The following is a 115,136-nucleotide window of genomic DNA, read 5'->3' on the forward strand; positions in this document are numbered from 1 at the left end:
TCTTCATTCAAGAAAGGTTCTTCATTCAAGAAAGTATTTTCATTCAAAAGGTCTTCCGGACGTAGTTCCACCACCATACCCGAATTGCTCCAGCGGGAACCGCGGTTGCTGGGGCTCATGCCATTGACTACAAGTTGTTGCGGGCCGCTGGCGGCAGGCACTACAAAACCACCCGGACACATGCAGAAACTATACACGCCGCGTCCGTCTATTTGATTGACAAAACTGTATTCAGCGGCGGGCAGGTATTTGCCACGTCCGTTCCGGTTGTGATATTGTATCTGGTCTATCAGCTGGGCGGGATGTTCCAGGCGGACGCCTACGGCGATTCCTTTTGCCTCAATCTCTACCCGGTTGGCGGCAAGCCAGCGATACACGTCTCTGGCAGAATGGCCGGTGGCAAGAATGACGGGACCGAGCAAGGTCTTGCCCGTGTTGGTTTCAATGCCTTTCACTTCATCTTTTTCTATGATCAAGGCATCCATACGCGTTTCGAAGTGTACTTCGCCGCCACATTCGATGATGGTGTTCCGCATATTCTCGATGACGCGCGGCAGTTTGTCCGTCCCTATATGAGGATGGGCATCCGCCAGTATGGATGTAGAAGCTCCGTGTTGGCAGAATATATTCAGTATTTTATCTACATTCCCGCGTTTTTTGCTTCGGGTGTACAGCTTTCCATCGGAGTAGGCACCTGCACCGCCTTCTCCAAAGCTATAATTGGATTCGGGGTTTACGGTCTGCTGCCGTCCTATCTGGGCCAGGTCTTTTTTCCTTTCCCGCACGTCTTTTCCGCGTTCCACGATGACGGGACGCAGTCCGAGCTCTATCAGTCGTAAGGCGGCAAAAAGGCCTCCGGGGCCGGCGCCCACTACAATAACCTGCGGCTTGCCTTCTACCTTATTATATTGGACATGCCGGTATTCGTCATCCTGCGGCACTTCATTCAGATATGCCCGCACGTTCAGGTTTATGAAAACGGTCCGTTGCCGGGCATCGATGCTGCGTTTCAAGACGCGTGTCGCTGTAATCTCACGTGCGTCCAGTCCTTTTTCCTGCACCAGATACTCTTTCAGACGTTGTTCGTTTGCCGCTATTTCGGGCAATACGCGTAATTGGTATTCTTGTATCATATTATCCAAATAGGGTACGGAAAGCTTCTTCCACTTTCCGTACCGGTATTAATTCTATCTTTATCTTTTGGGTATTGAGTCCCTGCATATTATATTTAGGCAATATGAATTGCTTGAAACCTAACTTCTCGGCTTCGCCGATACGCTGTTCGATGCGGTTTACCGGGCGTATCTCTCCCGACAGGCCGATTTCACCTGCCATGCAGACCTCCGGTTCTATCGCCGAATCCATATTGCTGCTGAGAATGGCACTGATCACAGCCAGGTCAATGGCCGGATCGTTCACTTTCAGGCCTCCGGCAATGTTGAGGAACACATCTTTCTGGGCCAGCTTGAAGCCTACACGTTTTTCCAGTACGGCAAGCAGCATATTCATCCGGCGGATATCGAAGCCGGTGGCAGAACGTTGCGGATTACCATATACGGCACTGCTTACCAATGCTTGTGTCTCAATCAGAAAAGGCCTGATGCCTTCTATGGCCGAAGCGATGGCTATCCCGCTCATTCCTTCATGGTCCTGGCTCAGAAGGAGTTCCGAAGGATTGTTCACTTGCCGCAGGCCGTCCTGCCGCATTTCGTAAATGCCCAGTTCGGCCGTACTTCCGAAACGGTTCTTGATGCTGCGGAGAATACGGTACATATAGTGTTGGTCACCTTCAAACTGAAGCACGGTATCCACGATATGTTCCAGCACCTTGGGGCCGGCTATGCTGCCTTCCTTGTTGATGTGCCCTATCAGTATGACGGGAGTGTGCGTCTCTTTGGCGAAACGCAGGATGGAGGCGGAGCATTCGCGTACCTGGGCTATGCTTCCCGGAGACGATTCCAGCGTTTCAGTCGAGATGGTCTGTATGGAATCTATAATGACCAGGTCCGGGTGCGTATTCTTTATATGTACATAAATCTGTTCCAGGGACGTTTCGCAGACGATGAGGCAATCGTTGGAAATGTTTGTCAGCCGGTCGGCGCGCAGCTTCAGCTGGCGGGCGCTTTCTTCTCCGGAGATGTAGAGTATCCGTTTTTCCGGGATTTGCAGTACGGTTTGCAGTACCAAGGTTGATTTGCCGATGCCCGGTTCGCCGCCGATAAGCACGAGGGAACCTTGTACCAGTCCTCCCCCCAATACCCGGTTCAGTTCGGCATCATGGAGATCGATGCGCGGTTCGTCATCCGCTATTATCTCATTCAGGGTGACGGGTTTGGCTTTGGCGGTCTCGATGCCGGAAACAGGGCGTTTGTTTACAGTCTCTTTCCTTATGGTCTCCTCTACATACGTGTTCCATTCCCCGCACGACGGGCATTTGCCTATCCATTTGGGAGATTCTTGTCCGCAGTTGCTGCACACGTAAACCGTCTTTTCTTTTGCCATATCTCAGTTCCATTCTATATTGACTGCCCAAAGGTACGATTTTTCGTTGCAGAGGTTGCAGGGTCTCGTGGAGTTTTTTACCTTTGTTAGTAGAAACAGTACCTAATTGATAAGTTATGATAGATGATATTCTTGAGTACAACAGGCGGTTTGTTGCCGATAAGGGGTATGAGAAGTACATTACCAATAAGTATCCCGACAAGAAAATAGCCATTCTTTCTTGTATGGATACCCGTTTGACCGAGTTGTTGCCGGCCGCTTTGGGCATCAGGAACGGTGATGTAAAGATGATCAAGAATGCGGGTGGAATTATTTCGCATCCGTTTGGCAGTGTAATCCGTAGCTTGATGGTGGCCATTTATGAATTGGGAGTGACGGAGGTCATGGTCATTGCGCATTCCGATTGCGGTGCCTGCCACATGAGCAGTGCCCAGATGATAGAGCATATGAAAGCCCGCGGCATCAAGCAGGAGACGATTGACATGATTCGTTTCTGCGGGGTCGATTTTGAATCCTGGCTGTATGGGTTTGAAGATACGGAGAAGTCAGTGAGAGGTACGGTGGAAGTTATTCTCAACCATCCGCTGATACCGCGTGACATTAAAGTCTATGGATTCATAATAGATTCCGTGACAGGAGAACTGACACCGGTGAGGTGACAGGTTAGAAATGTATAGGACATCTTATACCGTCGTTATCTCTCCTGCCAGGGGACGGCTCATCAGTTCCCTTACTTTGGCGGGGAGATAATCATGTCCCAAGAGGAACATCAGTTTGGTGACGGCAGACTCCGTGGTGCTGTCGTACCCGCAGACCACACCGGCCTGCATCAGCTGGTAACCGGTTTCGTAGCGTTCCATTTCAACGGTTCCTGCGCTGCATTGAGTGACGTTTACGATTACGATACCCTGTTCGCAGGCAGCGTGCAGGCGGCGGAGGAACCATTCTTTACGGGGAGCATTGCCGGAACCGTAGGTTTCAAGAACAACCGCTTTCAGCCCTTTGGTGGAAAGCACGGCATCCACTACGTTCTCCTGAATGCCGGGAAAGAGTTTCAGCACGGCAATGTTGGTGTCCAGCAGATAATGGGGCTTTAGTTCCCGGCGATTGCCGTGTACCTGTATTTGTACATTATTATATTTGATATGTATGCCCGCCGAGGCAAGTACCGGATAATTGAACGAACGGAAAGCGTTGAAGTTTTCGGCGTTCATCTTGGTGGTACGGTTGCCGCGCATCAAATGGTTTTCGAAGAATATGCAGACTTCAGGCACGATGGGGTGTCCGTTGGAATGGCAGGAAGTGGCTATTTCAATACTGGTCAGCAGGTTTTCCTTGCCGTCTGTACGTAGTACGCCTATGGGCAATTGGGAGCCGGTAAGGATGACGGGCTTGGCCAGCCCTTCAAGCATAAAGCTGAGTGCCGAGGCCGTGTAAGCCATGGTGTCCGTGCCATGCAGGATGACGAATCCGGTATATTGGTCGTAGTTGTCGCTGATGATGCGTACAAGTTTGCGCCATGCTTCCGGATCCATGTCAGACGAATCCATAGGCGGGTCGAACTGGTAAGTGTCGATACGGAACGTAAACCTTTGAAGTTCGGGCACATGCTTTTGCAGTTGTTCAAAGTTGAAGTTTTCCAGGGCACCGGTCTCCGCATTCTCTATCATGCCGATAGTTCCACCGGTGTAAATTAGCAAAACGGAAGTATTTTCTGGGTTCATATGCGCCTTTCTTTCTTTTGTACCCTGCAAAGATAATTATATATCTTTAAAATGATGGCAAAATGTTAGAAAAGAACAGGAGGATTTATGCTTCCACGGTATGGAAAGTGAGTGAATGTAGGTTGTTTGCTATACATATATCTTGGTATTTTTAAGGCTTTATGTATTTTTATCGCAAAAAAGTCGTAAAAACTGATAGATTGAATGTTTTTATTGTTACTTTTGCAACACTTATCAGAAACGATAGAAGCAAAAGACTATGAACAAGTACTATCAACATACAGTCACATCCATGTGTACCATGACCCTTAGGGGTTAAGGATAGTATTTTGTGTTTCTACGTGTTACACCATTTTTCAATCAGTATTTCTATTTAGTGAAGTTTTTCATTCATGCGCCGGCTGTGCCCGCCGTGAGTGAGGTCAATAGAAACAGCCGGGAATATAAACTCAGATAATCAGAAAATAACATATATAATGAAAGTAATGAAGTTCGGCGGTTCGTCCGTAGGGACCGCAAGCAGTATTTTAAGCGTAAAAAAAATAGTAGAAGCCGTAGATGAACCGGTAATCGTTGTCGTATCCGCTTTGGGCGGCATCACGGACAAACTGATAAATACCTCCAAGATGGCGGCGTCCGGTGATGCTTCCTATGAAAATGAATTCCGTGAGATTGTCTATCGCCATGTAGAGATGGTTAAGGAAGTGATTCCTGCAGGTGAAGCGCAAGTGGAGTTACAGCGCCGCATCGGTGAGTTGCTGAATGAACTGAAAGACATTTTCCAGGGTATTTATTTGATCAAAGACCTTTCGCAGAAAACCTCCGATACGATTGTGAGCTATGGCGAGCGTCTTTCGTCCATTATCGCCGCACAACTGACAGGGGCTGAATGGTTCGATTCACGCACGTTCATCAAGACCGAAAAGAAGCACTCCAAACACGTGCTGGATACGGACTTGACCCATTCGCTGGTCCGTGAGGCATTCCGCAATTCTCCCAGACGTGTCCTGGTTCCGGGATTCATTTCAACGGACAAGGTGACGGGGGAAGTCACGAATCTGGGAAGAGGCGGTTCCGACTATACGGCGGCGATTATCGCTGCGGCACTGGACGCCGACAGCCTGGAAATCTGGACGGATGTAGATGGCTTTATGACGGCCGATCCCCGTGTGATCTCCACCGCCTATACCATCAGCGAACTGAGTTATGTGGAGGCTACGGAACTTTGCAACTTCGGTGCGAAAGTTGTCTATCCGCCTACCATCTACCCGGTCTGTCACAAGAACATTCCTATATTGATAAAGAACACTTTCAACCCCGAAGGTGTGGGAACGATTATCAAGCGGGAAGTTTCCAATCCGCAATGCAAGGCCATCAAGGGTATTTCTTCCATCAACGACACAAGCCTGATTACGGTGCAGGGCTTGGGTATGGTAGGTGTCATCGGTGTGAATTACCGTATCTTTAAGGCGCTTGCCAAGAATGGGATCAGCGTGTTCCTCGTATCGCAGGCATCTTCGGAGAACTCCACGTCCATCGGTGTGCGTAATGCGGATGCCGACTTGGCTTGTGAGGTGCTGAACGAAGAGTTTGCCAAAGAAATAGAGATGGGCGAGATTTCGCCTATCCTGGCAGAAAAGAATCTGGCTACGGTGGCTATCGTAGGCGAGAATATGAAGCATACGCCGGGTATTGCGGGTAAACTGTTCGGTACGCTGGGACGTAACGGCATCAATGTGATAGCTTGCGCGCAGGGTGCTTCGGAAACCAATATCTCATTTGTGGTGGACAACAAATCATTGCGCAAGTCTTTGAACGTTATCCATGATTCTTTCTTCTTGTCGGAATACCAGGTATTGAACCTCTTTATTTGCGGTGTCGGTACGGTGGGAGGCAGTCTGATAGAGCAGATTCACAGTCAGCGCCAGAAACTGATGCAGGAGAATGGCTTGCAGCTGAACGTGGTAGGTATAGCCGATGCGTCCAAGGCCATGTTCGGTCGTGAAGGCTTCGACCTGGGACGTTTTCGCGAAGAACTGGCGGAGAAAGGAAAGGACAGCTCGCTGGATACGCTTCGCGACGAGATTATCGGCATGAATATCTTCAATTCCGTATTTGTGGATTGTACGGCAAGTGCGGGCGTCGCTTCTCTTTATAAAGACCTGCTGATGCACAATGTCTCCGTCGTGGCAGCCAACAAGATTGCCGCTTCTTCGGAATATGACAATTATCGTGAACTGAAGCAGATTGCCCGCCAGCGTGGCGTGAAGTATCTGTTTGAAACCAACGTAGGTGCGGGGCTTCCCATCATCAACACCATCAATGACCTGATCCATAGCGGTGACAAGATCTTGAAGATTGAAGCCGTGCTGAGTGGCACGTTGAATTATATCTTCAATAAGATCAGTGCGGATATTCCTTTCAGCAAGACCATCAGGATGGCGCAGGAAGAACGTTATTCCGAGCCTGATCCCCGTATCGACTTAAGCGGGAAAGATGTTATCCGCAAGTTGGTGATTCTGGCGCGTGAGGCTGGCTACCGTCTGGAACAGAGTGATGTTGAGAAGAATCTTTTCGTACCCGATGATTTCTTTGAAGGTTCATTGGAAGACTTCTGGAAGAAAGTGCCGAGCCTTGATGCCGGTTTCGAGGCCCGCCGTAAAGTACTGGAAGCCGAAAACAAGCATTGGCGTTTCGTTGCCAGGCTGGAAAACGGCAAGGCGTCCGTCGGCTTGCAGGAAGTGGGCGTCAACCATCCGTTCTACGGTTTGGAAGGCAGCAACAACATCATCTTGCTGACCACGGCACGCTATAAGGAATATCCGATGATGATACAGGGTTACGGAGCCGGCGCAGGGGTAACGGCTGCGGGAGTATTTGCGGATATCATGAGTATTGCGAATGTTTAAATCATACATCTTATGAAACACATCATCATCCTGGGTGACGGTATGGCCGACTGGCCTGTAAAGGCATTGGGCGACAAGACATTGTTGCAGGCTGCCGATACGCCTTATATGGATAAACTGGCGCGGATGGGACGGACGGGAAGGCTGGTGACTGTTGCCGAAGGTTTCCATCCGGGCAGTGAAGTGGCGAATATGTCCGTTCTGGGTTATGATCTTCCGAAAGTGTATGAAGGCCGCGGCCCGTTGGAAGCGGCGAGTATTGGTGTGGATTTGCAGCCGGGCGAGATGGCGATGCGCTGCAACATAATCTGCGTAGAAGGGAATCATATAAAGAACCACTCTGCCGGACACATCACGACTGAAGAGGCTGATGTGTTGGTAAGATATTTGCAGGAACAGTTGGGAGACGATAGGGTCCGCTTCTATACGGGCGTACAATACCGCCATCTGCTGGTCATAAAGGGAGGTGACAAGCGTGTGGATTGTACGCCGCCCCATGATGTGCCCTTGAAGCCTTACCGCCCGTTGATGGTAAGGCCGATGGCGGGAACGGAACAGGTCACGCTTCCCGAAGGGCAGGCGGACTTGACTCCGCGGCAGACTGCCGACTTGATCAATGATTTGATTTTGCGTTCGCAGGAGATTCTGGAGAACCATCCCGTTAACCGGAAGCGTGTGGCCGAAGGCAAGGATCCCGCCAATAGCGTCTGGCCGTGGAGTCCCGGTTACCGTCCGCAGATGGAGCGCCTTGCCGATAAGTTTCCTCAGGTGAAGCGGGGCGCCGTCATTTCGGCTGTGGATCTGATTAATGGCATCGGTTATTATGCCGGATTGCGTCGCCTCACCGTAGAGGGGGCTACCGGACTTTATGATACCAATTATGAGAACAAGGTGGCTGCCGCTCTTGAAGCCTTGAAAACCGATGATTTTGTCTATCTGCATATCGAAGCCAGTGATGAGGCGGGGCATGAAGGAAATATCCCTCTGAAGATTATGACCATCGAGAATCTGGATAGCCGTGTCGTAGGGCCTGTTTACGAGGCTGTGAAGGATTGGGACGAACCGGTAGCCATTGCCGTGTTGCCCGACCACCCTACGCCTTGCGAGCTTCGCACCCATACGGCAGAACCGGTTCCGTTCCTGGTCTGGTATCCGGGCATAGAACCGGACGAGGTGCAGACCTTTGATGAAGTGGCCGCATGCAACGGTTGCTACGGCCTGATGAAAGAGGACGAGTTTATCAATGAATTTTTAACCCTTTAATTTATGCGATATTATAGTACCAACAAACAAGCCTCCGACGCTACTCTTGAAGAAGCGGTAGTGAAAGGACTTGCCGCCGACAAGGGACTTTTCATGCCCTTTACCATCCAACCGCTGCCACAGGATTTCTATGACAGCATCGACGCGCTCAGTTTCCAGGAGATAGCCTATCGCGTGGCAGACGCTTTCTTTGGGGAAGACGTACCGGCCGATACCTTGAAACAGATTGTCTATGACACGCTGAACTTTGACGTTCCGTTAGTGAAAGTAACGGAGAATATCTATTCTCTGGAGTTGTTCCACGGTCCTACCCTTGCCTTCAAGGATGTGGGCGGACGTTTTATGGCTCGTCTGTTGGGCTACTTCATCCGGAAAGAGGGCAAGAAGCAGGTGAATGTATTGGTCGCTACTTCCGGTGATACGGGCAGTGCCGTAGCCAATGGCTTCCTCGGGGTGGAGGGTATCCATGTATACGTGCTTTATCCGAAGGGCAAAGTCAGCGAGATACAGGAAAAGCAGTTCACCACTTTGGGGCAGAACATCACTGCCCTTGAAGTAGATGGAACATTCGACGATTGCCAGGCTCTGGTAAAGTCCGCTTTCATGGACAGGGAACTGAACGGGCGTCTGTTGCTCACCAGTGCCAATTCCATCAATGTAGCCCGTTTCCTGCCGCAGGCTTTCTACTATTTCTATGCGTATGCCCAGCTGAAAAGAGCCACGGGTGGCTTGTCACCGGTCATTTGCGTGCCCAGCGGCAACTTCGGCAATATTACCGCCGGACTCTTCGGCAAGCGTATGGGGCTTCCCGTGAAACGGTTTATCGCGGCCAATAACCGTAATGATATCTTCTATCAATACTTGCAAACGGGTGTTTACACTCCGCGCCCCAGTATAGCTACCATTGCCAACGCCATGGATGTGGGCGATCCGAGTAACTTTGCCCGTGTGCTCGACCTGTATGGCAATGACCATGCCGCCATCTCCGCCGAAATCAGCGGCGCCACTTATACCGATGCGCAGATTGCAGAAACCATGAAGAAAGTCTGGAAGGAGGAGCGTTACCTGCTTGATCCTCACGGTGCCTGCGGTTTCCGTGCCTTGGCCGAAGGGCTGCGTCCCGGAGAGACAGGTATATTTCTGGAAACCGCCCATCCTGCGAAATTCAAGGATACGGTGGAAAAGATTATCGGTGAAACCGTGCAGATACCGGAAAAGCTGCAAGCCTTTATGCGGGGCGAAAAGAAGAGCCTGCCGATGTCTAAGGATTTTGCTGCCTTCAAGCAATATCTGATGGGCTTGTAACCAGGTGAGCATGGAAAAGAAATGAAATAAAGTCTGAAATGTTTGGCTTCGGCTTCCGGATGTTGTATATTTGTAACTGCAATTTTAGTTCAGATTCAATTTTAATTTAGTGTGAAAGGAGGGGCGTTGTTCCTCCTTTTCTTTTTGATCCTTATCGCATTCCGTTAAAGATGCCGCACGTTTACTCCCCGAATGACGCATCCCGCCATCCCGGATAATACAATTCAATCCCTTCAATTCCAGGTGTTTCACCTGAAAACCTTCGTGCTTTTGCAGAAAGCCTTTGTGGAGGTTGCTGAAAAGAAATGAACACCAGGTATTCTCCTTCCGCTTCAATGGTGAACTCTGCCTCCGTACACTCGTTCAGTGTACCTTGCCACCAGTTGGTGAAGTCGCTGAGAGGATATACCAGTCCTTTGCCATGCAGCCCACGGGCAGTGAAATTGATAATGGATACTTGCTGGCCGGGCGAACAGGAGAAAGTCCGTACGTCACGGCAGGGGATAAAAACGCCGTAGTCTGTGAACATCCGTACATCGGCTTCTGCACGCATATAGTCGATAAGCAGGCTGATGTTGCCCAAGGTGTGGTCCTCGCGTTTGCCCGTAGCACCGGTAATGGCAATGTGACGTTTGCCTTGCGACAACAGGAAGCGGACTGCTTTGGTCTGGTCGTTGGTCTCCTGCTCGCTGATGCGGTGAAGGAGGTGGCTGTACCGGTTACGGTTGTCTTCGCTGATGGAATCGCCGTCACCGATAATCACGTCGGGCACGTTTCCGCGGCGGATGTATTCATCGGCGGCGCCGTCGCAACAAACCACGTATGGCGCTTCTGCCAGAATCTTCAAGGGCAGGGGATTCGTGGGATATTCCCCGTTGGCCAGTACTACTGCATCAAACAACATACTATATATTTATGATTTTACGATTGAATTTACTTTTCACTACTATTTAATACTTACGCTTTATTACCCCGTAGGCGGAATTCTTTTTTTGAGTGAAAGAGCTTTGTTCAAAGCTTGTGAATATCCGTTCGCACGCTTTGGATATATATTCGCACGCTTTGAATATCCGTTCGCGCACTGCGAACAGAGTTTTCTCTTAACTCCTCCGGCTTTTAGTCTTAGCTTCGGAAGTTTTTTCAGTAGCTTCCCGAAAACTTTTCAAAAGGAACTTCACTGTCCATCATTCTCTTCCATTTGAAGTAGCCAAAGATAGCGATAATTGTGTAAAGGGCGTATAGGGCGGCTGTAAAATCAAGTCCCTTGTAGATGTATAGCCCTGCACTGACGGCGTCAACGGCAATCCATGCCCACCATTGTTCCACATATTTGCGTGCCAGCATCCACATGCCGACAATGCTTAGTGCGGTGGTAAAGGAGTCCAGCCAAGGCACGTTGCTGTCCGTAAACCGGATCAATATCCAGGCGATGCCTGTAAAGGCCACAGCAAATGCGGCGGCAAGCGGCAGCAGATAACGCGCCGGCATGCGGGTGATGGGGAGTTCGGGACTCTCCGCCTGTTGACCGGATACTTGTTTCCGCAAGATTTTCCGGCGGAGGAAGCTGCCGTATTTCCACATTGCCCAGCCATAAATGGCAGCGCCCAAATAGTAGATGTTGATGCCGAAATCAGCATATAGTCCGGCATCATAATAGACAAAGATATAGACAGCAGGCATGATGATACCTGCTATCCATAAATAAATGCTGGCACGGTACTCTAACCAGAGGTAGAGAATCCCGATGAGAGTACCTGCTATTTCGAGGGTATGTTCCATTGTCAGAAACTCAATGATAGATGTCCCAATACATTCGTTCCTGCCTGTGCGGCATAGCCTGTATAGTTGTTGCGGCGCTCCGGCGAGTTGGTATAGTCGCTGGAGGCCCAGCCGTTGTTCTCGTATTCTTCGTTGAAGAGGTTGTAAACGGTACATCCGATAGTAACGGATTTCAGCTTCGGAAGTTTGAAGGTGTAGGCCAGATTCAGGTTGCTTACGAAATAGGCGTCCAGCAAGTGGTCTTCAATGTCCATGTTGCTCATGTACTGCTTGCTTACGTATTGGGATTGCAAGGAGACCTCCAGCCCTTTGTAGGCATATCCGAAGCGGTTGCTCAGTATGAAATCCGGTGAGAAGGCGATGTGGGTGGTACCGTGGTCGATCTTTACACCGGGCAATTCATTCCAGTCCTCGTCGTATCCGTAGAGTGTCTCTACGAAATTCTTGATACGGTTGCGGCTCAGGGTGGCGTTGATGTCCCATTGGAAACCGCAGGACAGCTTCAGGCCACCTGTCAGCTCGATACCCATGCGGTAACTGTCCGGCACGTTGGCGGCTACGGCTTCACCGATTTCATTCAGCTCGCCTGTCAGGACAAGCTGGTCCTTGTAGTCCATGTAGTAGAAATTGGCGCCCAGATGCAGCCATGAGTTGGAGAAGGTATAGCCCAGCTCATAGTCGAAGAGGCGCTCTGCCTTGGGAGGATCGGTCAGCAGGCCGTCGGTATAGTTGTTGCGGGTAGGCTCTTTGTGGGCTACACTGAACGAACCGTACAGGCGGTGGTTGCGGTTGATCTGCCAGGACAATCCGGCTTTGGGGTTGAAGAAGTCAAATTTCTCGTCGATGTCAAGGTGTTGCAATGCATGGACGGCGGAATTCCATTTGTCGTTCTCACCATTCATCTTGTAGGTGATGTGGCGATATTGCATGTCGGCATAGGCGCTCAGTCCCTTGCCTAATTCATAGTTGGCTTTCAAATAAATGTTACCGTCGTTCTTGGTAGCATTGTTGCGGTAGTAATCCCGGTCGGGATCCAATGAGCCGAGGTAATTCTTCACCCAAAGCACTTTGCCGAAATGGTCGCCGTCGTAGCGGTTCAAGGCTCCGCCTAAAGATGCATGAAGACGGTTGTGGTTGTAGTTTACGGAGAAGATACCGCCGCCGAACCAGTTGTCCATGCCTTTCTTGCGGATGAGGTCGCTCTTTTTTACGGTCTCACCTGCCAGTTCGTAAGGCTTTAGACCGTATTCCACCAGTTTGCGTCCGTCTTTGTACTCCTGGTAGTATCCGTCACCTTTGGTATAGTGCAGGCCTACATTCAGATTCCATCGGGTGTTGAAGTTATGGTTCACCAGCAGCTGGTAGTTTTTCTGTACGTAGTTGTCCGTCTGGTCGTCGTAGTAATGGAAATTACCTCCGTCTTTCAGCAGCTCACCGGCTTCTTCAATACCATAATCGTAATCGATATCCGGTTGGTGGATTCCTCCATTCTTGTCGGCCACATACATATAGCCGCAGGAATTAAACCGGCGTCCGAATGCCTCCATTTGCGCTTTGGTAGCATAGTTCCAGGCATGGTAAGTGCGCTCTTTTCCGGCGAACGTAATCAGTTTGACAGAGGTATTGTCGTTATAATACCCCCCTTGCAGGTAATAGGAGTTCAAGCCGACCTCCGCGCGGTCCAGATAGCCGTCCGTGCTGATGTTGGAGAGGCGGGCGTCGAAGGACCAGTGTCCGTCAATCAGTCCTGTTCCCGCCTTTACCGTTTCTTTGTGGGTATTGAACGACCCGTATGAACCGTTGAATTCAGCATACGGTTTCAAGGAGAAGTCCCCGGTCTGCATATTGATGCTGGCACCGAAAGCGCCTGCACCGTTGGTAGATGTTCCCGCGCCGCGCTGCACCTGCATGTCTTTCACGGAGGAGGCAAAGTCCGGCAGGTTTACCCAGAATACCGTATGGCTCTCCGCGTCGTTGATGGGAATGCCGTTGGCGGTGACATTGATGCGGGTACCGTCCGTGCCGCGTACCCGCAGGGTAGTATAGCCGATTCCGGCTCCGGCATCGCTTGTGGTGATGGCGGAAGGTATCATGCTCAGCAGGTAGGGCAGGTCTTGTCCGAAGTTCTGTTTCTTTAATTGTTCTTTGCCTACGTTGGTGAATGCTACCGGTGTGGTGCCTGTGGCACGTGTGGAGATGATTTCTACTTCATCCAGATTGATAATTCGCAAGCTGTCTCTCTCGTGTGTCTGCGCACAAACACTCAGTGCTGCCATCAGAAGGCAGGGCACCATTGCATGTCTTTTCATTTGCAATAATTTAGTTTAGATAAATACAGAAAAGGGGAACTTTTCTTCTTTTCCCTACGTCGGCACTACCCGAATCAGGTCAATGGGTATGTTCTCAGCCCGTCATATTAGGGCACCCCTTAGTTGAAATCGGTTGCAAAAGTAGGGCTTTCTGCTGAAAGTCACAAGGAAAGCGAACGAAATTCAGACTTATTTGTTAATTTTGTACCATTAATTTTAAAGCAAACAGAATTATGTTATCACCACTATTAATGGCGGCCTTTGCCGCGCAGAATGCTGATGACGGTTTCAGCAAGTTACAAATATTTATCCAACAGTTGATAGACTGGAGCGTAAGTGCCGGTGGCCGTATAATCGGAGCTATCATTATTTTTGTAGTAGGACGCTTTCTGATCTCTTTCCTGAAGAAGATGGTTGCCAAGTTATTGGCTAAAAGACAAGTGGATCCCAGTATTCAGAGTTTTGTAAAAAGCCTGGTCAATATCCTGTTGACTATCTTGTTGATTATCGCCGTTATCGGCAAGTTGGGAGTAGAAACCACTTCATTTGCCGCTTTGCTGGCATCTGCCGGTGTGGCTATCGGTATGGCGTTGTCCGGCAACTTGCAGAATTTTGCCGGCGGGCTGATTGTCCTGTTGTTCCGTCCTTTCAAAGTAGGTGACTGGATTGAAAGCCAGGGCGTATCCGGTACTGTACGCGAGATTCAGATATTCCATACGATTCTGACTACAGCCGACAATAAGGTGATTTATATCCCTAACGGTGCCTTGAGCAGTGGTACGGTAACCAACTACAGCCATGAGGATACCCGCCGTGTGGAATGGGTGGTCGGCGTGGAATATGGCGAGAACTATGACAAGGTGGAAAGTACGGTTCGCCGCATTCTTTCCGGTGACAGCCGTATTCTGGCTACACCGGAGCCTTTTGTAGCCCTTCATGCTTTGGATGCCAGCAGTGTGAACGTGGTGATACGTGTATGGGTGAAGAGTGGAGACTATTGGGGAGTTTATTTTGACATGAACAAGGCCATCTACTCTGTATTCAACAAAGAAGGCATCGGTTTCCCGTTCCCGCAGTTGACGGTACATCAGGCACGGGACTGATGGATGCAGGAACTATCAGACAGACAATGGATAAAAGAAGAATACCGCTTGCTGTTGACCGGACAGCAGGCGGTATTCTTCTTATGGGGTGTATCAGTCTTCTTCACAAGTGTCCCGGTCCAGATGCAGCAGACGGTTGATTTCCCTTCGCTTTTCCAAATCCGTAAAGTAGGCTTCTACTACTGCGTACAGGTCGAATCCTGTAGTGGATCCGGCTGCCAAGTCCAGTGATTCTACCATCTTTTCTACCGCTTGGTGAATGCGTTTCTTGCCGATGAAATGCAATTCATTGCTATGAATCAAGCTTTTTTCCATGATACTTTCTGGTTTTAGTTAGTATAGGTATAACGTTCCGCCAGGTTAGTTAGTTCATGCGAAATGAGTGGCTTTGCCTAAAACCGCCATGCCAGTATTCGGCTGACTTTTGTACCCTGGGACATCGGGATTACTCTGTATTCAGCTACATTGACCGCTTTTAGACGGGCATACAGCTTTTCCAATGTTTCTTTTTTGGATACCAGGCAGGTGAACCATCTGCAGTTCCTCTGATACTTCCGGCTTTCTGTAATCATGTTCTGCAGGAAGCGTACTTCTCCGCCTTCACACCACAGTTCATTGGAGGTGCCGCCAAAGTTCAGCTTCGTCTTGGTAATCTTTTTTCCTTTCAAACTGCTGAGTTTCCGTAAGTTCCCCTCTTCCGCTGCTTCTTTTGAACTATGGAAAGGAGGATTGCAAAGGGTTACGTCGAAAAAGTCTTCCGTAGCGATGATGCCGTCCAAAATCTTCCGGCTGTCCTTTTGAAGCCGTAATTCTATTTTGTGGGCAAGCACCGGATTGCACGTGACAATCTTCCGCGCATTTTCAATGGAGACAGGGTCGATGTCGGAACCCACGAATGTCCAGCCGTATTCGGTATGTCCGATAATCGGGTAAATGCAGTTGGCGCCCACGCCGATATCCAGGCATCTGCACGGCTTCGTTTCTCCCATATTGTTTCCTTCTTGAAGGAGGTCGGCAAGGTAGTGGATGTAATCTGCCCTTCCGGGAATAGGGGGACATAGGTATCCTTTGGGGATATCCCAGTAGCTTATCCCGTAATAGGTGATCAGCAATGCCTTGTTTAATGCCTTCACGGCCTGTGGATTGAAGAAATTGATGGTAGGTGTACCATAAGGGTTGGGTGATACGAACTTCTTTAGCGGCTGGTAATTCTCTATCAACCGGGGGAAATCATATTTTCCCTGATGTTTGTTGTTCTTATGTAATTCCATTTTATCTGCCATGTGGCAAAGATACGGAGAATCATGGGAAACTTTGTGTTCTTGCCCGTACTTATTGGACTTTTGTCCGGACTTTGACTGATAGGGAAATCCCTATATATAAATAGAGGTAATAACCGGAATATGACATTTTATTATTTTATATTTGTAATACGGTAAAAACTAAAAAAAATGTTGCCATGAAGAAGATATCTGTTTTGTTGTTGTTGACAGTGTTAATGGGCTGTGGCGTTTATGGAGGTTATGGGTTTGACTATGCTCAATTGAGCAGTATTGAGCGAGGTATGAGCTTTAAGGAGGTAACTGCCGTTCTGGGGGAACCGGCTTTCCGTGATTTCGACAAGGAGAGGGAAGCGTGGACCTTCCGTGCTTTGGGGATGCAGGGATGGTCGGTTGTTAAGGTCTGGTTTAAGGAGGGCAAGGTTGTGGAGATGAAGAGTTATCTGGAAGATACAGGCACTCCTGCCAAGACGAACCGTCATTTAGACGGCAAAAAAGACTCCTCTTCCGGCACGGTGGATGCTAAAACGAAAGTGTATGTTTCTCCTGAAGGTAAGCACTATATTCAGACAGGTAATATAGTGGTTACTCCAGAAGGCAAACATATCATAGTTCCTTAAGGTATGCCTCATTTGTTTTTTACACGTTTCAACGGTAATCTTGGAAATAGTTTTCTGAAACGTACCAAATGGGAAGTAATGTTGCTTCCGGCAATAATGAAAGTTACGGCCAGGATAATCAATACTATTCCACAGCACAATCTTGGGGTCAAGGATTCTCCGAAAACGGTGACTCCGAAGAACACGGCTGTGACAGGTTCCAAGGCTCCAAGGATGGCTGTTGGGGTAGAGCCTATGTATTGGATAGCCTGTGTGGTACACAGGAATGATATGGCGGTTGGGAAAACGGCCAGTGCAATCAAGTTTCCCCATAAATACCATTTATCCACAACATGCAGGCTTTGGCCGAAATCGACACGGACTAAGAATAGTGACAAGCCGAAAAGTAATACATAAAAAGTAACTTTAAGTGTTGCCACATCTTTCAGCATAGGCCGGTTTACGCCTACGATATAGATGGCATAAGAAAGGGCCGACGCCATAACCAGGCTGACGCCTACCAGACTGAGTGTTGCGCCGTCACCTCCTTTATAAAGGAGCCCGATGCCGCTTAATGCCAAGAAGATGCAGAAGGTGGTCTGTAGGGTGATTTTCTCTTTGAAAGCGACTGCCATGATCAATGCTACCAGAATAGGATAGACGAACAGAATGGTTGATGCGATACCGGCTTCCATATAGTTGTAACTCTGGAAGAGGGTAAGGGAAGAGATGGCAACCAGCCATCCCAGAATGATCAACGGAAGTATCTCTTTTCTTTTAAGCTTGAAGTTCCTGCCCCGTGTCTTGAGCATGATGCCCAATATCGGAATGGCAAACAAATATCTGAAAAAAAGAACGGAATCCGGATCCATGCCTTCCTTATACAACGGGAGTGCGAAGAGCGGGTTCATGCCGTAGGTGGCAGCGGCAATGGTCCCCAATATGTATCCTTTGACTTTTGCATTCATAAACCTTGAACTTTATCTTGTTAATTACTATATGAAAAAAGCAGCTATCTGATTTAGATAACTGCTTTATTCTTGGTGATCCGCTTGGGGCTCGAACCCAAGACCCCAACATTAAAAGTGTTGTGCTCTACCTGCTGAGCTAGCGAATCAATCCTTTATTGCTGTTAAGCGGGTGCAAAGATAGGCACATTTCTTGAAAAAACAAGAGTATGGATGAAAAAAGTTTGTATTATTTTTATTCGCAACTATCTTTCTGCTGATTATCAGATGATTCTGTTTTATGGATATTTTCGCGATTGATGATGAATCGCTGATAATAGGATAACATTAATGTGGTAAGTGGAAGAGCTATGATCATGCCCAACATTCCCATTAGAGACCCCCATATAGACAAGGATAAGAGAATAATGGCTGGGTTCAATCCTGTTATCCTGCCCATGACACGGGGCACTATCAGTCCGTCTTGAATGGCTTGTACAACGGCGAATACGGCTGTTGCCGATGCTATGATAATCCAGAAATTACCTCCCGTGTCTGCAGCTTTCAGGATGGCAAGTATAATGGTAGGTACAAACCCGATAACCTGCAGGTAAGGTACCATATTAAGGGCGCCGATAAACAGTCCCAAACCTATAGCCAGCGGGAAATCTATGATGAGGAATCCGATACTGAACAGGATACCCACGCATAGGGCGACAAACGCTTGTCCGCGAAAATATCTGTTCATGCCGTCTTTGACATCATTGAATAGGTTTACCGCAAAAGGACGGTATTTCTGTGGAACAAGATGGGCCCAGCCTTCTGCGATGCTTTCATAATCCAATAGAATAAAAACGATGTACAGGAGAATCAGAAAGAAGGTGAAAAAGCTGAATAGCAGATTGACCGATTCTGACAGCAGGGACCATAATCGGGGGACTGTCTCCTTGAGGGCATCTAAAAGACTCTCCTCCTTGAAAAGCTGGTTGAGGAATTGCATGTCGATGTTCTCCCTCAAAAATTCCGATAGTGTTTTAGGGACATTGCTGTCATGGGCTCCATTGGAAAAGTATTCTATCAAAAGATCCTTGACTCTACCGAACTCTTGTATCATAGGGGGGACAAGCAGGTAAAATGCTGCTCCTCCTATTGCTAAAAGAGTGATCAAGGCGCAAAAGATGGAAATGACGCGGTTCTTTAATCTTAATTTGTATTGGAAGAATGTGACCAGTGGGTAGGTGAGGTAAGCGATGAGCCATGCTATGAAAAATGGCAATAGCACACCGCTTAAGCGTTTGAGGAGCATAAGTATGCCGATAATGATAATTCCGAGGATAACTCCGCGGATGAAACTGTCGAAAGTAATTTTCTTACGTTCCATAATGTTTGGATCTGTTATTGTAATTAATCACCGTTTGCCTGCAGGTCGTTCCGGATGGCCTGCTGGTAACATTCACGGCACAGAGGCTCATATTCTTCGGTTTCTCCCAATAATACTTGTTTGTCGTTTTTGACGGTACGGTGGGAAAAAGAAGCCAGTTGTCCGCACTTTACACAGATGGCATGTACTTTGGATACTTCGTCGGCGATGGCGCACAACCCCGGCATCGGACCGAAAGGAATTCCACGGAAGTCCATGTCCAGCCCGGCAACGATAACACGTACGCCGTTGTTGGCCAATTGGTTACATACATCAATTAAACCACTGTCGAAGAATTGAGCTTCATCGATACCTACTACATCGATTTCGGAGGTAAAAAGCAGGATGCTTGCGGATGAGTCTATCGGGGTGGAGGCAATGGAATGGCTGTCATGTGACACGACATCTGCGTCGGAATAACGCGTGTCTATGGCAGGTTTGAATATCTCTACCCGTTGTTTGGCAAATTTGGCACGCTTCAGCCGCCGTATCAGTTCCTCGGTCTTTCCCGAGAACATTGAACCGCAAATAACTTCAATTCTTCCTCTACGTTTGGTTTCTTGTATATGATCTTCCGAGAATAATACCATATTTTCAAGTGTTATGATTTAGATGCAAAGGTAATACTTTTTAAATAGTATGCCGACTGCCGCATCTTATAAAATAACTAGTATAATTATCTTTTTGTACCTAGCCAAGTCCACTTGTGCCAGATATATTCCAATGGCCCTTGCTTGTGCCGGGACAGCCACCATTTACATAGCCTTACCTGAACTAAGAATGTGAAGAATCCAATCAGTAAGCTGACTGTGTATCCGCAATAGGGGGCAAGACTCAGGCCGAACGGGAAGTAAATGGCCGCTCCTATGATAGATTGGGTTATATAGTTTGTTAAACTCATCCTACCGTAGAAACGTAAATTGTTGGTGGCGTTGCGGAATCTTTTGCTTTGATAAAGAAGGGTGAAAGATGCGGTCAAAACCAGGGTAAAGGCCAGTTTCTGCCACATGTCGAATATGGTTCCTACCGTCTGCCGTATAATTGTATCATTCTGCATGATAAGTTCTTTCAAAGTATATAGAGGAGCGAATGCTACGGCGGAAATGATCAATATTCTGACCCAGAAGTGGAGATTCTTTTCAGAAGGTATAAAGAACTGCTTTCTGCCGATGTAAACCCCTAACAGGAATAATCCGGCCGTCTGAAAGAAGCGTCCGGCATTTATAGCCCATAGAAGGCTTGCTTTCTGCCCCAATGTAATGTTACCTGAAATGAAATCCCAAAAGTTTCCCGCCTTTGTGTATTCCGCTACCTCTGCATACATTTCACCTACTTTCAAATCCGGTAACTGATGTGCCGGATTCATCAGATTGGCAATGTAATGATACCATTCGACAGGTTGCAATAGAAATATGACGGCAGTTATGATAATTGCCTTGTTGCTCCAATTGCGCGTAAAGAACAATACGAGCCCGACTATCGTGAATAGCAACAGGACATCTCCTGCCGGGAAAAAGGCGGCGTTTAATGTCGCGAATCCGGCTAGCAAGATTAAACGCCATAGAAAACGATAGCCAAAATCTTTGCCTTGTCTCTTCTGGTTCTGGGTCTGAATATAGAATGTGAACCCGAATAGGAGGGCAAATATGGCATAGGCTTTTCCGGCAAAGAGGGAAAATATCCCGTTGAATACTCCTTGGTCCAGAATGTTCAGCCACTCCGGTGAGTCTGTCGGATAAACGGGAAAAATAAAATGTTCCAGATTATGAACCAATATAATTGCCATTACAGCAAATCCCCGTAGGGCATCTATTACCTCAATACGAGGATTTGTGTTGGGAAGTTGTTTCATGTGTTATTTATTTGATAATAGTTTGATTTGTTGATTCATAATGAAAAAAGTATTAGGTAAAGGCTATCGTATTTATTATAGCTATGTAACCATGTGTTGCAAAGGTAGGAAAAATAGAGTAAACAATGGAATATACTGAAAAAAGTTCTAATTTCCGGCTTGAAATAATACTTTTGCGTGCTTTCTGAGATTTTTTCATTATTTATTTCTACATTTGTGGCATTAACACGGACTGTGTAAAGGATATGCAAACCTTATTAAACGACATAGAACTGGACATTCAGGAATTGAAATGTTTGATGCAGGCTATTTCAAATGATGCCAATCCGGCATTGAGAATAGTGGCAAAACGAAATATTCAGCAGATGAAAGCGCGTTTGGATGCGTTGCAGAAAATGTTGGATGAGGCGTCCATGGATGCCGGACTTGTTTCTCCGGTTACTCCGGTTACTTCTGTTATTTCCGGAGAACCTTCTTCTGCTGCTCCCGAAGAGTCTTCTTCTGTTACCCCCGGAGAGCCTTTTTCTGTTGCTGTAACGGCAACTACCTCTTCTATTTTGGCAGAACGTATTAAACCTGCCACAAGTTTACGTCACGCTATCAGTCTGAATGACTCATTCCGTTTTGCAAAAGAACTTTTCAATGGGGACTCTGCCCGCATGAATGAAGTAGTACGTCTTATAGGTGAAGTATCTACTTTGGATGAGGCAATGGTTATTTTCAACTCGGAAGTGCATGTGGACGATGAAAATGAAGCTGTAGCCGATTTCATGGAACTTCTTAAAAAGTATTTCAGCTAAATCACTGATGTGTATGGGAAAACTTTATATAGTGCCTACTCCGGTAGGAAATTTGGAAGATATGACATTTCGTGCTATCCGGATATTGAAGGAAGCGGATTTGATTCTTGCCGAGGATACTCGTACCTCGGGGATATTGCTGAAGCATTTTGAAATAAAGAATGCCATGCAGTCTCACCATAAGTTTAATGAACATAAAATGGTGGAAAGTGTTGTTAATAGAATAAAGGGTGGTGAAACTGTGGCTTTGATTTCGGATGCCGGTACCCCTGGGATATCTGATCCCGGTTTTTTAGTGGTACGTGAATGTGTCCGTAACAACATAGAGGTGCAATGTCTGCCGGGAGCAACAGCTTTTGTTCCGGCACTGGTAGCTTCCGGATTGCCCAATGAAAAATTCTGCTTCGAAGGTTTTCTTCCGCAGAAAAAGGGGCGGATGACTCGTTTGAAAGTGCTGTCAGAGGAGTGCAGAACCATGGTGTTTTATGAGTCGCCTCACAGACTGGTAAAGGCGTTGATGCAATTTTCCGAGCATTTCGGACCAGAGCGTCAAGCGTCAGTCTCACGGGAAATATCCAAGGTGCATGAAGAAACGGTGCGTGGTACCCTTGTTGAATTGATAGAACATTTCACAGCCAATGAACCGCGTGGTGAAATAGTAATTGTAGTAGCAGGAATAGACGATTAAATAACTTCATTAACAAAACGTAAAACAAAAGCGTATGAAAAAGTTAGCAATTTTAATTGTATGCGCAGCTGTAGTGGCTTCGTGTGATAGCTTTTCTGGTGGCAGCAAAAGCCAGTTGAAAGCTGAAAATGATTCTCTTTTAATGGAATTGACTCAGCGAAATGCCGAGTTGGATGAGATGATGGGCACTTTCAATGATATATCTGAGGGATTCCGCCAAATTAATGCAGCGGAAAGCCGCGTTGATTTGCAGCGTGGTGCAGTGGCAGAGGGTTCTTTGAATGCTAAACAACAGATAACCTCGGATATCGAGTTCATCCGTAAGCAGATGGAAGAAAACAAAGAGCAAATTGCCAAACTGCAATCCATGTTGAAGAACAGCAAGAACAACTCTGCCCAATTGAAGAGGGCTGTTGAGTCTTTGACACAGGAATTGGTGGCCAAAACCCAACGCATTGAAGAACTGCAGGCAGAATTGGCTTCCCGGAATATTCGTATTCAGGAATTGGATGCGGCAGTAACAGGCTTGGCTGCGGATAAAGAAGCATTGTCGGCAGAAAATGAAGCTAAGGCCAAGACTGTTGCCGAACAAGACAAAGCACTCAATACTGCTTGGTTTGTATTCGGAACAAAGAAAGAGCTGAAGGATCAGAAAATCTTGACTAATACCGGACTTTTCCAGAAAAAGCAAGTCTTGAAAGACGGTGATATAAATAAAGACTACTTTACACAGGTCGATATCCGTACTACGAAAGAAATAAAGCTGTATTCTAAAGACGCTGATATCTTGACGACTCATCCTGCCGGCTCTTACGCTTTGGAAAAAGATGATAAAGGACAGCTCACTTTGAAGATTACCAATCCCAAAGATTTCTGGAGTGTATCTAAGTATTTAGTAATTCAGGTGAAATAACACTTCATACAGTGTATTTTTAATGCATACAGTTTACCGCAGATTGGCACGGATATTGGTTGGAGTGCGGATCTGCGGTAATTTGTGTTTTTAATGTTGTAACCGGTTTATGGCTTATTCTTATAAAAATCTCTTTTTTGATCTTGATGATACTTTATGGGCGTTTTCGGTGAATGCGCGTGATACATTTGAAGAAATGTATTTAAAATATGGTTATCACCATTATTTTCAGTCCTTTGAGCATTACTATACTATCTATCAACGTCGTAATCTGGAATTGTGGGAGGAATATGGAAACGGGAGAATCACTAAAGAAGAGTTGAATCGCCAACGTTTTCTGTATCCGTTGGAAAGCGTGGGGGCAGGGGATGTCGCTTTGGCGAAAGCTTTTTCCGATGATTTCTTTTCTGTGATTCCTACCAAAAGGAAACTAATGCCGCATGCGTATGAGGTCCTGGAGTATTTGTCGTCAAAATATAATTTATATATTCTTTCGAATGGATTTCAGGAATTACAATGCCATAAGATGCGTTCGGCAGGTATAGATGTCTTTTTTAAGAAAGTAATCTTGTCTGATGATATTGGTGTGTTGAAACCTTGGCCGGAAATATTTCATTTTGCTTTATCCGCTACACAATCTGATTTGAGGGAGTCTTTAATGATAGGTGACAGTTGGGAAAATGATATAACGGGAGCCAAAGGGGTAGGGATGCATCAAGTATTCTATCATACAACCGGGAAGACAGGATTACCTTTTCAGCCGACTTATCAAATATCCGATTTAAAAGAATTAATGGAATTTCTGTGAAATTTAGGATTTAGTTGTATTTTTGCCAATAGAAACGTTTAAAATACAGCTATGGAAACTATCTTGCCTTTCGCTTTGCTTTGTTTTACCTCCTTCTTTACATTGACGAACCCTCTTGGAACCATGCCGGTATTCTTGACCATGACTCATGGCATGACGGATAAAGAGCGGCAGTCTGTGGTGTCTCGTGCCACATTGGTGGCTTTTATAACGATCATGGTCTTTACTTTTGCAGGACAATTCCTTTTCAAGTTTTTTGGTATATCAACGAATGGATTTCGTATTGCAGGTGGTGTAATTATCTTTAAAATAGGGTTTGACATGCTACAGGCACGCTATACTCCCATGAAATTGAAGGATGAGGAAATCAAAACTTATGCGGATGATATTTCGATAACTCCGTTGGGCATTCCGATGCTTTGCGGTCCGGGTGCTATTGCCAATGCCATAGTGTTGATGCAAGATGCTCATTCTATTGAGATGAAAGGCGTGTTGATCGGTATGATCGCATTTATTTATCTGATTACTTTTTTCATATTACGTGCTTCTACCCGTCTGGTAAGAGTGTTGGGAGAAACCGGTAATAATGTGATGATGCGTTTAATGGGACTTATTTTGATGGTTATTGCTGTTGAATGCTTTGTCAGTGGAATGAAGCCTATATTGATTGATATTTTAAAAGAGGGAGTTGCTGGTTTGCTTTGAATGTAATTGTCTTATATAAAAGAGGTGTCTTTACTGCAAGTGTGCGATATTTATGTAATATTGGGAATTATCGATCGTATTGTTAGCTGGAAAAAAGGAGGCCGGTGGCCAATTATGGACCGGACTCCATTTCTTTCCTTTAATAAGAACTGATATCAATTACATCTATGCCTTCTATGTTTTTTAACTCAAATCCATTAGAATTCCAACTTTCAATGACAATCTGTCTGGAAGTCCCGGAAGTATAGGGGTGGGACAATCCTACGCTATAGCTCTCGTTAACACCATCGCCCCAGGATACATTACCAAAAATATTGTCGCCCGTAAGTGTCGGTAATAGTAAATTCTGTCCCGAATGTGTCAGCCGAAGCACACCGTAGCCTTCCAATTGTCCCATTTCGTCAGTATCCTGATTCAGTGAGATGGTCTCTGTCTGGTCTGGAATAAATTCAATGCCATAATCTGTCAGCACCAGTCTGAAGATGTATTGGAATCCTCCTTTCATCTCCACTTCGGGAAATTTTACTTGATATTCCTTATCGTCGATTCGGACCTGCAGAACAGCGGTCTTTGTTTTCGTATTGAAAGGTATCCACCAAAGACGAGGCAAGTCCGAGGTCCAGCCACCGGAAGTAATTTCTTTATCGATAACCAAGCCAACGTTTTCTTTACCCGTACCTTTTACTTGTCCAGTCTGTACATTCAATGTTCCACTTGTATATACCTCTTCTCCCGAAATGCTGATGCCCTTCAACTTACCGTTACCTGCATATCCTTGGCTGCTGATGTTGAATGTCACCAATGAAAGAGCGTGTTTCAGCGTCAATTTGGCCACATGCGTGGTATAAGTGACTGGAACAAAATTGCCGGAATAAAGTATGTCTTGCTGCTTACTGATGTCAACGGGAATGGCAGACAGGTCGTTCACACCTTCCACATAGGGGGAAACGGCATAAATGAAAGACTTCTCTTCTTTGGATAGCCTAATTGCGGGAACAATCTCCCAAGAGCTTCCCGTATAAGTAGCGGTAATGTTCTCCACCATATCCGGAGCGTCTATACGGCCATAGGCTTTGGCATACAAGTTCATGGCATCGTCTTTTTCAAATGTAGTGGTTACGGTTGCCTTTGTTTGGATTTCGGTAGTAATGGACACTTCCACTTTGTCGGTATCGGTATCTTCCGTTATCTTGTCTTCGCTGCAAGCAGCCAGTAATAGAACCAGGCTGCCAATTAATAACCAGGATGTTTTCATATTCTCATTGTAGTTTAGAGATTATACGAATAGTCTTTATCTCGTCTGCGCACTTCAGTTCCAGCGAGTTTTCACCGGCAGGCAGTGCTGAAGCGTCTAAATTCAATTCCGGCAACGGGTCAAGCGCCCCTTGCTCTAAGATACTGCCGTCAGCCCCTTTCAGCACATAGGTCACGTTGTGCTTCGTGGTCAATCTGAAAGTGTGCCTTTGCCTGTCATATTTCAATGTGGTTGTCTCCTCAATGCTTTTCCAGGGTTCTACGACAATGCGGAATATTTGTGTCAGCTCCGTATTGCTTTCCGTGTCTTTAACCGTTATTTCAATATCCCATTTGGGTATTTCGGCATTGAGCACTTCGGTTGTTTTCAGCATTCCGTTTTCGTACTTGAAAGGAACCTGCTCATAGCTGCCGTTGGCAGAATTATAAGTGCCGTGCACTGTGACGTCGTAAGTGCTTTTCACGTCTTCACCATTCACCTTTACGCTTCCGATCACCGATCCGTAAGGTAGTCCTTCTTCTATCTTGTTGTTACTAAGTGAGATGCTTCGCAGTGTCTGGTTGGGAGCGCCTATGCCGACCACTACCACATGATAAGCATCATAATCCATCTGCATAGCTGCGTCACGTAAGTTATCTATGGAGAACTCTCCGTTTCCATAACCGCCCCATCCCCAATTTACGTGGAAATGTCCTTTACCGTCATAACCGTCAATGTTGAAGCTATGACCTGCATTGTTTTGGGTATCTACTGCATTATATATAATCGCTCTTCCTGCATTCAATTCGTTAAGGAGCAGTTGTTCCCAGTCTCCTTCATATTCATCACGCCAATAGTAGGAAACGGATTCCGGGTAAGAAAAATTATTTATGAGTGCCTCCGATATCCTGTAGACTTCATTGCTTGGTATCCCTGAACCGTCTTCACCATAATTCATACGTACACTCATTCCGGCATGGTATAGCAGGCGGGCCGTTTCGTCAAAATTATTGCTCCCTGCCATAATACGATTCCAGTCATAAGATAACTCCTTGCTGAAATCGATGCTGAGACCGCCATAATTAGGGCTTGTGTACGAGATGTTTCCTTTGGGCTGAACCGGCCAATGTTGTACACTCATGGCTTGGCTCATGGCTACTGCCACACAACCCACCAGTGCTTTTTTCTGCGGGCAATACTTGTTGTACGGTTCACTCTGGTTCCAGTTCACTTCAATCAACGGGGGAATTTCTTTCTCTGAAGCCCGGGTACTGACACCCGCTACATCCGTCCAGCCCCGGTGAGGGGATGTGACTATGCGTGCTAATTTTAATATTTGCTGTTCATACTCGTTCAGTAGATAGTGCATATTTTCAGGTAGCAAACTGCTGTCCAACGAGCCGCTTTTGGAATATCCCAGAACGGGAACTACCACGTCGTCAGCCGATACAATGATCCAGCCTTCAGGAGCAAGGTTGATGATGTAATAAGCGTTACCTGTTTCTCCTGCGGCGGATATGCTCCGTATCCCGACCGAGTTTACACCTCGTGTCCGCATAAAAGCTATTGCATGCTGCTTGGCTTGTTGTACCGTCACCTCTTTGGCATATCCTGCCGTAAAAGCCATCAATGCCAATAGTATAAATAAACATTGCTTTTTCATGGAATTATAATTTAGAAAAGGAAAGAAAGGGCGTGTTCCCGTTTGTAAGGACACGCCCTCCATCCTTCATGTCAATGAGGAAAGGTTATATTCTTATTTGGTCATAGTGATGTTGCCAATTGCATCCCAAAGATTTCCACTGAGTTGTCCGCTTCCGGCAGGAGCTAAGAAGAAGTAAAGCACTTTGGAGGTATCAAATGTAATAGTTTTCATATCCTCACTGCACTCTCCGTCTATAGTTCCGCTGGTAACCATCTGATTTCCATTTACTGTTCCCAGATAAACATCGAAATTGCCATCAGTAAAACCTACGTTCTCGGCAAACATGGTTCCTAAAACAAATGACAGTGTCACTTTTTTGGTTGTCATGTCAAAATTGTAGGCTAATGTTGCCTGAGTCCAGGCATATCCCATCATACCGGTCACATAAAGGGTTTGGTTGTAACCTTCTTCGTTCTCTTCATAACCGATCACGTTCACATCCCAAGAAAAATTGCCGGTATAAGGGCTGGCTCCCTCCATCTTCCATTTGCCTTGTAGCTTTTCATAGAAAGCAGAGTCATTGTCTCTTAAAGATACGGTCGTTACTGCGTTGGTACCAATACTTCCTCCCTCTACTTTGGTAATGGTGACGGTGAAAGTGCGTGTTTCATTGATGTCATCGTCATCTACTGTAGCGATTTCAATATTACCGCTTGTGGCATCTGCAGGAATAAGGATTGTCTTCGAAGTTACATAATAGTGAATATTATCCATGGCTGGATTTTCACCGGTTTCCGCTACCTCTACCGTGATGCGAATAGGACCATTTTGAGTCCCCTCTACCTCAATAGGGACATTGAATATGCCTTTATTTTCTTTAACGGATATCTCCGTTTGTCCCATGCTGACCGTAGCGTTCCCATTATTCCAGTCATTGTCATCATCCGAACAAGCTGCAAATAAAGTCGCTGCCAGCAACAGTGCAAATATTTTGTTAATTTTCATATTTGAATATTTCATTAAGTTCTACAAATTAATATCCAGGATTTTGTTGTCCGTTCAATTGTGGGTTGTTTTGCATTTCGTCGGTCGGAATAGGCCATACAAAACGATAATCGCTAGCTTCGTATGATAAATCAGCACCCAGTTTCACTACAATATTTTCAATGGCCGGGTTTTCAGGATGCGACGGGTTACGTTTAAAGCCTAATCCCCAGCGGCGTAAGTCGCTCAAACGGAAGCCTTCACCCAATAATTCTTTCAGACGTTCTGTACGTATGGCATTTACCAATCCTTGACCAGAGTAATTGCTTTCTTCATATCCTGCAATGCGCTTTTTCCGTAAATCATTCAAGTATTTATTTGCCAAAGTCGGGTTAGTGTTAACAGCAGCTTCAGCGGCAATCAGATACAATTCACTGGTGCGGAACACTTTGCTCATGTTCATGTAATTGGGCTGAGCTCCTGTTTTCAAAGATTCGTTACCTGGATATTTCTTGAACACATAAGCTTGAGTCTTGCTATCTGTCAACGCCCATACTTCAAAGTAGGTGTCGAAGCGGATATCTCCTTCGTCTCCATACAATTCCAACACATCGAAAGTCGGGATGTAATCAGCATTATCCAAGTTATCAGACAGATAAGTAGAACCCGTGGAATTTCCAAGTTCCGTATTGCTCATGAATGAGCGGAAGATAACTTCGGAACCTTCATCCTTTGTCCACAAGGCTTCATAGTCTGTAATTTCTGTCAGCGGATATTTTCCGGAGTTTATCACTTCTTCCGCTTTAGACAGAGCAGTGGCGTTGTCACCTTTCAACAGGGCCAAACGAGCCTGGAAAGCCAGAACGGCATATGATGACAGATAAATGGCATTAGGGGCTATATTTTCGTTGTTCGCTTTTTCAAACTCTACTAATGCATTGTAAGCATCCCCCATTTCTTGCTCAATAAATGAGTAAAGTTCATTTTGGGTGCTACGTCCCGGATAAACGCTACTGTCACCTGTAGGATGATAAACTGTTACGATAGGCAGGCCGAGAGCCGGTGTATCACCTTTTTCGGCAGAATAGGCCTGGCAAAAATGGTCTGCTAACCAGTAGTAGGCATAAGCTCTGATGAAGCGAGCTTCACCTTCATATCTCTTGATATTTCGTATTTCCTCTTCAGAAAAAACGTCAGATTTTAGTAGGGTTTCTATTTTCTCAAGCAGGTAGTTGGCTGAATTGATTACACTGTATAATCCTGCCCAATAGGCTTTGATATCGCCATCGGAAGAAAGGATGTTTCCATTGGAAATCAACCCTACACGGTTACCATTAGCAATTGTACCATGGAATAAATCCGCTTGAATGTCCGTAGAATATACATACGAACCTGTGGTCAATCCTCGAAAACTGCCATACAGACCGTTACGGAATCGCAGGCAGTCATTTACGCCTTGAATAGCACTTTGGTCATCAAGTTTCCCATAAGGCCTCTTGTCCATGTCGCAGGAGGTAACCAAGAGACCGGCCAAAAATAATATAGCTAAATATATTTTCTTCATAATAGTTGTTTACTTATTTAAAATGTTAATTCCAAACCGAAAATGAACTGTCTTGTATTCGGGTAACCAAATTTCACCAAATTAGTATCCGGTTCAGGGTCATATCCAGTGAACTTTGTAACGGTCAAGAGGTTGCGGCCAGTAAAATATATGTTTATGTTTTGAACATCCAAGTGTTTTAATACGGATTTCGGAAGAGCATATTGTACTGTGATATTCTTCAGACGCAAGAATGAAGCATCTTCAATCAAGTGGTCATCGAACTGAATGGCTTCGCTGGCAGCCGGTATGTCGGTAACCTGACCTGGAGTAGTCCACATATTCAGCATATTCGTTGTCTGGTTAACCTTCAAAGCTTGGCTCGGGTTCTCCAAAAAGTAGTTATCGTTACTAATCATGTATTTCTTCCAAGCCCATGTGAAGTCGGCACTTACGGTAACGCCTTTCCAAGAGGCTTCCGTTCCAAAACCGCCAGTATAAGGAGCAAAACGATCTTTGCCAAGTAACACGGCATCACGCTCTTCGTTATATACCTTAGTCAAATTGCCATCTTTGTCATACCAAATCTGCTTACCATCGCGCGGATCTACACCAGCCCGACGAACAAAGAATAGTTCACCTACAGAGTGCCCTACTTTATATTTCAAACCATAGTTGGGCAAAGCGTATTCATCGCGGCCGTTGAATAATTCTGTAATTTCATTTTTGTTATAATTGAAGTTGGCTTTCACGCTCCAACGGAAATCATTGGTATTGAAGATGTCCACTGCTACATCCAGATCCACACCTTTGTTCACCATGGCGCCGATGTTGCCTGCACCACTGCTGAATCCGGTAGTCAGAGAGTAAGGAATATCCATCAACATGTCAGTTGTCTTTTTATGGTAGAAGTCTGCGCCTATGCTTAAGCGGTCGAATAACCGGAAATTAAGACCGATATTGGCAGAAGCTACCTTTTCCCACGTCAAGTCGTAGTTACTTGCTTGCGAAATACCTAAAGAACCTAAGCCGTTATAAGTCTTTCCGCTTCCAATCAAGCCGAAGTAAGCATAGTCGTCGATGCTGGAGTTACCGGTAGTACCATAACTGGCTTTTACAGAAAGCTCGTTTATCCAGTCTATATTGTCCATGAATCTTTCTTTTTTCAGATCCCACATGGCACCTACCGAGAAGAAGTTTGCCCAACGGTCATTCGGAGCGAATTTGGAACTTCCGTCGCGGCGGAAAGCCAAATCCACATAATACTTTTGAGCATAATTATAACTGCCAGTGAAGAAGTATGAGTTTACTACGGACTCAGTTAAAGCTTGGCTCAAATCAGTGGGAGCAACTTTTGTTCCTTGCTGCAGGAACAACTGACGTGAGTCTGTATGCCCGGATGACATTACTCCAAAACTTTCATCCTTGGCGATGATGGACTCTTGTCCGGCCAGCAGTGTAATGTTATGGTCTTCTATGTGAAACTTGTATTCAGCCGTATTCGTATAAGTCCAAGTGTAATATCTTTGGAAAGATTCGCTACGTGCACCGGTGTCTCCCTTATAGACGTCACCCATTGGTGTTTCAAGGTCATCAGTCGGGAAATAAATGTTTGAGCCGCGGTAGTCAAAAGCGTTTAAAGCCTGTTGAGCTCTAATGGTCAATCCTTTGATGGGAGTAAGCTCTTGAAATAAGTTGATATTGGCTGTCACTAAGCGTTTTTGAATGTCGCGTGTATCGTTGATGTAGTCCACTGTCGGTGTTTGAGAGAAGTGCAGATATTGCGCTTTGTCACCCCACGTAAGCTTTCCGTCATTGATAGTATAGTAGCGCGGAGAATCGTAGGGCATAGCTTTGCGGGCAAAGAATGCCGGGTTGGTACCATAGATGGCATTAGTTGCCTCAATTTCATTGTTAGTATTATATTTTGCATAACCCAAATTGGACTGTATGCCTACTTTCAGCCATTTCTTCACGCGGGCATCGAAGTTGAAACGTAAGGATTCGCGACGTAAACCGGATTGATCAACTATACCTTGTTGGTCGTGATGGTTTAAAGATAAATAATAAGATGTGTTGCTGCCACCTCCACGTATGTTGGCATCAAGTGTATAAGTAGGTGCGCTTCCATCGAAAACTTCATCTCTCCAGTTAGTGTCAATTCCATACTTATTGATGGCATCCTGTGCTTCTTGTGACAACGGTTGCCCCAACATCTCGCGGAACTTCAAATATTGTTTGGAGTTCATCATTTCTACTTGGTCTTCAACCATGCTTGAGAAACCGAATTGGCCTCGTAAAGTCACAGTTGCTTTTTCATTGAATTTTCCTTTCTTACTAGTGATTACAATGACGCCATTGGCTGCACGCGAACCGTAAATAGCTGTGGATGCAGCATCTTTTAGTACTGTGATGTTTTCAATGTCACCTGGGTTCAGCGAATTGAAAACTGTTGAAGAAATAGGTGAGCCATCTAATATAAACAAGGGAGTTGTACCAGCGTTAATAGAGCTTACACCGCGTAAGCGAATGGAAGCGGACTTGGAAGGGTCTCCTGAACCGGAAAGTACAGACAAACCAGATACTTGCCCTGATAGTGCATCTGTAAAATTGGTAGTAGGATTTTTTTCCAACTTCGTATTGTTCACGGTACTTACGGAACCTACCACAGAACCTAATTTTCTGCCTGTACCATAACCAACTACAATCACCTCGTCCAATAACTCTGTATTGGATTTCATGATGATTTTCATAGTAGGTTGAATATCAACTTCTTGCTCCTGCATACCAATGTAAGAAATCACCAAAGTTTTCGCGGAACTTGGTACGTTCGGTAATGTAAAATCACCATCTACACCGGTAATGGCACCTATTTGTGTACCTTTTACCAATACAGAGGCTCCAATAACTGGCTGCCCGTCTTCTTCAGAAATCACAACACCTGTAACTTTCTGTGTCTGGGCAGTTACTAGGCCTATTCCTACAAAAAGACAGGCCAATAACAGCATTAATTTTCTTTTCATAAATTCTCTCTTAAAGTTTAACTTTACATTAATTGTTTCTTTACTCTAACAAAATGCAAATATATTAATAAAACTGAAACGGGCAATTATTTTAATGAAAAATCCTTGTAATTCTATCAATTTGTTAATAAAAGAACGATTTTTATGCTTAACAACAGCTTTTTTGCATTTAAAAAACCTAAATAGAGTTGCATTAACTATCACTCTGATTCGCTTATTTTAGCATTCTATCTGGTGAAATACATATATTTTAAAACAAAATGGTTAAAAAAAAGAGGTGTACAAGCTCATTTTCTTTCTCTTCCAAGACAAATTGAATGTTCTTAAATACCAAAAAAGAACAAGAATATGAAACTAAAAGGCCCTTTTTACAGATATTAAGTCTTCTTCAACTCTCATAGTGCACAGAATATCGTCTTATTTGTTCATAGTATTAATCAAAAAAACAAGAGATGAGTAAAATTATTTACAATTTGGTGTACAACAGAAAAAAATGCCTCAACAAAAAAGGGATGGCATTAGTTCAAGTAGAAGCTTATTTGGACAGAAAGAAAAAGTACTTCTCTACAAAAGTTTATTTAAAGCCTGAACAATGGGATACCAAAAAGCTTGTCGTTAAAAACCACCCTAATGCGGATGCTTTAAATCGATTGATATATGAGTATATGTCAAAGATAGAAAAAAAAGAATTGGAGTTATGGCAACAAGGACGACGTATTTCTTTGGAATTATTGAAAGATGTATTAGGTACAAGCGAGAACAAAACTTCTTTTATCCCCTTTTTTAGGCAAGAAGTTACAAATTCCGCATTGAAAGAAAGTACTAAAAGAAATCATCTCTCAACTCTTACATTATTGCAAGAATTTAAAAAAGATGTATCATTCTCTGATTTAACATTTGAGTTTATATCATCGTTCGAATATTTTTTGCAGTCTAAAGGATATCACACCAATACGATCGCTAAGCATATGAAGCATCTAAAACGCCATATCAATGTTGCTATTAATAAAGATTATATGGAGATACAAAAATATGCTTTCCGGAAATATAAAATTAAAACCATAGAGAATAAACATACACATTTAGCTCCAGAAGAGTTGGAAAAGCTAGAGAGGCTGAATTTAATTGGGAGATACACTAAGTATCAGAAAACTTTAGATGCGTTTTTGTTTTGTTGTTATGCCGGAATGAGATATTCCGACTTTATCAGCCTAACACCTGATAATATCGTAGAAATACACAAAGAAACTTGGCTAATTTATAAATCTGTCAAAACTAATACGGAAGTCAGACTACCATTATATCTTCTTTTTGAAAAGAAAGGTCTTGTCATTTTGGAAAAATATCAAGACAATATTCAAGACTTCTTCCATCTTAGAGATAATTCAAATGTAAACAAAGACTTGATTATTTTAGCTCGCTTAGCGGGATTGTCAAAAAAAATATCTTTCCATACAGCACGTCATACTAATGCAACTTTACTAATATATAATGGGGTTAATATAACAACTGTACAAAAATTATTAGGACATAAAAGCGTGAAAACCACACAAGTATATACTAATGTTATGGATATGACAATCGTTCACGACCTAGAAAAGAACCACTCACTTATACCTTGGAAGAAAAAGGTGTAGCCCTATCCTCCAAAGGGTGTAGCCTTGGCACTGAAAAGGTGTAGCCCTAACCGCATAAAGGCTACACCCTTTTTGATGTATATAAATTTGAATGATAAAATGATGTAGTTCTAAGACATTAGCGCCTTAAAAGCTTCATTTTTGGTGAATAAATGGTATAACATTGAATGATATATGTTTTTTCTTTCGCTTAAGAATCTGTACCATCAAATCTAAGCGTTTTCTATGTCAAGCTGATAATTCGTCTATATAAACTGTTGGATACAGTATAAATCACATTCAGACTCCCACACAAAAGTATTTGGTATTGAAAAAATCACTGGATGAATGTTGTAATTGCCATAATATAGTAGCAAACGGGTAAGTTTATCTTGTTTTTACACCATCTTCAGTATATTGTAAGCCACATTTCATAATAACGATTTTTTCCTCCACTCCAAATATAGCACTGATTATAAGTCATATATATATTTATTAGTTCCGCGAAAACTTTGGTGATTTCTTACATTGGTATGCAGACGCAAGAGGTGGCAATTAAACCAAGCGTAAAGATTATATTGAAATCTGATACAGAAGTACTTGATGAGGTACTAGTTACAGCTTATGGTACTGCAAAACGTTCGTCTTTTACTGGATCAGCCAGTGTTGTTTCTTCGGAAAAGTTAGAAAAAGTACAGACTTCAGACCCGACAAGTGCTTTAAACGGGCGAGTAGCCGGTGTACAATTTAATGCAGCCTCTGGGCAACCAGGCGGAAGCACTTCTAACAAAGACGGGCAAGCCAAAATTCGTATCCGTGGTATCAGTTCCATCAATGCTGCAAATGATCCGCTGATTATCCTCGATGGTGTACCATACGATGGCGATCTGAACAACCTTAATAATCAAGATATCGAGTCTATGACCGTATTGAAAGATGCCGCTTCCAATGCTTTGTATGGTGCACGTGGCGCTAATGGTGTTATTATGATTACCACTAAAAAAGGGAATAGTGGGCAAGCAACAGTCACTTTGGATGCTAAATGGGGATCCAATTCACGAGCTAGCCGCAATTATGACATGATTAGCAATCCGGGACAATATTATGAAATGTATTATGGAGCATTGAATAATTATTTCTTAGGAAGAGGATTGAGCACCAATGATGCTTATCAACAAACTATGGCTCATATGACTGCATACGATGATTATGGTTTGGGATACAATGTGTACAGCCTGCCTAATGGTGAATACTTAATTGGAGAAAACGGAAAACTAAATCCCAATGCAACTTTGGGTAACTTAATAAACGTAGATGGACAACAATTCTTGGTAAGACCAGACAAATGGATTGATGAAGCTTACCGCAATAGCCTCCGGCAAGAATACAATGTGAGTATTACAGCCGGTAACGATAAGTCATCTTTTTATGCTTCTGTTAACTATTTGAATAATGAAGGTATTACTGCCAACTCGGACTATGAACGTTTAACAGGTCGATTAAGGGCTGATTATCAAGTAAAAGAGTGGTTGAAAGTTGGCGCTAATATGGCCTATACTCACTATGAAGCTAATTCGTTGAATGAAGACGGAAGCAGTGGCTCATCAGGCAACGTATTTGCTATTGCTACACAGATCGCGCCAATCTATCCATTATTTTTACGTGACGGCAGCGGTAATATCATGCAAGACTCAAACGGTTTCATTTGGTATGACTTTGGTCAAGGTGAAAATGCAGGATTGGGGCGTCCCATTTATTTCGGTTCAAATGCCATTGCTGAGTCCCGCCTTAATACTAACAATGGCGAAGGTAACTCCATGAATGCATCTGGGTTCTTTGAGGTACGTTTCTTGAAAGATTTTAAGTTCACTTCTACCAATAGTGTATATGTGGATGAAACTCGTACTACACAGGTGACCAACCCATATTATGGACAATATGCTAGTTCAAACGGTATCCTATACAAATACCACACGCGCGATCTCTCTTATAATTTCCAACAATTACTGACTTGGAAAAAGGACTTTGGACTCCACAATGTGGATATCATGTTAGGTCATGAATCGTATCGTCAAAAATATTACTATATATTGGCCAACAAGTCGAACATGTTTGACCCAACCAATCATGAATTGGCGGGTGCCATTACCAATGGTAACTCAGATTCATATACAACGGACTATAATACGGAAGGTTACTTTGGCCGCATTCAATACGACTACGCTGAAAAATACTTCGTTTCCGGTTCCTACCGCCGCGACGCTTCTTCCCGCTTTCATCCGGACAATCGTTGGGGTAACTTCTGGTCGGCCAGTGCAGCTTGGAACATTACACATGAAGATTGGTTTGATATCGAATGGGTTAATATGTTAAAGTTTAAAGTATCATATGGTTCACAAGGTAACGATAATATTGGAAACTATCGTTATGTAAATACATACAATATTGTAAACTCCTCTGGTAATCCGGCTGCTGTTCCCTATACTTTAGGGAATAAGGATATCACTTGGGAAACTAGTGCCAACTTTAACATGGGTATAGATTTCGAGTTCTTCAAACAACGTTTAACTGGTACCATCGAATTCTTTAACCGTAAAACTACGGATATGCTTTTCTCATTCCCTTTGCCTCCTTCTTACGGTTATACCTCCTATTATGCTAATGTAGGCGATATGCGTAACTTGGGATTGGAAGTGGAATTAAAAGGCACATTAATTAAGACTAACGATTTCCAATGGGATTTGGGACTAAACATGACCCACTACAAAAATAAAGTCACTTATCTACCCGAAGAGCGCAAGACGATGGAAGTAGATGGTGTAAAAGGTTACAGCAGCGGTAATAAATATTATGGAGAAGGGGTATCACTCTATACTTTCTATTTAAACAAATATGCAGGCGTAAATGAAGACGGTGAATCATTGTTCTACAAAAACATAAAAGATGAAAACGGTAAAGTGATTGGGAGGGAAACCGTGACTAATCCTTCACAGGCCGACTACTATTTGTGTGGGACTTCACTGCCGGATGTATATGGAGGTTTTAATACGGCATTCAACTATAAAGGTTTTGACGTTTCTATTGATTTTGCTTATCAAATTGGCGGACAAGTATATGATAGCGACTATGCTAGTATGATGTCTTCACCAACAGCACAAAGTAGAGGGAAAGCCTTCCATAAAGACTTGCTTAATTCCTGGACAACAGGTAATACTGCAAGCAACATTCCCCGCTTCCAATATGGTGACGAATACACAGCTTCCTCTTCTGACCGCTTTTTGACTAGCGCCTCTTATTTAAGCTTGCAAAACATTAATGCCGGTTATACTTTACCCACACGTATCTGCCGAACCTTTGGAGTAGAAAAACTTCGCGTATATATGGCAGCCGATAATGTATATCTGTGGTCAAAGCGTAAGGGCATGGATCCGAGACAAAGTATTAGCGGTACCACCACAACCTCTTTCTATGCGCCTGTACGCACCATCTCTGGTGGTATTACATTAACTTTCTAATAATTATAAATTAATTGAATATGAAAAATATATCTAAAATACTATTAAGCGTCTGCTGCTCTGCCTCTCTCATGTTGAGTAGTTGTATTGATGAAACAATGCCTACCAATGTCGCTACTACTGACCAATTGGGAGCTTCAGATAAGGCGACAGAAGCGCTGTTATGGGCCATGCCAGCATTTGCCAATAAAGTTGAAAATGTAGCAGGAAATGATTGGGAATGGGGATACGGCTCGTTGATTCACATTCGTGACGTAATGACCGGTGATCTTGCCATACAAGCTAGTGCTTATCAGATTTGGTACCAATTTTGGTTTACCAATACCGGTATAGGTCCTAACACGGCTGCCAGTCAATTTATCTGGAACTATTATTGGCAGTTTGTGCAGACTGCTAATAATATGATTAGTGCCGTCAACACTGACAATGCAACCGACACTCAATTGGGATACCTAGGAGTAGGCCATGCTTTTCGTGCTATGTTGTATCTAGATATGGCACAATCTTATGAGTTTTTGGAGAACGACAAGATTTCTCCCATAAATAGGGATGGAAATAACGTTTTACATCTTACTGTCCCTATTGTAACAGAAACAACTACGGAAGAAGAAGCACGTAATAACCCTCGTGTTACACGGGAAGAGATGGCTGTGTTCATCCTAAATGACCTAAACAAGGCTGAGGAATATATCCCCAACTTAACCTCTATGATTAAAACGCTTCCTCACTTAGATGCCGTATATGGCCTAAAAGCACGCTATTATATGTGGCTAGGAGAATATACCAATGCAAAAGACTATGCACGTAAAGCTATTAATACAAGTAAAACATCTCCAATGACAGAGGAACAATGGTTGAGTACCACAAGTGGCTTTAATGACATCTCCTGTTGGATGTGGGGTTCGCAAATGCAGTCCGAAGATGAGGCTGTACAGACAGGTATCTTAAATTGGGCTTCTTTTATGTCACCGGAGGCTTTGTATGGATATGCTTGGGCCAACGGAGGCGGTATTATGAGTAAGATTGACGCTAAGCTATACGCTAGAATCAAGGATACAGATTTTCGTAAAAAAGCGTGGAAGGCGCCTGCTGGTAGCGCGTTGGAAGGGCAGACCCCTTATATTGACCCGTCTATAGACGACTATTTACCTGCATATACAGGTGTTAAGTTCCGTCCGGGTAATGGTAACATGAATGATTACACCGTAGGTTCAGCATCAGCTTATCCATTCATGCGTGTAGAAGAAATGTATCTAATAGAGGCAGAAGCTGCTGCTCATCTTAATGCAGGCGAAGGTAAATCTCTATTAGAGTCGTTCATGATAACTTACCGTGACCCTTCTTATGTATGTAATAACCCGGATATTATTGACGAGATACTTCTGCAGAAACGTATTGAGTTGTGGGGTGAAGGTACTACTTTTTATGACATCAAGCGCTTAAATCTGTCCGTTACACGTGGATACTCTGGGACGAATTGGAGTGATGCTGCACGTCTTAATACAAACGGCAGACCTGCATGGATGAACTTCTGTATTGTTCAAACAGAAGAAAATAACAATGAGGCTCTAAGGGGATATGATAATCCCGATCCAAGTGGATGTTATGATACATGGTTAGGAGAATAATAAACTGACATTACTAAGAGGCCGATGTTTCAAAAATGTATTTGAAACATCGGCCTCTTGTTTTATTTATCTTTTCTGCATACCTATAATAACCAGTATTAAGCAAATGAACATAATTTGCATTTTATTTGGTGTAAAGTAAATTTCTGTTTTGCTCTTAAATGTTAAAAAACAAATAAATTTTCTCAGTCAAATTTCAAAGAATTGGTAATATACAGAATACTCGCCCAATTCATTGCTCACAAAGTCCTTTTCTAATAATCTCTTTATGGTATCCTGTACATAATTTGCCATCACTTTATAAGTCCTCAGAAATTTGAAAACCGCTATTTTTCTTGACTTTCCTTCTTTATAGACAATCATCAATGCTTTCCTTTTGTTTCGGTGGAAGTTGAAATAAGAGAGAAGGATAGATGAAATTTAACTGTGCCAGAATATTGGCAATGACCGTTTCCCCTTTGGCTATTGTATAAATTTCACTAGGCAAAATCATTGCATAAAGTGTATTGGAAACAAACTGGATATATCAAGTAACCCCTTCAAAATGACTATATATGGGATGAATAGTTTCTTGTTCAATTCGTTTTTTTGTTTTTCTAAAAATGCTTCTGAAGAAAGTCTGTATATACCGATTCGTCAATAAGCAAGAGATTCATGATGGCTATATTTTAATAGTGATACGAATATTATTTTACATAAAATATGGATTGTCATTACCAAACAAAAAATGCAAGTAAATATTTTAGTAAAAGTAGAATGTTTTTCTGATATTTACAAAACTCGTATACCGTATCACCGGAAGTGTTGTCCAATATCTCAGATTAATATGCTGTATTTATAATATCTATCAGATAGTCAATACTTTATATCTTTTAATAGTATCACATAAGTAGAGACTTATGTATTAATAACCCTATGCCAATACTTTATAAAGAGGATATTTTATAAAACCGATTTACACCGTCTGTTATATATCTCTTATTATCAATTGATTATATAAATAGTAGTTCCGCGAAAACTTTGGTGATTTCTTACATTGGCATGCAGACGCAAGAGGTGGCTATCAAAGCAAATTTGAAAGTAATTATGAAGTCTGATTCTGAAATGCTTGATGAAGTGATGGTTGTCGCTTATGGTACAGCAAAGAAGTCTTCATTCACAGGTGCCGCATCATCAGTCAAAGGTGACAAAGCATTAAAAGATGTGCCTGTCGTGTCGTTTGAGCAGGCTTTACAAGGATCTACTCCTGGAGTTACAGTAAACTCAACAAGTGGGCAACCGGGAGCGGCCTTGAGCATTCGTGTACGTGGAACCGGTTCTATGAATGCTTCCAACAATCCGCTGTATGTTATTGACGGCGTACCCGTGGCATCCGGTGACATTGCTGTGTCCGGAGTAACTGGTGACAGCAAATCATTTAACGTCATGGCCTCTTTAAATCCTGAAGATATCGAGAATATCACTATCTTGAAAGATGCTGCTGCAGCTTCATTATATGGTTCACGCGCAGCAAACGGTGTTATCTTGATTACAACCAAGCGAGGAAAAGAAGGTAAAACTAAACTAAACTTCAAAGCGAGTTGGGGTGTGAGTGATTGGGCTGTTGAAAACTATAAAACAGTGAACGGTGACCAACAACACGAATTGGCATACGAAGCCTTTTATAATGAAGCCATTCTTTACAAGAATGCATCAGAAGAAGATGCACATGCCTATGCAAAAAGTTGGACTGAAGCTTATGTCCCGAAAAAAGACAGCTATGCTGACTGGAAAGGCGCAGCTTTTAATAAGCATGGCAACTCACAAAACTACGAATTCTCGGCTCAAGGAGGAAGTGAAAAAACTACATTCTATGCTTCACTGGCTTACAAAAAAGAAGAAGGAATGGTGAAAACTTCTAATCTGGAAAGTTATTTGGGACGTGTAAATGCAACTCACAAATCAGCGGATGAGAGAACGCAGATGGGAGTGAATCTTTCTTTTTCAAAGCAAGAGTCAGAAGTGACAAGCGAAGGTACAGCTTACGCTAACCCGTTTTTTATGACCAATTACGCTTACATGCCGAATACCCCGATTTACAATGAAGACGGTTCTTATAATGAAGGCGGTATCTTGGCTGCCCTTAAACTGCCTAATATCATTAAAGATCAAGGTCTGGACAAGAACACGTCTGCCGTCATCAGAAGTTTTAATTCTTTATGGGCCTCTTATCGAATTATCGAAGGGTTGACTCTTAAACAAACATTGAGCTACGATTTTATTTTCAATGAATCAACTACCTACTGGCCCAGCACCTCAAACAATGGAGAGGTTCATAAAGGATTAATGATTAAGATTCCTTATCAGTTCCATAATTTATACTCTTCTACTATATTAAATTATATAAAAACATTTGGCGGTAAGCATAATGTAGATGCCTTGATTGGTTGGGATGTAGATGATAGAAGCACTAGATATGTACAAGCGGTCGGCTCCGGCTATCCCAATGATAAACTTCCGGAATTGGAGAACTCATCAACACCTAAAACCGCATCTTCCGGTTATTCTGATGACAAGCTGCTGTCTTTCCTTTCCCGTTTCAACTACGACTATGACGGCAAATATTACGCTTCCGGAACCTTCCGTCGTGACGGTAGCTCACGTTTAGGAAGTAACAAACGTTGGGGTAACTTCTGGTCTGCTTCTGCTGCATGGCGAATCAGCCAAGAAGCATTCATGGAAAGCACGGCAGATATCATTACCGACTTAAAAATCAGAGCTTCCTATGGTGTGAACGGTACATTGCCAAGCCAGTACTATGAACATTTGAGTTTGTTCGGTAATGGCTATAACTATCAAGACAACCCGGGTTCTGCACCAAGCAACATCGCTAATCCCGATTTGGCATGGGAAAAGAACAACAACTTGAATATTGGTTTTGACGCACGTTTATTTGACCGTATAAACATTTCGTTTGACTATTATAACCGTGACACAAAGGATTTATTGCAAAAAGTCCCTACTTCTATGGTAGTAGGTTTTTCCTCTGTACTGAAGAATGTAGGGTCTATGAACAACAGAGGTGTGGAATTGGATATCAGTGCAGATGTTTTTAAGGATTCACAGATAAGATGGAATACCGGACTGGCTTTGTCTCATAACAGAAATAAAGTGACCAAATTGTATGGTGGACAGGATATTATCAGTGGAACTACTATATTGAGAGAGGGTGAATCTTATTATTCTTGGTGGACAAGAGAATGGGCAGGCGTAGATCCTGAAACAGGAGAAGAACAGTGGGTATTGAATACCCAAAATGAAGACGGCTCTTTAAACAAGGAACTTACAAAGAATCCGGCACAGGCTCAACGAATTGTTGCAGGTAAGCCTGATCCTACGATTGTAGGTGGCTGGAGAAATTCCATTTCTTGGAAAGGCTTGGAATTGAATGCCCTTTTTTCCTTCACGTTAGGAGGGCATATCATGAACGATGCGGCTCTGCTGTACCTCGAAACAGACGGTGAAGCTTTCTACACCGCTATTGGTGAAGACCAGTTGAAAAGATGGCAAAAGCCCGGTGACATAACAGATGTTCCCCGCCGTATTAACGGTTACCAATATGCCCGTTACGGCAGTGACCGCCACATGAAGAGTTCAAACCACTTACGTTTGAAATCCCTTTCGCTCTCTTATGCGCTTCCTTCTCGTTTATTAAAAACTGCAGGAATAAGTAACATGCGTGTATTTGTATCCGGTAGCAACCTGTTGACTTGGGCTGCATACAAGAATGTCGATCCGGAACAAAGCATTAACGGTGTCACCTCATTTGCTTTCCCAAATACCAAAAGTTTCACTTTCGGTATTGAAGTCGGACTATAAAACATAATCTCCAAAAATAAAGAAAATGAAAAAGATACATACAAAATTAATATTGATGGCTGCAATGGTGGTAACTATGACCTTTACTTCCTGCGACGGCTATCTTGATGTAACGCCATCCGATGCTGTGGATAGCGATGAAGCCATCACCAATTTGGAAGATGCGCAAATAGCCTTGAATGGCGCCTACTATGGACTGATTACTAATACTTACTATGGAAATGACTTTATAGCCCGTGCCGAAGTTGGAGGCGAAGACGTACAGACTCTTTCGCTTGGCAAACGCACAGAGAACTATTACCGTTTTATGTATAGACAGAATACTTCTCCATCGGGTTTATGGAGTATCCCTTATAAAGTTATCAACCGTATTAATGTATTGTTGGGCGCCATAGAATCCGGGGTGATTCCCGCTTCCGACGAACTGAACCAGGTAAAAGGTGAAGCATTGGCACTCAGAGCACTTTGCCATTTCGATTTGTTGCTGACCTACGGTACACCATATTTGAAAGATAATGGAGCGTCTTTAGGTGTACCTTTAGTGGATAAGGTATTGCTCCCCAATGAATTACCTTCTCGCTCTACAGTAGCCCAAGGCTACACCATGGTTTTAAAGGACTTGGAAGATTCCAAAGGGCTGATGAGTGAGAATGTAGTGAATGGACACTTCAATAGATGGGCTGCCAAAGCATTGCTGGCACGTGTCAACCTACACAAGGGAGATTATGACGCAGCATACAATAATGCCAAAGACGTAGTTGAAAACGGACCCTACAAATTGATTGAAAATGAAAATTACGTGGCGTCTTGGCTTGAAGACTTCACAAGTGAATCTGTTTTTGAACTGGAAATCACATCGCTTGCTTCCGGTAATCGCGAATTATTTGGTTACGTGGCTCATCCTACAGGATATGCTGCTGTCATTGGAACGCAAGATTTCATAAACTTGTTGAATGAAGACCCCAAAGATGTCCGTCTAGGATTGTTACAGACAGATTCTGAGGGCAAAAAGCGCTTTATCAACAAATATCCCGGACGTGCCGGTGCTATCGCTGTAAACAATATACGTGTGATTCGTCTTTCAGATGTATATTTGATGGCAGCGGAAGCCGCATTAAGAAAAAGTTCCATTGATCAGACAACCGCAGACAATTGTTTGAATGATATCGTGAAAAGGGCAAATCCTAACGCACCGAAAGTAACTGCAACTATCGACTTAATCCTCAAGGAAAGAAGAAAAGAATTAGTGATGGAAGGACATCGCTTGCATGATATTCTTCGTTTAGGACTGAGTGTAACCCGTACAGGAGGGGATCATTTCTTGAATAAAGTTGACTTAGTGACGGTAACCTGGGATGATTACCGTAGCATTATGCCCATTCCACAAGCAGAAATAGATGCAAATCCTAATATCCGAGATCAACAAAATCCTGGTTATGAATAAGATGTGAAATAAGTTCTCTAAAAAACAAGAGGGTGTGTCAATTTGATGCACCTTCTTTTTTATATTGAAGGCAATGGCAAAGAAGGCAAAGCCTCCATCATAAAGTTTAAAAACGTAATTTATCCGTCATGCTGTCACGAAATGCACTCTATTGACTTGATACATAGATATCTATCCCGTGACGGATACCCGTGATGGATACGTGATGGCTCCTTTATCTGTCAAACAGACTACAAATAAGGAATTGATCATTATTTGGATTGTTTCAGTAACCATATTTCAAAAAACTTGTCGTAGGCTTTGTATTCTCCAAGTTCACAAGTGACAAAATCCTTGTCCAGCAATCCTTTTATGGCTCCTTGTACTGAACTGGCCGTTAACTTATAGGTTTTCAAGAATCTGGAAGAAGTAATTTCCTTTGCTTTTCTCTCTTTACAAATGGCAAACAATACTTCTTTTTGTTTTGGAGGAAGTTGATAAAGAAGAGAAGAATAAGTAAAATTCAACTGAGACAGAATATTTTCAATTGCTATGTTCACTTTGTCTGCCGTACAAATGTCACCTATGTCTGTCATTGCATACAATGAGTTGGAAATAAACTGAATATACCATGTTATACCTTCAAAACGCTCATATACGTTTTGAATAGTTTCTTCTGTAATGTCTTTATTGGCTACGATGAAATGTTTCCTAATAAATTTCGTATATGTCCGCATGTCTATTGGATGTAATTCCATGATAGCTGTACTTTGATAAAAAGGACGTGCTGGACTCGTGAATATTTCGCCCATCATATGTCGTTGGGAACCTGCATAAATAAATCTTGCATTGGTACAATGCTGAATGTGGGTACGCAACATAGCCTCAACGTTTTTTTCCGGATATTTGGCAATGGCTTGAAATTCGTCAATAGAGACCAAACAAGGTCTGTCAGCTTTCTCCAAATAATAAAAAATTTCATCCAAAGTAATGGAAGGAGTTTTTATATCTCCCATTTCCAAATTCCAGCCAGGATTTCCTGCGAAATCAAACGAAATTCCAGCCCGAAGTGATGATAAGCAACTTAAAAATAAATCCCACGCTTTTCTGCCTCGTGGTTTCAAGCCATTCAGAATTCCTTTGCCAAGTTCGAAAACAAACTCCTGTAGATTTTTAGTTGCATATACATCGATCAAAAAGGTATAATATTTATCCCCGATATGTTTTTGATGGAAACAATGCTCTATTAAGCCCGTCTTTCCTAAACGACGAGGAGATATTAAAGCTACATTGTTACCATTTGTGATATAACGGGTTAATGTTTCTGTTTCAGTTACACGATCACAAAAATATGCAGCGGATACATATCCATTGGTTATAAAAGGGTTATTTTTCTCCATAAAGTGAATGTTTTACACAAAAGTAATTATAGCTTTATTATAATACAAATATCATAATGCTTTTTTATAGATTCTCTAGTCTAATTTCATATAAATAGAAAGAATTAGAATTCCATTTTCTATTTTATAATAAGTAAGCGATGACTTTATGGTGAAAAACAGACTTCTAATTTATGGTAAAGTTTCATGTTTTTTAAATAATTAGTGCTGGAAATAAAATTAACAACTAAGGAAATGTTATCAAAATAAAGAACTGAAAAGACTGTTAATGATAAATCAAGTAATTTATTTTTAGAAATTACTCCTTATAAAAATGGCAAGTATGTTGCTGATAGATGTGTTTCCTTGAAAACCGACTTTAACATGTTAATAATAAGGTTATTATCTAATATTATAGTAGAAGTTCGGTAGGAGTTTATTATTTATATACCTATCTATACAGCCTTATAAGCAAGGTTAAGTATATGAAAATAGTATTTGACTATCCTTTTACTATATTGAAAATCAATAATATACCTATATTGTAGTTCCGCGAAAACTTTGGTGATTTCTTTTGTAGGTATGCGTACGCAAGAGCTTGCTATTAAGCCTAATATGAAAGTGTTGCTTAAGTCTGATTCTGAGTTGCTTGATGAGGTAATGGTAGTAGCTTATGGTACAGCCAAAAAATCATCTTTTACGGGTTCGGCCTCTACCATTGACAGCAAGAAACTGGCATCTCGTCCCATTACGAATGTTACTAAAGGCTTGGAAGGACAAACTACTGGTGTCTTGACTACTTCCGGTTCCGGACAGCCCGGTGAATCTTCCTCGGTGGTGATTCGCGGTTTTGGTTCTATCAATGCCTCAAAAAATCCGTTGTATGTAGTGGACGGTATTCCTTTTGATGGTTCTTTAAGCTCTATCAACCCTTCTGATATTGAAACCATGACTATTCTGAAAGATGCGTCGGCAGGTGCTCTTTACGGTGCCCGCGGTGCCAATGGTGTGGTGATGATTACTACTAAGAAAGGTAAAGAAGGCAAAACGCAAGTAAACTTACGTTCTACTGTAGGATGGGCTTCGCGTGCCATTAAGGAATATGATATGCTCGACCAAAAAGAGTTCGTCCAATTGAGCTATGAAGCATTGCGCAATGGCTATGTGTTTGAAAACGGCTATTCATGGGCCAATGCTGAAAGCACGGCCCGCGAACGTTTGGGTGCCACGCTCGGTGGTGAACGCTACAATCCTTTCAAAAACTATGCTTGGAATGAGATTATCAATCCGGAAACCGGTCAGGTACAAGCAGATGCTCAATCTGCATGGAATGAAAGCTGGATGGACGCTTTGCAGAAGAATGATGCGTTCCGCCATGAACATCAGCTGTCTTTGAGTGGTGGTAACGAAAAAACGAAATATATGTTTTCTTTGGGTTACTTAAATGAAGATGGTATTCTGACCTCTACCGGTTTTCAACGTTACAACGCACGTGCTAACGTCAGTTCTACTGTAACCGATTGGTTTACGGCTAATTTGAACACTTCGTTGGCTCACTCTTTGCAGAACTTCAGCGATTATTCCGGGAGTTCGGTATCAAATGTATGGTACTCGGCGCAGTTTGTTTCTCCTTTGTTCCCTATGTATATGAAAGACCTGGAAGGGAAAAACATATTGGGTGAGGATGGCAGACCGCAGTTGGATTATGGTGAAAACGGACGTCCGGGCAGTTACAACGACTATAACCCGCTGGGTGGTTTGCTCGATGATAAATCGGATGTGAAAAATGACGTAGCCAGTGTGCGTACCGGATTGACATTTGGTTCGGACAGCGATAATTTTGGGATATTTAAAGGTCTGAAGCTTGCTTTGAATTTCGGTGTGGATTATCGCAATCAGCTACAAAAAGCATATATGAATATGCACCACGGTAATCAAGCTACTGCCGGTGGTTTATTGATGAAGTATAATACTCGTATGCAGAGTTATACCTTCAATCAATTGCTGACGTGGAACCGTTCGTTCGGCATGCACAATTTTGACCTTTTGGCTGGTCACGAATTCTATGCATACAAATATGAATATATGAATGCGGGAAAGACCAACCTGGTTGACGGTATTCTTGAATTGCGTCCGGGTACAACTCTTTATAGTGCGGATTCTTATACCAATAATTATAGAATAGAATCATGGTTGGGGCGTTTTAACTACAACTATGACGAGAAATATTATTTCTCTGCTTCTTTGCGTACAGACGGCTCTTCCCGTTTCTATAAAGACAACCGTTGGGGTACTTTCTGGTCGTTGGGCGGTAACTGGCGCATCTCCCGTGAAGCTTTTATGGAAGACGTGGAATGGGTGAAAAATCTTTCATTGAAAGTAAGTTACGGTGAGCAAGGTAATGATAATATAGGTAGCCTGTATGCTTGGCAGAGCTTGTATGACTTGAGTTGGGCCAATGCCTCCCAAATCGGTGGTATGGTCAGCTCTTTGGAAAATAAAAATGTTTCTTGGGAAAAGAATGGCAACTTCAATGTCGGGGTAGAGGCCAGTCTGTTTGACGACTTTATCAACTTGAGTGTGGAGTATTTCAACCGTAAAACCAAGAACATGCTGCTTTCTTATCCCATGGCTACTTCTACGGGATTCAATGGCTACAACGCCAACGTAGGTGATATGCGCAATTCCGGTGTGGAAGCAGAAATCAAAATCAGCCCCATCAGAACTAACGATGTGAAATGGAACATTACGTTGATGGGTTCTCATGTAAAGAACAAAGTGCTGAAATTGACCGGCGAGACTCCCGAAATTATCTCGGGCATTTACAGTACCAAAGAAGGTTCACCCATCAATACATTCTATATGGCGAAGTCGGCAGGCGTTGATCCCGCAACCGGTGCACAGCTCTATTGGGTGTACGATAAGGATGAACACGGTAATATCGTGAACGAACGTATCAGCAGTGACTACACCAAGGCTGCCAACAGCAAATATTATCAGGGTAATCGTATTCCCGATTTGTATGGAAGCATCGCTACGGACTTGTCTTGGAAAGGATTCGACTTGAATATACTGACCACTTACTCCATTGGCGGCAAAGTGTTTGACGGATTGTATCAAGGCTCGATGAACAATATGTATTATAACGCCAACTGGAACAAACACGCTCTGCGTCGCTGGCAGAAGCCGGGAGACGTAACGGATGTTCCTCGTATTGAGGTAGGTGGAAAGTCAACGACTACCAACCGCTTCTTGGTGGATGCTTCTTATTTCTCTATCAAGAACATCACGTTGGGATATACGTTGCCGAAGGCGTGGATGAATAAAGTTAAACTGAACTCGGTACGTATATTTACTTCGGTAGATAACTTGGCACTGTTTACTCATCTGGACGGTATGGATCCGCAATACAACTTCTCCGGTCAGACGGATTATGCTTATTCTCCTAACAAGACTTGGTCTGTAGGTTTTGATATTAATTTCTAACTTCTAAACTGATATAACAATGAAATCTATATTTAAATATATGTTTGTAGGGCTGCTCTCCTGTGGTACGTTGACTTCTTGCTTGGATGGCGCTTTAGAGACATTTCCCACCGACTCAATGTCGGGTGATGGCTTGTTGAGCAACGCTTCTTCGGCCTTGGTTCCTTTGAATGGGGTGTATCGCTCCATGTATTCGGCTTGGTCACCTTCGGGAAATACTCACCAAGCTTTTGGCATTTCGGCGTACACCTTGATGGCGGATGTTATGGGTGAGGACCATATTATGGCCGATCAAGGCAGTGGTTGGTTCTGGTACGATTGCCTTTACAATGTAAAGCCGAGATACACTTCAAAGTCATGGCGCTCTTATGATTTATGGAATGCTTACTACACTTGGGTGTCGAATGCCAACTATATTTTGGCAGCCGAAACAACGATGGGGGGCGCTACCGCTGATGTAAACTATGTAATCGGTCAGGCATACGCCATTCGTGCTTACTCTTATTTTATGTTGGCGCAGAGTTTTGCCCGCACTTACAAAGGGCATGAAACGGAACCTTGTTGCCCTATCTATACAGAACCTACTGTAGCTGGTACTGAAGGTCAGCCTCGTGCGACAGTACAAGCTGTTTACGATCAGATCACTTCTGATATAGATAAAGCTGTTGAACTCTTGGAAGGTACCAAGACGAAACATATCAGCCACATGGGATATGCCGTGGCTTTAGGTATCAAGGCGCGCATTGCGCTGGTAATGGAAGAATGGAATACGGCTAAAGAAGCTGCTCATGAGGCGATTAAGGCTAGCGGATGTGTGATTATTCCGGTAGATCAGTTTAAAGGCGTGAATAGCACTAAGGCTAAAAATGTGATGTGGGGAGCGGAAATTATTGCCGACCAGTCAGGTATGTATGCCAGCTTTTTCTCACACATGGATGCTTCGGCAGGCAAATATGGGCAAAGTGCCTTGAAGCAAATTAATAAAGAACTTTATGCTAAGATGGGGAGCGAAGATGCCCGTAAGGTTTGGTGGAATCCTGCCGACAAAGCGAATGAAAACGGTGGTTACCAACAAGAAAAGTTTAAGTTCTCTGATATTAAGACTTGGATGGGCGACTACGTGTGGATGCGCGTAGAAGAGATGTACTTGATTGCCGCTGAGGCTGAATGCCGTTTGGGTGGTGCTGAAGAGGCCAATGCCATAAAAGACTTGATGGCACTCATGGCAAAGCGTGACAAAAATTATAAATGTGAGAAAAGCGGTACGGCTTTAGGAGTACTCTCTTCGGACGAAACGGGTTCGCTGCTCGAAGAAATCATTACGCAACGTCGTATTGAACTGTGGGGAGAAACCGGACGTATCTACGACCTTCGCCGCTTGAAACAAGGTTTCCGTCGTACCTCTGCAATGGGGTGGCCGAAGGATGCGTTGCTGGGTAACCGTCCTACTAACGACCCTGAATGTTATATGTGGGTGTTGACAATTCCGCAAAGTGAATTTGACGGGAACGTGAACATGGATCCTGAAAGTGACCAAAACCCTACGGGAGACTATAAATAATCGAAGATGTATTAATATTAACAGTATAAATCATGAAATATTTAAATAAAACTTTAGCATCCTTGTTGTTGCTGACTGCTATCCTGTTTGTCGGTTGTAACACAGAGCAGGAAGGTGCTATTTACAAGGCAGACGAACAAAGTTTCAGCTTTGGAACTTCAGCTTTGGCTGATCAGGTTGTAACGGTGGGAAAACCTGATTTTACCGTAGATTTGTATCGTGCGAAACTTGGCGAGCCTGCTTCCGGAAACATTGCTCTTTTCGCCTATAAGTTGGCCTCTGACGGAAAAACAAAAATTCCTCAAGAAGGTTACTCTGTAAGTAACTACAATTTTGATGCGGATTCCGGTATTGCCCAAGTTACGGTCAATGCCGAGCCGCTGGCTGTAGGAGACCATGTGAAAATAGAACTGACGGTTGAAACAGATGGTGTGGCGTTGAGTGGATCTACGGTAGCTACTATGTCGGTAACGAAAGATTATAGTTGGAAGCCGATTGGAACAGGCGTTTGGAAAGATGGCATCGTTTGCTCGCTGTTTGGTGTACCTGTCGGTGTAACTTGGGAAGTGGAAGTAGAAGAAGCTGTAGAATTGTCCGGCATGTATCGTGTTATTAATCCTTATGGATATGGAAAATGTCCGTGGGTAGAAGAAAGCGAAGTAACCATTGACCCTTGCTATGTGAAAATCAACGCAAGTAATCCGGATAAGGTGTCTTTGGCCAATCAGAAGTTGGGCTTTGCCTGGGATTACGGTGAATTCATGGCGGGTTCAACGCAAAATGTCGGTTACCCGGGAGATTTCGGTACTAAAGTGGGTAAGGACATTGATTTTGGTGCATTGTTTGTTGCTATGGGAGGAGATATTTATACGATTACTGCCGGTGGCGGTTTGACATTGCCGTAAGCGATATAGGATTTATCTGTAATCCTAAAATGAATATTGGACAGGAGAAGACAATCCCATTGTCTTCTCCTGTTTGTGTTGTACGCTTGGCATGGGCGTAATCTTACGGGGGTAAGTCCTTGACGAACCCTAATAGTGGGAATCGTGTAACCAAAAGCAAGGAGGTCCATAGTGATGTGGAATCTGAAGGAAACTTGCGGCAAAAGTCTGACTAGGCGAACTGAAATCAGATATAAGGCTAAAGTGTGAGGATGTACCTCGTAGTAGTGAAGAAATCTCTGTAATATAAAGTTGTAAAGCAGAATAAGAAGAACCGTGTTCTATTCGATTTATAGGTATAAGGATGAAGAATTAAAAGAATGTCCAACAAAATTCTATGAAAATCGTTATATTTGCCACCAGGAACATAAATGGTATAATATATATAATAAGGTGTAGAAACTATGGCTATGAAAGAATTTATAATCTCCGAAGTCCAGGCAGAAACGGCGGTATTGGTAGGACTCATCACGAAAACCCAAGATGAGCGCAGGACTAACGAATACCTCGATGAGCTGGCATTCTTGGCTGAGACAGCCGGGGCGGAAGTTGTCAGACGATTTACTCAAAAGCTAGATCAGGCAAACTCGGTGACCTATGTAGGCAAGGGTAAACTGGAAGAGATAAAAGAATATATCAAGGGCGAAGAGGAAGCGGAGCGTGAAGTCGGTATGGTGATTTTCGATGATGAGCTCTCCGCAAAACAGATACGTAACATTGAGGCGGAGTTGAAGATAAAGATATTGGACCGTACTTCACTCATTCTCGATATCTTTGCGATGCGTGCGCAGACTGCCAATGCCAAGACACAGGTAGAACTGGCACAGTATAAGTATATGCTTCCCCGGTTGCAACGTTTGTGGACCCACTTGGAACGCCAGGGTGGCGGTTCCGGAGCCGGTGGCGGTAAAGGTTCCGTAGGGCTTCGTGGTCCGGGTGAAACCCAGTTGGAGATGGACCGTCGTATCATCCTGAACCGTATGTCGCTGTTGAAAGAACGTCTGGCGGAGATTGATAAGCAGAAATCCACACAACGGAAGAACCGCGGGCGAATGATTCGTGTGGCACTGGTGGGATATACCAATGTCGGCAAATCTACTTTGATGAACTTGCTTGCCAAGAGTGAAGTCTTTGCGGAAAACAAACTGTTTGCAACGTTGGACACGACGGTGCGTAAAGTGATTATCGAGAACCTGCCGTTCCTGTTGTCCGATACGGTCGGTTTTATCCGTAAGTTGCCCACTGATCTGGTAGATTCTTTCAAATCTACCTTGGATGAAGTACGTGAAGCTGATTTGCTGTTGCATATCGTAGATATTTCCCATCCCGATTTTGAAGAACAGATAGAAGTTGTAAACAAGACTTTGGCAGATATCGGTGCCGCCGGTAAGCCCATGATTCTTGTATTCAATAAGATAGACGCTTATACTTATATAGAGAAAGCGGCTGACGACCTTACCCCCAGAACCAAGGAAAACTTGACACTTGAAGAACTGATGAAGACATGGATGGCAAAGATGGAGGATAACTGCCTCTTTATCTCTGCCCGTGAAAAAATCAACATGGAGGAGCTGAAGAGTGTAGTTTATCAGCGTGTAAAGGAACTGCACGTACAGAAGTACCCCTATAATGACTTTCTTTATCAGACCTACGAAGAAGAAGTTTAATTTTAGTTGTGAGTTATAACTCATGACTCATAACTCATAACTCGTTATAAGGATGAACTACAGAAATCTGACGGAAGATGAGATTCTCCGTCTGAAGAGCCAGTCGTGTCTGGCAGATGATTGGGGGAAAGTAACCGTTGCCGAAGAATTCACAACGGAATTTGTACATCACACCCGTTTTTCGGGAGAGGTGCGTTTGGGGGTGTTCCATTCGGAATTCACTTTGCCGGGAGGAATCAGGAAGCATTCCGGTTTGCGCCATGTCACGCTTCATAATGTAACGGTAGGAAGCAATTGCTGTATAGAAAATATCCAGAACTATATTGCTAACTATGAAATCGGGCAGGATACGTTTATTGAAAATGTAGATATCATTTTAGTGGACGGCGTGTCTAAGTTTGGCAACGGGGTAGAAGTGTCTGTGCTGAATGAAACCGGCGGACGTGAGGTGCTTATCAATGACAAGCTCTCTGCGCACCAGGCGTATATTCTGGCACTTTACCGTCATCGTCCGGAGCTGATAGCACGGATGAAGGAAATCACTGATTTTTATTCCAATAAGCATGCCTCTTCTGTAGGAACCATCGGCAGCCACGTCATGATACTGAATACGGGATCCATCAAGAATGTACGTATAGGTGATTATTGCCGGATCTGTGGAACTTGCCGATTGTCTAATGGGAGTATCAATAGCAACGAAATGGCTCCGGTGCACATTGGGCACGGGGTAATTTGTGATGATTTTATAATTTCTTCCGGTTCGCATGTGGATGATGGCGCCATGCTAAGCCGTTGTTTCATAGGACAGGCGTGTAAGTTGGGACATAATTATTCGGCCTCTGACTCCTTGTTTTTCAGTAATTGCCAGGGAGAGAACGGGGAGGCTTGCGCCATTTTTGCCGGACCGTTTACGGTGACCCACCATAAGTCCACCTTGCTGATAGCCGGTATGTTCTCGTTTATGAATGCCGGTTCGGGGTCTAACCAGAGCAACCACATGTATAAGTTGGGACCGATTCACCAGGGTACTTTGGAACGGGGAGCCAAGACCACTTCCGATTCATACATTTTGTGGCCTGCGCGGGTAGGGGCCTTTTCACTGGTGATGGGGCGCCACGTCAATCATTCCGATACTTCCAACCTGCCCTTTTCGTATCTGATAGAGCAAAACAATACGACCTATCTTGTGCCGGGTGTCAACCTGCGTAGTGTAGGGACTATCCGTGACGCGCAAAAGTGGCCTAAACGCGATGGACGTACCGATACCAACAAACTGGACTATATCAACTACAATTTGCTTAGTCCCTATACTGTACAGAAGATGTTCAAGGGACGTGAGACGCTCAAGAACTTGCGCCATGCTTCCGGTGAACTTTCTGATATTTATTCTTTCCATAGTGCTAAAATCCGTAACTCGGCATTGGTGAAAGGTATTCGCTTCTATGAAATAGCGATCCATAAATTCCTTGGTAACTCTGTCATCAAGCGCCTGGAGGGCATCAGTTTCCGGAGCAATGAGGAAATACGTACCCGCTTGAAACCGGACACGGGCATCGGAAGCGGTGAATGGGTGGACATTTCCGGCTTGATTGCTCCCAAAAGTGAAATAGACGCATTGATTGACGGCATAGAATCGGGAACGGTAAACCGCTTGAAGTATATCAATGCGGAATTTGCAAAGATGCATGGTAATTACTATACTTACGAATGGACATGGGCTTATGAGAAGCTGGAAGAATTCTATGGTATCAATCCGGAGAATATAACGGCAGATGACATTATTCGCATTGTGGAGAAGTGGAAGGAAGCTGTTGTAGGTTTGGACCGTATGGTATACGAAGATGCCAAGAAAGAATTCTCGCTGGCTTCCATGACAGGCTTTGGTGCCGATGGCTCGCGTCTGGAGAAGGAGCTCGACTTTGAGCAGGTTCGCGGTGATTTTGAAAGCAATCCTTTTGTGACGGCGGTTCTGAAGCATATAGAAGTAAAGACGGCGTTGGGTGACGAATTGATACAGCGCATGCGGGCAGTGCAGTGATATCTCATGGTTTGTGCGGTATTCCGGCATCATTTTTGCCCTAATTAAAGAAATATTTCAATAATACTTCTTACCTTTGCTCTACGAATCACTTTTAAACATTAAATAAACGAGTAATTATGGCAACAACACCTCCGTTTAAGTATCAGCCCATGTTTGAGAAGGGGAAAGATACTACTGAGTATTATCTGCTTACGAAAGATTACGTGTCGGTAAGCGAGTTTGAGGGAAAACCTATTCTGAAGATTGAGAAAGAGGGTTTGACCGCTATGGCAAATGCGGCTTTCCGTGATGTTTCGTTTATGCTGCGCCGTGCACACAACGAACAGGTTGCTAAGATTCTGAGTGACCCGGAGGCAAGTGAAAACGACAAATACGTGGCGCTGACCTTCCTGCGTAACGCCGAAGTGGCGTGCAAAGGTGTTCTTCCTTTCTGTCAAGATACCGGTACTGCCATTATCCACGGCGAAAAAGGACAGCAGGTGTGGACGGGCTATTGTGATGAGGAAGCTCTCTCGTTGGGTGTTTACAAAACATATACTGAAGAGAACCTGCGCTACTCCCAGAATGCCCCTCTTACTATGTATGATGAGGTGAACACTAAATGTAACCTTCCGGCCCAGATTGATATCGAAGCTACTGAAGGCATGGAGTATGAATTCCTTTGCGTGACTAAAGGTGGCGGATCGGCCAACAAGACTTATCTTTACCAGGAAACCAAGGCCATCCTGAATCCCGGCACTCTTGTTCCTTTCCTTGTCGAAAAGATGAAGACTTTGGGTACGGCTGCCTGTCCTCCTTATCATATTGCATTCGTTATCGGCGGTACATCTGCCGAGAAGAACCTGTTGACCGTGAAGCTGGCTTCTACCCATTTCTACGATAACCTGCCTACTACTGGTAATGAATATGGCCGTGCTTTCCGCGATATTGAGCTGGAGAAGGAAGTGCTGGCAGAAGCGCATAAGATTGGCCTCGGTGCTCAGTTTGGTGGTAAGTACTTGGCCCACGACATACGTATCATCCGTTTACCCCGTCATGGCGCTTCTTGTCCTGTAGGTTTGGGCGTTTCCTGTTCTGCAGACCGTAATATCAAATGCAAAATCAACAAAGAGGGTATCTGGATTGAAAAATTGGACAATAACCCGGGCGAACTGATTCCGGCTGAACTCCGCCAGGCAGGTGAAGGTGATGTTGTCAAGATTGACTTGAACCAACCGATGGCTGATATCTTGAAAGAATTGACCAAATATCCGGTAGCTACCCGCTTGTCATTGAATGGAACCATTATTGTAGGCCGTGACATCGCACATGCCAAATTGAAAGAACGTCTGGACCGTGGTGAGGACCTGCCACAATATATCAAGGATCATCCTATCTATTATGCCGGCCCTGCCAAAACTCCTCAAGGTATGGCTTGCGGTTCTATGGGGCCCACTACCGCCGGACGTATGGATCCGTACGTTGATTTGTTCCAGAGCCATGGAGGCAGCATGATTATGCTCGCCAAGGGCAATCGTAGCCAACAGGTTACGGATGCTTGTAAGAAATATGGCGGTTTCTACCTCGGTTCTATCGGTGGTCCTGCCGCCATCCTGGCACAGAATAACATCAAGAGCATTGAATGTGTGGAATATCCGGAACTCGGTATGGAGGCTATCTGGAAGATTGAGGTAGAGGATTTTCCTGCATTTATCTTGGTAGATGATAAAGGCAATGATTTCTTCAAGCAGTTAAAGCCTTGGAATTGTGCTAAATAAACCTGTATATAAATAGTATTGCAGTCCATGCAGAATGAGCCGTTCCGGAAACTTCCGTGAACGGCTTTTTTTATTTCTGCCAATGGGGAAGCCGGTTGTTTGGGTCTTTTCTCGCATTCATTTACTCTCATTCCCGTTTTTATCCCTATCTTTGTTGGGCTAATTATAATTAATCTGAATGATATGGGACAAACACTCTCACGACAGAACCCGGGACAGCATGTTGTTTGGCTGGATGTGGTCCGGCTCGTTGCCATGTTCACCGTGGTATGCTGCCATTGTACAGATCCTTTTAATTTTTATCCGGGCACCTCACCGGATATCGTGGATATCAAGTTCTGGGGAGCGGTCTATGGGGCGGCGCTTCGTCCTTGCGTACCACTTTTCGTTATGATTACCGGGGCATTGTTGCTGCCGGTGAAAGGAGAGGCTTCGGCTTTCTATAAGAAGCGCATTCCCCGTGTATTCTTTCCTTTCCTTATTTGGTCTGTACTCTACAACCTGTTTCCCTGGATAACGGGATTGTTGGGAGTGGAGCCGCGGGTGATTCTTGATTTCTTCCCTTATTCGGGAGAAGAGGTGATGCGGCAGTCGTTGGCGGTGAGTATGGGCTATATCGCCGAAATGCCTTTTAATTTCTCGCTGTTGGATGTGCACATGTGGTATATCTACTTGTTGATAGGGCTTTATCTTTATCTTCCTATATTTTCCGCATGGGTAGAGAAGGCTTCGGAACGTGCCAAGCTATGGTTTCTTGCGGCTTGGGGAGTGACGTTGCTGTTACCTTATTATAATGAGTTTGCTGCTCCATATCTATGGGGTACATGTTCCTGGAATTCATTCGGTATGCTGTATTACTTTGCCGGATTTAACGGCTACCTGCTGTTGGGGCATTACTTGAGGAACCATGATTGGTCAACCGGACGGCTTTTAGGGATTGGAATCCCTATGTTTGCGGTGGGTTATGCGGTGACATTCTTCGGTTTCCGCCACATGACTGCCCTGCCGGAATATACAGATGAGATGTTGGAGCTGTTCTTTACCTATTGTTCCTTGAATGTGGTCATGATGACTGTTCCTGTGTTCATGCTTTGCAAACGGATTGATTTCCGTTCGGAACGGATCAGGAAGGCATTGGCAAACCTGACTCTTTGCGGGTTTGGTGTTTATATGATACATTATTTCTTTACCGGACCCAGTGTGGTGCTGATGCGGGAACTCCAAGTCCCCATTTGCCTGCAGATTCCATGCGCGGCTGTTGTCGCTTTTGGCATCTCTTGGTTTATAGTGTCGATGGCGTATCGTTGTTTCGGCAAGAAGACCAGGTGGGTGATGGGATAAATGAAAATAAAATTAGCGGCAAAGCCGCTAATTTATTATTTGCTCAATTTCTTCTTCCACTGTTCGTACTTCTTGATCACTTTCAGTCCGTCGCTGTTGTACCAGCTGTAACCGTTCCGGCGTTCGTAACCAATTTCAGAGATATCATATTTTTTCACTCCGTCGCGGTCGCAGAAGAAGGGACGGTTATCTTCTAATGTATAGAAGCGTGCCCATAATGTAGGACAAGGATAATCGTCTTGAGGGCAGGGAACCATGCGATAATCCTTCTTGCCGTCACTGTTTGTGAAGTCTTCTCGCATGATGCCGGTGATTTTGTTGGCTTTGAACCACTCCACGGCCGCTTCGACAGAAGCGATAATCTCCGGTGAGGGGGCAGGGATTGACATCAGTAACAAGACAATGTTGTCCGATTCGGCACCACTTAATGAGGGCAGTTCGTAGGCACGTGCCTTGGCAGGTGCAAGCGTGTGCTCATCGTGCTGGGCACACCATACGGTAAGTTTGCCGTTTTGACGTACCTGTGTTTTAAGGATGCACTCTATCCCTTTGTCGAAGGCCGTACGTGCCTTTTGGCAGATGCTGTCCGGTACATACGTATAAGGAGCCTTTTTTTCATAAACCTCTTTTAGCAACTTCAACACGTTTACCATGGCATTGTCATTATAGGTAATGTGCGTATAGTAACCTTTAGGACGAGGCCAGAACTGTGGGAAACCACCGTTGGGGTATTGGGAGTTCAGAATATATAGGATACCGTTGAGAGCGGCATCTTTGTATTTGTCTATCTGTGTGGCAAGGTAGATGCGGGACAGGTAGCGGATTTCCGTACTTGTGGCACCATTGTCGATGGTACTTGCGTTGACATCGTCCTTGGCGTGCAGTACGTCTTCCAGTTCTTGCTGGCTCAGTTCGGCAGGCATATAAATATTCTTCGGCCAGCCTCCGGTAGTCTGTTGGTACAGCAGTACGTTGTCGGCTATGCGGACAGCCTCCGGAGTTTGGAAGAAAGCGTCTTCCAGTTTAGGCGCCATCTTTACCCAACTTTTGTACGGTCGCTTCTCTTTGTAGGTAGTTGTTTCCTGGGCTTTGGCTCCTGCCAGGCAAGCAAGGAAAGCACAAATTAAAATAGTTCGCTTCATAATATGTACATGTTTAGTATTACTTTTTACGAACAAAAGTAGCGAAAAACTAGGATGACCAGGGGGAATATTTGTTCCTTATGGGAGGAAATTTTGGGATAATTACTTTCTCCACATCCTCCACATGTAATAGGTGCAGTGGGTAAAAGCAAAAACAAACGAAATAATCAGCAGTGTTTTGCTTTCATTCCATCCTACGGTTTGCTGGTGCCACAATCCCGTGATCACGCAGAGGATAGCAAGCGTAAGCCCGATCATGTTCAGTGCCGGTTGTCCCCGGCGGTTATTGCCGCCATGTTCCAGCTTGCTGTGTTTCATGCCATAGGCTACATATATATCCAAACCGATAAGCATCCACAGGACGAGGCGTATCCATGTGTCGGCAGGCAGGAAGAGCATCATGCAGAGGCAAGTGAGAATCCCTGATATGGGGATTAGCGGTACCAGAGGAGTCTTGAATGAACGGGGTACGTCGGGCATGGTCCTGCGGACTACCAATACGGCTGCACACACAAGTGTAAAAGCCATGAGGGTGCCTATACTTGTCATTTCTCCCGCCAGCCGTGCAGGAACAAAAGCCGCCAGCAGACCTACTATGATCATGAACAGAAAGTTGCTGCGTGCCGGGGTGCGGAACTTTTCATTGATATGTGAGAAGAACGGAGGCAGCAGCCCGTCGTGGCTCATGCTGAGAAATACGCGGCTCTGCCCCAATAGAGTTACCATGATGACAGAACAGTAACCGAACAGGATGGCCAGTACGATGGCACGGTTTAACCAGGGATAGTCAGGCTGGATTACGCCTGCCGCATTTGCCTGCCCCATGTGCTCGATGGCGATGGCTACAGGGGCAATGCCTTGTTGTCCGCTGAAAGAGGTGTAATGTGTAACTCCCGTCATGACATGGGCAAAGACCATATATAGTACCGTACAGACCAATAAGGATACCAAGATGCCGATGGGCATGTTCCGCTTCGGGTTCTTGGTTTCCTGTGCGGCGGTACTTACGGCATCGAATCCCAGGAAAGCGAAGAATACGATTGCCGCTCCCCGCAGAATGCCGGAGAGTCCGTATTCTCCCAAGACGCCAGTGTTGGCCGGAATATAAGGGGTATAGTTGTCCGTATTGATATATTGCCATCCCAATACAACGAATATCAATATGACGGATACTTTCAAAAAGACTACGAGACCATTGAAAATAGAACTGCCTTCTGTGCCGCGCATGAGGAAGAGACTCATGAGAACTACGATGAAGAAAGCAGGAATATTCACAATGCCGCCGTCCCAGGGGCAGGCTGTGAGTGCTTGGGGCAGATGGATATTCAGTCCTTCCAGGAAAACGACGAGATACCTGCTCCAGCTGATACTGACCGTAGTGGCGGCTACTGTATATTCCAATACTAAATCCCAACCTATGATCCAGGCAATGAGTTCGCCCATGGTGGCGTATGAGTACGTGTATGCACTGCCGGCCACCGGAATCATGGAGGCGAACTCTGCATAGCAGAGCCCTGCGAAACAGCATCCCAATGCGGCGATGGCAAATGATAAGGTGATGGCAGGACCTGTATATCCCGCTGCTACTGTTCCGGTGATTGAAAATAACCCTGCTCCAATGATGACGCCCACACCCAGAGCAACGAGGCTCCAAGGGCCGAGCACGCGTTTCAGTGTCTTTTCCCCGGAGGCGTTCGCTTCTGCCTGGAGGGCTTCAAAAGGTTTTCTGATGAATAATCCCATTCTGTCTCAATTCTGATAATTGGCTGCAAAGATAGTGCAAACCGAAGACAGAACTTTCATGCTTGCATGAAAAAGTTATGTTAAGGTACAGCCTCTCTTCTCTAAAGATAGTGCAAACCGAAGACAGAATAAAGTAAACAAGCCTGTTTATTCTAAATATTGCATTACTTTTCCGCTGATTTGTAGCAGAGATATTTCGCAGAGTTTAGTATCATACTCTGCAGAGAGGATACGCTCCTCTGCATCCAGCAGACTCTTTTGGGCTTCGCGCATTTCAATGCCGGAAAGGTTTCCAAGCATATAACGTTCCATGGCTATCTCGTGATTTTCTTTGGCGGCGATGAGATTCTGGCGTTCCAGATTCAGCATCTGCAGATTGTTCTGGTAAGCCTGCCATAGGTTGCTGAGGTCGGCACGCAAGGTTTGCTCTACTTGTTCACGTTCCAGGCGGGCGTTTTGTACGGCAATGCTGGCATTGCGGCGCTCGCGGCGGCGGTTACCGTCGAAGAGATTGAAGCCTACGGTCACTCCGACGTTCAGTCCGAGGTTGCTGCGGCGGCTGTTGGCGGATATGTCATATTTGTTAAGGGTATAGCCGTATCCTCCGTTCAGTTTTAAATACGGATAATCACGGGAACACACTTTTTTGTAATCCAGGCGAGCCAATGTCTGGTTCTGTTCTGATTGCAGCAGAGAAGCATTGATTGCCAAGGTAGCGTTCCACAATTCATCGAAATTCAGGATCTTGTCTATACTGATGAGGCTGTCCTGGATAATGAATAATTCATCTACATCTTTGTTTGCCATTAATTCGTTCAACTCAATCCGGGAGGTGTGCAGAAGCTCCTGTTGTTTCATGTATTGGGCGCTGTCTGCATTGAAGTCAACTTTAGCCTGCTGGTAGTCCAGTCGTGAAAAGTTACCTATATGATAACGTTCTTCCACTATGCGCAACCGTTCCTTGGACAGAGATACAGCATAACGGAAATTCTTCAAGCGGATTTTCTGTTGTACGAAATTATAATATTCCGCCGCAATATTGGCTACCAAGTCTTCGATGGCAATACGGGTATTGGTTTCACCCTGACGTTCCAGCTCTTTCAGTTTCTGGTAATTGGCGGTAATGTTGAAACCGTCAAAGATAGTCCAGTTCAAGTTGATACCCGCATCCATGGTCTGGTCAAATACACCATGGTCTTTGGTGGTTTCGCCGGTAGCCCGGATTTTGGTTTCAGTGTCGTTCAGTGTTCCCTTGTAACCGGCAGAAAGGTCAAGGGTAGGCAGATAACCGGCGTTGCCCAGCGTAGCATTGTTCCTGCTGACTTGTTCCTCGTTGCGTGCAATGCGTAAGGAGTAGTTGTTCAGCAGTCCCTGCTCCAGGCAAGACTTTAAGGTATAAACGGGTGCCGGCTGTGCTTGCAGGGCAAGCACGGTACAAGTAATGGCTATCAAAAATAAAGTTGTACGTTTCATTCTGTTTTCAGTTTACTTCGATTGGTAGATACATAGCTGTAAATGGCAGGGACGATGTACATCGTCAGCAGGGTGGATACGAGCATTCCGCCCACAACGGCTGTACCCATGGCGATACGTTGGTTGCAGCCTTCACCGGTAGCGAATGCCAATGGAAGCAATCCCAATATGGTAGAGGCGCTGGTCATCAGGATAGGGCGCAGGCGTTGCAGGGAGGCATCTTTGATGGCCTGCATTTTGTCTTCGCCCACTTCCTGCTTTTGGTTGGCGAATTCCACGATAAGGATACCGTTCTTTGCCACCAGCCCGATCAACATGATAATCCCTATCTGGCTGAAGATGTTCATGGTGATGTTGCTGAAATACATGAAAATCAAGGCACCGGCAATGGCGAGCGGTACTGTCAGCATGATAATCAACGGGTCCTTGAAACTTTCGAACTGGGCGGCAAGAATCAGGTAGATCAGTACGATAGCCAGGATAAAGGCAAACATAAGGCTGGAAGAACTTTCACGATACTCTTTGGAGTCACCGGTAAGGGCCGTACGGAACGTGTCGTCCAATGTTTCTTTGGCGATCTTGTCCATTTCATCCAGACCCTGTCCGATCGTTTTTCCGTCGGCAAGTCCGGCAGAGATAGTGGCGGAAACAAAACGGTTGTAGCGGTATAATTTCGGAGGAGCGATACCGCCGGTCAGTTCAATGAGGTTATCCAACTGGACCATGTCTCCTTTGTCGCTACGGATATAAATCCCTTTCAGATCGGCAGGCTTGTTACGCTGTTGGCGGTTGATTTCTCCCAATATCTCGTATTGTTTTCCGTTCATGTAGAAATACCCCATGCGCTGGCCGCTTAATCCGTATTGTAAAGTTTGGGCGATATTTTTGGTACTGATTCCCATGATGCTTGCCTTGTCACGGTTGATGTTGATACGGGCTTCGGGCTTACTGAATTTCAGATTGACGTCCGCCATCTGGAATATCGGGCTTTCATAGACCTTGGTCATGAACTTGGGCAATATTTCTTGCAGTTTCTCAAGGTTGGTCGCCTGCAATACATATTGTACGGGCATTCCTCCACGACGTCCTCCAAAGGAAGAAGACTGCTGGACGAAGGAACGTGCCATTGTCTTCTTCTGTACTGCTTTTGACAGCTTTTCGGCAACTTCCATCTGCGTGTAGTCACGCTCTTTCATGTCTTTTAAGGTGATGCGTACATTACCGCTACCGCTGGATACACGGGCGGTGACGGCCTCGGCGTCCGGAATGATGGAATCTACCAGCTGGTTGATGTCTTCCGTGTAGTCACGGATGTATTCGTAGGTGACTCCTTCAGCTCCCATCGTATTGATGCTGATTTGCGAACGGTCTTCCAAAGGCGCCATTTCGGCAGGAATAGTGTTCCACAGGTATCCGATAAGTGCGATAGTCACTGCCGTAAAAGGTAAGGCAATCCAGCGGTGTTTCAAGAAAGTGGCCAGCGAGCGGCTGTATATGCGGTTCATCCCTTCGAAGAACGGTTCGGTCTTGCGGTAGAACCAGCTTTGTCTTTCTCTCTTGATCAGCAACTTGGTAGCGAGCATCGGAGTGAATGTCAATGCGGCGAAAGAAGAGATGATGACCGATCCTGAGACTACCAGACTGAATTCGCGGAACAGTCGTCCGGTGGTGCCTTCCATGAACACGATGGGGAAGAATACGGCCACCAGCGTGATGGTAGTGGAGATTACGGCAAAGAAAATTTCCTTGGCTCCTTCGATTCCGGCTTCTTTAGGAGGCATTCCTTTCTCGATGCGTACATAGATATTCTCCGTCATTACGATAGCGTCATCTACCACCAGGCCTACTGCCAGTACTACGGCGAGCATGGAAAGGACATTGATGGAGAAGCCTGCCAGATACATCACAAAGAATGCGCCAATCAGTGAAACCGGGATTACGATACAAGGCACAAGCGTTACGCGCCAGTCGCGCAGGAAGAGGAAGATGATGATGATAACCAATACGAACGCCTCATATACAGTCTGTTTCACTTCGTCGATGGAAGCACGGATGAACTTGGTGTTATCAAACCCATAATTGTAGTGCACATCGTCGGGGAGGTCTTTTTGCATCTTCTCCATGCGGTCGTACACGGCATTGGCTATTTCGATGTGGTTGGCGCCGGGCTGTGGGATGACCACTATACCGACCATGGGCACGCCATTCATTTTCATGTAACTTTTAATGTCGGCGGGGCCTACCTCTGCACGTCCGATATCGCTGAAACGGACGATACGGTTACCGTCTTCTTTCAGGATCAGGTTGTTGAATTCCTCTGCTGTATGCATCAAACCTAGCGTACGTATGGTAAGTTCGGTTGTATTCCCTTCGATACTTCCGGAAGGGAGTTCTACATTTTCATTATCTACGGCATTCTTTACGTCCATGGGGGTAATACCGTAACCGGACATCTTGACGGGATCCAGCCAAAGCCGCATGGAGTACCGCTTTTCTCCCCAAATACTGACACTGCTGACATCGGAGATGGTCTGGAGTTGCTCCTTTACGGTAAGGTCGGCTATCTCGCTTAGTTCCAGAAGGGAGCGCTTGTCACTTTGAAGGGCGACCATGAGGATAGGGGTAGCGTCTGCATCAGCTTTAGATACGGTAGGAGGGTCGCAGTCGCGGGGAAGGTAACGTTGGGCGCGTGAAACTTTGTCGCGTACGTCATTGGCTGCCGTTTCCAGGTCAACGGAAAGTTCAAATTCTACTGTGATACGGCTTTGCCCCTGCTGGCTGACACTGGAGAGCGAACGGATGCCCGGAATACCGTTGATGTTCTGCTCCAGAGGCTCGGTAATCTGGTTCTCTATAACATCTGCATTGGCACCGGGATAGGAACAGGATACTGAGATGATGGGATTATCCACCGATGGATATTCCCGGACACCGAGGTAATTGTACCCGATGAAACCAAACAGCAGGATAATCAGCGTCAGTACAGTGGAGAGTACCGGTCGGCGTATACTTAATTCGGATATATTCATGTTGATAATTCATAATTATTAATTAATCTCGTCCAATGTGATCGGCAATCCCGTACGGAGTTGCAAAGTTCCCGAAGTGATGATTGTATCTCCTATATTTAAGCCTTGAAGTATTTGCACTTCAGCTTCGGTACGGATACCGGTAGTAACCTCTACCGGCTCTGCCTTACCCGATTTATAAAGAAAAATCTTGTCCTTGCCCATTTCCGGTATTATTGCTTCGGATGGCACTGCAATGGCGTCTTTTATTTCGTTTTTGTTCAGCTTGATGTTGGCGTAGCGTCCGGGCAGTACGGCTCCATTGGCATTGGGATAGAGCGCACGGATGGTCAGTGTATGGGTAGTAGGGTCTATTTTGGATTCGCGTGCATAGACTGTAGCATGGAAGGTGTTTAATTTCCCTTCAAGGGTGAACTCCAGTCCTGCACCGGTTTTTACATCGTTGGCATATCGTTCGGGGACGGCGAACTCAACTTTTAAAGGAGATATCTTGGTCAGTTTGGCGACGATGGTAGTGGGGGACGCATAGGTTCCGGCGCTGACTTGGCGCAAACCGATGACACCGTCGAACGGTGCGCGCAGTTCTGTTTGCAGAATATTGGCTTTTATCAATTCTATGTCGGCATTCAAGGTGGCAAGGTCAGTCTTTACCTGCTCGTACGCTTCCTTGCTGACCGCATCTCTTTCCAGCAACGCATTTTGGCGGAATACACGGTCCTCTGCCAATTTCAATTGGGATACCAGTCTTTGAAGTTGCGCTTGTAAAGGGCGGTCGTTTACTTTTGCCAGCAGTTGTCCTTTCTTGACAAAGCTGCCTTCCTCAAAATTTATTTCGATGATTTTGCCTGAAGTCTCGAACGAGAGGTCCACCTCTTCATCCGGCAGCAGGCTGCCGCTGATTTGGATTTCATCTTTCAATAATTGCGGCTTTATGATTTTGGCGTTTACATTCAGTATTTTCTTGCCACCGCGTTGCCTGCTCATCACCTTGTCGGCAGCCGCCAACTCTTCATTCTCTTTGGGAAGTCGGGAGTATATGCCTCCCCCTATCAGTCCGGCACCAATGACTAGGATGATGCCCCATTTCACTTTTTTATTCATGTTGTAGTATTAGTAGTATAAATTCAGCCTTAGGTCTTGGACAAAAGGAGAATAGAAAGGTTTAAAATCGGAAAGGTTAAAAAAAGTGATAAAGTCCGGACGGTTAATAAGCTGCGCGGTATTTCCCTTCTTCTTTATCTTCCAACATTCCCAGATAGGACGTGTAGCGGGATTCGCTGATGTAATGCTCCTCTACGGCTTTGCGTACAGCGCATCCGGGTTCCTTGCGATGGGTGCAATTGCTGTAACGGCAGTCGGCAGATGTTTTGAATATTTCCGGGAAGTAATGTCCGATCTCTTCTTCCTCCATATCAAAAGTCCCGAATCCTTTTATCCCCGGTGTGTCAATGATATAGCCGTTTCCCGAAACGGGGAACATTTCAGAGAAGGTGGTCGTATGCATTCCTTTGTTGTGGTAGGCGGATATTTCACCGGTCTTGATATCCAGATCCGGTAAGATGGCATTGATGAGAGTCGATTTTCCTACACCGGAATGTCCGGAAAAAAGAGTCGTTTTTCCTTTTAGTTCTTCTATTACCGCTTCAATGCCTTCTCCTTGAAGGGCAGATACTTTGAGGCAGGGGTATCCGATTGTGGTATATAGATTGATCAGTCCGTCCAAATAATGAAGTTCCTCTTTATTATAGGCATCTACCTTGTTGAAGATCAGTTTTACCGGGATTCGGTAAGCTTCGGCGGAAGCAAGAAAACGGTCAATAAACGTTGTGGAAGTTTCGGGGAAGTTTACAGTTACCACCAGTATGCATTGATCAAGATTGGCGGCAAGGATATGCGATTGTTTGGATAAATTGGATGCTCTGCGGATGATGTAGTTCTTCCGGTCTTCTATTTCGCTGATAAAGGCAGTGCCTTCCTGGTTCATGATGATTTGTACATGATCGCCTACGGCTACCGGGTTTGTGCTCCGGATGCCTTTCAGCCGGAAATTACCTTTGATTTTGCATTCAACGTAGTTTCCTTCGTCAGTCTTTACCAGATACCAACTTCCTGTATTTTTTATTACCAGTCCTTTCAATGTGATTATTGGTTGATAGGTGATGGTTGACAGGCGATAGTTGGCAGGTGATTGTTTTTACGCATGTCAACTGCCAACTATCGCTTATTAACTATCAATTTGATTTATACGGTCATAATTTCTTTGTCCTTTGCAGCCAGCATATCATCGATTTGCTTGATATACTTATCGTGGATTTTCTGCAGTTTCTCTTCACCGCTTTTTTGTGCATCTTCTGCCAGACCATCCTTCACGGATTTCTTCAGGGCATCAATTGCGTCGCGGCGTGCATTGCGCACACTGACTTTGGCTGTTTCTCCTTCACCTTTACACTGTTTGGCGAGTTGTTTACGGCGTTCTTCGGTCAACGGCGGGATGCCGATGCGGATAATCTCACCATTATTTTCGGGCATGATTCCGAGAGGCGAGTCGATGATTGCTTTTTCAATGACGCGGAACATGCTTTTGTCCCACGGTTTGATGGCAATGCTGCGTGCGTCCGGAGTAGTGACAGCTGCCACATTATTGATGGGCACCATGCTTCCATAAGAATCCACACGGATACCATCCAATAAACGGACGTCAGCTTTTCCGGCACGGATATGGACCAATGCTTCTTCGAGATACATAACGGCCATGTCCATTTTCTCTTGCGCTTCGTCTAAGATGTCTTTTACGTCTTTCATATTTCTTTGTTTTGGAATTGCTTTGATTTATAATTGAATTGAAAGCAAAAGTAGCGCATTTTTTGATTTTCTGCAATAACGCGCTTGTCTTTCTCGGTATTAATTGTGTACCAATGTGCCGATTTCTTCGCCTAGCATCACTTTCTTCAAGTTGCCTACTGTGTCCATATCAAATACGATAATGGGCAGGTTGTTTTCTTTGCACATGCATGTGGCGGTGAGATCCATTACTTTCAGTCCGCGTTTCAGCACTTCGTCATAAGTGATGTCGTGGAACTTCGTGGCAGTCGGGTCCTTTTCGGGATCGGCGGTATAGATACCGTCCACCCGGGTACCTTTCAACATGACGTCTGCTTCTATTTCAATGCCACGCAGGCTGGAACCTGTATCAGTCGTAAAGAACGGGTTACCTGTTCCGGCGGACATGATGACTACTTCGCCTGCTTCCATGCATTCAATGGCTTTCCATTTGTTGTAGAATTCCCCGATCGGTTCCATGCGGACTGCGGTCAATACGCGGGCCTTCACTCCGGCGGCTACCAAAGCGGAACTGAGCGCAAGACTGTTGATGACTGTAGCCAGCATACCCATCTGGTCGCCTTTCACACGGTCAAAGCCTTTGTTGGCGCCGCTCAGCCCACGGAAGATGTTCCCGCCGCCAATCACGATTCCTATTTGCACTCCCAGTTCATGGATTTCCTTGATCTGCGCTGCATATTCGGCCAGACGTTTTTCGTCTATACCGTATTGCTTCTCTCCCATCAGGCTTTCGCCGCTGAGTTTTAATAAGATTCTTTTGTATGTTGCCATATTATATAAGGTGTTATAGATTCTTTTCGGGCAAAGATAAAGAAATTAATCGGAAGGCATACCAAGAGAAGGACGGTTATTTTTTGATGACACAGGATGTGTATGTCTTGCGGGATAAATGTTTTAGGAAAGTTTACGTAAGCTGAAGAAAAAGCTTCCCGAGTTAGGACTAAAAGCTTATTGAGTTAAGAGAAAACTCTGTTCACAGCTTGCGAACGGATATCCGCAAGCTGCGAATATATATTCACGCCCTGCGAACGGATATTCATAGGCTGCGAACAAAGTTTTTCTTTCTTTTCAGCCGTAAGCTGTTACTCACTACGCTGACGCTGCTGAATGCCATTGCCGCGCCGGCTATCATCGGATTCAGCAGAAAACCGTTGATGGGATAGAGAATACCTGCGGCGATAGGCACACCGATCAGATTGTAGATAAATGCCCAGAAGAGATTCTGGCGGATAGTACGTACGGTCAGTCGGGACAACTTGAGGGCTTCCGGTATTTTTGTCAGGTCGGAAGAGATGATGGTCATCTTGGCAACATCCATGGCAATGTCGCTTCCACCTCCCATGGCAATGCTCAAGTCTGCTTGGGCAAGGGCTGCGCTGTCATTGATGCCGTCGCCTGCCATAGCTACCTTTTTGCCTTCTTTCTGCAGTTGGCTGATAAAGGCGGCTTTGTCCTGTGGCAACACTCCGGCTTTATAATGCGTGATTCCTGCCTGGCGGGCAATCTCTCCGGCGGTAGCTTCGTTGTCTCCGGTCAGCATATATACTTCAATGCCGGCGGCGCGCAGCTCTGCCACAGCCTGTATGGAAGTTGGCTTGATCCGGTCTGTGATGGCAGCTATTGCCAAAGCGGCGGTGTCGTCGGCAAACCAGATGACGGTTTGTGCTTCCGCCGTCAAGCGGGCGGCTTCAGCGGACAGGGCTGGACTGATACTTATCCGGTTTTCTTCCAACAACTTGCGGTTGCCGGCATAGTAGGTCTTGTCTTCCACCTGTCCCTTCACGCCTTTTCCGGTGATACTGTCAAAGTGTTCAATTTCCGTAAACCGGACATCTTTGAAATAACCTGCAATGGCTTCGGCAAGCGGATGTTCCGACAGTTTCTCCAGGCTGTAGAAAATGCTTTCTGCTCTTTCTGTCCGGTCATTCCATATTAAGTCACTGACTGCCGGTTTGCCTTCAGTCACAGTGCCGGTCTTGTCCAGGACAACCGTGTCTATCTTCTTGGCAATTTCCAGGCTTTCCGCGTCTTTTATCAGAATTCCTCTTTCGGCTCCTTTGCCTATTCCTACCATGATGGCGGTTGGAGTTGCCAGTCCCAGGGCGCACGGGCAGGCGATGATTAATACGGTGACTAAAGCCAGCAGGCCGTGCGTGAAGCCGTTTTCTCCATCCAGCAGCATCCACGCAATGAAAGATACTATGGCGATACCGATAATGACGGGAACGAAAATGCCTGCGATCTTGTCAACTAACTGCTGCACGGGTGCTTTGCTGCCTTGTGCATCTTGTACCATGTGTATGATTTTAGCCAGCAGCGTATCGGTTCCTACTTTTTCGGCCCGGAATCGGAAACTTCCTTGCTGATTGATGGTACCGGCAAATACTTTGGTGCCTTTGTACTTGGATACGGCTATCGGTTCACCGCTCAGCATGCTTTCATCTACAAATGATTCGCCTTCTGTGACGCTACCATCTACGGCGATGCGCTCACCGGGCTTTACTAAAAGAAGGTCTCCGGGTCGGATCTGTTCGATGGATATTTCCTGTTGTTCACCTGTAGGAGTGATGACGGTCACGTTTTTAGGTTGCAGTCCCATCAGCTTCTTGATGGCGGACGAAGTGTTGCCTTTTGCCTTTTCTTCCAGAAGCCGTCCTAACAGGATAAAGGCTATAATGACGCTGGCCGCTTCGAAATAGACATGAGGATGGATGCCCCTTGACAGCCAAAATTCCGGGAAGAGCATATTGAACAGGCTGAACAGATAAGCGATGCCGGTACTGTTTGCTACCAATGTATCCATATTGGCACTGCCATGTTCCAGTTGTTTCCAGGCGCTGACGAAGAAACTCCTGCCCAACCCAAAGATGATAGGGGTGGAAAGTGCCCACATGATCAGGTTGGCGTATGGCATATCCATGAAGAACATGCCGATGATGACAATCGGTACGGACAGGATGATGGCCCATGTCGTGCGGAATTTGAGCGCGCGATATTTTTTGTCGTGCGCTTGTTCGGCTTCTTCAAGCGTATTCCGGCCTTGTTGAATCAACAGGTCGTATCCTGCAGCCTGCACTGCTTGTTTCAAGGCCTCGGGAGAACATTGTGAGGGATCGTATTCCACTGTTGCCATGCCCGATGCATAGTTCACGGCGGCCTTGCTGACACCCGGTTGGTGATTCAGCGCCTTATCTACCCGCGCTGCGCAGGAAGCACAGCTCATGCCCAGTATGGGAAAACTTTCTTGAGTGATATTCTTATTTTCCATCGTGTGTAAAACTAGATCTTTTATTCGGAAACAAAGATAAGGCGGGGAAGTTTTACGGTGATTATGGAATTTGGGATTTAATTTATAAGATTATGTTTTAGTCACCCGTCCGGTACACTTATACTTCATCGAGCGGTTTGCGCTTGTTTTCTTTTAGCTTTTTGAAGTAACCGGGCGTCAATCCGGTGATACGCTTGAACTGGGCACTGAGATAGGCCGCACTTGAATAGTTCAGCTTGTCGGCAATCTCATTCAGGGAGAGTTCGCCGTAAACCAGCAATTCCTTGGCACGCTCTATCTTCTGGGCGATCAGGTATTTTTCGATGGTGGTATGAGTGATTTCCGAGAAAAGCTTGCTTAGGACGCTGTAGTCCCGGTTGAATTTTCCGGCCAGATAGTCGGACAGGTTGACCTTCAAGCTGCTGTCACTGTAATGTACCAGTTCGATGATGGCATCTTTTACCTGTTCAACCACTTGTAGCTTTTTGTCGTCCATCAGTTCGAAGCCGAGAGGTTCAAGTGCTGCTTTTACAGCAAGGCAAGTTTCATCCGTGACCTTATCGGGCAGTACGGCTATGCCCAGTTCTACCGAGACGGGATGCAGGTCCAACCGTTCAAGCTGCTCTTTTACAACCATGATGCAGCGCTTGCAGACCATATTCTTGATATGCAGGGTATTCTCGGGTGCCGATATAATCTTTGTCATATATCTGATTCTTAAGGGTGAGAGGATGTTTTGAATATGGAAAAGAACTTTTCCATTGCACAAAGATAGCGAAAACCGGGAGTAGAATGAAATTTACATGTTATATTTCTATTGGGCAGATACAAGGATATTGCCGCTGTCATACGTTGCTACGGTCGGTTTGTCAAGCTAAGTCCTATCAGGACTTTCCGAAAGGAGTTAGGGGAAATTGGAGAACATTTTCTCATAAGTATTAAAATTTAATAGGTTTTGGGTAGCAAGACAGAGCCTGTGTGAGATTATTTTTTTTATACTACGTTTCTTTGCTATTTCATAGCTCTACTTTCCTACCTGTATTAGGTTTAACTTTCGGAGGCAAAGTTAATTATATTTTTCATAAACGCAAGTGTTTATATTAAAAATACCGTAAAATAATATCATGATTAGAATAAATATTTTCAAAATATGGATTGAAAAGTGATTTTTGCATAAAAAGAATAACTATATATGTTTAAGTTCTGATAGGACTTGGTATTTCTGCCGGTCTATTCTCTCCGAATCATGTGTTCGCTACGTCTTTAGCGACTTCAGAGAACCAGTCTGTTGCTGTTGTTCAGCAAGTAAGGAAAATTATCGGTACTGTAACCGATGCTGCCGGTGAGCCGGTCATTGGTGCTGCTGTTTTAGAAAAGGATAATGTTTCCAATGGTACTATTACCGATATTAATGGTAAATTCTCTCTTTCTGTTTCGAACAATGCCGTAATCAGCATTTCGTATATAGGATATATAACACAAAATATTAAGATAACCGGTCAGAACTCAATCAAGGTAGTGTTGATGGATGATACCCGGACGCTGGAAGAAGTGGTGGTGGTAGGCTATGGCTCTCAGAAGAAAGCGAATCTGACCGGTGCCGTATCTTCGGTCAAGATGGACGAGATACTGGGTGACCGTCCTATTTTGAATGTGTCTGACGCTCTTCAAGGAGCTGTTCCGGGATTGCAGGTCTCTAGTGGAGGCAATGCTCCCGGAACAAGTAAGTCTTTCCAGATTCGTGGCGCCTATTCCGTAGGTGTCAAGAACTCGGACGGTTCGTATGGCAATGCCATCAGGCCACTGGTGCTGATTGATAATGTGGAAGGTGACCTTGATATGGTGAATCCGGAAGACATCGAATCCATCAGTGTTTTGAAGGACGCTGCTTCTGCGGCTATCTATGGAGCACGTGCTGCCGGTGGTGTAATTGTAGTCACTACCAAGCGTCCCAAGGGAAGCTCTAAATTTTCATTGAATTACAATAACAACTTCGCTTTCGGAACAGCTGTCAACTTGCCTAAGCAGGCGCCTTTGATGGATTATCTGCAAGCTTATCTGGATTGCGGATATTCGGATGCCTATTGGTCGCTCGGTTCGCCAAGTGTCAGCAAATGGATGGAGTACCTCGGTGAATATCAGAAAAATCCGTCTGCTTTCAAGACGGTAGGCGATGGCATCTATATGGATGAATCCGGGGTGCCTTATTATCTGAACGAGAAGGATCTCTTTAAAAACTTTATGGAAACCAGTTTCCAGATGACTCATAATATTTCGGCTTCCGGAGGTACGGACAAACTCCGTTATCGTATTTCGGGAGGATATACTTCGAATGACGGTGTATTGATATCCGACCGTGATGAGTTTGAACGTATGAACATCAATACCTTCATTTCGGCCGATGTAACAGACTGGTTTACCCAGGAAGTGACAATGAGCTATGCCCACAGTTTGCAAACTTCACCCGGAGGAATGGGGGGAGTATATAGTACCCGTCTGATTTCATACTATCCTGAAGGGAATCTGCCGGCATCGGTCAATACTTTGGCGGATGAAGACCTCCCTTTGTTTACTCCGCGAAACCAGATTCTACTGTCGAATCCGGTAAAAAACAATAATGACAACCCGCGTATTTTCTTGAAATCCATCTTGAAACCGCTTAAAGGACTGGAAGCTGTATTTGAATATACATTCGATAAAAATATTTATGATTATCATTGGTACTCAGGACAGTATGACTACACTACCATTCAAGGAGGAAGCTCAAAGTCTTTCGTTGATGATTATCTGAGAAAATATAAGCAATACACGAATTATAATGCTATCAACGTATATGCTACGTATAGCAAGAACTTTGGCCACCATCATTTTAAGGTAATGGCCGGATTTAACCAGGAATCAAGTTATCAGGAAACGTTGGACGCTTACTCATACAATCAAGCTGTGATTGATGTGCCTGCAATGGGGTCCGGAACCGGAACTATCAAGACTACCGATTCATATAGTGAATATGCCGTACGCGGTGGTTTCTTCAGAGTCAACTATAACTATCAAGACAAATATTTGCTGGAAGTAAACGGGCGTTATGACGGATCTTCTAAATTTCCGAAGAGTTCCCGTTTCGGCTTTTTCCCTTCAGTGTCGGCTGGCTGGCAGATTGCACAGGAGAGTTTTATGGAATCTACGCATGACTGGCTGGACGGGTTGAAAATCCGTGCATCGTATGGTGTGATCGGTAACCAGAATGTGAATCCATATACATTTACTCCGACCATGAGTGTCAATAACAAGTCCACTTCTTGGATTGTCGATAATACGTATGTTACTTCCATCAGTTCGTTGCCGGCATTGGTAAGCCAGAATTTTACCTGGGAAAAAGTGGGTACGGTCAATGTAGGGCTGGACGTGAACTTGTTCAATAACCGCCTGAACGGTGTATTCGAATGGTACCAGCGTAATACTAGCGGCATGCTTGCCCCGGGTGTACAGTTGCCTGCTGTGGTAGGTGCCAGTGCTCCTTACCAGAATACGGCCGACATGCGTACCCAAGGTTGGGAAGTGAGTCTGAACTGGCGCGACCAGATCGGTAAAGTAGGATACCGTCTGGGTTTTAATCTCTTTGACTATAAGTCAAAAATAACCAAGTACGATGATAACGCAGCCACCAAGCTGCTAAGCAGTTTCTATCCCGGACAGGTGATGGGGGAAATATGGGGCTATGTAACAGATGGTTACTATACGGTGGATGATTTTGAAGATACTTCATCTTGGAAATTGAAAGAAGGCGTGACCTCGATTAACGGTTATAACGTGCGTCCGGGTGATGTGAAATTCAAGAACCTCCGTGATGATGAAAGCACCACCAATGTCATTACAAGCGGTGACAACACGTTCGATAACCCGGGTGACCGCAAGGTGATTGGCAATACGACCCCGCGTTACCAGTACGGCATTAATTTGGGAGTCAACTATGCAGGTTTCGACCTTAACGTAATGTTGCAGGGAACCGGAAAACGTGATTACTGGATTTCGAACGTTCTGACTTTCCCGATGAACGGTGATACCTTTGTTCCTTTGTTCGAAGGGTTGAGTGACTATTGGAGACCGAAAGATCCGGATAACGGTGACTGGACCGCAGTCAACCCGGATGCCAAGTATCCCCGCCTGTATGGCAACCGTGGCAATTCCGGTTCAAACCTTCGTGTAAGTGACGGATATCTGTCTGACGCTTCTTATCTCCGTATCAAAAACATTACCCTGTCTTATACTCTGCCTAAAAAGTGCTTGTCGCAGACTTTGCTTTCACAAATGAAGATGTTCGTCAGCATTGAAAACGCGGCTACTTTCACCTCTTTGCCTTCGGGAATCGACCCGGAAAGAATAGAATGGAACTATCCGGCATTCCGCACGGTTTCATTCGGTATAAATGTTACATTATAAACTCTAATCTGATACATGAATATGAAAAAGATATTATTGTTTTTAACCCTTCTTACGGGGATGTTGCTGTCGGGATGCAACGATAGTTTTCTGGAAAAGTATCCTGTGACCAGCTTGACGCAGGAAAATGCTTTCAGGTCCTATGACAATTTTAAGGCTTTCATGTGGCCATGTTATGGAATGTTCTCCAATACGACCATTGCCACTTCTATTACTGATGTAGGTCGCAGTTCCCATTATCTGGGGGATGTGTATGCCGGATTTCTGAACCAGCGCGGAGCCAGCAGCCAGAATAAATACGCGTTTCAAACGGTGACCAATGCCACTTCCGGTAATGGATGGGACTTTTCCAGCTTTATCCGCCGTGTCAATCTGATGCTCTCGCATGTGGATGCTTCTGATATGACGGAGGCTGAAAAGAACCACTGGAAAGCTGTCGGATATTTCTTCCATTCATTCTGGTATATGGAACTTATCGACCGTTTTGGTGATGTGCCTTGGATTGATAAGCCGCTGGACGAAACCTCGGAAGAGGCTTACGCTGCCCGGATGCCTCGCTTCGAAGTAGCCGACAAGGTATTGGAACGTTTGTTGTGGGCGGAAGAGAATATCGGTGACGCAGCGGTTTATAATAAGAAGGACGGTTCGAATACCATCAACCGCGACTGTGTGCGTGCGGCTCTCTCACGTTTCACATTGCGTGAGGCTACTTGGCGTAAATACCATGAAATGGGAAGTTATGATAAATATTTCACGGAATGTATCCGTGTTTCCAAGCTGCTGATAGCGGACTATCCGACATTGTTTTATGGAACGGACGGACAGCCGGCGGCCGGATATGGTGAAATGTGGACATCGGAAGACTTGAGCAAGGTGCAGGGGATTATTTTATACCATCAATGGCTGGAAACAATCAAACCGGGGCACGCGTGCTATTATGAACATACTTCCTCGCATGACATAGAGATGCATCAGGGAACGGTTGACTTGTATTTGTGCAAAGACGGAAAGACGATTTCCCACTCAGACCTGTACCAGGGAGACAAGGATATCTATTCAACATTCCGTAACCGTGACCCGCGCATGTATCACACCATCATGCCTCCTTACAGAGTGAAAGACGGCAAGGGGGATTATACTACTTGGTCTTATACCAGTGATCCCGCCGACCGTGAGTATATCGACCTCATGGGAGCGAATGAGTCGTGCAGCAATCCGGGTATCGGCATGAAGCGTTTGCCGGGACAGAACTGGAGCGCTTCACTGGTACGCCGTGTGCCGAACTTGCAGGGAGGCGCACAGTACACCATCGAAGGAAAGAAATATGGACCGCATGCTTATGTTGCCTGCCGTTCGGGCTATTATGTATGGAAAAACTGGGATAACTGGGAAGAGAATTATAACGCTGCCCGGATGAACACAGCCGATAAACCTGTCTTTAAAATTGAAGAGATTCTGCTGAATTATGCTGAGGCTATGTGTGAGACTAACCAGTTCACGCAGACGGTTGCGGGTGAGACAATCAATAAATTGCGTAAACGTGCCGGCGTGGCCGATATGGTAGTGGCGCAGATTGATGCTGATTTTGACCCGAACCGTGGAAAATATTATCCGAAGGGAAATGATAATGGAATCCTTGTTGACCCGATATTGTGGGAGATTCGTCGTGAACGTATTATTGAACTGATGGGAGAAGGATTCGGTTTCTACGATGTGCGCCGTTGGAGAATGGCTCCTTGGTTTGTGAATATGCAGCAGAAAGGCATGTGGATCTCGAAGAGTGAGCTTGGTACCTTGACGTTGCTTAACGAAACGACCGGGACATCTGATGGAGTAAACGGATCGATGACCGAAGGCTATATCTATCTGTTCAACGATCCGTTGAAAGAAGGAAAAGGCTGGCTTGAAAAATATTATCTCTATCAGGTTCCGCTGGAAGAAATTGCGCTTAATCCTAACCTGACTCAAAACCCGGGCTGGGAATAGAAAGAGTTTTGATTTGTTTTTTTGATTAGAAGAGGAAGAAGAGTGGCGAGACGTGATGTAGCGCCCTCTTCTTTCGTGATTTATGAAGTCCGCTGATTTTTGTGTATGGAGGAAGAACTGACGTCTGGCAGGCTGAATCCGGTTAGCGGCCGAATGCTTTTTCCACGACGTTCCGGCTGAGCCCTGTCTGCATGGCTCCCCTTATGAAAAGGTAGGCGAGGAAGGCAAGCCACAGTGCGTGGTTTCCCAGGAAAGAACGAAATCCATAGTACAAGGCAAAGAAACTGACGGCGGCAGCTGCCATGGACAGAAGCATGGCACGCGTGGCTGTGGCGCCGATGAAAACGCCGTCCCAGATGAAGGCGGCGATTCCGGTTACGGGTATGGCAAGTGCCCAGTAGAAATAAGTATCGGCGGCGGCTGTCACGTTCGTGTCGTCAGTCAGCAATTGGAGGAAGGCATTCCCGCCCAAGGCATAGCCCAGCGTAAAGAGAACGGCCATGATTCCTCCCCAGGCAAACAGGTGCCGGACGGTGTCTGTGAACGCTTCCCGGTTACGGGCGCCTATGTATCGCCCGCTCAGCGCTTCTCCGGCATAGGCAAATCCGTCCATTACGTACGAGAATAAGGTGAAGAGCTGCATCAGCAGGGTGTTTACCGCCAGTATGATTTCACCTTGTGAGGCTCCGGCGGAAGTGAAAAACAGGGTCACCGCCACGAGGCAAAGTGTGCGCAGGAATATATCCCGGTTGACTTGGAAGAAGCGTACCATCGCCTCTTTCTGCAATACGCCTCGCCAGACTATATATTTCCGGAGCCTTCCGTATGGGTGGTACCATAGCACGGCGCCCATGAACAGCCCTGCATATTGTGCGATCAGTGTTCCTAAGGCAACTCCTTCCACTTTCATGCCACATAGGTAAACCAGGCAGAGGCTGGCAATGATATTCACTATGTTTTGTGTGATGGCTATATACATGGGGATGCGTGAGTTCTGCATGCCGATGTACCAGCCGGATAGCCCGTACAGTCCCAGCATGGCAGGCGCTCCCCAGATGCAGATATGGAAATAGAGTGTGGCCAGTTCCTTGACCTCTTCTGTGGGATGAATCAACGTAAACGCTGCCTGGCGTATAGGCACTTGCAAAATGATGAGGCCGCATGCCACCGTCATCCCGATGCCCACGGCACGCAACAACAGGCGCGTCACTTCCGGCAAGTCCCGTTTCCCGAATGCTTGTGAAGTCATTCCGCTGGTGCCCATACGCAGGAAACCGAAGATCCAGTAGATGATATTGAACAACATGCCGCCCACGGCTATTGCTCCGATATAGGCCGGAGAACCTAAGTGCCCCACGATGGCTACGTCAATTAGTCCGAGTAAAGGAACGGTTATATTGGACACGATGGAAGGCAGCGCTATTTGCAGTATTTGTCTGTCTCTTGGACTCATTGTAACATTCATTTGATGAGGTTGGCAAAGTTACACAGAAAAAAGGTGAAAAGGAGGAAAAGATTAACTAAATTTCGGCTTGCGCAGGTTGATAATCGTTGCGGAAATCCGTAAATTTGTAGGTGGATTCTTACGGGAGACGCAGGAAGCTGTTTTACTAATTATACTTTGAAAATGAAAACCTTGGCTTTGTTTTTTACTTTGTTTCTGATGACTCCGGCGGTGCTTTGGGCACAGTCGGCCAATGAACTGCTTCAGAAGGTTTCGGAGGCGCTTTCTATGGGTAAGGATGACTATGCTGTGAGTTTGTTTCGCCAGACTGCGGATGTGGGAATAGAGCGGGCGGAGATGTTTTATTGGACGCGTGTGGATAAAAGCAGTGAGGTGGCTCCCCGGTTGGCACAGACATTGGCTGCCCGTTACAAGGAATCGAGGAATTATGATAAGGCTTATCTTTTCTATAAAGAGTTTCTGCAGAGATATCCGGAGGATGTTCCCGCCCTTGTGGCCTGTGCCGAGGCGGAAATGATGCGGGGAGAGGAAAAGGATGCGGTAAAGACGTATGAGAAGGTCTTGTTGCTGGATGCCGACAATCTGCAGGCGAATATCTTTTTAGGGAACTATTACTACCTGCAGGCCGAAAAGGAAAAGAAGAAGATTGAAGAGGATTATAAGAAGATTGCCTCTCCCACAAGGATGCAATATGCCCGTTACCGCAATGGGCTTACGGACATATTCACCAACAACTATACTAAAGCGAAAACCTACCTGCAACGGGTACTCCGGCAGTTCCCTTCCACGGAAGCGGGAAAGACGCTGGAAAAGATAAAGACGCTGGAAGCGGGAATGAAGTGAAACGCATGTTTACTTTTCATTCTCCGGCAATCCGGTCGAAGTCTTTTTGGTTTTGGCAATGATTTTGGAAAGTTCCGTATACGAACCGCCGTCCATCACTTCCTTGTCGGCATACCAGTTAACTTCGATTACATATTCATATCCTTCTTCATAGTCGAAACCTATGATGGCTTCTGTCAGCGGATACCAATTGTCATAGTTGAAGTACTCTTTGCTTTTAATCATGCAGCAAGATTTCAGAACCAGATTGCCCACATTATCATATACAGGTACGATTCTTTTCTCGGAGGCTACAATCATCCGGTAGGTTCCTCCATAGTTTTCTTTCTCGTCATCGCCGCATCCTCCCAAAGGAAGCATGAGCATTATCAGTAGTAAATATAAAAGTTTCTTCATAGTAGTGGAGTTAGTTATCTGTTGTTTCATTTTCCGGTAATCCTGTTGAATCGGTCTTTGTCTTGGAAATGATTTTGGACAATTCGTAATAAAAGCCGTTTCCGTCAAGATAATGTTTTACATTAATTACATATTCATATCCTTCTTCATACTCGAATCCCAGTATTGGGTGTATAAACGGATACCAGTAATCAATATCAAAAATCTCCTTGCACTTGGTCATCAAGCAAGATTTCAGCACTTTATCCTTCCCTCCGGTTGGTGGATAAACCAGCACCATTCTTTTCTCGGAAGCTACGGTAAGTTGGTAAGTTCCTTCGTAGGCTTCGTTTTCGTCATCGCTGCATCCCCCAAAGGAAGCATGAGCACCATTAGCAATAAATAGATGATTTTTTTCATACGCTTGTTGTTTTAAATTAATACGGTAAGCCGATTTTAGGTTTATTGCCATAAATTTAATGAAAAAATAGCTTTAATCAAAGTTTTTTGTCTCTTTATATATGTGCACACCGTTTTTTTATGTGCAGGAATATGTGAATGGATAGCGTAACCGGTCATTGGGCTTCGGATAAAGTGTTTTGTAGTCTGTTCCTCATAGCAGAACAGTTTGTTTCCTATATCCAAACAATTTGTTTTCCTAAACTAAACGTTTTGTTTTCCTTATCTGAATTATTCGTTTTTCTTGTGGGAAACACTTTGTTTGAATGAATTAAACAAAGCGTTTTGTAGCATGGAATATTTTGTTCGATGCTGTGAACTAATGAGTTAGGTGACAGATAAAGAAGCCATCACGCATCTATCACGGGTATCCGTCACGGGATAGATGTCTATGTATCAAATCGATAGAGTACATTCCGTGACAGCGTGACGGATAAATTACGTTTTTAAACTTTATGATGGAGCCCCATTATAACAATCCCAGGGCATCCGCTCAATAAAGTTGACTTTTTAAATGAGCCGTGAACTATAGGATGTGTTGCACTTCCTTGAACAAGTATTCACGTTCTTGTCCGTTCTCGTCTTCCAATACGAAACGTCCGTCGGATTCCACACGCAGCAGGCGGGCAAGAAATTGCCCTCCGGTGTCTTGGTAGAGATGGAAACCGCGGCGGCGAAAAAGGGAACGGGCGTACCGGGCATTAATTTCAGCGGAATAGGTCGCGAAGTTTTCCAGTTGGAGCCCCTTGTAGTATATTTCTATGCGTCTCAGTATGTGGGAAAGGATTTCATGGCGGTCATGTTCTTTTCCGCTGATTTGTTTCAAAGATACAGGATTGGGGGCATCACTGTGGAATGCTTCTTGGTTGATGTTGATGCCGATACCCGCAATGCTGCGTCCGATGTGGTGTCCGGTAAGGTCGTTTTCTATCAGGATGCCGCAGATTTTCTTTTCTTTCCAGTAAATGTCATTCGGCCATTTGATGGTGATGTCATCCGACCATCTGCTCAACTCCTCCTTGATGGCGAGAGATACGATTTGCGAGAGAATAAACTGGTGGTGGGCTTCCAGAAAAGTAGGGTAGAGCACGAGGCTGAATAGCAGGTTCTTCCCTTTCTCGGCCTCCCAGCTGTTACCGCGTTGACCTTTGCCGGAAGTCTGGAATTCGGCGGCAACGGTAGTGAACTCTGCAACGTCTTCTTTCAGATCATTGCACAACTGGCTGATGTATTGGTTGGTGGAATCGGTTTCCTCCAGGACGACCAGCGGATAACGGAATGTTTCAGGGTTGGGCTTCATATTCGGCACGTAGTTTTTTGGTGAACTTCTTCAATACTTCTTCATACGAGTGGTCAATCAACTGCCTTATCAGTTTGTCATCTGCGTCGCGATCCAGAAAAACCTGGTTCCAATACTTCTTATTGAAATGCCAGGCACCTTCAATGGCGTTATAGCGTTCACGTAGTTCAAGCGCATATTCCGGTTCGCATTTCATTGTAATTCTGTCGGGAGTATTGAGATTGATGCATAAAAACATTTTTCCCATTACCCGGATGACAAGGACGTCTTCACCGAAAGGCAAGTCTTCTGTCGTGGCCTTCTTGCTGAGGCTGTATTCGCGGGCGGTTTCTATATCCATGATGATATTGTAATTTACAGTTGTACGATTTATGTGACTCTGTCCCGTCACTTGTATTGTCACTCGCTTTTGGGTTAAAACATGGGCGGATAAAAAGCATCCTTTATGTGTTCTATCTTGAAGGTTCCCGGTTCGCCTACGACTGTCAGGATGTCGAAGCGAACCGGGATATCCAGGCGGAAGTGCTTGATGTAGGCATCGGCGGCTACCACAATCCGCCGTATTTTCTGCCAGTTGACGGCATCCTGCGGCTCTATGTAGTCCGTGTTGCTGCGTGTCTTCACTTCCACGATGACCAGCTCTTCATGCTTGGTAGCGACAATATCCAGTTCCAGGTGGTTCTTGCGCCAGTTCCGGTCGCGTATGGTGTAGCCGTTCTGTTCCAGATATCTGGCGGCGGCTTCTTCTCCTGCTTTCCCCAGAGTATTGTGCTGCGCCATTACTCTATGCCCTTAGCAGGCTTCAGCATGCCGTCGTGTCCGGGGCGGAAGAGAGCAGGCAACTGGCGCGTCTTGCCATTCAACGCATTTTCCGCGCTGCGTGTTGCGGGCATCGGGTTCTTTCCGGTAATCAGTTCGATGGCTTTGGCATACAGGGGTTCTTCATTGCTCATATAATCCCTAAGGATGTAGAACCTGCCCTGCTGGTTGTAGGGATTGGTCTCGTCCAGCTCTACATCCGGTTTGAATCCGTCTTGATAGTCTCCGAAATCTTCGGCATTGTAGCTTTGGAAGGTGATAGGAACAACCCGGTAGGTGTTGTCTCTGACTTTCATGTCTTCATATTCCATGCCCACGTTCTTGCCCGTGGTTCTTTCTCCTATCAGTATTACGTCCAAGTGTATTCCCTCTAAAGAATTAATGACAAGTTCACTGGAAGACGCTGTTCCGGTACCCACAAGGCAATAAACACGGGGCAGGTTGAGGGCTCCGGCCGACAAGGAAGTGCCTAAGTTGGGATAATTGGAGTAGGCAAACATCTCATGATCCTTTTGGTTGTTGCGTTCTGCCATTCTTTCATCGTTGTATCGCAGGCTGGTGAACACTTTGCCTTGCGAGGCGCTGCCCGCAATGCAGGTTGCTATCAAGTTGGCCGACATGGTATGTCCGCCACCGTTGTAGCGCAGGTCCAGAATGAGGTCGGTGATGTTTTTACTCTTAAATTCCTTGAAAACATTGAATAACTCTTCGTCGAAGCCTGCCTCAAATCCGGAATAGACAAGATAGCCGATTTTGTGTCCTTCTATACCTTCCTCTACTTTACTGAAAAGCACCGGATTGTTGTACATGGCTTTGGAGGTGATGGTGTATCCTTTTTGGCCGGTCACGCCGCCTTCCCCTATGATATCTTCCGTAAGGGCGTAGCTGAATGCAGAGCTCGGGAGCAACAGGTTGTAATAGAAATCTTCAATGTTGCTGTTGTTGATCTTCTTTCCGTTTATCTGGCTTATCATCATTCCCCGTTTGAGTCCTGCTTCTGATGCCGGTGAGTCCGGGTATATGCCTTGGATGCAGAAGTAGGTGGTGCTTTGGGTTTGGCCGCTGATGGTCACGGGCGTTATTCCGGTGATACCGAAACTATATGCCAGTTCTTTATTTACGATTTTTGTAGCGCGGGTTGAGCTGATGTCGGGCAATAACTGGATATAGGAAAAGAGGCGGTAGTAGGTTTTACCGTCGCTGCCGGTATATGGCTTTTTGTCCAGCGTATTCTTTTCCATACTGCCTAAGGCGTCATAGAAAAAGGCTTCGTAATTCTTGGTGTAGTCAAGGTCTAACTTCTTGTAGTCGTCATTCCAGAGGTACATCTTTCTCAGATACTCGTCCACTTTCCCATTGATTTCCACATCTTCGGAAACAGTCGTGCTGCTTCCTTTCTGTATCACCTGGAAACTTGTGGTAGAATAGCCTTGCACCTGGATGGTAATAATCGAAGTGCGGTCTTTCGTGGAGGTTGTCGTAACCGAAAGTTTTATAGTGCCGGCTCCTTTTTCTCCTTCCGTGGTTTGCAGTTTGCACCAGGTAGAGTTAGTGTGGGCTTTCCATTTGGCGGCGGCATTGAAGCTTACAGACTGGGTACTTCCTGCTGTGAGTTCTACAGGAGTTCCTTCTTTCCAACTTTGTCCGGTTATGCCGGTCTGGCTTCCATTGTCATTGTCGTCGTCACTGCACGATGCAAAACTTATTGCTGCGAATAAGCATAGGAAAAAACTGAAATAATGTACCTGTTTCATACCTTTTAGTTTTATGGGTTTCCAAAAATACTTTTTTAATTCTTAAAATGAAATGATTTGGAGGATAACTTTGTTTTTACTGCTTAAAAAAACTTTTCTGGTTTGTTTTAGGTATCCCGACTATAAAAATTACGCATATTCTGTTTTGTTTTTACAGAAGTAAAAGTAATTTTGCAAGAAATATGAGAAAGAGAGACAAAACCTGTGCGAGAGCAACGCTGGAAGAACCGAAACGCGAACAGCGTATCGTATGCCTGATGAGCGAGGAAGAAATGCGGATTGTAGATCGTTATCTTGAAAAATATAAGATAACGAACAAGTCGCGTTGGCTCAGGGAGACTGTCCTCATGTTTATCCATAGGAATATGGAAGAAGATTATCCTACTTTGTTCGGTGAACATGATATGAGACGCTGATGGATGATAGCTATTACATGAAGCAGGCGCTTCTTGAAGCGCAAAAGGCCGGTGAGCGGGGAGAGGTACCCGTAGGTGCGGTGGTGGTTTGCAAGGACCGTATCATTGCGCGTGCCCATAATCTGACTGAAACATTGACAGATGTGACTGCCCATGCGGAAATGCAGGCTATTACCGCTGCCGCATCCACCCTTGGCGGAAAGTATCTGAATGAATGTGCGCTGTATGTTACGGTAGAGCCTTGCGTGATGTGTGCGGGCGCCATTGCCTGGGCGCAAACGGGGAAGCTTGTGTTCGGCGCCGAAGATGAAAAGAGAGGATATCAGCGTTATGCTCCTCAGGCATTACATCCTAAGACGATGGTTGTAAAGGGAGTGCTTGCAGACGAATGCGCCGCATTGATGAAGAACTTTTTTGCCGCCAAGCGGAAATGATTGGCGCTTGGTTCCTTGTCTCTACTCCTTGATTTCCTCAAACTCCACATACTCTCCTTCGTCCTTGGAGAATAGTTTCTTGCGTTTCAGGTGGATTTCACCTTCCTCCGGTTCCGTGGCTTTGTCGGTTTGTGTGGACGAACCGGACGGCTGTCGCGGATTGTTATAGGAATATCCTCCGGGATTCTGATAGGAGGCGGAAGAAGTACGGCGTCTGCCCAGTCCGAAAATGCTCCGGACAACGGTGCCGATGATACCAAGACCGATAATTAGTATGGCAATGATTAGAATGAATAAGAATCCTAAAAGATGAAACATGGGCTAATGGTTTTTATGTGTTCGTTATATACGAACGATAATACAACAACCGTGCCAAAGATTTGTTTATTTACTTTTTCTTGTAATAAGTGAAAGTAAAATATACCAGACAATGATTGCCGCGAAACTGCAGATTCCCAGAAAAACAAGCAACGGGACACATACCATCAGAAAAATAAAACTGGTTTTGTTCTCCTTCCATGACAGGCTTTTGAATTTCAGCGAGAACATCGGGATCTCGGAAACCAATAACCAGGAAGAAAGGCAGACCAGTAACAATATATAGAGCGGATGGAAACTGTCTGATATAAGCAGTTCATGGGCTCCTGTAACGAACGATGCCCAGAACAAGGCGTTTGCCGGGACTGGCAGTCCTATGAAAGAACTTGTTTGCCGGGTGTCATTGTTGAATTTAGCCAGACGCAACGCGGAAAATACGGATATCAGAAAGGCAAGGAAAGGAAAGACGGGGGCTATACCTTCCATCATGCCCGGATAATGCATCTCTTTGAATAAAGAGAAAACAATCAAGGAGGGGGCTACACCAAAACTCACGTCATCTGCCAGGGAGTCCAAGTCCTTGCCGATGGCAGAATATGCATTCAGCAGGCGTGCCACCATGCCGTCAAAGAAATCGAATACGGAGCTAAGTAAGATGAATGCTAATGCCAAATCATACTTGGCCTCAAAAGCCATGACGCAGGCAATACCCCCCGAGAATAGATTCAGGCAGGTCAGCGTATTGGGAATATGACGGGTAATGCAATTTGCCATGGTCGTTCTGCTTATTTAAGTTTGGCTATTACGGTCTGGTTACCGGTGGTTAATTGTCCCAGTTTGACGAGTATTTCCGTACCCAAAGGCAGGAATACGTCCACGCGGGAGCCGAATTTGATGAAACCCATATGTTCGTCGATATAGCAGTCTTCTCCTGCTTCGGCGTATGTCACGATACGGCGTGCCATGGCTCCTGCTATTTGGCGTGCCATGATTTCTACACCTTCCGGAGTTTCTATGACTACAGAGGAACGTTCGTTGTCGGTACTCGCTTTGGGTAACCAGGCCTTCATGAACTTCCCGTCCTGGTGCCATACCTTTTTTACGGTGCCGTCTACCGGATACCAATTGGCATGTACGTTGACCAGGCTCATGAAGATGGATACCATAATCCGGCGGTCATGGAAATATTCGTTTTCTTCCACTTCCTCTACTACCACGATTTTGCCGTCGGCGGGAGCCACTACTATTTTCTCCGTATCTTCCTGCCCGAACAGACGGATGGGGCAACGGAAAAAGTTGACCAATATTCCATATACGACGAGACTGATGGCTGCTGCTATATAAAAGGGAATCTTACATTCCAGTCCGAAGTAAAGAGCTGCGTTGACAACAAGCAGAAGCAGCAAGCTGCCCGCCAATGTATGTGTTCCTTCACGGTGTATACGTATTTTTTTTAATCTTTTTAATCGACCCATGTATATCGTATTTGCTATTTTAGATAGAAATTATCTGCAAAAATAGGCTTATTTTGAAAATCTAACAAGGATTTAGGAGGAGAAATGCTAATGTTGATAACTTTTTGGGAAATATTTTTGCTAGGTGTCACAGAGGTTGTATTTTTATGCTCTCAACAGAAAGGATATATATGCAGGATTTTGTTCATTTACACGTCCATACTCAGTACTCTCTTCTTGATGGTCAGGCAAGCGTCAGCAGGCTGGTGGACAAAGCAATGAAGGATGGTATGAAAGGTATTGCCGTAACCGATCACGGCAATATGTTCGGGATCAAAGAGTTTACCAATTATGTAAATAAGAAGAATAGCGGCCCGAAAGGTGAAATCAAAGACTTGAAAAAAAGGATTGCCGGTATTGAAAGCGGTGAAATAGAATGTGAAGACAGAGAGGCGGAGATAGCCGGATGCCGGGCGAAAATTGCGGAAGCGGAAAACAAGTTGTTCAAACCTGTCATTGGTTGCGAAATGTATGTGGCGCGCCGTACCATGGACAAGAAGGAGGGGAAGCCGGACCAAAGCGGTTATCACCTTATTGTATTGGCAAAGAATGAGAAGGGCTACCACAATCTTATCAAATTAGTGTCGCGCGCATGGACCAAAGGGTATTATATGCGTCCGCGTACCGACCGCAATGAATTGGAGAAATATCATGAGGGATTGATTGTTTGCTCGGCCTGTATCGGCGGTGAGGTTCCCAAGAAGATCATTAATGACCGGCTGGAGGAGGCCGAAGAGGCCGTCCGGTGGTATAAGAATCTTTTCGGTGATGATTATTATCTGGAACTCCAACGGCATAAGGCGACTGTGCAGCGTGCCAATCATGAGGCCTATCCTTTGCAGCAGAAGGCCAATGCCAAATTGCTGGAATATGCCCGGAAATATAATATAAAGGTAATCTGCTCCAATGACGTCCATTTTGTGGACGAGGAAAATGCGGAAGCGCACGACCGTCTGATTTGTCTCAGTACGGGGAAGGACCTGGATGACCCGAGCCGTATGCTTTATACCAAGCAGGAATGGATGAAGACAAAGGCGGAGATGAATGCCTTGTTCGAGGATGTTCCTGAAGCGTTGTCCAACACCCTGGAAATTCTGGACAAGGTGGAGTATTACTCCATCGACCATGCGCCCATCATGCCTACTTTTGCCATTCCCGAGGAGTTCGGGACGGAAGAGGAGTATCGTGCGAAGTATAGTGAAAAGGATTTGTTCGATGAGTTTACGCAGGATGAGAACGGGAAAGTGGTGCTGGACGAAGAAGCCGCCAAGGCAAAAATAAAACGGTTGGGTGGGTATGAGAAATTGTACCGTATCAAACTGGAAGCGGATTATCTGGCCAAACTGGCATTTGACGGTGCTAAAAGATTATATGGTGACCCGTTGTCTGATGAGGTGAAAGAACGTTTGGTTTTTGAATTGTACATCATGAAGACGATGGGTTTTCCCGGTTACTTCTTGATTGTACAGGACTTCATCAATGCCGCCCGCACCCAGTTGGGCGTTTCCGTAGGACCGGGACGTGGCTCGGCGGCGGGTTCGGCGGTTGCCTATTGCTTGGGAATTACGAAAATAGACCCCATTCAGTATGACTTGCTGTTCGAGCGTTTCTTGAATCCCGACCGTATCTCATTGCCTGATATCGATGTGGACTTCGATGATGACGGTCGTGGCGAAGTGCTCCGTTGGGTGACGGATAAGTATGGGCAGGAAAAAGTGGCGCATATCATTACGTATGGCACGATGGCGACCAAATTGGCCATTAAAGACGTTGCCCGTGTGCAGAAGTTGCCTTTGTCCGAGTCGGACCGCTTGGCTAAGCTGGTTCCCGACAAGATACCCGATAAAAAGCTGAACTTGCCGAATGCCATTGCCTACGTGCCGGAGTTGCAAGCGGCGGAAGCCTCGCCCGACCCGTTGGTACGGGATACATTGAAGTATGCCAAGATGCTGGAAGGCAATGTCCGCGGCACGGGTGTACATGCCTGCGGTACCATCATCTGCCGGGATGATATTACGGATTGGGTACCTGTAAGTACTGCCGACGACAAGGAGACAGGCGAGAAGATGCTTGTCACTCAGTATGAAGGCTCCGTGATTGAAGATACGGGCTTGATCAAGATGGACTTCCTCGGTTTGAAAACATTGTCCATCATTAAGGAAGCCGTTGAGAACGTTCGTCTCCACCGTGGACTGAAATTGGACATTGACAAGATTTCAATAACCGACCCGGCCACTTATAAATTATATTGTGACGGACGCACTATCGGTACATTCCAGTTTGAATCTGCCGGAATGCAGAAATATTTGCGTGAGCTGCAACCCGGTACTTTTGAGGACTTGATTGCCATGAATGCTCTGTATCGTCCGGGGCCTATGGATTATATACCGGACTTTATCGACCGCAAGTGGGGACGCAAACCTATCGAGTATGATATTCCTATTATGGAGAAATATCTGAAAGATACGTATGGCATTACGGTTTACCAGGAGCAGGTGATGCTTCTGTCTCGTCTGTTGGCGGACTTCACCCGTGGTGAGTCGGATGCGTTGCGTAAGGCGATGGGTAAGAAGCTGCGTGACAAGTTGGACCACATGAAGCCTAAGTTCATTGCCGGCGGGCAAAAGAACGGACACGATCCGAAAGTGCTTGAAAAGATTTGGGCGGACTGGGAGAAATTTGCCTCATACGCTTTCAATAAGTCACATGCCACTTGTTATTCTTGGGTAGCCTATCAGACTGCTTTTCTGAAAGCCAACTATCCGGCGGAATACATGGCGGCGGTCATGAGCCGAAGCTTGTCCAATATCACTGACATCACGAAACTGATGGATGAGTGCAAGGCTATGGGCATTAATACATTAGGCCCGGATGTAAATGAGAGTAACCTGAAATTCACCGTTAATAAGGAGGGCAATATCCGTTTCGGGCTCGGCGCTGTGAAGGGTGTGGGTGAAGGTGCCGTACAAAGTATCATGGAAGAGCGTGAAAAGAATGGTCCGTATAAGGGTATATTCGATTTCGTACAGCGTGTCAACCTGAATGCCTGTAACAAGAAGAACATTGAATGCCTTGCCTTGGCAGGTGGTTTCGATAGTTTCCCGGAATTGAAGCGTGAACAGTATTTTGCGGTAAATTCCAAGAATGAAGTGTTTATAGAGACGTTGGTCCGTTATGGCAACCGTTACCAGGCAGACCAGGCAGCCGCTGCCAACTCTCTGTTTGGAGGCGAAAATGTGGTTGACATCGCTACTCCGGAAATCCTTCCGGCTGAACGTTGGAGTGACCTTGACCGTTTGAACAGGGAACGTGACTTGGTAGGTATCTATCTTTCTGCCCATCCGTTGGATGAGTATGCTGTAGTGCTGGAGCATGTCTGCAACACGCGCATGTCCGAAATCGAGGACAAGCAAGCGCTTGTTGGCCGTGAGATTACCATGGGAGGAATTGTCACTTCCGTCCGCCGGGGAATCAGCAAGAATGGAAATCCATACGGAATTGCCAAAATTGAAGATTATTCGGGTTCGGCAGAGTTTCCTTTCTTCGGTAATGACTGGGTGACGTATCAGGGGTATTTGGGTGAACGTACGTTCCTTTATATAAAGGCCCGTTGCCAGCCCAAGCAATGGCGTCAGGATGAGCTTGAGGTCAAGATTACTTCTATGGAACTTTTGCCTGATGTTAAAGAGAAGCTGATTGAAAAGATAACGATTCTTATTCCCCTCAGCGTATTGAACAAGTCATTGATAACCGAGTTGGCGGAACTGACCAAGGAACGCCCGGGAACTACAGAATTGTATTTCAAGGTGACAGACCCTGAAAGCAAGATGACGGTTGACTTGGTATCCCGCCCGGTGAAGCTTTCGGTCGGACGTGAACTAATCTCTTACTTAAAAGAGCGTCCCGACCTTGAGTTTCGGATAAATTAGTTATCTTTGCCCGTGCAATCAAGAGTTGCAGGCATTAGGATTGACAGTGAATTAATAATAAATAGTTAATACTTAAAATTTAAAGACATGGCTTTAAATATTACAGACAGCAATTATCAGGAGCTTTTAGCAGAAGGAAAACCTGTAGTTATGGACTTTTGGGCACCATGGTGCGGGCCTTGTAAAATGGTAGGCCCTATCATCGATGAATTGGCAACCGAATATGAAGGTAAAGTTATTATCGGTAAGTGCGATGTGGATGAGAACGGTGATGTGGCAGGTGAATATGGCATTCGCAATATTCCTACAGTACTGTTCTTTAAGGATGGAAAGCTGGTTGACAAGCAGGTGGGTTCTGCTCCGAAATCAACGTATGCAGCTAAGATTGAGGCCTTGCTGTAAGTGAACTAATCTTTTAAATAATATAAGTATGGGACTGGAAGACGATTTTTTGCAGAATGATATCGATGATGAGAAGACCATCGAATACATCAAGAATTATTTGCCGCAGGAGTTGAAGGAGAAATTCTCCGACGATGAGTTTTACTATTTTCTCGATTTGATTGACGAGTATTATTCCCAAAGCGGCATCCTTGATGCACAGCCCGATGCGGATGGATACATCGAAATTGATTTGGGGAAAATCGTTGATTATATCGTAAAAGAAGCCCATAAAGATGAAATGGGTGACTATGATCCGGAAGAGATTCTTTTCGTAGTACAAGGCGAGATGGAATATACCGAATCTTTGGACGAGGATTGATCATTCCTGGAATATAATAAAAGCGCAGATGAAAACTTGTCTGCGCTTTTTTTATTGCTTACGCTACCGGTGGTGTGTTCATAAAGAAGAATACAGACATGCCGATAAGAATGACACCTAATATGCCGTAGAACCAACGTGCTTGTTTTCTGCCGACATTCCGGACGACGAACTGGGTGTTTCGGGCAGTAAAGAACCAATCCCAGTCCAGCAGTGCCGCTGATAGGGAGATGATGCCTGCAAGGACAAAAATACCTTGAACGATGTACTGGCTCATGGGAAACTATAAGTCAAAGTTTTCCAGTGTTACCTTCCGTTCCCCATTTTCTATTTCTTCGATGGAAACTTTCACCGTGTTGCCGGGCAGGAGTTCTTCAATCAGTTCCGGCCATTCAATGAAACAAAGGGCACCGCTGTAGAAATAATCTTCGTATCCCATGTCGTAAACTTCGTCCAACTTCTTGATGCGGTAAAAGTCAAAATGGTAAATCAGTTCACCTGCTGTATCGGAACGATATTCATTGACGATGGCAAAGGTAGGGGAGGTAATGACGTCGGACACACCCAATTCTTCGCAGACGGCTTTGATGAAAGTGGTCTTACCGGCTCCCATTTTTCCGTAGAGAGCAAAGACGGTATTGTCACCCATAGCTTCGATAAACTGGTGGGCGGCTTCATGAATCTGGTCTAATGACTGAATTTTAATTTCCAACATGATGATATTTATGATTTCAACGATTTACGCTGTAAATATAAGCAAAAACTCTTTCCTATCTTGCAGATGGTATAGATAATAATGGAAAAGAAGATTATAGACGCTCCTGACGGGACGTTTCTCTTATATGAAATGTATAATCCGCCCAGACAACCGATATAGCCGATGGCAATGGATAGCCAGATGATATGTTTGAAGCGGTAAGTGAAAATGTTTGCCGTCATTTGTGGTATGGTCAGCAGTGAGATGACCAGCACGATGCCTACCATACGCAGGCACGCCACGATGGTAAGTGCGATGAACATCATCAGCACATATTCGAAAACCTGTACCGGAATACCTTGTGAACGTGCGAACTCCCGGTCAAAGGCTACATAGATAATCGGATGGAGGTATAAGATGAAGAACAGCAGCAATATAGCTGCCAGCCCGCCTAAAAGTGCTATGTCGCTTATTGTAATCGTGAGTATATTTCCGAAGAGATAGGCTGAAAGGTCGGGTGCAAAGCCGGGTGAAAGGAAGGTAAACATGATGCCTAATGCCATGCCTAACGTCCAGAATACGGCAATGGCGGAATCTTCGCGCATATCTTTCCGTTTGCTTAGCCATTCTACTCCGAAAGCGGACAATACAGCAAATATGCCGGCTGAAAGTATCGGTGAGATGCCTAAATACAATCCGAGGCCTATACCGCCGAAGGAGGCGTGCGTCAACCCTCCGCTGATAAATACCAACCGCCGTGTGACGATATAAGTACCTATTAATCCACAGGCAATGCTGGCAAGCAGACTGCCGATAAGGGCATGTTGGAAGAAGGTATATTGCAATAAATCCACTGTTCCGGAATTAATAATTAAAAACTCAAGGCATCAAGTGTGAGGGGAGATGCGCCGTTCTCCGATGATGAGGAATACTTCATCCTTTATATTATCGGGCAATGCGATACCGCGTAGCTGCAAGCTTCGTACCCAACCGGCTACATCTGTGTCTTGCATCGTATAGAACACGTCGCGGAATTCGTCCTCTTGTTCCGGAGTATATGCGTCCGGACTGATGCCGATGTACTTGTCCAGTTCCTCATCGTCATAATACTCTATCTTTTTGCTGACGGCAGCCAGCAGGCTGTCGCGCTCGCAGATCTCATGCTGCCCGCAGCATTCTGCATCCGCCTCCTGTACCTCGGGCATGGCATCCAGTTCACCGCGGTCTATTTTCCTTTGCAGTTTCCGGTTGCGTATCACTCCCGCAACGGCAGCTACGAAGGCAAGAACAATCAGGCTAATAATCAGTATCCACATGGGTTTCCTTTCTCTGAAAAACATGTTCCATTAATAGAACGGACAAAGATACATATTGTTTTGCACACAGCAAAATTATGGTTTCCTTACCTCTTGGATAACTTTGAATCCTGCTTTCTGCAAGTCCTCCCAATAAGCCGGATAAGACTTCGACACTACTTGTGGCTCGTCTATCTGTATATGTGGCAAGACAAGGCAGGCGGGGGCAAATGCCATTGCCATGCGGTGATCCTCGTAGGTAGAAATGACCGGGGAGGCTTCCGCCGGACAACGTTCGCCGTTCCAGAAAAGAATGCTGTCTTGCTCGGAATATACAACGTAGCCCAATTTTCGTAATTCAGTGATAAGAGCAGTGATGCGGTCGGTTTCTTTTATCTTCAGACTCTGCAATCCGGTGAAGCGGAAAGGGATGTTCATCAGGCAGCAGGTCACGACAAAAGTTTGTGCCAGGTCTGGAATGTCAACCAGGTCTTCTACAAGATGGGAAACAGGTGTTCCGGTTTGGGTCAGTTTCACTCCGCGGTCGGTGTATGCTGTCCGGATGCCCAGAAGGGAGAATATTTCGGCTCCACGGCTATCTCCTTGATAACTGTGCGGAAACAGTCCGAGTAATTCTATTTCGGGGGAGACTGCGGTTTTACGGCCGTTGTTTCCTTCTTTGTTCATATCTTCGCCTTTCAGGCCTTCAAGTGCGATAATCTGATACCAATAGGAGGCGGCGCTCCAGTCACTTTCTACGGTGAATGGTACATCTTGATAACCGCCGGAAAGGACAGTAATGCTGTTGGGGGAATCCCAGTCCGCCTTAGCGCCGAAATCACGCATCAATTGTAGTGTCAGGTTGATGTAAGGACGCGAAACGATGTCACCCGTAAGGTGCAGACGCAGGCCTTTGGGAAGTACGGCACCTATCATTAGCAAGGCAGATATGTATTGGGAACTTACATTGCCGGCGAGGGATATTTCTTCTCCTTTCAGTTCAGTACCTGTTATGTATAGGGGGGGGAAGCCTTCGTTGCCTATATATTCGATTTGTGCACCGAGTTTACGCAGGGCATCAACCAGAATCCGTATGGGGCGTTGTTGCATACGTTGTGTCCCGGTAATGGTACGTGCTCCGGGGGTTACGCTGAGGTATGCAGTAAGAAAACGCATGGCGGTTCCGGCGGCGAGGATATCAATGTGTTCGGGAGAACCGTTCAGGGCGCGGACCATCACACGGGTATCGTCACAATCACTCAGGTTACAGGGCATGATGTCTCCGTGGGCAAGGGAATGCAGGATGAGTGCCCGGTTACTGATGCTTTTGGAAGCCGGCAGTTGTATACTGGTATGTAAAGAGGAGGGAGCAGAAACTGTATATTGCATGGTTGTATTTATTAAACTACGGCGGTTAAGTATTTTATTGTCGCTACAAAAGTAGAATAAATCTTTGGTAAATGGAAGTATGCACTTAAAATGAGCAGTATTCTTGAAAAACGTGAATCGGTAGGTACGTGTTTGAGTATGGGTGAATTAGGCACGGGATGGTTGATAGACAAATACTTATGATTGTCGTAAAACCTGTGCTACCCGTGCCTGTCATTCTTATTCGACTTCAAAAACTGTAAGTACTGCCGCATGGTCTGATGCCCATACATAATCTATTTCAGGGGCGGTACGTACAATTTTGGAAGATAATGCCTTGAGTTTTCCTTTATAGTAAATGAAGTCGATACGGGACATTTGCATTTGTCCGTAAATGGCGGCTACAGTGCCTCCCTGGTATGTGACCTCATCCGGATTCTTTTCACGGAAACTATCCTTGAACCCATTTTCCTGCATGTAACGGGAGACGGGGAAGTTCACCGGACCATATCCTTGATGTAATGGTTTGGCTCGTTCGGTCCAGTCAAGATGGCTGCATGAGTTGAAATCTCCGGTGATGATGACCGGCATCCCCGTTTCAAGGTTTGGCACTATGTCCTTGGTATAGATGTTTTGGATATCGGGTAATGCCAGTATGGAGTCTTCTGCAATCCAGACAGAGGGATCCAGCCCTTTTTCGGCATATCCGCTTGTGTATTCCGGACGGTAAGCGTACCGTAGCCAACAGTCTATAAGCATCACCCGCTTGCCGTTCGGCAGGGTTATTTTGGCGGGATTTGACTTGAAGGGTTCTCTCCATGCAATTGTCTCTAATGGAAACCGGCTGTACATGGCTAGATTGTCTTTAAGAGAATGTGTCTTGAGGTGATATCCCAATGAATCGGCCAACATCCGTTGGATGCCATAAGCTTCTTGCATCATGACGACGTCTGCGCGGGTGCTTCGGATCAGATCGAGTACACGTTGTTGTCCTTCATTGCCCAGATGAATGCCTCCGTGCCAGATATTCCATTGGAGCACTTTTATGATGTTGGAATGTGCCTGACTATTGCAAGTCACTTGTTTATGTACCTCCTCGGTAGATGTTTCAGGAATGATTCTTTTTCCGTTCAGCCGTATAAAAGGTATTGACGCATGCAAGGTATGTCCGGGAACTGCTTCTTTTCGGACATCGAATGTGAGTAGAAAGTAGTTGATGCCCGATTGCAGCGGAATTTCTTCTCCAGGTGCAGGGTGGAGAATCATTGACCGTTTGGGAGTATGTCCGTTACCAAACAACTCTTTACGTTGTGCGGAACGTGCTTCGTTTCCGATAGAATAGATGTGTATTTGCTCGATGTCTGTCAGGTTGGTAGTTCCGGTGAAATCGAGTTTCAGTTCTGTCAGCTTCAGTGGATTTTTGGATCCTTGTACGGCAATTCTCAATTTAAGAGCTTGGTCGTCTTTACTTCCCTGGTCGGCATCCCATTCACTTTGGATGACTACGGCATTGAATAGTTGCTGTTTTCCGCTATATTCTTTAAATGCGGGATTGTCGTTGGGAACTGCATAGGCCAATGGGGCTTTTTCATTGTACTTATTGCGTCCGTTGCGGATGTGGTATGCCTGATGCCCTTTGCCTACCCAATTGACGGATGTCTCATCTTTCAGGTCGTTGAAATTATAATATCCCCACAACTTTTTAAAAGCCGGGTGGGTAGCTTCTACAGGGCGATTCATCCAATGGCAGATGGTTTGTTCCGGAAGGGCCGTACGCCAGATACGTACTTCATCGATTAATCCGCCGAAGGTATAATATACATCGTGCACTCCGATGGCTCCGGGGAGAATGGCTGTCGCTGTATCAGCTTTAGCCACTTGTTTTCCATCAAGGTAAAGGATGGTTTGTCTGCCATCACAAGTCAGTGCCGCATGATGCCATTGGTCATCCAGAGTTCGGGGTGATGACAGATTTGTGCGGGTGGAGTGGAGTCTGCCTTCTTTGATGACTAAAGGCAGATAATCTACCCAGTTAAGTTCACTATATTCTCCTCCTCCGATAATTACTTCAAGGCTGTCCCATTGGCAGTCGTCTCCTTTGAACCAGGATTCCAGAGTCCATGAAGATTCCAGAATTCCCATGCCTGTCCGTACGTTATTATCTTTCCCGTCGAGATGAAGGGCAAGGTTCGACTTTCCGTCTTTTGGGACGGAAAGCGCCCCCTGCATCTGCAGAGAACAGCAGATGCAGAGGATAGATATTACTACATATTTCATTATGCGCCTACTTGGTTTTGAAGGTTACAGTCCATGATTTCGAACGTTTGCCACTGGCCGAGATTACAGTGAATTCTTTACTCATTCCGCTCCAGTCCTGATAGCCTCCGAGTGAAGGGGACAGGGTGGCGCCGGAAGAGAGTGTACAGGTGGCAAAGACGTTGGACAAGTCCGTACTGGCATCTACCGTAATGGTAACGGTTCCTTCTTCGGAAAGAATAACAGGAGTGCCAATCTCTTCTTTATCTCGGTTATATACTTTGAAGGTTAATATCTCTGTTTTATCGTAGTTCGGTACATCCGGTATATCTGGTTGTTCGCATGAAACAAAGAAGCATCCGGCAATGAAGCAGCAAATCAGTATAGAAATTATCTTATTCATAATCATATTATATTTTAAATGTGATGAAGTCAATCGTTAATATCCCGGATTTTGTTTTAAGACGCTGGAACGGACTATTTCGTCGTGAGGTATCGGGGTCAGGTATAGCCGGTCGTTCCAGGTACGGATATCTGTCTTGGTAATCTTGAATTCTGTAGGTGAAACAAAACGTACCCCGTGCAATGTCGTTTGTGTTTCGGGGCCAATTTTCCAACGGCGGACATCATAGAAACGCTGTTCTTCGAAGGCGAATTCGATACGACGCTCTTTTCTGATTAGTTCTCGCAACTTCCCGGGGTCTGATTCTGTGAGTGCGGGCAATCCTACTCGTTGACGAATCACATTGACGGCTTCCCGTGCACCTTCTACATCACCGGTTTCAAGGCGGGCTTCTGCGTCATTCAGATAAATTTCTGCATAGCGGAGTATAATCCAGTTGGTGCTGAAGTCCGGACTTCCGGCGCCTGCATACGGATAATTGTAGTTATCATAATCAATCCATTTCCAGACATTATATCCGGTAAGTGAACCGTCTCCTTTGTCGGGAGTATCCATCAGATACCGGTCCACGGTTACGGCACCTTTATCTGCATTGAAGAAAATTTGGGAACCGTGGAACACGATGTTTGCGTAGAATCGCGGCTCTCGTCCTTCGTAAATACCGCAATCATTAATATCAAATATTTGATCGGCAGGTGCTTGTGAATACTGTGTGGCGGGGGTACCGTTTGCCATTTCAAATTCATCAATCAACTCTTGAGTCGGGCCAAGGCCACCCCATCCACGGTCACCGTATTTGTCGTTAATGTATGTCACCATGTTACATACCATCATGTTATTATATACGTCAGGGCTTTTGTACTGGATGTCGAAGATGATTTCTTTGTTGTCTTTATTGGTGCTCCACCAGATAGAACGGTATTTTTCCGGGGTGGTACCATCCACCAGTTCATAGCCTAATTTATAGACTTCGGCACAGCTTTTGATTACATCTTCATATCGCTTGTCGTACAGTTCTACCCTTGATTTCAAGGCGTAGGCTGCGCCTTTGGTTGCACGGCCCTTCTCTCTTGAACCATAAGATGCGGGTAACATTTCTGTTGCTTTTTTAAGATCATTCAAGATGAAATCATAGCATTCTTTTTCAGATGAACGGGGAATCTCCCAATTATCCTCCATAGTGAGTACTTTATCCAACAGTATTACTCCACCATATCGCTTTACCATTTCAAAATAGAACATGGCACGCAGGAAATATACTTCTCCTGTTAGTCTGGACCTTTCATTTTCTTCGATGGTTGATGTTCCGATGCGTTCTAGAAAACGGTTGCATTTGCGTACTTTTATGTAATAATCTTCCCATACATCATCATCCTGCGGGTCAGAGGCACTGACCATGTCATAGTTGAATTTGAACCAGCTTGCACGATATTTGTCACGTTGCGCCGAAACGGAATTGTCGCTACGGTTTTCCTGCAATAGCAGTCCGTCCACGGCAATCTCGCTATATAAATCGTTTACGTAATATTTTACCAGTGTTTCGTCCGACCAGAAAGAGTCGTCAGCTATTTCGTCCAGTGGAGCTTTGTTCAATACATCGCACGAACAGAAGAGCAATACAAATAAGCAAAAGAGAGCTGTATTTATCTTTTTCATAATCACGTTTCAATTTTTAAGTTTAGAATGTAATGTTAGCACCAAACACAAAGGTTTTCATTTGAGGATAAGCACTCCCGTCGGTGGAACGTAATTCTGGATCGAAATATTTAATTTGTGACCAGGTCAGTAGGTTAGATCCACTGAAATAGAGGCGTAGTCCTTGAATTTCGGATATCTTGGATAATAGTAACTTCTTGAAGTCATAACCTATCTCTACATTCTTCAGACGGAGATATGAACCGTTACGCATCCAGAAGGAAGAGAACAATTGATTGTTGGCATTGCCTCCGTAGTACAAGCGCGGAAATTCAGCTTTCGGATTTTCGGGTGTCCATGTGTTGCCGATGTGGTGTTCTAGCAATGCCCCTCCTCGTCCTTCCATGTATGGGAAAGCAAGGTAACCGTTGTAGTAGAAGTTGGCCAACGCTGCTCCTTGAAAGAAGAAAGTCACATCAAAACCTTTCCATTCGGCATTCAAGTTCAGTCCATACACTAATTCCGGATAGTTGCTGCGTCCAATTGCTATTCTATCTTCTGCGTCAATGATGCCGTCTCCATTTTGGTCTTTGTATTTGATGTCACCGGCTTTTGCTTTGCCAAACTGGGGTTGCGGCCAATTGTCGGCTTCTTCGTCAGATTGGAATAGTCCTAAGGCTTCGTAGCCGAAATACTGATTCATGGAATGTCCTGTGCTGCGTTGTCTCGGATTATTTTTTTCACCGGCGGGTTCCAACAGGTCAATGACTTTATTTCTGGCCCAGGTTAGGTTGCCTGCAACAGAATAGTTAAAGTCGCGCAAGTTGTTGCGATATGTGATATTTAGGTCGATACCTCTATTGTCAACTTTGCCGACGTTGGCTGCTGGCAGTTTATATCCAAGAATAGCAGGCATGTCCGTACGTTCGCGCAGGATATCGTTTGTCTTTTTATAGAACCAATCTGCTTCCATGTTGAGTTTCCCGTTGAAGAACGAAGCGTCTATACCGATGTTGAACATTTCAGATGTCTCCCAAGTAATGTCGGGATTCGGGAAACGGGTTTCGGTATATCCCGGAGCTATTTCCGGATTCTGGCCGCCAAATACAGCGTCGCCGCCTGTTCCGTAAGCAGACATGTACTGGAATTGACCGATATTGTCTGTTCCGGCGCGTCCCCATGAGGTTCTTAACTTTAGGTTGTTAAGTATTCCTGAGAAGGGTTCCATAAAAGGTTCTGCCGATATACGCCAGGCAGCCGATACAGAAGGGAAGAAGCCATAGCGTTTGCTTTCCGGGAATTTTTCTGAACCGTCAAGGCGTCCGTTAGCTTCTAACATATACTTTTCTTTGTAGTTGTAGGTCAAGCGGAACACGGAGCCTACTTTACCGGTTTCGGAGGCACTGCCACTGTTGTCCTTGTCTTTGTCTGGTCCGGCAAATAATTGTTGGATGGAGTAAATGCGGTATTTCGTACGTGAAGCCCAGAAATTCTCATCGGCTCCTTCCGAACGTGAGAATACAAACAGCGCTCCTAACCGGTGATCCTGTGCAATGGTCTTGTTGTAAGCTGCTTGAAACTCAAAGGTCATAGCTTGACTGCTTGAGTATGTTTGTTTCAGTTCTGCACCTTCACGGTTGGGTGAATGTCCGTCATATTCTCCGGTAATTTTGTTCCATACATAGAAATCTACCGGAGTAGTCCATCTTTTGATACTGTTGAAAATTTTATCGTAGGAGAAAATACCTTTCAGATTTAAGCCTTCGACTCCCGGAACATTAAAGTCCAGCATGAAACGTGTGTTCAATACACTTTTGCGGTCTTTTACCCAACCGCCTTCAGTAGCCAGTCCGATAGGGTTCACACCTAGTGAAACTTTACCTAAGTTACCGTCTGGAAAACGTCCGGGATCAGTTTGCGGGTTACGGTGCATGTTGTTGAATACATCCGAAGTACTGCCTGCGATACTGTTACGGTCTTCTTGGCGATAGGCCATATCTGCCGACAGGTTCAGGTATTTGTCTATAATATTGGCGTCTATGTTGACGCGTGCATTGTATCGGTTAAAACCGGAGGTTGATTTATTGGTACGTGTGTCACCATACAAGGCGTCTTGCTTTACATAGCCGAATCCGGCGAAATACTTCACCCTGTCTGAACCGCCGCTTGCTGTCAAGCTATGCATTTGTTGCCAGGCGCGTGGAAGCAGAACTTCTTTGTTCCAGTCTGTATTAGGATAACCATAGGGATCGGAACCGTCTCTGAATTTTTGTAATTCTTCTTCGGTATAGATGCCATACATGCCCGGGTCTTCTCCCAAATCCATTTCCTTATTACGCCATGCGCTATTCATAAAGCGGGCGTGGTCGTACGAACTGGCGATTTCGGGCATACGGGTAGGAGTACCGAAACCTATTTTGAAATTATAGTCCACTTGTGCTTTGCCGCTTTTACCACGTTTGGTAGTGATCAGTATTACGCCGTTTGCTCCTCGTGCACCATAGGGGGCTACGGCTGAGGCATCCTTCAATACTGTCATACTTTCTATTTCGCTAGGGTCGAGTTGCGACATGCTGCGTCCGATGATGCCATCCACTACAATCAAGGGAGAAGAGGAGGTGGGTGAACTGGACCCGCGGATAATGATCGTCGGGTCGTCATATCCGGCTTCTCCACCGGTTTGCTGGATCAATACACCGCTGACACGTCCTCCAAGTGAGGAAGCCAAGTTGGCGGTAGGTACATTCTTGAGCGAAGAAACTTTCAGTGTAGAGGCCGAAGCAGTTACTGTCTGTTTTTTCTGGGAGCCATAGCCTACAACTACCACTTCATCCAGGGTCTTAGTGTCTTCTTTCATTTGAATATTGAAAGATGTCTTGCCGTTTACCGGTACTTCTTGGGGCAGGTAACCGATGTAGGAAATCACTAATACTGATTTTTCAGGAACTTCTAATGTAAAGTTTCCATCTATATCCGTGATGTTTCCTGTACCTGGTTGTCCTTTTAGGGAGATGTTGGCTCCAATAATAGGGTCGCCGATTTGGTCAATGACTACTCCCTTGATTTTAATTTTGCGTTCTTGTTGGGTAATCATTGTTTCCGGAGCTTTTTCTTTATCTACATAAAGAGAGATGTAGTTATTGGAGAATTTATAAACCAACTTCTGGTTCTTGAGCGCTGCCGTCAGGATTTCCTTCACCGTGGCGTTGGTCTTTTTCACTTCTATTTTCCGGGAGAGGTCAATTTCGACATCGCGATACATAAACAGATAGTTGGTCTGTTTTTCAATTTCGTGCATTAATTCCCCGAAGGTCAAGTTACTTTTGGCAAGAGTCACGCGGGCTTCTTGTGATTTTACGTTACCAGCTTGAAGCTGAAAGAGAAAAACGAATATAAAGAACACGGACAGTTTCATGATTCGTATAATATGTGTTAATTCAAGTTGTTGATGGATATACCATTTCTGCAACAAGTTTTTTTTCATAACTTTGTCGTAAGTTTAAGATTAATACTATTAGGTCTGTTTTGGGATGGACAAAGATAGTATTGACTCTTTTGGGGAGGAGTGTTGGCGCACTCCTCCCTTTTTGTCGTGCTATCTTATTTTGTTTGGGATGTGGATAAATTTAAGTCATAGCGGTGATTTATTTTTAAGGTTAGACATTGGTATTTAGTAAATCTCATAATGTTCATCATCTCTTTTCTTGAAATTGAAGTGATATACTGCTTGTAAAGCTGTCAGGATATTGTCCACTTCTTCACTTTGTCGGATTTTGCCGGAAATTAGTTCATCCAATTTCACATTTCCAGTGAAGTCGAACTGGACGTTGTACCACAAAGTCAGATAATTCAAGATCTCTCCAAAAGGTTTCGAGCGAAAACTGAAAATACCACTTTTCAGATATTCTTCATTATCGAAATTGGAGTTGGACACTACCATGCGATTGGCCACTAACGATACTTTTTCGTGAGGGTTCAGATAAACTCTCTCGTCTTCATTATCTTTATTATAGACTAATACTCGTCCTTCTATGAGGCAAGTTTCAAATTTGCTTTTTTTGGCGGCATAGGCAAATACATTGAACCGGGTACCTAATACTTGTATATTGAACTGTTGCGTCTTTACGGTGAAAGGTTTCTTGTCATCCTTGGTAACCTCAAAATATCCTTCTCCATTTAATTCTACCATACGGTTTTTCCGGTTGAATTCATTCGGAATCTTAATTCTGCTTTGGGGGCTTAGCCATACGGAAGTACCGTCTGGAAGAGTCATGTTCACTCGTTGCCCTTTAGGAACATTGATTTCCGTATATTGTTTTGAGGATTTGTTTAGTATGTATAAGTTGGAAACAAACCAAGTTGTAGAAACCAGAAGGACGACAATGGCCGCATACTTGAGAATCCCCATGCGGAAGCGGTGTACCAAGCGACGTTTTAGTCGTTTCTCGAATTGTACTATTCCTGTTGCCGTTTTTTCTCGGTCACCTTCCTGTGATGTTAATCCGGAGATGGCCCATATCGCCTTCATACGTGCAAATTCTTTTTTGGCTTCCGGGTTACCTTGAAGTTTGTTCAGAAATTCTCTCCTTTCTGTAGCAGACATGGTACCTGCGAAGTATTTTTCTAATTCATTGTTCATGGGATTCCTCAAGTGGTTTTATGTTAAAGACAACTGAGAATACATTTACCACTAAAGAAGATGCAAAAAAAAATGCTAAATGATGAAAATAAGTAAGGGAATATATTCCTTGAGTTCAGATTTTAGTTTACGAAGTGCAATAGATATCTGATTTTCAACGGTGTTTACGGATATGTCCAAGCGCTCGGCGATTTCTTTATATTTGAGTCCTTCTATACGACTGAGCAGAAAGATTTCTCTGCAACGTTCCGGCAGTTTTTGCATCGTTTGCTTCAACAGTTCTTCTACTTCTGAGATAGAGGAGACTGCTTCGTCAAATTGTTGCAAGGCATATAGGTTCAATTGAGATTCCAGTTCTTCGTCTGCTTTAAGTGGGCAGGTCTTGGCTTGAATATAAGATTGATGCTTCAAAAAGTTTAGGCATCTGTTTTTGATAAGTGTAAAAAGAAAAGCGTCCGGATGTTCTATTTCTTCCAACAGTTCCAAATGCTCCCATAGATAAAGGAAAGTGTCTTGTACTATGTTTTCCGCATCCTCTTCTGTACTGACATAGGTCCGCGAGAAACGAAGCATTTTCATATAATATATGGAATATATGTCTGAAAAACTTTTTTGTATTTTTAAATTAGGTTGCATTCTGTTTGGAAAACTTGGTGCCTTTTATAGTACAATGTGCATTTGAAATGCAAATATAATTAAATAGTTTGCAATGTAAGAGGTGCTTTTGACTTTTTTTCTGCGCATTGTGGAACAATACTTCTCAAATGCGTATTTAGGCATTTATGGTATATGTTTTTCCCGTTCTTTCGTATATCTTTGTACCTACTAATAAATGATGTGATAAGATGGAAATTGATTTAACTACTCCTGCCTTGTTGTTTTCGGCTATATCATTGATAATGTTGGCATACACTAATCGTTTCTTGTCGTATGCCCAATTGGTGCGTACCTTGAAAGAACAATATATGGAGAATCCGTCATCGGTGAAGGCGGCGCAGATTGCCAACCTTAGAAAACGGCTCTATCTGACGCGCGCCATGCAGGTCACCGGTATCGGGAGCCTGCTGTTGTGTGTAGTCAGTATGTTTTTTATTTACATACAGTTATACGCAGTATCCGTTTATATATTTGGACTGGCATTGGTCTTGCTGATTATTTCATTGACCATATCGGTATATGAAATCTATATATCGGTCAAGGCGTTGGAGATACATTTGAACGATATGGATGAATGAAATAGGTTCTAGAATGTGATATGTAATGCCTTGACCGGCAGTTCCTGCTCTCCCCAGTCTATCATGGCATTGAATAGCCGGATAATGGGAAAAGAGGATAAATCCTCTGGCCCAAGTTCTTTTTCCTGTACAATTCCTTGTGCCAGGAGTTGTGCTCGTTTCGTTCCTTTCAGTAACGGATGTTTGGGAGTGTACCAGTTGCTTCCGTCATACAGGGCGATGTTGGCAATGGAAGTGTCGGTTAGCAGTCCTTGTTTTACAATCAGAATATCATCACACTTGCCACGTTGTGCAAACAGGCGGTTCAGCGATTCACGGTTTGTGTTTTTATAAGTGTAGTCGATCTCATCAGACCGGATAATAGCCAGTGACTGTACTTCCCGCATGTGGTAAAGCGAATAGCTGACTTCTTCGATACCCGTTTTCCCATATACGATGCGTGCCTTGATTCTGCCTGTTTCCCGGGAAGGTGTTATATAACCGGAGAGTTGCAGCGGAGTACTTTGGTGCCAAAAGTGCATGCGGGTATTGTTCAACCTTCTCTCATGATAGGACAGATTACGAATTTCTCCGTTATCGAGCCGTATGGTTTCAATAAATCGGCACATATATTTTTTGTATTACTTCGTTGTATTCACTTTCGTACCGACTTTGGGCTGTAATTCCTCCACCGGCTTTGAAGTAGAGTTGTCCGTTGTCCTCTTGTTCGATAAAACGTATCATGACAGCACTGTCCAGCTGGCTGTCTGCATAATATCCCATGACTCCGGTGTAGAATCCCCGGTCATAATGCTCTGCATCGGCAATGATTTGCATGGTTTTGGGCTTGGGAGCACCGGTAATGGAGCCGGCAGGCAGCAGTTTAAAAAGAATATCGCCTATGTGTCCGGGATAATCGCAGGGCAATGTGCCGCATATTTCGGAACTGGTCTGCAGGATGGGACCTTTATTGGTTTGCAGGTGGTCTATGTATCGGTAGGAAGTGACTCTTACTTGACCGGCAACCATGCTTAAATCATTTCGTATCAAGTCAACGATGGTGGCATGTTCAGCGGCTTCTTTCTCATCCTCCATCAGCAGGTTTTCGGCATTTGGAAGCGTGGCGTCGATAGTCCCTTTCATGGGGAAGGATTTGATTTTTCCTTCTTCTATACGTACGAAGATTTCGGGGGAGAAACAGACGAATTGATCTTTCATCCAAAGTTTATAGAGCGCTTTTGAATGCAGGAAGATATCCTTCAATGTTAGGTTTGTGGTGACGGGAACTTTACAAGTAAGGTTGGCCAGATAACTGTTTCCTGCCAACAGGTTTTGTTTCACTAAATCGAACGAATGCTTATATACGTCGGGATCAGGAGGAGTAACCTGCCATTCTATTTTTCCTGCGTACTGTTGGACAGTCGCTCCGGAGTCGGTTATGGCAGGCTCTATCGCATTACCTGCCTTCCGAAACTGGAAAAGGCAGGTCGCGGCGTCTATCTTGTCAAAGGTTTCAATGTACGAACGTTCCTGTGCGTAATCTATGACAAAAAGGAAGGGAACATTGGCTTTTGCCAATGTATTCATCCGGCAGATGGCTTCTTCTTTACGATATACTTGCATCTTTTAGTAAACGGCACTTGCAATTAGTTGGATAGACAAAATGAGGAATACCATTGCAATAGGATAGACCGTAGCATAAGCTACACTTGGAATGTTGCTGTCTGTCATGGAGTCAGCGGCAGCAAGTCCCGGTGTACTGGTCATTCCACCGGTAATGGTTCCCAGTAAATCGAGAATACTGATCTTGAATATCATCAGACCGGCAATGACAGCTACCAACATAGGTATCAGTGTGATTGCGGCACCTATTCCAAACAGCAGCCATCCGCTTTCCTGGAAAGTGGCTACCAGATTCTTCCCTGCTGAGGTACCTACTTCCGCAAGGAATAGTAATAGCCCCAATTGGCGCAGCAACTGGTTGGCGGAACCGGACATGGACCAGATGATAGGACCGGTCTTTCCGATTGCACTCAAAAATAGGGCAACTATCAGGATACCGCCTGTCAATCCCGGAGAAAATGACAGACTGTCCGAGAAAGAAATGTTCAGTTTGCCGAACAATACTCCTAGGACAATGCCCATTGCGATGGGAAAGAAGTCTGTGTCCGATAGTTGTTTGGCATTGTTGCCCAACAGACGGGCTACACCTGCGATACCGTCTTTTTCTCCTACTACCATCAGCTTGTCACCGAATTTCAAGGCAAGGTCGGGCGATGGGGACAAATCAATGCCGCTTCGGCGGATACGGGTTACGGTACAACCGAAATTCTTCATCAGATTGAGATCTCCCAACTGCTTGTTTATCATGTCTTTTTTTGTCAACAATAGAGATTCGATCTCTTGCTTGTCAACCAAAGGAAGTTCACCTTCTTCTCTTTCACCTACCAATACAGCGAGTTGGTTCAGAGATTCTTCGCTACCCACAGCTTGTATATAGTCATTTTCATGCAGGATGGTATGTGCAGTGGGAATGGATATGTCATCGCCATGTTTATGGCGGGAGATAACGGCACCTGTCATGGCACGTGCGTTGATTTGCATGAGGCTACGGTTGAATACCGCCGCATTTGTGATGCGGAAGATACAGGTGCCCAACTCGGGAAATTGGCTGCGGCGTTCTTTTTCCAGGCGGCGGGCTTCTTTGTCAAGGTCTATGCGCATGATGCGGGGAAGTAATTTGACGAAGAGGATCACACCGATGACACCGAAAGGGTAGGCTATGCCGTATGCAATGGATGCCGACGGAGAGTGGGTGCTGTCAATGGCAACGGCAAGGCCGGGCGTACTGGTCAGTGCACCGGCTATCAGACCTACCGCACTGGGAGTATCTATGTCGAAAGCATATTTTAGCCCCACGGCAGTGAAAGCGGCAGAGCTGATAATCAGTAGAGTGATGATGATCAGTGTCTTGCCCTTGCTGCGGAAGGAATCAAAAAATCCCGGACCTGCCTGGATACCGATGGTGAAAATGAACAGTACCAATCCGAAATTACCTAATTCCTTAGGGATGATTACACCGAAATGCCCAAACAGCAAGGCTATAAAAATCACAGCGGAGACATCCAGGGACAATCCTTTGATTTTGATTCTTCCTAACATGAAGCCCAATGCCACAATAAGGAAGAGAGCAAAATAAGAGGAATTTAACAGGTCAGTAAACATGGGTTTAAAGGGTTTAGGGGTTAATTACTTGTCGAGTTCCTTTAACAATTCCTCAACAGCTGTCTTTAGTTGTGTGTCCTCACCTTTCACAATCGTTTCTGGAGAGTTGGTCACTTTAATGTCAGGCTCTAACTGTGAATTTTCCAGGTAGCTGCCGTCCGGCAAACGATAACCGATGACCGGGATGCCGAATATCAGTGAGGGATCTTGCAACGTTTCCCAAGATACGCTGGTCATAGTTCCCGGAACAGGCATACCTACCAGTTTGCCTAATTTACGGTGGCTATAGACCCACGGTGTGCCGTGTGCATTGGAATAGTTTGCCTCGCAGGTCAGCATGATGGACGGTTTGTTCCAACGACGACTGGGCATGTCGCAAGCTTCGCGGCCACGGACCACCTGGGTAAAGTACTTCTTACCGCTGAACAGGATTTCTATATCTTCATGCAAACGCCCTCCGCCATTGAAACGTGTGTCGATGACGATACCTTCGCGGTTATTGTATTTTCCTAAGATGTCCGAGTAAACGGAACGGAAACTGTTATCGCCCATGGATTCTATATGTACATAGCCCAAACGTCCGCCGGACCATTTGTCCACATCTGCTGCACGCTGTTTTACCCAACGGGTATAAAGCAGGTCGCTGAGGGCGCCGTTGCTGATGGGGATAGTAACCTCTTCCCAACGTTCACCGGTTTGCGGATTGTATAACGAAACAAGTGTTTTCTTTCTTGCCTTATTGTTGAGCAAGGTGTAGTAGTCCATTTCTGGAGTGATTTCCGTACCGTCGATTTTTTCAATCACTACACCGGACTTAATCTTTGTACTTGCCTTGTCGAACGGACCTTTCTCGATTACTTCGGAGATGAGCATGCCTTTTCCATTAAAGTTCCAATCGAAAAGTAGTCCCAGACTTGCTGTCGGTTCGCTTTGCCCGCCAGGATAGAAGCGTCCGCCGGTATGTGATACATTTAACTCGCCGAGCCATTCGCTCAGAAGTTCTGCAAAATCATAGTTATTGTTGATGTGTGGCAGGAACTTACGGTAAGCGTCACTCATGGAATCCCAATCCACACCGTGCATATTGGTGTTGTAGAAACGTTTTTGTTGCTGCTTGTAAACGTGATTGAACATGTACTCGCGCTCTGCGCCCAAGTCCATTTTCATAGCGGCACGATATCTGATAGGTTTTAACTCGTTGGAGTTCATATCCATTTTCTGCATGCTTCGTCCGCCTAGCAGGAATAGGTTTTTGCCGTCTTTGTCCATTTCCATGGTTGCCCATCCGGCGTCCATCTTATGGAGCAGCTTGGTTTCCTTCTTACGGAGGTTCATTTTCCACATATCGAATCCACCCTCAAAAGCAGCCAGATAGTAGAGGGTTTCACCGTCTTTGGAGATAATGGTGCTACCCATGTTCGATGAGTTGGGGGTCAGGCGTACGATGCGGTCTTCGATATTCTTCAGATCCACAACAATATCCTTTACCTTGGCGGCATCATCTTCTTTTTCTTTTTTGTTGTCTTTCTTCTTGTCTTTGGCTTTATCACCGGTTTTTTCTTTAGCTTTTTTCTGTTCGGCTTCCAGTTCTTTACGCAGTTCATAGTCTTCCTTGCTTAAACAGAACTTGTCGTATGCATCTTGGTTGAGGAATACGAGCATGGCATCGTCCTGCGAACCCCACGAGGCGTGGGCACGCATGCCATAGCGCTCGGTGGTGAAGAGAATCGCATTACCGTCCAGGACAAAACGGGGAGAGCCGCTTGTGTAGCCGCTGTTGGTCAGATTGACAATGGGGCTGTCTCCTTGCGCGCTGACAAGTCCTATGTCTGAGTACGGGTCATGTCTGTTTCCTATAAATTCGAGGGTAAACCATTTGCCGTCCGGTGACCAGGAATAGTCGAATCCGCCTCCTGTGCTGTACCAGGTAGAACCATCGGTGACTTGGCGTACCTTCTTGGTATCAAGGTTGAGTACCATCAGCCGGTTACGGTCCTCAATGAAAGCCAATTCTTTGCCGTCGGGAGAGAATTGCGGATAAGTACGTTCTACGGTGGTCGAAGGCAGCAATACTTCTTCCTTTATCAAAGTGGCATTCGGGAAGTTGAGGTCTTCCTTGCGGGCTATCTTAGCCAGATAGAGTTGCCAGTTGCCGTCGCGTTCACTGGCGTATGCCAGAGTACGATTGTCCGGAGCGAAAGTCAGCCCGGCCTCTCGGGAGGCAGTGTGGGTAATTTGCTTGGTGGTGGTGTAATCGGTGGAAGTGACGAATACTTCACCGCGTACGATGAAAGCTACTTGTTTGCCGTCTGGTGAAACGGTGGCTGAAGTGGCTCCGGTTGAGAAGTCAAGGTTGGCCATTTGCGGTTGGTCGTCGCGCACGATTTCAACATTTAACTTTTGCGGAGAAGAACCAGGCTGTTGGGTATAGATTTCACCGTCATATCCATAACATAATGTTCCGTCATCACTTATGGAAAGAAAGCGTACGGGGTGGGTCTTGAAGGATGTTACTTCTTTGATGGACTGCGGTTGGGAGACAGGGAAGGAATAGACGTTGAATGTGCCGCCGTTCCGCTCACTCAGAAAAAACAAAACCTGTCCGTCCGGAGACAATACCGGGTTGCGGTCCTCTCCTTCACGTTGGGTAAGATTGGTGTGCTTTCCTGTCTGTATATCGTACATCCAGACATCACGGGTGATGGACGAGGTATGATGCTTGCGCCATTCATCTTCAAAACCTTTCCGGTCCTGGTAGTAGAACTTGTCGCCGGATTTGTCGAAACAGACGGATTCGGCGGGGGTACCCAGTACCTGTTCCGTACGTCCTCCGGTTGAAGGTACTTTATAAAGTTCGGTCATGGCTCCTGTCGGGAAAAGTGCGCTGCTCGCCGGATCTTGTATGGAAGCGGAAAACAGGACTTGTTTGCCGTCAGGGGTGAATGCTGACGGAAGTTCGTTGGCCGAGTGGGTGGTGAGGCGTTGCGCATTTCCTCCGCCGGAAGGCATCATGAAAATATCGAAATTGCCGTATCTGTCACTGGCAAAGGCTATTTGCTTTCCGTCGGGCGACCATATAGGAGTGCACTCGTATGAATCTTGTGTGGTAAGTTGTATGGCGGTTCCACCCGTTGCCGGTACTTTATAGATATCTCCTTTGTAGCAGAATGCAATTTCCGTACCGTTGGGAGAGATTCGTACATCACGCATCCATAACGGAGTGATTGCATAGGCGGTCATAGTCGTAAAGCCCAGTGTAATGATTGCGAGGATTTTTTTCATAAGTGTTGATTACGTTATTAGTGATAGCTTACAAATGTAGCAATTATATTTAGAAAGGTCATGAAAAGCTCTGCTTATTCATTATTTCATGCCTCTTGCCTTGTAGATTCGCTCTTTGGCATTGTTGATGTTCTGGAACTTTTCTTCGGCTGCTTTTTTGATGTCTTCACCCAGTGTGGCCACTCTGTCCGGGTGGTGTTTCAGTGCCAGACGGCGATACGCGGCACGCACTTCTTCGTTGGTGGCAGTGGGTTCTATTTCAAGTACCTTGTAGGCTTCCTCCAGGGAGCTGCCACCCAGGTTGAGCATGGATTCTACTTCTGCAGTCGAGAGTCCCATGTAGGTTGCTACTTCTTTCAGTGCTTCTATCTCTTCCTGACAGACGTTGCCGTCGCTTTTGGATATTTCTACTAGAAAGACAAGTAATTGCAGGCGTTCTTCGTAAGTGAGATTCGCTGCGATTTGCATACCGCAGTCGCGGATGGTGTTTTTGAAAGCAAATGGATTCTGTTTGTCCATCTGTTTGCTTTGTTCGAAAAGGTTGAGCAGAATCTGTTCTCCTTCTCTGACGGCTTCTTCCCCGAAGGTGGTTCTCAGGAAGCGGCGGACAAATTCCATTTCACTATGCATGATCCGCCCGTCGGCTTTGATGATGTACGAGGCCATGACGAGCATGGAGAAAAGAAAACTGTTCCGTTGCCCCGCATAACTATAACTTTCTGCCTGTTGTCCGTCAGTGTAACGCTTGTAAGTGGTATTTTCATCGGTATCGAACAGGGAACCGAGGGCATACCCTGCCAATGCTCCCAACGGGCCTCCTGTCATGAAACCTATGATACCGCCAATCCATTTTGCTGCTCCCATAATTTTATTGTGTATTTATGGGTGCAAAAGTATGAAAAAGAAAAAGTATTGCAAAGAATCTGTCTCTGAAACCATAGGGAACTGCACGGCTCTTTCATTGTAAGATTCAACCAAAATAGGAAATAAGCCTTATTTTACACCCAACACCACTATCTGAACCAACTGTCGCATGTATAACTTGAACTCAGCGCTACAGAAAAAGTTTTCGGTTCATTTTGCCTACACTCCGTCACTTTTGCCCTGCATCTCCCTGTTCATCGGCATTTATGCGGTGTAGGCAACCGTGTAGGCAAGTGACGGCAAATGGTTTGCCAGCACGCTTTTTTGTTCTGGTTTTGTTATGAATACATGTATTAACTTTATGATAATCAGCTTTTTGTCTATTCGTTTATTTTA

Annotated in this window: 86 protein-coding genes, 1 tRNA gene and 1 riboswitch; of the genes, 32 read left to right on the forward strand and 55 right to left on the reverse strand. The window is 45.1% G+C overall.

Translation table 11 applies throughout. The annotated features are described in order from the left end of the window. Both HMPREF9446_RS06150 and radA read right to left on the reverse strand, forming a co-directional pair. A partial coding sequence (locus HMPREF9446_RS06150; protein WP_009124605.1) for an NAD(P)/FAD-dependent oxidoreductase occupies positions 1-1,133 on the reverse strand: 1,133 nt, incomplete at its 3' end. A gap of 1 nt (position 1,134) precedes the next feature. After that, positions 1,135-2,502, reverse strand: a complete 1,368-nt coding sequence (gene radA, locus HMPREF9446_RS06155) for a DNA repair protein RadA (protein ID WP_009124606.1) — start codon at positions 2,500-2,502, stop codon at positions 1,135-1,137. 116 nt (positions 2,503-2,618) lie between these two features. Here radA and HMPREF9446_RS06160 point away from each other — a divergent pair, with 116 nt between their 5' ends. Further along, on the forward strand, positions 2,619-3,161 hold the full coding sequence (locus HMPREF9446_RS06160; protein WP_009124607.1) for a beta-class carbonic anhydrase: 543 nt from the start codon (positions 2,619-2,621) through the stop codon (positions 3,159-3,161). Between the two features lie 24 nt (positions 3,162-3,185). On the opposite strand, the gene HMPREF9446_RS06165 is transcribed toward HMPREF9446_RS06160, so the two are convergent. Then, the gene (locus tag HMPREF9446_RS06165; protein WP_009124608.1) at positions 3,186-4,226 is read right to left on the reverse strand and encodes an asparaginase; all 1,041 of its coding nucleotides are present in this window, start codon (positions 4,224-4,226) and stop codon (positions 3,186-3,188) included. Positions 4,227-4,702: 476 nt separating this feature from the next. Here HMPREF9446_RS06165 and thrA point away from each other — a divergent pair, with 476 nt between their 5' ends. The 3 genes from thrA to thrC are packed head-to-tail and all read left to right on the forward strand — an operon-like array spanning position 4,703 to position 9,703. Next, the gene (gene thrA / locus HMPREF9446_RS06170; protein WP_009124609.1) at positions 4,703-7,135 is read left to right on the forward strand and encodes a bifunctional aspartate kinase/homoserine dehydrogenase I; all 2,433 of its coding nucleotides are present in this window, start codon (positions 4,703-4,705) and stop codon (positions 7,133-7,135) included. A gap of 12 nt (positions 7,136-7,147) precedes the next feature. After that, on the forward strand, positions 7,148-8,398 hold the full coding sequence (locus HMPREF9446_RS06175) for a cofactor-independent phosphoglycerate mutase (RefSeq protein ID WP_009124610.1): 1,251 nt from the start codon (positions 7,148-7,150) through the stop codon (positions 8,396-8,398). 3 nt (positions 8,399-8,401) lie between these two features. Then, on the forward strand, positions 8,402-9,703 hold the full coding sequence (gene thrC, locus HMPREF9446_RS06180; RefSeq protein ID WP_009124611.1) for a threonine synthase: 1,302 nt from the start codon (positions 8,402-8,404) through the stop codon (positions 9,701-9,703). Positions 9,704-9,884: 181 nt separating this feature from the next. Here the strand turns inward: thrC and HMPREF9446_RS06185 are convergent, their stop codons facing one another. From HMPREF9446_RS06185 to HMPREF9446_RS06195, 3 genes are all read right to left on the reverse strand, one after another. After that, entirely contained in the window at positions 9,885-10,607 is a 723-nt protein-coding gene (locus tag HMPREF9446_RS06185) for a thiamine diphosphokinase (protein WP_009124612.1), read from the reverse strand. Between the two features lie 236 nt (positions 10,608-10,843). Beyond that, complete coding sequence (gene pnuC, locus HMPREF9446_RS06190; protein ID WP_009124614.1) at positions 10,844-11,482, reverse strand: nicotinamide riboside transporter PnuC; 639 nt, start codon at positions 11,480-11,482, stop codon at positions 10,844-10,846. Positions 11,483-11,484: 2 nt separating this feature from the next. Next, positions 11,485-13,791 carry a TonB-dependent receptor gene (locus HMPREF9446_RS06195; RefSeq protein ID WP_009124615.1) on the reverse strand — a complete coding sequence of 769 codons (2,307 nt, stop codon included), beginning with the start codon at positions 13,789-13,791 and terminating at the stop codon, positions 11,485-11,487. A 33-nt stretch (positions 13,792-13,824) separates the two neighbouring features. Continuing rightward, positions 13,825-13,921: riboswitch (TPP riboswitch) on the reverse strand. A 103-nt stretch (positions 13,922-14,024) separates the two neighbouring features. Between HMPREF9446_RS06195 and HMPREF9446_RS06200 the strand changes: the two genes are divergently transcribed. Beyond that, positions 14,025-14,894 (forward strand): mechanosensitive ion channel family protein, encoded by an 870-nt coding sequence (locus HMPREF9446_RS06200; protein ID WP_039968685.1) that lies wholly within the window; start codon positions 14,025-14,027, stop codon positions 14,892-14,894. Between the two features lie 93 nt (positions 14,895-14,987). Here the strand turns inward: HMPREF9446_RS06200 and HMPREF9446_RS06205 are convergent, their stop codons facing one another. Next, entirely contained in the window at positions 14,988-15,209 is a 222-nt protein-coding gene (locus HMPREF9446_RS06205; RefSeq protein ID WP_009124617.1) for a hypothetical protein, read from the reverse strand. A 77-nt stretch (positions 15,210-15,286) separates the two neighbouring features. Next, on the reverse strand, positions 15,287-16,177 hold the full coding sequence (rlmF, locus tag HMPREF9446_RS06210) for a 23S rRNA (adenine(1618)-N(6))-methyltransferase RlmF (protein ID WP_009124618.1): 891 nt from the start codon (positions 16,175-16,177) through the stop codon (positions 15,287-15,289). Between the two features lie 176 nt (positions 16,178-16,353). Here rlmF and HMPREF9446_RS06215 point away from each other — a divergent pair, with 176 nt between their 5' ends. Continuing rightward, the gene (locus HMPREF9446_RS06215) at positions 16,354-16,794 is read left to right on the forward strand and encodes a hypothetical protein (protein ID WP_009124619.1); all 441 of its coding nucleotides are present in this window, start codon (positions 16,354-16,356) and stop codon (positions 16,792-16,794) included. Positions 16,795-16,802: 8 nt separating this feature from the next. On the opposite strand, the gene HMPREF9446_RS06220 is transcribed toward HMPREF9446_RS06215, so the two are convergent. From HMPREF9446_RS06220 to HMPREF9446_RS06240, 5 genes are all read right to left on the reverse strand, one after another. Next, positions 16,803-17,741, reverse strand: a complete 939-nt coding sequence (locus HMPREF9446_RS06220; RefSeq protein ID WP_009124620.1) for a DMT family transporter — start codon at positions 17,739-17,741, stop codon at positions 16,803-16,805. 73 nt (positions 17,742-17,814) lie between these two features. Continuing rightward, positions 17,815-17,890: transfer RNA gene (locus HMPREF9446_RS06225), tRNA-Lys, on the reverse strand. Between the two features lie 86 nt (positions 17,891-17,976). Beyond that, positions 17,977-19,101 carry an AI-2E family transporter gene (locus HMPREF9446_RS06230; protein WP_009124621.1) on the reverse strand — a complete coding sequence of 375 codons (1,125 nt, stop codon included), beginning with the start codon at positions 19,099-19,101 and terminating at the stop codon, positions 17,977-17,979. Positions 19,102-19,124: 23 nt separating this feature from the next. Beyond that, positions 19,125-19,730 (reverse strand): thymidine kinase, encoded by a 606-nt coding sequence (locus HMPREF9446_RS06235; protein ID WP_009124622.1) that lies wholly within the window; start codon positions 19,728-19,730, stop codon positions 19,125-19,127. 86 nt (positions 19,731-19,816) lie between these two features. Beyond that, positions 19,817-20,992: a DUF418 domain-containing protein gene (locus HMPREF9446_RS06240; protein ID WP_009124623.1), complete on the reverse strand. Its 1,176-nt coding sequence runs from the start codon at positions 20,990-20,992 to the stop codon at positions 19,817-19,819. 245 nt (positions 20,993-21,237) lie between these two features. On the opposite strand from HMPREF9446_RS06240, the gene HMPREF9446_RS06245 reads away from it, so the two are divergent. From HMPREF9446_RS06245 to HMPREF9446_RS06265, 5 genes are all read left to right on the forward strand, one after another. Beyond that, entirely contained in the window at positions 21,238-21,792 is a 555-nt protein-coding gene (locus HMPREF9446_RS06245) for a hypothetical protein (RefSeq protein WP_009124625.1), read from the forward strand. A 13-nt stretch (positions 21,793-21,805) separates the two neighbouring features. Further along, positions 21,806-22,480, forward strand: coding sequence for a 16S rRNA (cytidine(1402)-2'-O)-methyltransferase (rsmI, locus tag HMPREF9446_RS06250; RefSeq protein WP_009124626.1), 675 nt, complete (start codon positions 21,806-21,808; stop codon positions 22,478-22,480). 34 nt (positions 22,481-22,514) lie between these two features. Beyond that, complete coding sequence (locus HMPREF9446_RS06255) at positions 22,515-23,393, forward strand: Cbp1 family collagen-binding glycoprotein adhesin (protein ID WP_009124627.1); 879 nt, start codon at positions 22,515-22,517, stop codon at positions 23,391-23,393. A gap of 109 nt (positions 23,394-23,502) precedes the next feature. After that, the gene (locus tag HMPREF9446_RS06260; RefSeq protein WP_009124628.1) at positions 23,503-24,201 is read left to right on the forward strand and encodes a YjjG family noncanonical pyrimidine nucleotidase; all 699 of its coding nucleotides are present in this window, start codon (positions 23,503-23,505) and stop codon (positions 24,199-24,201) included. Between the two features lie 51 nt (positions 24,202-24,252). Further along, a complete protein-coding gene (locus tag HMPREF9446_RS06265; protein ID WP_039968687.1) occupies positions 24,253-24,906 on the forward strand; it encodes a MarC family protein in 654 nt (217 codons plus the stop codon). Positions 24,907-25,045: 139 nt separating this feature from the next. Here the strand turns inward: HMPREF9446_RS06265 and HMPREF9446_RS06270 are convergent, their stop codons facing one another. The 5 genes from HMPREF9446_RS06270 to HMPREF9446_RS06290 form a co-directional block, all read right to left on the reverse strand. After that, complete coding sequence (locus HMPREF9446_RS06270) at positions 25,046-26,161, reverse strand: fimbrillin family protein (RefSeq protein ID WP_009124630.1); 1,116 nt, start codon at positions 26,159-26,161, stop codon at positions 25,046-25,048. A 4-nt stretch (positions 26,162-26,165) separates the two neighbouring features. After that, the gene (locus HMPREF9446_RS06275; RefSeq protein WP_172634242.1) at positions 26,166-27,803 is read right to left on the reverse strand and encodes a C10 family peptidase; all 1,638 of its coding nucleotides are present in this window, start codon (positions 27,801-27,803) and stop codon (positions 26,166-26,168) included. Positions 27,804-27,896: 93 nt separating this feature from the next. Then, complete coding sequence (locus HMPREF9446_RS17860; RefSeq protein ID WP_157243319.1) at positions 27,897-28,790, reverse strand: Calx-beta domain-containing protein; 894 nt, start codon at positions 28,788-28,790, stop codon at positions 27,897-27,899. Positions 28,791-28,818: 28 nt separating this feature from the next. Continuing rightward, the gene (locus HMPREF9446_RS06285) at positions 28,819-30,333 is read right to left on the reverse strand and encodes a RagB/SusD family nutrient uptake outer membrane protein (protein WP_009124633.1); all 1,515 of its coding nucleotides are present in this window, start codon (positions 30,331-30,333) and stop codon (positions 28,819-28,821) included. Positions 30,334-30,350: 17 nt separating this feature from the next. Continuing rightward, the gene (locus HMPREF9446_RS06290) at positions 30,351-33,335 is read right to left on the reverse strand and encodes a SusC/RagA family TonB-linked outer membrane protein (RefSeq protein ID WP_009124634.1); all 2,985 of its coding nucleotides are present in this window, start codon (positions 33,333-33,335) and stop codon (positions 30,351-30,353) included. 452 nt (positions 33,336-33,787) lie between these two features. On the opposite strand from HMPREF9446_RS06290, the gene HMPREF9446_RS06295 reads away from it, so the two are divergent. The 5 genes from HMPREF9446_RS06295 (at position 33,788) to HMPREF9446_RS06320 (ending at position 45,396) form a co-directional block, all read left to right on the forward strand. Further along, positions 33,788-34,972 (forward strand): site-specific integrase, encoded by a 1,185-nt coding sequence (locus HMPREF9446_RS06295; RefSeq protein WP_009124635.1) that lies wholly within the window; start codon positions 33,788-33,790, stop codon positions 34,970-34,972. Positions 34,973-35,484: 512 nt separating this feature from the next. Further along, positions 35,485-38,466: a SusC/RagA family TonB-linked outer membrane protein gene (locus tag HMPREF9446_RS06300; protein ID WP_009124636.1), complete on the forward strand. Its 2,982-nt coding sequence runs from the start codon at positions 35,485-35,487 to the stop codon at positions 38,464-38,466. A gap of 20 nt (positions 38,467-38,486) precedes the next feature. Further along, on the forward strand, positions 38,487-40,094 hold the full coding sequence (locus tag HMPREF9446_RS06305; protein ID WP_039968691.1) for a RagB/SusD family nutrient uptake outer membrane protein: 1,608 nt from the start codon (positions 38,487-38,489) through the stop codon (positions 40,092-40,094). A 996-nt stretch (positions 40,095-41,090) separates the two neighbouring features. After that, entirely contained in the window at positions 41,091-43,952 is a 2,862-nt protein-coding gene (locus tag HMPREF9446_RS06315) for a SusC/RagA family TonB-linked outer membrane protein (RefSeq protein WP_262360192.1), read from the forward strand. A 25-nt stretch (positions 43,953-43,977) separates the two neighbouring features. Then, on the forward strand, positions 43,978-45,396 hold the full coding sequence (locus HMPREF9446_RS06320) for a RagB/SusD family nutrient uptake outer membrane protein (RefSeq protein ID WP_009124641.1): 1,419 nt from the start codon (positions 43,978-43,980) through the stop codon (positions 45,394-45,396). 251 nt (positions 45,397-45,647) lie between these two features. Here HMPREF9446_RS06320 and HMPREF9446_RS06325 read toward each other — a convergent pair whose 3' ends face one another. Next, entirely contained in the window at positions 45,648-46,775 is a 1,128-nt protein-coding gene (locus tag HMPREF9446_RS06325) for an AAA family ATPase (RefSeq protein ID WP_009124643.1), read from the reverse strand. A gap of 510 nt (positions 46,776-47,285) precedes the next feature. On the opposite strand from HMPREF9446_RS06325, the gene HMPREF9446_RS06330 reads away from it, so the two are divergent. The 7 genes from HMPREF9446_RS06330 (at position 47,286) to HMPREF9446_RS06360 (ending at position 59,551) form a co-directional block, all read left to right on the forward strand. After that, a complete protein-coding gene (locus tag HMPREF9446_RS06330; RefSeq protein ID WP_410510777.1) occupies positions 47,286-50,240 on the forward strand; it encodes a SusC/RagA family TonB-linked outer membrane protein in 2,955 nt (984 codons plus the stop codon). Positions 50,241-50,259: 19 nt separating this feature from the next. Beyond that, positions 50,260-51,801: a RagB/SusD family nutrient uptake outer membrane protein gene (locus tag HMPREF9446_RS06335; protein ID WP_039968692.1), complete on the forward strand. Its 1,542-nt coding sequence runs from the start codon at positions 50,260-50,262 to the stop codon at positions 51,799-51,801. Between the two features lie 32 nt (positions 51,802-51,833). After that, positions 51,834-52,706, forward strand: a complete 873-nt coding sequence (locus HMPREF9446_RS06340; RefSeq protein WP_009124647.1) for a hypothetical protein — start codon at positions 51,834-51,836, stop codon at positions 52,704-52,706. A gap of 449 nt (positions 52,707-53,155) precedes the next feature. Beyond that, positions 53,156-54,412: a GTPase HflX gene (gene hflX / locus HMPREF9446_RS06345; RefSeq protein ID WP_039968728.1), complete on the forward strand. Its 1,257-nt coding sequence runs from the start codon at positions 53,156-53,158 to the stop codon at positions 54,410-54,412. 52 nt (positions 54,413-54,464) lie between these two features. Continuing rightward, positions 54,465-56,450 carry a DUF4954 family protein gene (locus tag HMPREF9446_RS06350; RefSeq protein ID WP_009124650.1) on the forward strand — a complete coding sequence of 662 codons (1,986 nt, stop codon included), beginning with the start codon at positions 54,465-54,467 and terminating at the stop codon, positions 56,448-56,450. A 119-nt stretch (positions 56,451-56,569) separates the two neighbouring features. After that, the gene (locus tag HMPREF9446_RS06355) at positions 56,570-58,210 is read left to right on the forward strand and encodes a fumarate hydratase (protein ID WP_009124651.1); all 1,641 of its coding nucleotides are present in this window, start codon (positions 56,570-56,572) and stop codon (positions 58,208-58,210) included. 183 nt (positions 58,211-58,393) lie between these two features. Next, the gene (locus tag HMPREF9446_RS06360) at positions 58,394-59,551 is read left to right on the forward strand and encodes an acyltransferase (RefSeq protein ID WP_039968694.1); all 1,158 of its coding nucleotides are present in this window, start codon (positions 58,394-58,396) and stop codon (positions 59,549-59,551) included. Positions 59,552-59,586: 35 nt separating this feature from the next. Here HMPREF9446_RS06360 and pelA read toward each other — a convergent pair whose 3' ends face one another. The 10 genes from pelA to HMPREF9446_RS06410 all read right to left on the reverse strand — a co-directional run bounded on the left by pelA (position 59,587) and on the right by HMPREF9446_RS06410 (position 73,753). Then, the gene (pelA, locus tag HMPREF9446_RS06365) at positions 59,587-60,693 is read right to left on the reverse strand and encodes a pectate lyase (RefSeq protein WP_009124653.1); all 1,107 of its coding nucleotides are present in this window, start codon (positions 60,691-60,693) and stop codon (positions 59,587-59,589) included. A gap of 102 nt (positions 60,694-60,795) precedes the next feature. Then, positions 60,796-62,436, reverse strand: coding sequence for an amino acid permease (locus HMPREF9446_RS06370; protein WP_009124654.1), 1,641 nt, complete (start codon positions 62,434-62,436; stop codon positions 60,796-60,798). 147 nt (positions 62,437-62,583) lie between these two features. Continuing rightward, the gene (locus HMPREF9446_RS06375) at positions 62,584-63,909 is read right to left on the reverse strand and encodes a TolC family protein (RefSeq protein ID WP_009124655.1); all 1,326 of its coding nucleotides are present in this window, start codon (positions 63,907-63,909) and stop codon (positions 62,584-62,586) included. Beyond that, entirely contained in the window at positions 63,906-66,938 is a 3,033-nt protein-coding gene (locus HMPREF9446_RS06380) for an efflux RND transporter permease subunit (protein WP_009124656.1), read from the reverse strand. Before HMPREF9446_RS06380 ends, HMPREF9446_RS06375 begins: the two co-directional genes overlap by 4 nt. Positions 66,939-66,956: 18 nt before the next feature. After that, the gene (locus HMPREF9446_RS06385) at positions 66,957-68,039 is read right to left on the reverse strand and encodes an efflux RND transporter periplasmic adaptor subunit (RefSeq protein WP_009124657.1); all 1,083 of its coding nucleotides are present in this window, start codon (positions 68,037-68,039) and stop codon (positions 66,957-66,959) included. A gap of 103 nt (positions 68,040-68,142) precedes the next feature. Further along, on the reverse strand, positions 68,143-69,075 hold the full coding sequence (gene rsgA, locus HMPREF9446_RS06390) for a ribosome small subunit-dependent GTPase A (protein ID WP_009124658.1): 933 nt from the start codon (positions 69,073-69,075) through the stop codon (positions 68,143-68,145). Positions 69,076-69,179: 104 nt separating this feature from the next. Further along, on the reverse strand, positions 69,180-69,740 hold the full coding sequence (gene frr / locus HMPREF9446_RS06395) for a ribosome recycling factor (protein WP_009124659.1): 561 nt from the start codon (positions 69,738-69,740) through the stop codon (positions 69,180-69,182). Between the two features lie 99 nt (positions 69,741-69,839). Next, positions 69,840-70,550, reverse strand: coding sequence for a UMP kinase (pyrH, locus tag HMPREF9446_RS06400; protein ID WP_009124660.1), 711 nt, complete (start codon positions 70,548-70,550; stop codon positions 69,840-69,842). Positions 70,551-70,815: 265 nt separating this feature from the next. Further along, positions 70,816-73,047: a heavy metal translocating P-type ATPase gene (locus HMPREF9446_RS06405; RefSeq protein ID WP_009124662.1), complete on the reverse strand. Its 2,232-nt coding sequence runs from the start codon at positions 73,045-73,047 to the stop codon at positions 70,816-70,818. Between the two features lie 118 nt (positions 73,048-73,165). Continuing rightward, entirely contained in the window at positions 73,166-73,753 is a 588-nt protein-coding gene (locus tag HMPREF9446_RS06410; protein WP_009124663.1) for a helix-turn-helix domain-containing protein, read from the reverse strand. A gap of 542 nt (positions 73,754-74,295) precedes the next feature. Here HMPREF9446_RS06410 and HMPREF9446_RS06415 point away from each other — a divergent pair. Together HMPREF9446_RS06415 and HMPREF9446_RS06420 are read left to right on the forward strand one after the other, a co-directional pair. Next, complete coding sequence (locus HMPREF9446_RS06415; protein ID WP_009124664.1) at positions 74,296-77,487, forward strand: SusC/RagA family TonB-linked outer membrane protein; 3,192 nt, start codon at positions 74,296-74,298, stop codon at positions 77,485-77,487. A 15-nt stretch (positions 77,488-77,502) separates the two neighbouring features. Further along, positions 77,503-79,473 carry a RagB/SusD family nutrient uptake outer membrane protein gene (locus HMPREF9446_RS06420; RefSeq protein WP_009124665.1) on the forward strand — a complete coding sequence of 657 codons (1,971 nt, stop codon included), beginning with the start codon at positions 77,503-77,505 and terminating at the stop codon, positions 79,471-79,473. Between the two features lie 142 nt (positions 79,474-79,615). On the opposite strand, the gene HMPREF9446_RS06425 is transcribed toward HMPREF9446_RS06420, so the two are convergent. After that, positions 79,616-80,926, reverse strand: a complete 1,311-nt coding sequence (locus tag HMPREF9446_RS06425) for an MATE family efflux transporter (protein ID WP_039968697.1) — start codon at positions 80,924-80,926, stop codon at positions 79,616-79,618. A 174-nt stretch (positions 80,927-81,100) separates the two neighbouring features. On the opposite strand from HMPREF9446_RS06425, the gene HMPREF9446_RS06430 reads away from it, so the two are divergent. Then, on the forward strand, positions 81,101-81,781 hold the full coding sequence (locus HMPREF9446_RS06430) for a tetratricopeptide repeat protein (protein ID WP_009124667.1): 681 nt from the start codon (positions 81,101-81,103) through the stop codon (positions 81,779-81,781). Positions 81,782-81,790: 9 nt separating this feature from the next. Here HMPREF9446_RS06430 and HMPREF9446_RS06435 read toward each other — a convergent pair whose 3' ends face one another. The 6 genes from HMPREF9446_RS06435 to HMPREF9446_RS06460 all read right to left on the reverse strand — a co-directional run bounded on the left by HMPREF9446_RS06435 (position 81,791) and on the right by HMPREF9446_RS06460 (position 86,488). Beyond that, positions 81,791-82,177, reverse strand: a complete 387-nt coding sequence (locus tag HMPREF9446_RS06435; protein ID WP_157243320.1) for a DUF4377 domain-containing protein — start codon at positions 82,175-82,177, stop codon at positions 81,791-81,793. 10 nt (positions 82,178-82,187) lie between these two features. After that, the gene (locus HMPREF9446_RS06440) at positions 82,188-82,628 is read right to left on the reverse strand and encodes a DUF4377 domain-containing protein (RefSeq protein WP_009124669.1); all 441 of its coding nucleotides are present in this window, start codon (positions 82,626-82,628) and stop codon (positions 82,188-82,190) included. A 513-nt stretch (positions 82,629-83,141) separates the two neighbouring features. Next, positions 83,142-83,915, reverse strand: coding sequence for a biotin--[acetyl-CoA-carboxylase] ligase (locus HMPREF9446_RS06445; protein ID WP_009124671.1), 774 nt, complete (start codon positions 83,913-83,915; stop codon positions 83,142-83,144). Continuing rightward, positions 83,899-84,255 carry an MmcQ/YjbR family DNA-binding protein gene (locus HMPREF9446_RS06450; protein ID WP_009124672.1) on the reverse strand — a complete coding sequence of 119 codons (357 nt, stop codon included), beginning with the start codon at positions 84,253-84,255 and terminating at the stop codon, positions 83,899-83,901. The genes HMPREF9446_RS06445 and HMPREF9446_RS06450 overlap by 17 nt, the downstream gene beginning before the upstream one ends. 74 nt (positions 84,256-84,329) lie before the next feature. Further along, a complete protein-coding gene (locus HMPREF9446_RS06455; protein WP_009124673.1) occupies positions 84,330-84,695 on the reverse strand; it encodes a YraN family protein in 366 nt (121 codons plus the stop codon). Continuing rightward, positions 84,695-86,488 (reverse strand): S41 family peptidase, encoded by a 1,794-nt coding sequence (locus HMPREF9446_RS06460; protein ID WP_009124674.1) that lies wholly within the window; start codon positions 86,486-86,488, stop codon positions 84,695-84,697. The genes HMPREF9446_RS06455 and HMPREF9446_RS06460 overlap by 1 nt, the downstream gene beginning before the upstream one ends. 182 nt (positions 86,489-86,670) lie before the next feature. Between HMPREF9446_RS06460 and HMPREF9446_RS06465 the strand changes: the two genes are divergently transcribed. Beyond that, positions 86,671-86,904 carry a hypothetical protein gene (locus HMPREF9446_RS06465; RefSeq protein WP_009124675.1) on the forward strand — a complete coding sequence of 78 codons (234 nt, stop codon included), beginning with the start codon at positions 86,671-86,673 and terminating at the stop codon, positions 86,902-86,904. Next, the gene (locus HMPREF9446_RS06470; RefSeq protein WP_009124676.1) at positions 86,904-87,338 is read left to right on the forward strand and encodes a nucleoside deaminase; all 435 of its coding nucleotides are present in this window, start codon (positions 86,904-86,906) and stop codon (positions 87,336-87,338) included. Before HMPREF9446_RS06465 ends, HMPREF9446_RS06470 begins: the two co-directional genes overlap by 1 nt. Before the next feature lie 21 nt (positions 87,339-87,359). On the opposite strand, the gene HMPREF9446_RS06475 is transcribed toward HMPREF9446_RS06470, so the two are convergent. From HMPREF9446_RS06475 to HMPREF9446_RS06485, 3 genes are all read right to left on the reverse strand, one after another. After that, positions 87,360-87,656 (reverse strand): DUF4834 family protein, encoded by a 297-nt coding sequence (locus HMPREF9446_RS06475; protein WP_009124677.1) that lies wholly within the window; start codon positions 87,654-87,656, stop codon positions 87,360-87,362. Positions 87,657-87,722: 66 nt separating this feature from the next. Beyond that, positions 87,723-88,430: a CDP-diacylglycerol--serine O-phosphatidyltransferase gene (pssA, locus tag HMPREF9446_RS06480; protein ID WP_039968700.1), complete on the reverse strand. Its 708-nt coding sequence runs from the start codon at positions 88,428-88,430 to the stop codon at positions 87,723-87,725. A gap of 11 nt (positions 88,431-88,441) precedes the next feature. Continuing rightward, positions 88,442-89,131, reverse strand: a complete 690-nt coding sequence (locus HMPREF9446_RS06485; RefSeq protein WP_009124679.1) for a phosphatidylserine decarboxylase family protein — start codon at positions 89,129-89,131, stop codon at positions 88,442-88,444. Positions 89,132-89,301: 170 nt separating this feature from the next. Here HMPREF9446_RS06485 and dnaE point away from each other — a divergent pair, with 170 nt between their 5' ends. From dnaE to HMPREF9446_RS06500, 3 genes are all read left to right on the forward strand, one after another. Beyond that, positions 89,302-93,099, forward strand: coding sequence for a DNA polymerase III subunit alpha (dnaE, locus tag HMPREF9446_RS06490; RefSeq protein WP_039968701.1), 3,798 nt, complete (start codon positions 89,302-89,304; stop codon positions 93,097-93,099). Between the two features lie 87 nt (positions 93,100-93,186). Beyond that, positions 93,187-93,501, forward strand: a complete 315-nt coding sequence (trxA, locus tag HMPREF9446_RS06495; RefSeq protein ID WP_009124681.1) for a thioredoxin — start codon at positions 93,187-93,189, stop codon at positions 93,499-93,501. 28 nt (positions 93,502-93,529) lie between these two features. After that, positions 93,530-93,862, forward strand: a complete 333-nt coding sequence (locus HMPREF9446_RS06500) for a hypothetical protein (protein WP_009124682.1) — start codon at positions 93,530-93,532, stop codon at positions 93,860-93,862. Between the two features lie 58 nt (positions 93,863-93,920). On the opposite strand, the gene HMPREF9446_RS06505 is transcribed toward HMPREF9446_RS06500, so the two are convergent. The 11 genes from HMPREF9446_RS06505 to HMPREF9446_RS06555 all read right to left on the reverse strand — a co-directional run bounded on the left by HMPREF9446_RS06505 (position 93,921) and on the right by HMPREF9446_RS06555 (position 106,791). Next, positions 93,921-94,139: an immunity 17 family protein gene (locus HMPREF9446_RS06505; RefSeq protein WP_009124683.1), complete on the reverse strand. Its 219-nt coding sequence runs from the start codon at positions 94,137-94,139 to the stop codon at positions 93,921-93,923. A 6-nt stretch (positions 94,140-94,145) separates the two neighbouring features. After that, positions 94,146-94,574 carry a tRNA (adenosine(37)-N6)-threonylcarbamoyltransferase complex ATPase subunit type 1 TsaE gene (gene tsaE, locus HMPREF9446_RS06510; protein ID WP_039968732.1) on the reverse strand — a complete coding sequence of 143 codons (429 nt, stop codon included), beginning with the start codon at positions 94,572-94,574 and terminating at the stop codon, positions 94,146-94,148. 11 nt (positions 94,575-94,585) lie between these two features. Further along, complete coding sequence (locus HMPREF9446_RS06515) at positions 94,586-95,413, reverse strand: metal ABC transporter permease (protein WP_009124685.1); 828 nt, start codon at positions 95,411-95,413, stop codon at positions 94,586-94,588. Positions 95,414-95,446: 33 nt separating this feature from the next. After that, a complete protein-coding gene (locus tag HMPREF9446_RS06520) occupies positions 95,447-95,875 on the reverse strand; it encodes a hypothetical protein (RefSeq protein ID WP_039968734.1) in 429 nt (142 codons plus the stop codon). Between the two features lie 75 nt (positions 95,876-95,950). After that, a complete protein-coding gene (locus HMPREF9446_RS06525; RefSeq protein WP_039968702.1) occupies positions 95,951-97,243 on the reverse strand; it encodes a 3-phosphoshikimate 1-carboxyvinyltransferase in 1,293 nt (430 codons plus the stop codon). 219 nt (positions 97,244-97,462) lie between these two features. Next, a complete protein-coding gene (locus HMPREF9446_RS06530) occupies positions 97,463-99,499 on the reverse strand; it encodes a BNR-repeat neuraminidase N-terminal domain-containing protein (RefSeq protein ID WP_039968704.1) in 2,037 nt (678 codons plus the stop codon). A 7-nt stretch (positions 99,500-99,506) separates the two neighbouring features. After that, positions 99,507-99,881, reverse strand: a complete 375-nt coding sequence (locus HMPREF9446_RS06535) for a DUF5018-related domain-containing protein (RefSeq protein ID WP_039968735.1) — start codon at positions 99,879-99,881, stop codon at positions 99,507-99,509. A 36-nt stretch (positions 99,882-99,917) separates the two neighbouring features. After that, complete coding sequence (locus HMPREF9446_RS06540; protein ID WP_009124690.1) at positions 99,918-101,537, reverse strand: RagB/SusD family nutrient uptake outer membrane protein; 1,620 nt, start codon at positions 101,535-101,537, stop codon at positions 99,918-99,920. A 22-nt stretch (positions 101,538-101,559) separates the two neighbouring features. Beyond that, positions 101,560-105,000: a TonB-dependent receptor gene (locus tag HMPREF9446_RS06545; RefSeq protein ID WP_009124691.1), complete on the reverse strand. Its 3,441-nt coding sequence runs from the start codon at positions 104,998-105,000 to the stop codon at positions 101,560-101,562. A gap of 186 nt (positions 105,001-105,186) precedes the next feature. Next, complete coding sequence (locus HMPREF9446_RS06550; protein ID WP_009124692.1) at positions 105,187-106,155, reverse strand: FecR family protein; 969 nt, start codon at positions 106,153-106,155, stop codon at positions 105,187-105,189. Positions 106,156-106,230: 75 nt separating this feature from the next. Further along, a complete protein-coding gene (locus tag HMPREF9446_RS06555) occupies positions 106,231-106,791 on the reverse strand; it encodes an RNA polymerase sigma-70 factor (protein WP_009124693.1) in 561 nt (186 codons plus the stop codon). Between the two features lie 209 nt (positions 106,792-107,000). On the opposite strand from HMPREF9446_RS06555, the gene HMPREF9446_RS06560 reads away from it, so the two are divergent. Further along, positions 107,001-107,390: a DUF2721 domain-containing protein gene (locus HMPREF9446_RS06560; protein WP_009124694.1), complete on the forward strand. Its 390-nt coding sequence runs from the start codon at positions 107,001-107,003 to the stop codon at positions 107,388-107,390. Positions 107,391-107,398: 8 nt separating this feature from the next. Here HMPREF9446_RS06560 and HMPREF9446_RS06565 read toward each other — a convergent pair whose 3' ends face one another. The 5 genes from HMPREF9446_RS06565 to HMPREF9446_RS06585 all read right to left on the reverse strand — a co-directional run bounded on the left by HMPREF9446_RS06565 (position 107,399) and on the right by HMPREF9446_RS06585 (position 114,740). Continuing rightward, positions 107,399-107,998, reverse strand: a complete 600-nt coding sequence (locus HMPREF9446_RS06565) for an aminotransferase class IV family protein (protein ID WP_009124695.1) — start codon at positions 107,996-107,998, stop codon at positions 107,399-107,401. Further along, positions 107,982-108,992: an aminodeoxychorismate synthase component I gene (locus HMPREF9446_RS06570; protein ID WP_009124696.1), complete on the reverse strand. Its 1,011-nt coding sequence runs from the start codon at positions 108,990-108,992 to the stop codon at positions 107,982-107,984. Before HMPREF9446_RS06570 ends, HMPREF9446_RS06565 begins: the two co-directional genes overlap by 17 nt. A 3-nt stretch (positions 108,993-108,995) precedes the next feature. Then, positions 108,996-110,594 (reverse strand): aspartate:alanine exchanger family transporter, encoded by a 1,599-nt coding sequence (locus HMPREF9446_RS06575; RefSeq protein ID WP_009124697.1) that lies wholly within the window; start codon positions 110,592-110,594, stop codon positions 108,996-108,998. A gap of 24 nt (positions 110,595-110,618) precedes the next feature. Further along, complete coding sequence (locus HMPREF9446_RS06580; RefSeq protein WP_009124698.1) at positions 110,619-113,876, reverse strand: S41 family peptidase; 3,258 nt, start codon at positions 113,874-113,876, stop codon at positions 110,619-110,621. A gap of 81 nt (positions 113,877-113,957) precedes the next feature. After that, positions 113,958-114,740: a DnaJ domain-containing protein gene (locus tag HMPREF9446_RS06585; protein WP_009124699.1), complete on the reverse strand. Its 783-nt coding sequence runs from the start codon at positions 114,738-114,740 to the stop codon at positions 113,958-113,960. Positions 114,741-115,136: the final 396 nt, after the last annotated feature.

Origin of the sequence: Bacteroides fluxus YIT 12057 (assembly GCF_000195635.1) — a bacterium.
GTDB lineage: Bacteria > Bacteroidota > Bacteroidia > Bacteroidales > Bacteroidaceae > Bacteroides > Bacteroides fluxus.

Bases quoted from the DNA above. Each gene is read 5' to 3' on its own strand.
- radA (WP_009124606.1), bottom strand. From the start codon at position 2,502: ATGGCAAAAGAAAAGACGGTTTACGTGTGCAGCAACTGCGGACAAGAA.
- HMPREF9446_RS06160 (WP_009124607.1), top strand. From the start codon at position 2,619: ATGATAGATGATATTCTTGAGTACAACAGGCGGTTTGTTGCCGATAAG.
- HMPREF9446_RS06165 (WP_009124608.1), bottom strand. From the start codon at position 4,226: ATGAACCCAGAAAATACTTCCGTTTTGCTAATTTACACCGGTGGAACT.
- thrA (WP_009124609.1), top strand. From the start codon at position 4,703: ATGAAAGTAATGAAGTTCGGCGGTTCGTCCGTAGGGACCGCAAGCAGT.
- HMPREF9446_RS06175 (WP_009124610.1), top strand. From the start codon at position 7,148: ATGAAACACATCATCATCCTGGGTGACGGTATGGCCGACTGGCCTGTA.
- thrC (WP_009124611.1), top strand. From the start codon at position 8,402: ATGCGATATTATAGTACCAACAAACAAGCCTCCGACGCTACTCTTGAA.
- HMPREF9446_RS06185 (WP_009124612.1), bottom strand. From the start codon at position 10,607: ATGTTGTTTGATGCAGTAGTACTGGCCAACGGGGAATATCCCACGAAT.
- pnuC (WP_009124614.1), bottom strand. From the start codon at position 11,482: ATGGAACATACCCTCGAAATAGCAGGTACTCTCATCGGGATTCTCTAC.
- HMPREF9446_RS06195 (WP_009124615.1), bottom strand. From the start codon at position 13,791: ATGAAAAGACATGCAATGGTGCCCTGCCTTCTGATGGCAGCACTGAGT.
- HMPREF9446_RS06200 (WP_039968685.1), top strand. From the start codon at position 14,025: ATGTTATCACCACTATTAATGGCGGCCTTTGCCGCGCAGAATGCTGAT.
- HMPREF9446_RS06205 (WP_009124617.1), bottom strand. From the start codon at position 15,209: ATGGAAAAAAGCTTGATTCATAGCAATGAATTGCATTTCATCGGCAAG.
- rlmF (WP_009124618.1), bottom strand. From the start codon at position 16,177: ATGGCAGATAAAATGGAATTACATAAGAACAACAAACATCAGGGAAAA.
- HMPREF9446_RS06215 (WP_009124619.1), top strand. From the start codon at position 16,354: ATGAAGAAGATATCTGTTTTGTTGTTGTTGACAGTGTTAATGGGCTGT.
- HMPREF9446_RS06220 (WP_009124620.1), bottom strand. From the start codon at position 17,741: ATGAATGCAAAAGTCAAAGGATACATATTGGGGACCATTGCCGCTGCC.
- HMPREF9446_RS06230 (WP_009124621.1), bottom strand. From the start codon at position 19,101: ATGGAACGTAAGAAAATTACTTTCGACAGTTTCATCCGCGGAGTTATC.
- HMPREF9446_RS06235 (WP_009124622.1), bottom strand. From the start codon at position 19,730: ATGGTATTATTCTCGGAAGATCATATACAAGAAACCAAACGTAGAGGA.
- HMPREF9446_RS06240 (WP_009124623.1), bottom strand. From the start codon at position 20,992: ATGAAACAACTTCCCAACACAAATCCTCGTATTGAGGTAATAGATGCC.
- HMPREF9446_RS06245 (WP_009124625.1), top strand. From the start codon at position 21,238: ATGCAAACCTTATTAAACGACATAGAACTGGACATTCAGGAATTGAAA.
- rsmI (WP_009124626.1), top strand. From the start codon at position 21,806: ATGGGAAAACTTTATATAGTGCCTACTCCGGTAGGAAATTTGGAAGAT.
- HMPREF9446_RS06255 (WP_009124627.1), top strand. From the start codon at position 22,515: ATGAAAAAGTTAGCAATTTTAATTGTATGCGCAGCTGTAGTGGCTTCG.
- HMPREF9446_RS06260 (WP_009124628.1), top strand. From the start codon at position 23,503: ATGGCTTATTCTTATAAAAATCTCTTTTTTGATCTTGATGATACTTTA.
- HMPREF9446_RS06265 (WP_039968687.1), top strand. From the start codon at position 24,253: ATGGAAACTATCTTGCCTTTCGCTTTGCTTTGTTTTACCTCCTTCTTT.
- HMPREF9446_RS06270 (WP_009124630.1), bottom strand. From the start codon at position 26,161: ATGAAAACATCCTGGTTATTAATTGGCAGCCTGGTTCTATTACTGGCT.
- HMPREF9446_RS06275 (WP_172634242.1), bottom strand. From the start codon at position 27,803: ATGAAAAAGCAATGTTTATTTATACTATTGGCATTGATGGCTTTTACG.
- HMPREF9446_RS17860 (WP_157243319.1), bottom strand. From the start codon at position 28,790: ATGAAAATTAACAAAATATTTGCACTGTTGCTGGCAGCGACTTTATTT.
- HMPREF9446_RS06285 (WP_009124633.1), bottom strand. From the start codon at position 30,333: ATGAAGAAAATATATTTAGCTATATTATTTTTGGCCGGTCTCTTGGTT.
- HMPREF9446_RS06290 (WP_009124634.1), bottom strand. From the start codon at position 33,335: ATGAAAAGAAAATTAATGCTGTTATTGGCCTGTCTTTTTGTAGGAATA.
- HMPREF9446_RS06295 (WP_009124635.1), top strand. From the start codon at position 33,788: ATGAGTAAAATTATTTACAATTTGGTGTACAACAGAAAAAAATGCCTC.
- HMPREF9446_RS06300 (WP_009124636.1), top strand. From the start codon at position 35,485: ATGCAGACGCAAGAGGTGGCAATTAAACCAAGCGTAAAGATTATATTG.
- HMPREF9446_RS06305 (WP_039968691.1), top strand. From the start codon at position 38,487: ATGAAAAATATATCTAAAATACTATTAAGCGTCTGCTGCTCTGCCTCT.
- HMPREF9446_RS06320 (WP_009124641.1), top strand. From the start codon at position 43,978: ATGAAAAAGATACATACAAAATTAATATTGATGGCTGCAATGGTGGTA.
- HMPREF9446_RS06325 (WP_009124643.1), bottom strand. From the start codon at position 46,775: ATGGAGAAAAATAACCCTTTTATAACCAATGGATATGTATCCGCTGCA.
- HMPREF9446_RS06335 (WP_039968692.1), top strand. From the start codon at position 50,260: ATGAAATCTATATTTAAATATATGTTTGTAGGGCTGCTCTCCTGTGGT.
- HMPREF9446_RS06340 (WP_009124647.1), top strand. From the start codon at position 51,834: ATGAAATATTTAAATAAAACTTTAGCATCCTTGTTGTTGCTGACTGCT.
- hflX (WP_039968728.1), top strand. From the start codon at position 53,156: ATGAAAGAATTTATAATCTCCGAAGTCCAGGCAGAAACGGCGGTATTG.
- HMPREF9446_RS06350 (WP_009124650.1), top strand. From the start codon at position 54,465: ATGAACTACAGAAATCTGACGGAAGATGAGATTCTCCGTCTGAAGAGC.
- HMPREF9446_RS06355 (WP_009124651.1), top strand. From the start codon at position 56,570: ATGGCAACAACACCTCCGTTTAAGTATCAGCCCATGTTTGAGAAGGGG.
- HMPREF9446_RS06360 (WP_039968694.1), top strand. From the start codon at position 58,394: ATGGGACAAACACTCTCACGACAGAACCCGGGACAGCATGTTGTTTGG.
- pelA (WP_009124653.1), bottom strand. From the start codon at position 60,693: ATGAAGCGAACTATTTTAATTTGTGCTTTCCTTGCTTGCCTGGCAGGA.
- HMPREF9446_RS06370 (WP_009124654.1), bottom strand. From the start codon at position 62,436: ATGGGATTATTCATCAGAAAACCTTTTGAAGCCCTCCAGGCAGAAGCG.
- HMPREF9446_RS06375 (WP_009124655.1), bottom strand. From the start codon at position 63,909: ATGAAACGTACAACTTTATTTTTGATAGCCATTACTTGTACCGTGCTT.
- HMPREF9446_RS06380 (WP_009124656.1), bottom strand. From the start codon at position 66,938: ATGAATATATCCGAATTAAGTATACGCCGACCGGTACTCTCCACTGTA.
- HMPREF9446_RS06385 (WP_009124657.1), bottom strand. From the start codon at position 68,039: ATGAATAAAAAAGTGAAATGGGGCATCATCCTAGTCATTGGTGCCGGA.
- frr (WP_009124659.1), bottom strand. From the start codon at position 69,740: ATGAAAGACGTAAAAGACATCTTAGACGAAGCGCAAGAGAAAATGGAC.
- pyrH (WP_009124660.1), bottom strand. From the start codon at position 70,550: ATGGCAACATACAAAAGAATCTTATTAAAACTCAGCGGCGAAAGCCTG.
- HMPREF9446_RS06405 (WP_009124662.1), bottom strand. From the start codon at position 73,047: ATGGAAAATAAGAATATCACTCAAGAAAGTTTTCCCATACTGGGCATG.
- HMPREF9446_RS06410 (WP_009124663.1), bottom strand. From the start codon at position 73,753: ATGACAAAGATTATATCGGCACCCGAGAATACCCTGCATATCAAGAAT.
- HMPREF9446_RS06420 (WP_009124665.1), top strand. From the start codon at position 77,503: ATGAATATGAAAAAGATATTATTGTTTTTAACCCTTCTTACGGGGATG.
- HMPREF9446_RS06425 (WP_039968697.1), bottom strand. From the start codon at position 80,926: ATGAGTCCAAGAGACAGACAAATACTGCAAATAGCGCTGCCTTCCATC.
- HMPREF9446_RS06430 (WP_009124667.1), top strand. From the start codon at position 81,101: ATGAAAACCTTGGCTTTGTTTTTTACTTTGTTTCTGATGACTCCGGCG.
- HMPREF9446_RS06435 (WP_157243320.1), bottom strand. From the start codon at position 82,177: ATGAAGAAACTTTTATATTTACTACTGATAATGCTCATGCTTCCTTTG.
- HMPREF9446_RS06440 (WP_009124669.1), bottom strand. From the start codon at position 82,628: ATGGCAATAAACCTAAAATCGGCTTACCGTATTAATTTAAAACAACAA.
- HMPREF9446_RS06445 (WP_009124671.1), bottom strand. From the start codon at position 83,915: ATGAAGCCCAACCCTGAAACATTCCGTTATCCGCTGGTCGTCCTGGAG.
- HMPREF9446_RS06450 (WP_009124672.1), bottom strand. From the start codon at position 84,255: ATGGATATAGAAACCGCCCGCGAATACAGCCTCAGCAAGAAGGCCACG.
- HMPREF9446_RS06455 (WP_009124673.1), bottom strand. From the start codon at position 84,695: ATGGCGCAGCACAATACTCTGGGGAAAGCAGGAGAAGAAGCCGCCGCC.
- HMPREF9446_RS06460 (WP_009124674.1), bottom strand. From the start codon at position 86,488: ATGAAACAGGTACATTATTTCAGTTTTTTCCTATGCTTATTCGCAGCA.
- HMPREF9446_RS06465 (WP_009124675.1), top strand. From the start codon at position 86,671: ATGAGAAAGAGAGACAAAACCTGTGCGAGAGCAACGCTGGAAGAACCG.
- HMPREF9446_RS06470 (WP_009124676.1), top strand. From the start codon at position 86,904: ATGGATGATAGCTATTACATGAAGCAGGCGCTTCTTGAAGCGCAAAAG.
- HMPREF9446_RS06475 (WP_009124677.1), bottom strand. From the start codon at position 87,656: ATGTTTCATCTTTTAGGATTCTTATTCATTCTAATCATTGCCATACTA.
- pssA (WP_039968700.1), bottom strand. From the start codon at position 88,430: ATGGCAAATTGCATTACCCGTCATATTCCCAATACGCTGACCTGCCTG.
- HMPREF9446_RS06485 (WP_009124679.1), bottom strand. From the start codon at position 89,131: ATGGGTCGATTAAAAAGATTAAAAAAAATACGTATACACCGTGAAGGA.
- dnaE (WP_039968701.1), top strand. From the start codon at position 89,302: ATGCAGGATTTTGTTCATTTACACGTCCATACTCAGTACTCTCTTCTT.
- trxA (WP_009124681.1), top strand. From the start codon at position 93,187: ATGGCTTTAAATATTACAGACAGCAATTATCAGGAGCTTTTAGCAGAA.
- HMPREF9446_RS06500 (WP_009124682.1), top strand. From the start codon at position 93,530: ATGGGACTGGAAGACGATTTTTTGCAGAATGATATCGATGATGAGAAG.
- HMPREF9446_RS06505 (WP_009124683.1), bottom strand. From the start codon at position 94,139: ATGAGCCAGTACATCGTTCAAGGTATTTTTGTCCTTGCAGGCATCATC.
- HMPREF9446_RS06520 (WP_039968734.1), bottom strand. From the start codon at position 95,875: ATGTGGATACTGATTATTAGCCTGATTGTTCTTGCCTTCGTAGCTGCC.
- HMPREF9446_RS06525 (WP_039968702.1), bottom strand. From the start codon at position 97,243: ATGCAATATACAGTTTCTGCTCCCTCCTCTTTACATACCAGTATACAA.
- HMPREF9446_RS06530 (WP_039968704.1), bottom strand. From the start codon at position 99,499: ATGAAATATGTAGTAATATCTATCCTCTGCATCTGCTGTTCTCTGCAG.
- HMPREF9446_RS06535 (WP_039968735.1), bottom strand. From the start codon at position 99,881: ATGAATAAGATAATTTCTATACTGATTTGCTGCTTCATTGCCGGATGC.
- HMPREF9446_RS06540 (WP_009124690.1), bottom strand. From the start codon at position 101,537: ATGAAAAAGATAAATACAGCTCTCTTTTGCTTATTTGTATTGCTCTTC.
- HMPREF9446_RS06545 (WP_009124691.1), bottom strand. From the start codon at position 105,000: ATGAAAAAAAACTTGTTGCAGAAATGGTATATCCATCAACAACTTGAA.
- HMPREF9446_RS06550 (WP_009124692.1), bottom strand. From the start codon at position 106,155: ATGAACAATGAATTAGAAAAATACTTCGCAGGTACCATGTCTGCTACA.
- HMPREF9446_RS06555 (WP_009124693.1), bottom strand. From the start codon at position 106,791: ATGCAACCTAATTTAAAAATACAAAAAAGTTTTTCAGACATATATTCC.
- HMPREF9446_RS06560 (WP_009124694.1), top strand. From the start codon at position 107,001: ATGGAAATTGATTTAACTACTCCTGCCTTGTTGTTTTCGGCTATATCA.
- HMPREF9446_RS06565 (WP_009124695.1), bottom strand. From the start codon at position 107,998: ATGTGCCGATTTATTGAAACCATACGGCTCGATAACGGAGAAATTCGT.
- HMPREF9446_RS06570 (WP_009124696.1), bottom strand. From the start codon at position 108,992: ATGCAAGTATATCGTAAAGAAGAAGCCATCTGCCGGATGAATACATTG.
- HMPREF9446_RS06575 (WP_009124697.1), bottom strand. From the start codon at position 110,594: ATGTTTACTGACCTGTTAAATTCCTCTTATTTTGCTCTCTTCCTTATT.
- HMPREF9446_RS06580 (WP_009124698.1), bottom strand. From the start codon at position 113,876: ATGAAAAAAATCCTCGCAATCATTACACTGGGCTTTACGACTATGACC.
- HMPREF9446_RS06585 (WP_009124699.1), bottom strand. From the start codon at position 114,740: ATGGGAGCAGCAAAATGGATTGGCGGTATCATAGGTTTCATGACAGGA.